Genomic DNA, 112168 nt, shown 5'->3' with positions numbered 1-112168 from the left:
CCCACGAACAGCGCCCAAGGGGCCAGGGTGGTGAGGGAGATGGGTGCGACGGCCAGGGGGGTGGCAGTCGTGGGCACGGCAGAGTCGGCCATGGCAGGAGCCTCCAGAGGGAACACGCGTCCCGGTCAGTGGTGCTTGCGACGACGGTGGCGGGTCTGACTTTCCTCCCCCTCCGGGAGGATTCACAGTGGCGCGACCGTGCCGGATTTTCAACCGGACTTCCGTCATACCGTCGTCTTGTCGTCCGCCACCGTACCGCTCTTTATGGCGGCCTTACAGGGTCGTCTCAGGAGGGCTCCGCCTCACCGTCGCCCTGCCGCCAACTCACCGTCGTCCCGCCCCCGCCCCCGCCTCCCGTCGTCCCGCCGTCGTCCCGCCGGTCGACGGCATCGGCCGATGCCGTCGGTCGATGGCATCGGCAGATGGCGCCAATCGACGGGGTCAGCCGATGGGGTCAGCCGATGGCGTCGACCACCTCGCCGAGGTCGACGAACTTGAAGCCGGTCGCCTCGCGGTCGCCGTCACCGGGGGTCTCCCGGCCGTCCTGGACGACGAGCAGGCCGCGGGGGTAGCGCGTGCCGAGGGGGGCGTTGAGGGCCGCGGCGCCGTCGCAGACCTCGGAGCCGTCGAGGGCGGCGGAGGCCGCGGTGATGCGGAAGGCGCCCTCGAACTCGTTGCGGTCCTCGCGCTCGCGGTCGTAGGCGACGAAGGTGTCGTCACCCTGGCTGGAGGCGAGCAGGTAGCCGTCGCCACCGGCTTCGGTGACCAGGGTCAGGCCCTCGACGTCGGCCTTCAGGCGCTTGCCGCCGTAGCCGGGATCGGCGCCGGGCGCGCACTCCTCGGTCCCCTCGTCGTAGGTGCCGGGGACGCCGTACTCGCGCACCTTGTCGATCAGCTTCGGCGTGCCGGTGAGGCCCGCGTCGATGCGCCAGATGCCGACGTCCTCCTGCCCCGCGTACAGGGTGCCGTCCGCGGGGTCGACGACCATGCCCTCGACCTGCGCCAGCTCGCCCGGCTCGGCGCAGGGCGTCCAGGCGGCGCCGTTCGGCAGGCGGAAGGAGGACGGCAGGTCGAGCGTGCGCACCTGGCGGTAGCCGACCGTGCCGGCGGGGGTGGCGACCAGCTCGAGCAGGGCGATCCGGGTGCGGTTGCGCTGACTGACCACCGCGTAGGACCGGCCGGACTTCCGGTCCGTCCAGGTGGCCAGGCCGTACGCGGACTTCTGCTCGTTGATCTCGGCCTGGTCGGCGGAGAAGACCGGGCGCGCCGCCGGGTCGGTGACGTCGGTGAGCGGACCGCCGGGGCGGTTGCGGTCGATCCGGTAGATCCGCAGGCGGTCGTTGCCCCGGTCGCTGACCACCGCGACGTCGGCGCGAGCGCCGCCCAGACGCAGGCCGTTGACCAGGTCGACGTTGTTGAAACGGCCGGGAGCGTCGTCGGCGCCCGGTCCGGCCGGGGCGGCGATCGACTGCACCTGGCGCGCCTCCAGGTCGTAAACGCGCAGGCCGCCCTGCTTGGCCGTCGCGATCACCAGGCTGCGGCCCGGGTCGGCGGCGTTGCGCCAGATCGCCGGGTCGTCCGCGTTGGCGTCGCCGCCGGCCTCGTCGTCGTACAGCGGCGCGGTCTCGGCCTTGGGTCGGATGCTGCCGATCGAGGAGGCTTGAGCCGGGAGCGCGACGGACGCGGCGAGTGCGGTGCAGAGCACGAGTACGGAGGCGCGGGCGGAGGCGCGGACGGCCGAACGTATGGTCAATGTTCTTCCTTCATAAGGGTTTTGCCCTGAGAGAAAGACGCTCGCCCGAGCGATTGTCATGTCCGCGCCGGAGAGATGGCCGATGGTTGAACGCGGTGCGAAACCCCGGGACAATCGGCCGGTGCACCCCACCACCGTACGAGTCCGCCTCGTGACACCCCCGCTGGACGAGGCCGGGCGCCTGCACCGCTTCCCGTACGGGGATCCGTGCCCGGGGCACGAGGGGCTGCGCGGCCAGGACCACGGCGCCTGGGCCGGGCGGGCCATGGACGAAGTGGCCGGGGAGGACCCCGAGGGGCTGCGGCGGTGGATGACCGACACCGCGTACGCGCCGCCGGGCGGCGGGGAGTCCGTGGAGGCGCTGATCGCGCGGGTCGGCGCACACCTGGGCGCGCTGGCGCCGGGGACGCACCGGGCGGTCGTCGGGCAGGGCGTCGTACGGGCGGCCGTGGTGTGCGCCCTGGAGCTGCCCGCGGCGGCCTTCTGGCGGCTCGACGTACGCCCGGAGTCGGTGACGACCCTGACGGGGCGCTCCGGACGCTGGAACCTGCTCGTGGGACAGCCGCAGGAGCGACCTGAGCAGTCCTAGGACGCGGAACGACCCGATCAGCCCTAGGACGCGGAACGGCCCGGACCCCGCGACGCGGTCCGGGCCGAACTACCTGCGGAGCGGAGCGGGCGCTACGCCACGATCCAGTCGCTCGTCGCGATCACCGGCTGCACGCCGTCGCGGTGCACGGTGCCCTCGATGAGGCCGTACATGCGGTCGGCCGCGAAGTAGACCTCGTTGTCGTTCTTGAGGCCGAAGGGCTCCAGGTCGACGAGGAAGTGGTGCTTGTTGGGGAGGTTGAGGCGCACCTCGTTGACCTTGGGGCAGTTGTCGAGCACGCGCTCGGCCATCTGGTTCAGGGTCTGCTGCAGGGAGTACGAGTAGGTCTCCGCGAAGGCTTCCAGCATGTTCTTGCGGACCTTCTTGTACGACTGGTCCCAGTCGTACTCGGCGTCGTCGGCGGCGAGCGCCGAGTGCGCCCAGCGCGCGGTGACCTTGGTCGCCAGGATGCGGTCGTACGCCTCCTGCAGCGTCGTGTACTTGTCCTTGATGAAGCCGTGGAACTCGGAGTTGGTCGAGTTCATCACGGTCAGGTCCTTCAGACCCGAGATCACCTGGAGACCGGTGGTCTCGCTGTACGTGATCTGCGCGGTGCGCACCTCGGTGCCCTTGAGGGCGAACGAGTGCTGCTCCTTGCGCGTCGGGACCGGGATCCGCTCCCAGGCGTACTCCTCGACGCGGATCTGCGCCTCGCGGATGGGCTGCTGGGAGGAGACGAAGTGCTTGGCGAGCAGGATGCCGAAGGCCTCGGGGGAGGCGACGCCGTGCTCCTTGGAGAAGGCGTACACCGTGTTCTTGGTGGTGTCCGTGGGCAGGCAGTTGGCGTTGTCACCGGTGAGGTGGACGTCGCGGAACTCGCCGCGCAGCGCGACGGAGACGTTGAGGTCGCGGATCTCGTGCCAGGAACCGTCGCTGCCCTTGCGGGTGACCTTGACGATGCGGTTCTCGGCCTTGCCGTACTGGTTCTGGGCGAGGATGTGCTTGCTCATGCGCTGTCTTCCTTCGGGTACTCGGGAACACGGAGTCCGGTCGTCTGGATCCCGTACGCCCGGCGTCCGGCGGACGCGCAGCCCGCCCCCCGCCGTTCGGTCACGCCGATTCCCCGCGTGGACCGCCCCGGGACTGACGTGCATCCCGGTCCGTAGGTGCCTGTTGATTCCAGCACGTCTCCATGCTGTTCGTAAGGGAGCGAATCCTCCGAGAACAGGCACCCACGGCTTGGGCAACCGTACGATCTGCGCAGGTCAGACCGTGTGCGCGTCGGCCACCGTCAGGGCCTCGTCGATGATCCGCAGGCCCTTGTCCACATCCTCGGCGGACACGTTGCAGGGCGGCGCGACGTGGATGCGGTTCCCGGCGAGCAGCGGCCACAGGCCGGCCTTCTTCAGGGCCGCCCCGAACTCGGCCATCGGCGCGTTGTCGGCGCCGGCGGCGTTGTACGGGACCAGCGGCTCGCGCGTCTCCTTGTTCCGTACGAGTTCCAGGGCCCAGAACGTGCCCAGACCCCGGACCTCCCCGACGGACGGGTGGCGTTCGGCGATGGCGGCGAGGCCCGGCCCGAGCAGCTCCGCGCCGGTGCGGGCGGACTGCTCGACGATGCCCTCCTCCTCCATGACGTTGATCGTCGCGACGGCGGCGGCGCAGGCCAGCACGTGCCCGGAGTACGTCAGCCCGCCCGGGTAGGGCCGGCGGGCGAAGGTCTCCGCGATGGCGGCCGAGATGGCGACCCCGCCGAGGGGGACGTATCCGCTGGTCACGCCCTTGGCGAAGCAGATCAGGTCGGGGGTCACATCCCAGTGCTCGGAGGCGAACCACTTACCCGTGCGGCCGAAGCCGACCATGATCTCGTCGAGGATGAAGACGATGCCGAAGCGGTCGCAGAGCGCGCGGACACCGGCCAGGTAGCCGTCGGGGTGCACGAGCACGCCGGGGGCGCCACCGACGGTCTCCAGGATGATCGCGGCGATGGACTGCGGGCCCTCGAAGACGATGGTGTCCTCCAGGTGGCGCAGCGCGCGCTCGCACTCCTCGGCGGGGTCGGCCGCGTAGAAGGGCGAGCGGTAGGCGAAGGGGCCCCAGAAGTGCACGACGCCGGCGGTGGCGGTGTCGTTGCCGAAGCGGCGCGCGTCCCCGGTGAGGTTGATCGCGGTGGAGGTGGCGCCGTGGTACGAGCGGTACGCGGAGAGCACCTTGGGCCGGCCGGTGTGCACCCGGGCCATGCGGACGGCGTTCTCGACGGCCTCGGCGCCCGCGTTGGTGAAGAAGATCTTGTCGAGGTCGCCCGGGGTGCGCTCGGCGATCAGCCGGGCGGCCTCGGAGCGCACGTCGACGGCGAAGCCGGGCGCGACGGTGCAGAGCTTGCCGGCCTGCTCGGCGATGGCCGCGGCCACCTTCGGGTGCTGGTAGCCGATGTTCGTGTAGACGAGGGCGCTGGAGAAGTCGAGGAAGCGGTTGCCGTCGTAGTCCCAGAAGTAGGAACCCTCGGCACCGGCCACGGCGAGCGGGTCGATGAGCTCTTGGGCCGACCATGAGTGGAAGACGTGACTGCGGTCGTCGGCCTTCACGGTGGCCTTTGCGGAGGTTGCCTGAGTGGCGGCGTCGCGTGCGTCGGCTTCTGCGTTCATATTCCGAGGGTAGTTGTCCACGATGTGGAATCCGGTGGGGATGGCCGGGAGCCGCGGGGGCGGGTCGGGGCAGGCCCGGGCGGGTGCGCCGGCGGTGCGTCGGCGGGTGCGTCAGGTGTGCCTCAGCGGTGCGTCAGACGACGTGCCGGCCGCCGTCGACGGTGAGCACGTCGCCGGTCGTGTAGGCGGCGTCGACCAGGTAGAGCGCGGCCTCGGCCACGTCCTCCGGAGTGCCCACGCGGCGCAGCGGGGTGTTCTCCGTGATCCACTCCCGCGAGCTCTCCCACACCTGGTCCTCGCCCTCGTACCAGGGGGTGTCGATCAGGCCGGGCGCGATCGCGTTCACCCGGACGGCGGGTCCGAGCTGGGAGGCCAGCAACCGGGTCATGTGGTTGACCGCGGCCTTGCTGACGGCGTAGGGGATGGAGCTGCCGAGCGCGCGGGTCGCGGAGACCGAGGAGATGTTGATGATCGAGCCCGCGCCGGATTCGCGCAGATGGGGGGTGGCGGCGGTGATCATCTGCCAGGTGCCGACGACGTTGACCTCGAAGATCTCGCGCCAGGCGTCGGCGTCGGCCGCGTCCAGGTCGCCCAGCGGGATGAACCGGGTGACGCCCGCGTTGTTGACCAGGATGTCGAGCCGTCCGTACGCGTCGATCGCCGCCTTGACGATCCGCCGCGCGTCGTCGGCGTCCGCGACGTCGCCCCGGACGTGAAGTGCTCTCCCGGCTGAGGCCGGGAGATTCCTGCTTACCTCGCGGCAGCGGGCTTGACGCGCTTGGCGCGCCTGACGACTGCCCTTCCGGCAGCCGGGATGAGCGCGAGGCCCATCCGGTACAGGTGTAAGACGTTGCGGGCCGCGTTGTGGTCGGCGTTGCCCGACCAGCCGCAGTCCGGGTTCTTGCACACGAACACGGCCTGGGACTCCCTACTGCCGGGCGTAGTGCGGCCGCAGACGGAGCAGCGCCGGGAGGTGCCAGGGGCGGGAACCTTGACCAAGGTGCCGCCGTACCGGGCAGTCTTATACGCCAGCATGGCGACCGTCCGACCCCATGCCTCCCCGCTGATGGAGCGGTTCAGCCCGGATTTCTGGGCGACGTTCTTCCCCGGCGCCTCGATGGTTCCCTTGGCGGACTTGACCATGTTCGTGATGGTGAGTGCTTCGACCACGACCGTGCCGTAGGTGCGGGCGATGGTGGTGGTCGTCTGGTGCTGCCAGTCCAGGGCTCTGCGCTTGGCTTTCGCGCGGAGTCCTGCGATCTGGTCGTAGGTGCGGTGCAGCCGGCGGCTGGTGCGCTCGCCGGGCTTGCGGTGTGCCTTGCGCTGGGCGGCGCGCTGCTCCAGACGCAGGAGGTTCGCCTGCTCCTTGCTGGTCAGCCACTCGTCGTGTTCGTAAGTTGCGCCATCTGAGAGGGCGATGGGGACGGTGACGCCCACGTCGATGCCGATGTCCGGCCCCTGGTGGCGGTCGGGCTTGGCCTCCAGGGTCTGGATGCGGAAGGCGATGTGCCAGCCCAGCGCGTCCTTGACCAGACGGGCCCCGGTGATCCGGTTCTCCTCGTTGGCGTGCTTGCCAACGGGTATGTCTTTGGTCCACCGGAAACGGACCCGACCCACCTTGGAGATATTGGCCATGCCCCAGCGGCGATGCACTCGCGTGATGTTCAGGTCACGGCCCTGCGGAATGTCCACGGACATCACCGTGCGGAACCGGCCCTTGAAATTGGGGGCGTCGGCGTGGCCGTCCCAGCAGTTCTTCCATGCCTGGAAATACGTCTTGAGTACTGCTTGCGCTGCCTGGGCCGGAAGAACAGCAAGAAAGTCAATTTCCTCGCGGCCCTGCCGGATCGCAGCATCCGCATTCGCCAGAGTCCGCTTATCCTTCGGCATCATCTGCCACCAGGCGTGCAGACAGTTCCACACAGTGCGGGCCGCGTGCGCCTGACCGTCAGCCTTCAACACCTCGGCAGGCGACAGCGCGAGCCGGGCACGGTGCCCGAACTGCCGCTTGACCATGATGCCTTGACTCACGATCCGGAACATAACAGGGGTTTACGTCACCGCGCTGGAACCTTCATCCCGATGTCAGAACCAGTCGCCACGTTTTCTACAACCTGCACGTTCACTTGGTTTTCGTCACCAAGTACAGGCGGAAAGCGTTCGTTCAACGGGGAACAAGACCACGTGCACCTGCTCGTGCACTACCCACCGAAAGCCCAGCTCGCAAGAACCAGCAGCGCCCCCTCTGACCGTCACGACACAAGCGCAGAGCACTCCGGCGCGCCGCGCCTCCGGCCCAAGGATGGCCTTTCCCCCAGCCGGGAAGGGCGCAGCACTGGCCAAGATCAGAGGTAGATAGCGTCGGGCAGTTCGGCGGCGAGCGCCTTGCCCGCGCTCTCGCTGCGCGCCGAATTCAGGACCACGCGGATGCCGGCCGCGGCCAGCCTGCGGGCGATGCCGGCGCCGATGCCGGAGGAGGACCCGGTGATCAGGGCGACACGACTCTCGGACATGGCATTTCCTCCTGGCAGGGCCGGCTTTCCGCGTGCGGACGCCCGGAGCATAACGCGAATACCACATCCCGGAAAAGAATTTCCAATATACGGAATTCGATCTTCCGCCCTCAGGGTCGATACCGCCACACATCGTGCATATCCACACACATCCACTTACTCTGAGCGAACGCCACGTCCACCCGCGTTAGGGACCCGTCAAGGCCGCGCCAAGGGGCGTATGGGCCCCGTCAAGGAAGCCTGTGAGGACCCGAAAAGGCGTTCCACTCAGAGGTGTCCGAAAAACGCCCGCCCTCGAACCCTCCGGGAGCTCACGATGGCCGATCTGGCCTTCGTCGTCACCACGATCGCGGTCTTCGCGCTGGTCGTCCTCGTCGCCAAGGGGGTGGCCAAGCTTTGAACGCCGAAAACGTTGTCGGCCTGCTGGTCGCCGTCGCGCTGTTGGGTTACCTCGTCGTCGCCCTCGTCTTCCCGGAGAGGTTCTAGCGCCGATGAGTCCCGTCCTCGCCGGGGTGCTCCAGTTGCTCGCGCTCTTCGCGGCCCTGGCCCTCGCCTATCGCCCCCTGGGCGATTACATGGCCCGCGTCTACTCCTCGAAGAAGCACTACGCCCCCGAGAAGTGGATCTACAAGGCCGTCGGCGCCAACCCCAACGCCGAGATGCGCTGGCCGGCGTACCTGCGCTCGGTCCTCGCCTTCTCCGCGGTGAGCGTCCTCTTCCTCTACCTGCTCCAGCGCCTGCAGGGCCACCTGCCCGGCTCGCTCGGCTTCGTCTCCATCAAGCCGGACCAGGCCTTCAACACCGCCGCCTCCTTCGTGTCGAACACGAACTGGCAGTCGTACGCCGGTGAGCAGGCCATGGGCCCGCTCGTGCAGACCGGCGGCCTCGCGGTGCAGAACTTCCTCTCCGCCGCCGTGGGCATGGCCGTCGCGGTGGCCCTCGTACGGGGCTTCGCGCGCTCCCGCACCGGCGAGCTCGGCAACTTCTGGTCGGACCTGGTCCGCGGCACCGTCCGCATCCTGCTCCCGCTGTCGCTGGTCGCCGCGGTCGTGCTCGTGGCCTGCGGGGTCATCCAGAACTTCTCCGGCATCCACGAGGTCGGGCAGTTTGTAAATGGACACAGCCTGGGGACGAAGCAGCAGTGGAACGGCGGGGCGGTCGCCTCGCAGGAGGCCATCAAGGAGCTGGGCACCAACGGCGGCGGCTACTTCAACGCCAACTCCGCCCACCCCTTCGAGAACCCGACCCCCTTCTCGAACCTCTTCGAGATCTTCCTGATCCTCCTCATCCCCTTCTCCCTCACCCGCACCTTCGGGCGCATGATCGGCTCGGTCCGCCAGGGCTACGCGATCCTCGCCACGATGGTCACCATCTGGCTCGGTTTCACCGCCCTGATGATGTGGACGGAGTTCGGCCACCACGGCCCGGCGCTCCAGGCCGCGGGCGGTGCGATGGAGGGCAAGGAGGCCCGCTTCGGGATCGGCGCGTCCGCGATCTTCTCGGTCGCCACGACGCTGACCTCGACCGGCGCGGTCAACTCCTTCCACTCCTCCTACACCGGCCTCGGCGGCGGGATCCAGCTGCTGGGCATGCAGCTCGGCGAGATCGCGCCCGGCGGCGTCGGCTCCGGGCTCTACGGCATGCTGATCATGGCGATCATCGCGGTGTTCATCGCCGGCCTGATGGTCGGCCGCACCCCCGAGTACCTGGGCAAGAAGATCGGCACCCGCCAGATCAAGTTCGCGGCCTGCTACATCCTCATCACCCCGGCCGTGGTGCTCGGCTTCACGGCCCTGGCGATGGCCCTGCCCACCCCCGGACACTCCATGTCCAACGGCGGCGCTCACGGATTCTCCGAGATCCTCTACGCCTACACCTCGGCCGGAAACAACAACGGCTCGGCCTTCGCGGGGCTGAACGCCAACACCCAGTGGTTCAACACGACCACCGGCCTGGCGATGCTCCTCGGCCGCTTCCTGCCGATGGTCTTCGTCCTGGCCCTGGCCGGCTCGCTCGCCGAACAGCAGCCGGTCCCGGCCACCGCGGGCACCCTGCGCACCGAGAAGCCGCTGTTCACCTTCCTGCTCGTCGGCACGATCATCATCGTCACGGGCCTCACCTACTTCCCGGCCCTGGCGCTGGGCCCGCTCGCCGAAGGGCTCGCCTCATGAGCACCGTCACCCCCACCCGCGCCCCGCACGGGGACCTGCCCAGCGGTCACAAGCCCGAGAAGGCCAAGATCGGCGGCGGCATCTTCGACCCGAAGCAGCTGCTCAAGTCCTTCCCGGACGCGGTGAAGAAGCTCGACCCCCGGGTGATGGTCAAGTCGCCGGTCATGTTCGTGGTGCTGATCGGTTCCGTACTGACCACCGCGCTGGCGATCTCCGACCCGGGCAACCTCTTCGGCTGGGCGATCACCGTCTGGCTGTGGCTGACCACCATCTTCGCCAACCTCGCCGAAGCGGTGGCCGAGGGCCGCGGGAAGGCCCAGGCCGACACCCTGCGCAAGGCCAAGACCGACACCGTCGCCCGCCGCCTGAACGGCGCCGTCGAGGAACAGGTCCCGGGCACGGACCTCCGTATCGGCGACCTCGTGGTCTGTGAGGCCGGGGACGTCATCCCCGGTGACGGCGACGTGGTCGAAGGCGTCGCGTCCGTGGACGAGTCCGCCATCACCGGCGAATCCGCCCCGGTCATCCGCGAGTCGGGCGGCGACCGCTCCGCCGTCACCGGCGGCACCAAGGTGCTGTCCGACCGGATCGTCATCAAGATCACGACGAAGCCCGGCGAGACCTTCATCGACCGCATGATCAACCTGGTCGAGGGCGCCTCCCGGCAGAAGACGCCGAACGAGATCGCGCTCAACATCCTCCTCGCGTCCCTCACCATCGTCTTCCTGCTCGCCGTCGTCACCCTCCAGCCGTTCGCGATGTACGCGCACGCCAAGCAGTCGATGATCGTGCTGACCGCGCTGCTGGTCTGCCTCATCCCGACCACCATCGGCGCCCTGCTCTCCGCCATCGGCATCGCGGGCATGGACCGCCTGGTCCAGCGCAACGTCCTGGCCATGTCGGGGCGCGCGGTGGAAGCCGCCGGCGACGTCTCGACCCTGCTCCTCGACAAGACCGGCACCATCACCCTCGGCAACCGCCAGGCCTCCGAGTTCGTCCCCGTCACCGGCGCCATCGCCGCCGAGCTGGCCGACGCCGCCCAGCTCTCCTCGCTGGCCGACGAGACCCCCGAGGGCCGCTCCATCGTGGTCCTCGCGAAGGAGAAGTACGGCCTGCGCGAACGCCACCAGGGCGAACTGGTGGGCGCCGAATGGATCCCCTTCACCGCGCAGACCCGCATGTCGGGCGTGGACGTGGACGGCCGCAAGGTCCGTAAGGGCGCCGCCAATTCGATCATCGCCTGGGTCGGCGAACAGGGCGGTACGGTCGCCCCCGACGCGGGAGCCAGGGTCGACGAGATCTCCGGCGCCGGCGGCACGCCGCTGCTGGTGGCCGTGGAGGACGAGAAGGGCGCGCGCGTCCTCGGCGTCATCCACCTCAAGGACGTGGTCAAGGAGGGCATGCGCGAACGCTTCGACGAGCTGCGGCGCATGGGCATCAAGACCATCATGATCACCGGCGACAACCCGCTGACCGCCAAGGCCATCGCCGAGGAGGCGGGCGTCGACGACTTCCTCGCCGAGGCCACCCCCGAGGACAAGATGGCCCTCATCAAGCGGGAGCAGGCCGGCGGCAAGCTCGTCGCGATGACGGGCGACGGTACGAACGACGCCCCGGCCCTCGCCCAGGCGGACGTCGGCGTCGCGATGAACACCGGCACCTCGGCCGCCAAGGAGGCCGGGAACATGGTGGACCTGGACTCCAACCCCACCAAACTCATCGAGATCGTGGAGATCGGCAAGCAGTTGCTGATCACCCGCGGCGCGCTGACCACCTTCTCCATCGCCAACGACGTCGCGAAGTACTTCGCGATCATCCCGGCCATGTTCGCGGCGGTCTACCCGGGCCTCGACAAGCTCAACGTCATGGGCCTGCACTCCCCCGACTCCGCGATCCTCTCCGCCGTCATCTTCAACGCGCTGGTGATCATCGCCCTGGTCCCGCTCGCCCTGAAGGGCGTCCAGTACCGGCCCACCAGCGCCGACAAGATGCTCCGCCGCAACCTCACGCTCTACGGACTCGGCGGCCTCGTCGCCCCGTTCATCGGCATCAAGCTCATCGACATGGTCGTCTCCCTCATCCCCGGCCTGCGCTGAACCAGGGCTCTGCTGACTTAGGAACGTAGTGACCTCATGAACAACTCCGTAGGCAACACCGCCCGCCTGCTCGGCGCCGGGCTGCGCGCCCTCCTCGTCCTCACCGTGCTGTGCGGGGTCCTCTACCCGCTCGCCATCACCGGCATCGCCCAGGCCGCCTTCGGCCGCCAGGCCAACGGCTCCGAGATCAAGGACGCGAGCGGCAAGGTCGTCGGCTCCTCCCTGATCGGCCAGTCGTACGGGGACGACCTGCGCTGGTTCCAGGGCCGCCCGGCGGCGGGACTCGGCAAGAACACCGTCAACACGCAGTACGAGCTGCTGGTCTCCGGCGCCACCAACAAGGCGGCGGACAGCCCGGACCTGCTGAAGTCGGTGCAGGAGGCCAAGGCCAAGGTCCTGCTCGACAACACCGTCCCGGGCTACGCCCCGCGGCTCGCCCAGATCCCGGCGGACGCGGTGACCTCCTCGGGCTCCGGCCTGGACCCGGACATCTCCCCGGCCTACGCGGAGCTCCAGACGGCCCGCGTCGCCCAGCGCAACGGGCTCCCGGTGGCGGAGGTCGCGAAGCTGGTGAAGGCCCACACCGAGGGCCGCACCCTCGGCTTCATGGGCGACCCGCGCGTCAACGTCCTGGAACTGAACACGGCCCTGCGGGACCTCAAGCGGTGAGGGCCTGAACGCACGGAAGGCTTCGGCACCGAAGCGCGCGGAGATGTCACCGAGGGCCACCGGCGGTACGGGCCCTCGGTGACACCGTCCACTTCGGCCGCGGTCTGTCAGCCGCGGCCTTCGCACGGTACGGACGCGGAGCCAGGCAAGGCCTCCTGCATCCACTGCCGGGCCGAAGCCGCGTCCTCCCCCGTGTACTGCTGCACGGGCTCGTCCCGGAACCGGGAGATGCTGACCAGCACGCGCGCGCCGACGGCCGGGACACCGCCGTCGCCATCACCCAGGGTGTAGCTCAGCGTCCGCTCGCCGCCCTGTGGTTTCAGGTACAGCTCCACATCCAGCACGACCCGCAGCCCGCCGTCCTCGGACGGCTCGACCTGCCTGACTGTGCCTTCGGCGATCACCCGGGCGCAGGACACGATGCCGGTCGTCGTGAGCTTCGCGGTGTGCCCCCCTCCCGCAGCACTCCTGGCGAGTCCCAGCCCGCCAAGCAAGGCCGCCGCCGCCGTCACTGCCGCCAGCCCGAGCATCAGCTTCCTCCGGGGGCGCTTTCCCGATGGGACGGCGACCTCACCCGTGCTCGATCCCGACTCCGCCGGCAGTGCCCCGCCATCAGCGATCCGAGCCAACTGCGTCCGCAGCAGGCTCACATCCGCGAGCGCCGCCTCGTAGCGTTCGACCGCGCCCGGGTCCTGCCGCAAACCGGCCGGCGCCGACGCACCCGTGATGGCCAGCATCAACGGATCATCGTCGGGGACGACCGCCTCGTCCGCTTCCGACGCCTCGTATTCGTTCACCGTCAGATCCCCTCGCTCTGATGGAGCTGCCGGCGCAGAGCGCCCACAGCCGTGTGCAGGCGGCTCTTGACCGTGCCCTCCGGGATGCCGAGATGAGCGGCGATCTGCCCCACCGAAAGATCCGCGTAGAAGCGCAGCGCCAGGAGCTGACGCTGGACCGGGGGCAGGCCTTCCAACCCCTCGCCCACCGCCGAAGTCAGCGGGTGCGCCTCCTCGCCGCCATGCCGGTCCACGGACCGCTGCGCGACGAGCCGTTCACTCAACTGCTGCTGCCTCCGGCGGGACCGGTGCCAGTCCACCGCCACGTGGGACGCGACGACCGCCGTCCACGCCCCCACGTCCCGGGGTGCCTCTCGGCCGCCGGCCTCACGCTCCAGCAGCCGCAGGCGCACCTGCTGCACGCCGTCCTCCAGGTCTGAGGGCGGAACACCCCCGAGCGTCAGGATCGCGCGGACTCTTCCCACCAGCCCCGCATCGAGCGGGTCTTCCTCCTTGAACCGGGCTCTCCACCGCAGCAATGCCCACCTCCCCTTCTGCGGTTCCTAGGACGGAGAACCATCGCAGAACGTTCGGGCTTCGCCCAGGTTCTTTCAGGCGGGCCGAGCGGTGACGGTGACCGGCTGGCTGTAGGCGTCGAGGGTGCCCGTGGTGGAGGAATGGCCGCCGGGGTCCTGGTCCCGCCTCGTCCTTTTGGCCGGAAGACGGTGACGGCGACGGTCCCGGTCGGCCCCCGGCGGCCCTGAAATCCCGGTGCCGGGCCTCGGGCTCGGCTGGCAGACTCCCCGCATGGACGACGCCACCGGCCTGGGGGAACCCCGCCACTCCGTACGCGAGATGACCGAGCCCGACATCGACGCCGTCGCCGCCGTGCGCGTGAGCGGCTGGCGGCACGCCTACGCCGGGCTGATGCCGCAGTCCTACCTGGACGGCCTCAGCGTCGCCGAGTACGCCGAGCAGCGGCGCGCGGCCTTCGCCGATCCGGGCAACGCCGTGACCAACCTCGTGGCCGAGGGCCCCGACGGGGCGGTCCTCGGATGGGCCGCCTTCGGCCCCGCGCAGGGCGCGGATCCCGAGGGCACGGCGCCGGACGAGGGCGAGCTGTACGCCCTGTACGCGCGGCCCGACGTCATCGGCACCGGCGTCGGCCGCGCTCTGCTGACCGAGGTGCTGCGCCGGGCGCCCTACCCCGCGGTACGGCTGTGGGTGCTCGAAGGCAACGCCCGGGCACGCCGTTTCTACGAGCTCGCGGGCTTCCGCCCCGACGGCGGTGTCCTCGTCGACGAGGCGGACGGCTTCCCGGTGCCCGAGGTCCGCTACCGGTGGGCCGCCCCCTCGGACTGAGCGACCCGCCGCGCTACCCCCCGCCGCGCCCGCTCACGGCAGCCGTTCCGCCAGCGCCCGGGCCATCGCGACGGTCGGGACGGCCTCCCGCGTACGCCGGTACGGGGTCAGGTCGCGCAGCAGCCGGCCGAGTGCCTCCCGTACCGCACGCGACTGCACCGCCGGGGCCGCGGTGAGGAACGCCCGCCAGTGTTCGCAGGCCCGGGTGAGGTGCCCGAGGCGCAGCAGGGTTTCGGCGAGTGCGGCGTGCGTGAGCGCGGTGGCCCGGTGCTGGCCGGCCGCGCGGCCGCGCAGGGACCGCTCCAGGGCGTCGGCCGCGGCCGGGAACTCGCCGAGGGCGAGGTGGGTGCGGGCCCGGGCGAAGTCGAGATCGGCCCGGGCGTACGAGTCGAACGGCCCGTCGGGCGGCTGCACCGCGTGCTGCCCGTGCAACCGGTCGGCGGTGGCCAGATCCGCTGCGGCGGCGGCCCGTTGACCGGCGTGGGCGTGCGCGGCCGCGCGCTGGACCAGGAGGAACGCCAGCGTGCCGGGTTCCCCGTCGGCGGGCGCGGTCTCCACCGCCGTCCGGGCGAGCCGTACCGCGTGCGCGGGCTGCCCGAGCCGGCCGGCGTGCGCGCTCATCGCGCGCAGGGTGATGGCGTACATCCGCCGGTCGTCGGCCTGCCGGGCCAGCCCGAGGGCGATGCCGTGGTACTCCTGCGCGAGCCCGTGGTACCCGGAGTCCGCCGTCATCTCGCCCAGGAGGTACGTGAGTTGGGCGTACCCGCGCCACACGTCCGCCGACCCGCGACCGCGGCCCGAGACCTCCCGGCCGCGTAGGGCGGGCCCCGGGCCGTCCGCGTGGCGGGCCGCGAAGGCGCCCGCGTCCTGGGCCAGCCAGGCGGCCAGGGCCGCGCGGGTGTGGACGCCGCCGTGGGTGAGGTAGAGGCCCGAGAAGCTCCCCGCGAGGGCCCTCAACTGCTCCGCGTGCGCCGCGAGATGCCGCCGCGCGGCGAGCTCGGCGATGCCGGTACCCGTGCTCGCGTCCCTGCCCGTACCTGTGCCCGTACCCCTGCTCGCGCCTATGCCCGTACCCCTGCTCGCGTCTCCGTCCGCACCCCTGCTCGCGTCTCCGTCCGTACCCCTGCTCGCGTCTCCGTCCGTACCCCTGCCCGCGTCTCCGTCCGTACCCCTGCCCGTACGTGCGCCCTCGCCGCGGCCGCCCTCGGCCGGGTCCGGGTCCCACACCGGGGCCGGGACCGGCACCGGCTGGTACGGGCTGCGCAGGAGCGCCGCCCTGCCGTGCGGGTCCACGTCCGCCCTGGCCTGCAGCGCGAGCCGGAGCAGCCCCTCGCCCCCGGCGGCCCCGGGCGCCGTCACCGCCCCCGGGCCGGGCCGTACGCCGGGGCCCACGGAGCCCGCGCCGAGGCCCGCCTCCGCCACCGTGACCAGCCGCCCGCACCGCTCCGTCAGCGCCGCCGCTATCAGCTCGGGCACGGGCCGGCGCGGCCGGGTGCCCGACAGCCAGTGCGCGACGGCGGTCCGGTCGTAGCGCAGGGCCAGCCCGTGCAGGGTCCCCAGCGCGTTGACGGCCCGCGCCAGCTCCGCCCCGCTCCACCCGGCCTCGGCCAGCAGGTCCCCCAGCCAGGCATTGGCCACCCGCCGCCCGCTCACGGGGTCCGCCCGCGGCGGGAGTCCGTATTCAACGCTTTCACCCCTGCACCCCCCGCATTCCCTTCTCCCGGTCCGCTCCCTGGTGTTCGCTGGAGCCGTCCCCATCGGATTCCACGGACCGGAGAAGCATGTCTGCCTCGGAAACGGCCAATCCCCCCGCCCCCGCCGCGTACGCGTACCCGTTCCCCTATCGGATTTCCGGTGTCGGTGCCCAGATCGGCGAGGTCATATCCGTCGAGGAATGGGCCCGGCTCGCGCACATACCGCACCGCAAACGGGCCGGTGAGGAAGTCAGTGGCGCCGATATCGAGCGCATACTCGGCGTCACTTCCAAGAGCTGGGACCGGGAGCGCTTCGCCTCGCTCGACACCGTCGCCGACGTCGCCCGCGCGGCCCTGCGCTCCGCCCTCGCCGAGCCCGAGGACATCGACGCCGTGTTCGTCGCCACGTGCACCCCGTACGAGATCATGCTCGACCAGGACGCCTTCAACCTGCTGCGCCGCCTGCGCATCCCGGACAGCGTGCCGCCCTTCCAGCTCGGCGCCGGCTGCGGCGGGCTCTCCCGTGTCGCCGCGCACCTGGCCCGGACGGGGGCCCGCCGGGCGCTGGTGATCTCGTACAACGCCGCGAGCCCCATCGGAATCGACGAGAACGGCGTCATTTCCCAGTACAGCGGCGCGGACGGGGAGCATCCCTTCGCGCACACCCTGTGGTGTTCCGGGGCACTGTTCTCCGACGCGGCGACCGCGCTCGTATTCGAGCGGGACGAGGGTTTCGAGGGCGGGCTCGGTTTCTATTCGCGCGATTCCCTCGATTTCGGGGGCGAGCCCGGATTCAGCGATCCGCTCATCCATTACCCCGGTGGCGGCGCCACCCACCCGCCGGGCTTTCCGGGGTCCGCCGAGCTCTCCGCGTTCGGACTCAACGGACCGGAACTGGCCCGCTATTACTCGCGCGGCATGATGCTGAACCAGGAGACCATGGACGCCCACCGTCCCGGTTTCGTGGACGAGGTCCGGCGGATCTACACGCACCAGGCCGGACCGGCCCTGGTCGAGAACTACCACCAGCTCGCCAGCCTGGACACGCGGAAGGCCCCGGCGCACGCCCGCGAACTCGGCAACCTCGTCACCTCCGCGACCCCGGTGCTCTTCTACACCGACGTGATCAACGGCCTGGTCGGCGCGGGCGACACCGTCTGCTTCTCCGTCATCGGCGCCGGCCCCGAGCGCGGGGCCTTCCTCGCACGGGTCGCCATCCCGGGCGAGGTCACCGTCACCGCACCGCTGCCACCGGTCCCGGCCGCCGCCGAGACCGCCGGGGCAGTCGGGGCCGTCGGGGCCGTCGGGGCAACCGGAGCCACCGCGCCCGCCCGGGCCGTCGAGCCCGCCCTGGCGCCCGGAGCACCGGGAAGCACCGCCACCGCGTAGCCGCACGCGCCCACCTCCTTCGAAACGAGTCCGCCGTGCACATCGCCCTCGCCGGGGGCGCCAGCCCCACCGGCATCCGGCTCGCCGCCGAGCTGCTCGGCCGCGGCCACCACCTGACCCTGCTCACCGCCACCGACGTACGGCAGAGCAGGCTCCTGCTGGCCCGTCAGCTCGCGCTGATCGGGCTGTATCCCGAGTACGTGGACCTCCTCGCGGCCCGGCTCGACGCGCGCCGGGGCGCCGAGGTCCTGGCCGGCGCCGCACCCGCGCCTCCGGTTCCCCCGGCCCGGACCGGCCGCTTCGACGCCGTCTGGTGCGTGGAGCAGCCCGCCGCCACCGCGGCCGCGCTGCTGCCGCTCGCCTCCGGAGGGGAGGGGCGTACGGCATTCCACCTGGTCACCGTCGGAGACGCCGGTCCGGCCGGGCGTACGGTCGCCGCCGCGGCCGTACGGGACGGGTTCCCGGCCGGGGTGCACTGCCTGGCCCCGACCGTCAGCGACCTGGCCGACCATCCGGAGCTGCCCCGGCCGGCCTTCACCCGGCTCGCGGTCGCCGAGTCCGTACGGCCGGCTCCGGCGGGGGCTCCGGAGCCGGGGGCCCCGGCGGCGGTCGGCCTGCTGCCGCTGACCCCCGCCGCCCGCGCCCTGGCGGAGGCCGCCGAGGAACCGGGCTGGTCGGGGCTGCGCCACATCGGCTGGGTGCCCGCCCACCCCACCGAGGCCTCGGAGCTGACCCGGGCGGTCGGCCCGGAGCTGGCCCCGGGGCTGCTCCGGCGCCTGTCGGGGCTCCAGCCCGCGGCCGCCACGACCGTGCTGGACGGCCCGCCGCTCGGCGCCGGGTACCTCACCCGGGCTGCGGCGCCCGTCCTGCCTCCCGTACGGCGGCCCGCCCGGCAGCCGGCCCGGACGCCGGAGCCGGTGTGAGCGCGAGCGCGGCGGGGGCCGCGGCCGGGCGGTCCGAAACGGACCGGATCGAAACGGAGCGGGTCGGAGCCGACCTGATCGACACGGACCGGATCGGAGCCGACCGGATCGGAGCGTTCGGAAGGCAAGGAGACCCCATGGCCAGGGCATATGCGTACGGATCATTCATGATCCAAGGACAAGCCGCCCGGCCCACCCCCGCAACTCAGGCCGACGGACCGGCACATCGGTCCGCTTGACAGGTTTTCGCATGTGGCAGAACGTGCCGCCGACCCGACACGCCCAAGGTCCGCCCTTGACCTTCTCACCCGTTCGGGCGCACGCCCCCCACGCCCGGTCCGGCCCCGACCCACCGCCCGCCATCTGCGAAGACGCGTCCGGAGGGAGGGCCACGCGGCAATGACTTGCCGTCAGTTATCCGTGTTCCGCGCCCTGCCGGGGGCGCGGAAGGGTCCACTGCTCTCGGGACCGGCCGCCCGAGCCGGACCAGGAGGGATTCCCATGCCCCGCGCCAAGTGGGTGATCGGCGTACTGACGGTGGCTCTGCTGTGCACCGGCCTCGGGGTGTTGCGCACCACCGAAGGCGGCCGGCCGACCGCCCCGACCGCGGGCGACGCCCTGCCCTCGCGGATCCTGGGGCTGTCCGGCCCGCGCCGGCTGGCCCGGCAGCTGGAGCACTCCGGCGGACACACCACCGGCAAGGGCTCCCGGCGTCCCGGGCGGTCGGCCGTCACGGCCCTTCCGGCCTCGCTGCCGCTGCGCCTGCTCGTCCCGGCCCTCGGAACGGACGTACCGCTGACGGGCGGCACCCCGCCGGGCGGGAGGGACGCGGGGCCGGGAGACCCGTACACGCAGGACCTCGAACCCGGGGCCGCCGACGCCAAGCCCCCCGTCCCGGACAGCGCCGTGTGGGACTCGGCGGGTCCGGCCCCGGGCGCGGCCGGCACCGCCGTGGTCTGCGCGGACCTCCCCCGGCTCGGCGAACTCCGGCGCGGGCAGACGATCGAGGTCGCGCGCGCCGACCGGCGTACGGCCGTGTTCACCGTGACCCGGGTCTCCCCCGGGGTCCCCGGACGGAGCGAGCCGTCGGGCCGGGCCCAACTCCGTCTGGTCAGCGGCGAGACGGCCGTACTGGCCCGTCTCACCGGACACCGGCGCACCGTGCGCTGACCGGCGGCGGCCCCCGAAACCGACACCCCCTGCGGCCACCTGACGGGTCGTGGGGGGTGTCTTCGTCCCCCGGTCGAGGGACGCAGGCGCCCCGGCGGAGAGTCTGCCCGCGTGTCGGGGCACACCCTCCGCATGAGCGGGACACGGCGTGCGCGGACAGCACCGGACAGGGCCCTGATGACGGCCCTGACGGTGCTCTGCGCCGTGCTGCTGTGCCTGTTCGGCTTCGGCGGATCCGGCCCGTCCGGCACGACGGCCGAGGGCCCCCGCCCCGCCCCCACCGCCCCGGCCGAACCCACCGAGGCACCGGCCGATCCGGCCGGCGATCCGGAAGTGCGCGTGGCGGTACGGGTTCCCGCGCGCGGGGTCCCCGGCGTACGGGGACTGCAGCGGCCGGTGTTTCACGTGAAACCTCCCCGGTCCGGCCCCACGAAGCCGGTCGCTCCCCCGACGGGGGCGATCGCATCGGCGACCTCCCTGCGGGCGGTACGGAGTGTGGTCCTGCGCTGCTGACCGGACCGAGAGGCCGAGCAGCAGCGCCGCGCGCCCTTGGCGCGCGTCCCCCCACGCCCCCGAACACCGTGAGGTTCCGCCATGCCCTTCGACCCGTACCTCGCCCTGAACGCCATGCTCCGCGCCGAGGCCGCCCGCTTCTCCCCGCCGGCCCCGCCCGCACGCCAGCAGGAACCCGAGCCCGCCAAGACCGCCCAGGGCACCGCCGAGGCCCCGGCCGGAGACGACACGGCCGCGTAGGGCGTCGCGCAGGGGCATCACGACATGAGGAGGCACCGGTTCCCGCACCCTCGGCAACGGAGAGTGGTCACGTGAGGTTCGACCACGGGGCACGGGAACCGGCGCCTCATTCAGTCTCGGCCACGGACCCGCCCCATCACCTCGGCCTTTTGTCCGCATTTGCCCTGCCGAAAGTACCGCTCGGGCCGAGTTGTCCCCAGTGACGCACGCCAGAGCCCCGGCCCCCGCACGCGGCGGGTGGCCGGGGCTCCGGCGTACACGGGCGGCCCGGACGGCCCGGACGGCCTAAGAGGCGTTGCGCGAGTGGTAGCGGTAGAAGGCCGCCATGCCGACGCCCGCGCCGACGAGCAGGCCCAGGCCCGAACTCTTCAGGATGGATTCGCCGGCGAGGCTGTACAGGTAGCCGAAGGAGATGCCGGCGAAGACCGCGTACGCGGCCGCGCGCGGCTCCGCCGCCAGCCGCGGGCCGATCCGGGCCAGGGCCACCAGGCAGGCGGCGAAGATCGCGCCGCACAGGATCCCGTAGAAGACGTTGCCCGCGTCGACGGGCCCCATCTGACGTTTCATGAAGGCGGCGTAGACGCCGTAGACCAGCCCCATGAGCAGCGGTCGCGCGAGGGCCGACCTGCTCGTGTGGGCCGCCGTACCGGACGCCGGCTGCCGGTGCCCCCGGGGGGCGGTGGGTGCCGCATGTGCCATGACGGGCTCCTCTCTCCCATCATCCAGGGCACACCCGCAACCCGGGACCGGCAACCGGAGCAAGCGGCGGCCAAGTGGCGGCTATGCGGCGGGAGCTGCCCGGACCGCCACCGCGTCGATCTCGAAGAGCATGTCCGGCAGGGCGAGCGCGGCCACGCCGATCAGCGTCTGGGCGGGCAGTTCGGTGCCCCAGGCGGCGTGCAGGTGCCGCAGCAGCACCTCCAGCTTCTCCTGGTCGTGCCCGACGACGTACGTCCCGATCCGGACCACGTCGCCGAGGCCCAGGCCCACGGCCTCCAGGGCGGTGCGGAGGTTGGCGAAGGCCTGCCCGACCTGGGCGTCGAACGCGTCGGAGACGACGTGGCCGGCCGGGTCGGAGCCGTACTGGCCGGCTATGAAGACCTGCTCCCCGGGCGCGGAGACGACGTGGCCGTAGCCGTAGCCGGTGGGGTCGTGGAGTTCTGCCGGGTTGGTGATGCTGCGCGTCATTCCAAGCTCCTGGGTCAGTTGTCCGAGGTGAGGGGCGGTGCGGAAGCCGCGGCCCGCGCCCGGCCTAGGCCGTCGCGAGCCAGGCGCGGAGCCGCTCGGGGGCCTCGGGGGCCTGCCGTTCGGCCTGCTGCCGGATCTCGTCGAGGGTCTGGGCGGCCAGTGCACGGCGCCAGGCCAAGTCGGCCCGGCCCATCGCGTGCGCGATGGCGCAGTCCGCCGCGGGCGGCTCCTCGCCGCCGCCGGGGCCCTGCCGGCGGATCTCCGCACACCGGAAGGCCCCGTCCGGCCCTTCGACAGCGGCGACCACGTCCATGAGCGAGATGGAGTCGAGCGGGCGCGCGAGGCGGAAGCCGCCCCGCGGACCGGGCGTGGAGGTGACGATGCCCGCCCGGGCCAGGGCCTGGAGCTGCTTGTTGAGGTACGCGGCGGGCAGTTCGTGCCAGGCCGCCAGCCGGGCCGCCGAGACCGCCCGGCCGTCACCGCTCCAGGCCAGGTTGAGGCAGCTGTGCAGGGCCCACTCGACGCCCTCGCTCATCTTCATAATCTGGATATTAGATATCCAGATTAAGATCGGCAAGGGAGGTGCGACCGGCCCGCACCACCCGGCCGCAGCAACCCGGCTCGCGCCGCGCGCCCGGCCCCCTTTCCCTGGTGACGTGCGGACCTTCCTCTCGGCGGTACTCATCGCGCTCGTGGCCCTGCTGGTGCCCGCGAGCGCCGTCGCGTACTGGGCCGATCACGAACTCGGCAGCGCCGACCGCTACACCGCGGCCATGTCCCCGCTCGCCTCGGATCCCGCCGTGCAGAACCTCGTCGTCACCCAGGCCGGCCGGGCCCTCTCCGGGCAGATCGACGCCGGCCCCTTCCAGGAGGGGGTCGACGCCCTGCTCGGCGAGGCCCTGCACTCCTTCGTCGGCACACCGGCCTACCGAACCGCCTGGGACGCCGCGAACCGCGCCGCCCACGGCGCCTTCCTCCAGGCACTGACCACCGGCGACGGCAACGCCGTGACCGTCGACCTCGCGCCCGTGATCGCCCAGGTCAAGGGCGATCTCGTCGAGAACGGGGTGCCGTTCGCCGACCGCATCCCCGAGACCCACCTCTCGGTGAAGGTCATGGAGTACGACAACCTCGGCGCGCTCCGGAAGGGCTTCCGCATGCTGCAGATCGCCGGTGTCTGGCTCCCCGTGCTCACCGTGGTGCTGGCCGCCACGGCCATCGCCGTCGGCGTCCGGCGCCGCCGGGCCGTCGTGGCCACCGGGCTGGGGCTGGCCGTCGGCGCCGTCCTGCTGTGGGCGGCCGTGGTGCTGTGCCGCCGCCTCACCCTGGACGACCTGCCCGCCGACATCGACCGGGCCGCCGCCGAAGCGGTGTACGACGCGCTCACCGCGTTCCTGCGGACCACTGCCTGGGTGGTGCTGGCCGTCGGGCTGGCCGCCGCGCTGGCCGCCTGGCTGACCGGCCGACTGCGCCGCACCCCATAAGCTCGGAACGGGCGGATTGGCACGCAAATCCGTAGAAGAATCCATAGAGCAGCGCAGAAGAACCGATTCACGAGCGGCGGCACGGAAGCGGGAATGAGCACCGAACGCACCGAAGACATACCGTCCGGGCGGACCGGACGGACCGGACGGACCGATCGCACCGGTCGGGCCGATCGCAGCGGACGGGCCGGGCAGGCGGCCGGACGGTTCGGCCCGCTGGCCCCGCCCGCCTGGCTGCTGAAGGGGCTGCGGCCGAGTTCCGCGCCGATCCCCTGGGCCGCCGCGCTGCGCGCGGCCGTCGCCCTGGCCCTGCCACTGGCGGTCGGCTTCGCCGTCGACGAACCCGAGTACGGCGCGCTCGTCTCGATGGGCGCCCTGTCCGGGGTCATCGGCGACACCGCGGACGCCTACCGGATGCGGATCCTGAACATCGCCGTGCCCCAGCTCTTCGGGGCCGTGGGCGTCGCGCTGGGCACCCTGGTCTTCGGGCACGGCTGGGTCGCGGTCGGCGTCCTCACCCTGATCGCCCTGGTCTCCGGGATGATCTCCTCCATCGGCACGGTGGCCTCCGTCTCGGGGCTGCTGCTCCTGCTGAACGCCGTCGTCGGCGCGGGCCTGCCGATGCCCAGTCCCTGGTGGACGGCCCCCCTGCTGCTGAGCGCCGGCGGGCTGCTCGTCCTGCTGCTGACCCTGCTGGGCTGGCCGCTGCGCGGCCGGCAGCCGGAGCGGGCCGCCGTCGCCGCCGCCTACCGGGCCCTGGCCGACACCCTGGAGGCCGCGGGCGGACCGGGCCCCGCGTACGAGGCGCGCCGCCAGCAGGTCACCCAGTCCCTGAACCACGCCTACGACCTGGTGCTGGGCCGCCGGACCCGGGTGCACGGCCACAGTCCCTCGCTCGTGCGGATGCTGGCCCAGCTGAACGTGCTGATCCCCCTCGTCGAGGCCGCGCCCGCCGCACACCTGCGCCGCAGGCCCCTCTCCCCCGCGATCCCGGCGGCCGTACGGGACCTGGCGACGGCCGTCGAGGAGGGCCGCACGGACACCCCCGTACTGGACCTGCCCGCGCCGGACGGCCAGTCCGAGCGGGCCATCGACGCGGCCCTGCGGCACGCCGCGACGATCGTGCCGCTGGCCGAGCCGGACATGCACAACGTCGACGACCGGCTCGGCCGGCCCGCCGCACTGCGGGTCCGGGCCCGCCGGGTGGTCCGCGACATGATGTTCTCCGAGGCCTCCTGGCGGTACGGGCTGCGGCTCGCGCTGTGCATCGGGCTGGCGCAGTCGCTCGTATCGGTGGTGGAGATCGAGCGCTCCTACTGGGTCGCCCTCACGGTCACCTTCGTCCTCAAGCCCGACTTCGGCTCGGTCTTCTCCCGGGCGGTGCTGCGCGCCGTGGGCACCGCGGGCGGGCTCGTCGTCGCGGCGGCGGTGCTCTCGGAGGTGCCGCGCGGCTGGTGGGACGTACCCGTCATGGTGGTCCTGGCAGCCCTCATCCCCGTCTTCTCGGTGAAGGGCTACGCCTTCCAGACCGCGGCGATCACCCCGGTCATCCTGCTCCTCTCCGACCTGCTCAACCACCAGGGCTTCGACCTGGTCCGGCCCCGGCTGCTCGACAGCCTGATCGGCTGCGCCATCACCCTGATCGCCGGGTACATGCTCTGGCCCGAGAGCTGGCACACCCGGATCGGCGACCGGCTCGCCGACGCGGTGGACGACGCCGCCCGGTACGTGGAGCGCGCCTTCGGCAGCCACCCCGACACCGAAGCCGGACTCCGGGCGGCCCGCACCGCCCGGCTCCAGGCCCGCCGCCGCATCTACCGCGACCTGTCGGGCGTGCGCAACGAGTTCCAGCGGGCGCTGACCGAGCCGCCGCCCACCGGGGAACGGGCCGCCGCCTGGTGGCCGCTGGTGGTCGCCGTCGAGCGGATCGTCGACGCGACGACGGCCGCCCGGGTCCGCGTCAACCACGGCGCACACCCCCCGGGCCCCGAGGAGGTCGAAGCGATCGCCGCAGACCTCCGAGCCCTGGCCCACGGCGTCCGCCGAGTCGACACCCCCACCCTGCTCCGCCCCACCCCACCCCCCGAGGTCGACGAATCCTCCGTCCTCTCCCCGGTCCGCCAGGAACTGGCAGCAGCCAGAGCCATCGCAACCCCCACCCACGACTAGCCCGAGCCCCAAGCCAAGCCCGAACCCAGGCCCACCGGCCCCTACCTAGCCCCGCCAGCTGATCTCCAGCCCCACCGGCCCACATCCAGCCCCGCCAGCTGATCTCCAGCCCCACCGGCCCACATCCAGCCCCGCCGGCGTTTGAGGCGCGGGGGTCCGGGGGCTGGCCCCCGGCAACGGCGCCGCACTCGTCCACCGGGCCGAGCCCCATTCCAGCCCCGCCGGCGTTTGAGGCGCGGGGGTCCGGGGGCTGGCCCCCGGCAACGGCGCCGCACTCGTCCACCGGGCCGAGCCCCATTCCAGCCCCGCCGGCGTTTGAGGCGCGGGGTCCCGGGGGCGGAGCCCCAGGCGGCGGCGCCGCGCCGTCCCCCCAATGGCTCCGCCCCCGGGCCCGCCCCGCCTCCACGAGGGAGCATCGGGACATGAGCCTCCGCCGGCGCAGCCGGGCGATCCTCCTCACGGCTGCCACGGCCACCCTGGCGGCCATGACGGGCTGCGCAGACGTGGAGGGCCTCCAGGACGACGGCGACCTCGGCACGGCCCACGCCCCCCGCACCCTGTGGAAGGACATCCGCCCCGACCCCCCGGCCCCCGGCCAGCAGCCCGGCACGGCCACCGCCGTCCCCGGTCTCGCCAAGGTCCCCGAGCTGTCCATGCGGGGCGTGAACGCCGTGGACGTCGTACGGGCCGACATCACCGCCGCCACCACCGCGGACGCCGGCACCGGCCGGCTCGTCGACCCCCGGGCGATCCAGCGCATCGCGCTCTGCACACAGGCTGTGGACGGCGGCCCCGACTGCCCCGTCCGCCCCGCGGTCCTGGCCGATGTGACGGGCAACGGCACACCGGAGCTGATCACCGCCCTGGACATCGACGGCCGGGTCAGCGAACTGCGCGTCTACACCGTCCAGGACGACGGGACCATCGCCCGCATCCTGTCCCGGCGCGCGGTCCTGGAGGGCGTGGAGGTCGCCGCCGAGCACCTGGCGGTCCGCGAGCCGACCTCGAACCCGAAGAAGGTCTCCATCTCCGACTATGTGTGGGACCCGGATGCCGGGATCATGAACCTCGACCAGCTCACCCTCGACGAGTGCCCGAACCAGGACAACGCCTCCCCCTGCCCGGCCCCCGGCACAGCCACGGCCACGCCCACGCCCACGGCCACGGCCACGGGCTGAGGAGGCCGGCACCCCGATGCTCCGGACGAGCAGCCTGCGCTGGAAGATCGCCATGACCACCACCGCGGTGTGCTGCGCCGTCGCGGCCGTGCTCGGCATCCTCGTGCACAACGTGGTCGCCCGCCAGCTCGTCGGCGAGGTCCGCAAGGACGTGGACCGGGAGCTGGACTACGCCCTGAGCCAGTACGAGTACGGCACCGCGCACGGCGACGGGAACAGCGCCCTCGACCCGCCCGGCCTCCCGGCCCCGCTGCGCGAGCTGGTCGCGCGCGGGCTGACGGGCAGCATGACCGGCACCCAGGACGGCAAGCCCGTCATGTGGGCGGCCGGCCCCGCCGACGGCAGACCCCTCGCCGTCTGGGTCCCCTACGAGAGCACCCGCACCCGGCTCCGGGAGACCGACGCGGCCATCCTGGTCTCCGCCGTCCTCGCCGCCGGGCTGGTGGCCCTCGCCGGTCTCTTCCTCGCCAACCGCATCAGCAGCCGGCTGGCCACCACGGCCGCCGTGGCCCGCCGGATCAGCGCCGGGGACCTCGACGCACGCGTCGGTTTCCCGGCCGGCGGGGAGGGGCCGCGCCCGCGCTCCCGCGACGAGGTGCGGGACGTGGCGCAGGCCCTCGACTCGATGGCAGCCTCGCTCCAGGCCCGGCTGGAGGCGGAGAAGCGGTTCACTGCGGACGTCGCGCACGAGCTGCGCACCCCGCTCACCGGATCCCTGGCCGCCGCCGCGCTGCTGCCCGAGGGCCGGCCCAAGGAGATGATCAACGACCGCCTCAAGGCCCTGCACCTGCTCACCGAGGACCTGCTGGAGATCTCCCGGCTGGACTCGGGCGTCGAACGGGCCGACCTGGCCCGGGTGGAGCTCGGCCGCGCGGTGGAGCGGGCCGCGGCCAGCATCCGGCTGCCCGTCGCGGTACGGATCGAGCGGGACGCGGTGGTGCTCACCGACCGGCGCCGCCTCGACCGGATCCTGGCCAACCTGCTGGTCAACGCCCACAAGCACGGGCAGCCGCCGGTCGAAGTGACCGTCACCGGCCCGCTGGTGACCGTACGGGACCACGGGCCCGGCTATCCGGCCGAGCTGATCGAGCAGGGCCCGCGGCGCTTCCGCACCGGGGATCCGGGGCGCGGACGGGGACACGGGCTCGGCCTGACCATCGCCGCCGGGCAGGCGGAGGTGCTGGAGATCGAGCTGCGCTTCTCCAACGCCCCCGACGGGGGCGCCGTGACCACGCTCCTGCTGCCCGTCGGGCGCCTGCCGGACGGAAGTTGAGCGGGGGCGGTGGATGTTTCACGTGAAACATCCACCGCCCCCGCACGGATCAACTCACCTCGGCCCAGACGTCAGACGTCAGACGCCGATGTTCTTGCCGTCCTTGCGCCAGACCGAGACGACCGACGGACGGACGATCTTGCCCGGACCGTCGGGCCACACCGACTGCGGCTTCTCGACGGACGCGCCGTCGATCTCGCCCGGGTGCTGCACGGCGACCAGGACGCGCTTGTCCTGGATGATCGGGCCGCAGGTCTCGGCACCGCGCGGAACGGTCAGGAACTGCTTCAGCTCACCGCGGCGGTCACCGGCGGTCGCGACACCGAACAGGCCGTCGTGCGAGCCGAGCTGGTTGCCGTCCGTGGAGATCCACAGGTTGCCGTGCGGGTCGAACGCCACGTTGTCCGGGCAGGAGATCGGGCTGACCTTGTCCTTCGGGAAGCCCGCGAAGTAGGTCGCCGGGTCGTTCGGGTCACCCGCGACCAGGAAGAGGCGCCAGGCGAAGCCGTCGCCGGCCGCGTCGTCGAAGTTCTCGGCGAGCTCCAGGATCTGGCCGTGCTTGTTCAGGTTGCGCGGGTTGGCCTCGGTCGCGCCTTCCTTGCCCGGCTTGCCGCGGTCCGTGTTGTTCGTCAGCGCGATGTAGACGCGGCCGGTGCGCGGGGACGGCTCGACGTCCTCGGGACGGTCCATCTTGGTCGCGCCGACCTTGTCACCGGCGAGGCGCGTGAAGACGGACACCTCTTCGGCGGTCATGCCCTCGACGTGCGAGACGTTCCCGGAGGGGGAGGAGGTGAGGATCTTGATCCAGACACCGGAACCGTCGAACTCGCCGTCGGTGGGGAGCTTGCCCGAGCCGTCGACCTCGGCGGCAGGGGTGTCGCCGGTGAGCTTGGCGACGTAGAGGGTGCCCTCGTCGAGCAGCGTGAGGTTGTGCTCCTTCGCCGCGCGCGAGTCGCCCTTCTTCATCTGCTTCGACGAGACGAACTTGTAGAAGTAGTCGAAGCGCTCGTCGTCGCCCATGTAGACGACGGGGCGGCCGTCCTCGGTCAGGCGGGGCTGCGCGGCCTCGTGCTTGAAGCGGCCGAGCGCGGTGCGCTTGCGCGGGACGGAGTTCACGTCGTACGGGTCCAGCTCGACGACCCAGCCGTGGCGGTGGGACTCGTTGGGCTCCTGCGCGACGTCGAAGCGCTTGTCGAACCGCTCCCACTTGCGCTCGGTGGCGCCGGCGGTCACGCCGTAGCGCTTCAGGCGGGCGGCCTGGGTGGGCTCGGTGACCAGACCGGCGTTGCCGAAGTACTGGTTGAAGTTCTCCTCGCCGTGGAGGGTGGTGCCCCACGGGGTGGTGCCGCCGGCGCAGTTGTTCAGGGTGCCGAGCACCTTGGTGCCGGAGGCGTCAACCGAGGTCTTCACCAGCTCGGAGCCGGCGGCCGGACCGGTCAGCTTGAACTCGCTGGTGGCGGTCAGGCGGCGGTTGAGGCGGTGGCGGTTGACGGCGGTCAGCTTGCCGCTGCGGTGGTCCTCCTGGACCACGACCACGGACAGGCCGTGCGCGGCCCAGGCGATCTCGACCTGCTCGCGGGTCGGGTTGGCCGCGTCGTACGCCTTGAACATGAGCTGCTCGTCCGTGTACTCGTGGTTGGCCACGAGCAGCTGCTGGCGCTCGTAGGCGCCGCCGAACGGGAGCAGGCTCAGGAAGTCGTTGTTGTAGCCGAACTGACCGGCCTGGGCGGCGGCGGTCTGGTTGTCCGGGTTGAAGCCCGGCGCGCCCTTGACGATCGGGTCGCCCCAACGGATGACCACGTTGTGCTCGTGGCCCTCGGGGACGGTGACCTGGTCGGCGGTGTTCGGCGCGACCGGCTTGAAGCGCAGACCGCGGGCACCCTCGGCGTTGACCCCGCCAGCGCCGGCGCTCTGCGCCTCGACCGTCGGGTCCGCGGAGGCGGAGGAGCCGTTGCCGCTCAGCGTGATGGCGGTACCGGCGGCCGAGGCGACCGTGACGACGGCGGCGGAGCGGAGCATCGCGCGGCGGGAGTAGGCACGGGCTATGACGTCACCGGCGTACTCGTTGTCGCTGGTGTTCGGCACCTCGTGGAAGCAGGCGTCGCCGCAGCGGTAGCGGCAGGTGAGAGCGGAACGGCCGCCCCCGTGAGAGTTGCCGATGAGCGGCAGGAGCTTGCGCACGAGTGTCCTCCGTAGATGCACGGTCCCCGACAACGTGTCGGAACAATCCGTCGGTGACGCTATGGGCGGGTTGCGCCGAAGCGGCAGCCGCTGGGTGAACGCCCGGTGAATCCGGCACGTCGGGGCGGCAGTTCGGGGGCGGAACGGGTGTGTTTGAGCAGCGGGCGCCACGAAAGGTGCCCCTCCCGAAGTTCCAGCCAAGGGGCCGATAACCTTACGTGTCCACTCTGGGCAGGGATCTACCGCGCAGCACGGACAAATGATGCACGCACTCATGCGAAAGGCCTGGCCCATGGGTATTCGGAGCTTGTTGCGCAAGGTGTTCGGACGGACCTCTGAATCGGTTCCGGAGACGACCGGCACCACTTCGGCGGCCCTCCCGAGCCAGACCGAACGCACCCCCCTGGACGCGGCGGCCGAGCTGGTCGCCGCCTCCTTCGACAACCCCACTGTTCCCCCGCAGTCCACCCCCCGGGACCTCGAACCGGGCACGGTGCTCACCGCCCCGGCCCCGGCCCCCACCCCGGACCCCACGGTCCCGGAGGCCCGCCGCTCCCCCAGCGGCGGTTCGTCGGCGACCCCTGCGGCCCCGTCCGCAACGAAGGCCCCGGCCCCCACCGAAGCGGAGCCCGCAGCCGCCGAAGCGGAACCGGCAGCCGAAGAGGAAACCCCGGCAGCCGAAGCTGCGACCGAGCCCGAGATCGCGGCCGAAGCCGAGGTTGCGGCCGAAGCCGCAGCCGAGGCCGAGGTCGTGGCCGAGGCTGAGGTTGTCGCCGAGGCTGAGGTCGTGGCCGAGGCTGAGGTCGTGGCCGAGGCTGAGGTCGTGGCCGAGGCTGAGGTCGTGGCCGAGGCTGAGGTCGTGGCCGAGGCTGAGGTCGTGGCCGAGGCTGAGGTCGTGGCCGAGGCTGAGGTCGTGGCCGAGGCTGAGGTCGTGGCCGAGGCTGAGGTCGTGGCCGAGGCAGCAACTGAGCCCGAGGCCGCAGTCGAGACTGTGGCCGAGGCCGAGGTTGAGCCCGAGGCCGCAGCCGAGGCCGAGGTTGTAGCCGAGCCCGCAGCCGCAGCAGAGACTGTCGCCGAGCCCGCAGCCGCAGCAGAGACTGTCGCCGAGGCCGAACAGGCCGCCGAAGCAACGCCGGAGCCGCTCGCGGCCGAGGCGGACGCCACCGCGCCCGAGGCCGCAGCCGAGCCCGAGGCCGCCGCCGAGGTGGCGGAGGCCGAAGCCGAGCCGCTCGCCGCTCCGGCGGCCGAGGCGGAGCCCGAGGCCGAAGCGGCCGCTGTCGCCGCCCCGGCGGAGCAGGCCGAAGCCGCCGAGGCCGAGCCCCTCACCGCCGAGGCGGAGGCCGACCCGGCCCCGGCCGCGGCGCCCGAGGAGGAGCCCGCCGCCGAGGCGCACACCGAGCCGCAGGCCGACGTAGCGGCCCCGGAAGCGGACACCGCGCCGGAGCCGGAGCCCGTGGCGGCCGACGCCGAGGCGCCGCAGGCGCAGGACACCGCCGAGGCGGAGCCCGTGGCGGCCGAGGCCGAGGACGAGGACGAGCTCCTCACCGCCGATGCCGCCGAAGGCGGCCCCGCGCACACCCTCGCCGCCCTCAAGCGGCAGGCGCCCCCGCTGGCGGCCGCGTACAAGGCCGCCGGACAGGCCCTGAGCACCAAGGGCAAGGCCGGCGCCCGCGCCACCGTGTTCCTCGTGCTCGACCGGTCGGGCTCGATGCGCCCGTTCTACAAGGACGGCAGCGTCCAGCACCTCGCCGACCACGCCCTCGCCCTCGCCGCGCACCTCGACGAGAACGCCACCGTCCACACGGTGTTCTTCTCCACGGACGTGGACGGCACCGCCGACCTCACCCTCGACGGCCACGACGAGACCTGGGTCGAGGCCCGCCATGCGGAGCTCGGCCGCATGGGCCGCACGAGCTACCACGTGGCCGTGGAGGCCGTCCTGGAGCGTTACCAGAAGGACGGCGGCGAGGGCCCGGCCCTGGTCGTGTTCCAGACGGACGGCGCGCCCGACAACGTCCGCCCCGCCCGCCAGGCGATCGCCGACGCCGCCACCGCGGCCCCCGGCGTCCACTGGCAGTTCGTCGCCTTCGGCGAGCACGAGTCCAAGGCCTTCGACTTCCTGCGCAAGCTGGACGCCGACAACGCCGGCTTCTTCCACGCCGGCCCCGCACCGGCCGAACTGACCTCGGCGGCCCTCCTCAAGGGCCTGCTGGAGAAGTTCTAGGAGCAACGCGAGAAGGGCCCGGGATCCGCTACGGATCCCGGGCCCTTCTCGCGTACTACGGCTACGGCCTACGGCCCAAGGCCTACGGCCTACTGGTGCGGCTTGACGGCCTTGTCGACCGGCTCGCTCGTCTTCGTCTCCACCGGCTTGCGCAGCGCGATGTTCAGCTCGCGCAGGCGGGACTCCTCCAGGATGGTGGGCGCGCCCATCATCAGGTCCTGCGCGTTGCCGTTGAGCGGGAAGGCGATGGTCTCGCGGATGTTCGGCTCGTCGGCGAGCAGCATGACGATGCGGTCGACGCCCGGGGCGATGCCGCCGTGCGGCGGGGCGCCGAGGCGGAAGGCGCGCAGCATGCCCGCGAACTCGCGCTCGACGGTCTCGGCCTCGTAACCGGCGATCTCGAAGGCCTTCAGCATGACCTCGGGCTCGTGGTTGCGGATGGCGCCGGAGGACAGCTCGATGCCGTTGCAGACGATGTCGTACTGCCAGGCCAGGATGTCGAGCGGGTCCTTCTCCTCCAGGTCCTTCATGCCGCCCTGCGGCATGGAGAACGGGTTGTGGGAGAAGTCGATCTTGCCGGTCTCCTCGTCCGCCTCGAACATCGGGAAGTCGACGATCCAGCAGAAGCGGAACACGTCCTCCTCGAACTGTCCGGCGCGCTTGGAGGCCTCGACGCGGACGCCCGCCATGATCTTGGAGACCTCGTCGAACTCGCCCGCGCCGAAGAACACGGCGTGACCGGCGGCGAGGCCCAGGCGCTCGGTGAGGACCTTGACGTTCTCCTCGGTGAGGAACTTGGCGATCGGGCCGGTCAGGCCGCCGTCCTCGCCCACGCGGACCCAGGCCAGGCCCTTGGCGCCCAGCGAGATCGCGTACTCGCCGAGGCCGTCGAAGAACTTGCGCGGCTGGGCGGCGGTGTCCGGGACGGCCAGCGCGCGCACGTGCTTGCCGGCGAACGCCTTGAACTCCGAGCCCTCGAACACGTCGGTGATGTCGACGAGCTCCAGCTTGGAACGCAGGTCGGGCTTGTCGTTGCCGTACTTCATCATCGACTCGCGGAAGGGGATCCGCGGGAACGGCGAGGTGACCGGGCGGCCCTTGCCGAACTCGGTGAAGATCTCCGTCATCAGCCGCTCGATGGGCTGGAAGACGTCCTCCTGCTCGACGAAGGACATCTCGACGTCGAGCTGGTAGAACTCGCCCGGCGAGCGGTCGGCGCGGGCGTCCTCGTCGCGGAAGCAGGGCGCGATCTGGAAGTACCGGTCGAAGCCGGAGATCATCAGCAGCTGCTTGAACTGCTGCGGCGCCTGCGGGAGCGCGTAGAACTTGCCCGGGTTCAGGCGGGACGGGACGACGAAGTCACGGGCGCCCTCGGGGGAGGTCGCGGTGAGGATCGGGGTCGCCATCTCGTTGAAGCCGAGGGCCACCATCTTGGAGCGGATGGAGGCGATGACGGCCGAGCGCAGCATGATGTTGCGGTGCATGCGCTCGCGGCGCAGGTCGAGGAAGCGGTACTCCAGACGGCGCTCCTCGTTCACCCCGTCGTCGGTGTTGATGGTGAAGGGCAGCGGGGCGGCGGCGCCGAGCACCTCGACCGCGGTGACCTCGACCTCGATGTCGCCGGTGGCGAGCTCGGGGTTGACGTTGTCCGCGCCGCGGGAGACGACCTTGCCGTCGATGCGGACGACGGTCTCCTTCGTGACGCTGCTGAGCGCCTCGTTGGCGGCCGTGCCGGGGCGGGCGACGAGCTGCGTGATGCCGTAGTGGTCACGCAGATCGATGAAGAGGATGCCGCCCAGGTCTCGACGATTGTGCAGCCAGCCGCTCAGCCGGACGTCGGAGGCGACGTCGGAGGCACGAAGCTCGCCGCACGTGTGGGACCTGTACCGATGCATCAGTCATCCAGTTCTACGTGATACCAGGGTGGATTCAACCGTCCCAAGGTTACCGTCCGGGACCGAAGCCCGTGCGGGCCCGCCCGCCGGGCTGGTGACCGGGGTGGTGAACAGGCACGTCAAGCGGATGACCTGTAAAGATGGCCGGGTGCGCACAGAGGACGTCCTGGCCGCCATCGCGACCGGTTTGTGGCGATGGGACAACGCGTCCGGGACGGTCACCCTCGACAGCGAGGCCGCCCGGCTGCTCGGGCTGCCCGCCGAACCCGTCGCGCTGCCCGAGGTCGCCGTGCGCTCGCGCTTCCACCCCGTGGACTGGAACGAGATCAACGGCATCGTGAACCTCGCGGTCGCCGAGGGCACCCTCGCCGAGGCCCGGCTGCGGATCATGGACGAGGACGGGCGCGTGCTGCGCACCGTGCGCAGCCGCTCGAAGCCCCTGGAGAACCGCGCCCCGGACGGCCGCGTCGACTACGAGCTGATCGGCACCATCCAGGAGATAGCCGAGGCCCAGCCCGGCACCACGGCCGTGCACACCCCGATCACCGGCGACTGGCGCCGCTCGCGCGAGGCGTTCCTGCTCGACGCGGGGCGGGCGCTGGCCGAGGCCCGCTCCACCGCCGAGGTGCTGCGGGTGGCGGCCTCGCTGTCGATGCCCGGGTTCATCCCCGACGGTCTGGCCGTCTTCGGAGTGTCCGGCGACCGGCTGTCGATCATCGGGCACCACGGGCACGATCCCGGGGACGAGGGCCCCTTCGCGGAGATGCCGCTGGAAACCGACTACCCGGCCGCGGAGGTCGTCCGTACCGGGCGGGCGATCTACCTCCCGAGCCCCGACGACTACAAGCGGCGCTTCCCGGCCACCTGGCCGCTCGCCCAGCGCTTCGACCGGATCTCCTGGGCCTTCCTGCCGCTGATCGTCGCCGGCCGGACCATGGGCGCCTGGATGGCCGCCTTCAAGCACCCGGTGTCCTTCTCCCCCGACGAACGCTCCGTGCTGACGACGGTGGCCCGGATGCTCGCGCAGGCCCTCCAGCGTGCCGGGGTGGCCGAATCCGAGCGGGAGCTCACCACGGGCCTGCAGCGGTCGATGATGCCGCAGCTCGGCCCCGAGATCCCCGGCATGACCCTCGCCGCGCGCTACGTGCCGACCGGCGGCGGGCTCCAGGTCGGCGGCGACTGGTACGACATGATCCCGCTGCCGTCGGGACGGTTCGCGCTGGTCATCGGCGACGTCCAGGGCCACGACGTGCGGGCGGCCGGGCTCATGGGCCAGCTCCGGATCGCGGTGCGCGCGTACGCCTCCGAGGGCCACCGGCCCGACGCGGTGCTCTCGCGCGCCTCCCGCTTCCTGGCGGGCCTGTGCTCGGAACAGGAGCAGGACACCGGGTCGGACACGGGCCGCCCCGGTACGGGCGGCGTCGGGGGCGGCGGCAGCGGCGCGGACTCCGACTTCCAGAGCCCGCGCTTCGCGACCTGCCTCTACGTGGAGTGCGATCCGCAGACCGGCCTGCTGGAGGTGGCCCGCGCCGGGCACCCCGACCCGGCGGTGCGGATGGCCGACGGCACGGTCCTGATGCGGCCCACGGCGGGCGGGCTGCCGCTCGGCATCGTGCCGGACACCGACTACCCGACGACGCGGTTCACCCTGGAACCCGGCGAGACGATGATGCTCTGCACCGACGGGCTCATCGAGACGGGCGGGCACGACCTCGACACGGGCTGGGCCCGGCTGCGGGCCATCCTGGAGTCGCAGACCCCGGACCCCGAGACGCACGGTTCCCAGGACATGGACCCCCGCCACCTGGAGCGGCTGGCCGACCTGCTGGTCCAGGCGGTGCACGGCCCCTCCTCGCACCACACCACCGGTCCGCTGGCCGACCGGCGCGAGGACGACATCGCCGTCGTCCTGCTCTGCCGCGAGGGCGAGGGCTGCGGCTGCGAGACCCCGCTGCTGCACCCGTCGCGGCCGGCCCGGCGCACCATGACGACCGTCGCCCAGGCGGAGCCGGAGCGGGTCGCGGGGGTCCGCCAGCAGATCCGCGAGCTGCTGCACGACTGGGCGGACCCGGAGCAGGTCGACGCGGCGGTGCTGATGGTCTCCGAGATGCTGACGAACGTACTGGTCCACACGGACGGGGACGCGCTGCTGATCGCCGAGGCGGTGGGCGAGCTCGGCTCGCGCCGGCTGCGGGTGGAGGTGGCGGACGCCTCCGACGAGCTGCCGCACAAGCGGCACCCGGGAGAGATGGCGTCGAGCGGGCGGGGCGTCCTGCTGCTGGAGATGCTGGCGGACGACTGGGGCGTCGACCCGCGCGGCGAGGGCAAGTCCACGTGGTTCGTACTGAACGAACGTTCCAAACCCGAACCCGACCCGCTGGACTGACCTCCGGGCGGCGGGGCCCGGCCGTGTTTGGATGAGCCGTGCCGACAACTCCCCTGCTGCCCGAGCCCGTACGCCGCCTCGCCGCCTGGTGCGTCGTCGTCCTCCTCGCCACCGCCGTCCTCGCCCTCGTCGTGTGGCTGTGCACCGTCTTCCGGACGGTGGTCACGCCCGTCCTGCTCGCCGTGCTCGGCACCGCCCTGCTCGGGCCGATGCACGGGCGGCTGGTCCGCATGAAGGTCAACCGCTCGCTCGCCGCGGCCCTCACCTGCCTGACCGTGGCCGCCGTGGTCGGCGGGGCCGGCTACGTCGTCGTCCTCGCGCTCATCGAGACCGGCGACCAGATCATCGACTCCCTGCGGAAGGCCGGCACCGACCTCGCGAAGCACTTCGGGGCGCTCGGCACCTCCCTGGAGGACGTCGCGAAGAACTCCAAGGACCTGCTCACCAAGTTCGGCGGAACGGCCGCCTCGGGCGTGGTCACCGGTCTCAGCGTGGTCGCGACGATGATGGCGACGGCCCTGCTCGCCATGGTCCTGATCTTCTTCTTCCTCCGCGATTCCGACCGGGCCGTGAGCACCCTGCGCTCGATGGCGCCGCAGCGCTCGGGCGACCTGATGGAGGCCATGGGGCGGCGCGCGTACGGGGCCGTCGAGGGCTTCATGCGCGGGACCACCTTCGTGGCCCTGGTCGACGCCATCCTGATCGGCGCGGGTCTGCTGATCCTGCAGGTCCCCGGAGCGGTGGGGCTGGCCGCCCTGGTGTTCGTGACCGCCTACATCCCCTACCTCGGCGCCTTCCTCTCCGGCGCCGTGGCGGTCCTCGTCGCCCTCGCCGACCGCGGCTGGGTGATCGGCCTGTGGGCCCTGGGCGTGGTGCTGGCCGTCCAGATGATCGAGGGGTACATCCTCCAGCCCATGGTGCAGAGCCGCACCGTGCAGATGCACCCGGCGGTGGTCATGCTGGCGATCACGGCCGGAGCGAGCGTCGCCGGCATCCTCGGAATGCTCCTGGCCGTACCACTGACCGCGGCCTTCTTCGGCGTGGTCTCGGAACTGAAGTCCCGCTACGCGACGCAGGCCTGATGGCCGGTCAGCGGGTGAAGGAGTCCGCCTCGCCCGGCTCGGTCTCCAGGGCCCGGCGGTCGAACATCAGCATGCCGAGGTAGAACAGGCCGCCGAGCAGGAGGAGGCCCACCACGATCACCACGGAGACGAAGGCCTCCTTCGGGGTCACCAGGACGAACAGCGCGACGAGCGTCCACAGCAGTGCGCAGATGGCGACCGGCAGTTCGAAGCGTCCCAGGTCGAAGGCGCCCTTCTTGCGGCTCAGGCGTCCGCGCACCGCCAGGTAGAGCACGATGGTCGCGCCGTAGGTGACCGCGGGGAGGATGGTCGAGGCCGTGATCAGCTCCAGCAGCGCGGCTCCCGGCAGTGCGACCATCAGGACGACCCCCAGGGCGAAGACCAGCACGGTCGCCGGGATCGGCGTCCGCGTGCGGGGGTTGACCCGCCGCATCAGCTGGTGGGCGGGGAAGCGCGCGTCGCGCGACATCGCGAAGACGAGCCGCGAGCACGAGACCATCACCACGATCCCGGCGCCGAAGAACGCGATGGTGATCGCGACCAACAGCGTCCTCTCCATCACCGGACCGAGCTGGTCACGCATGATCGCCGCGACCGGTGAGCCCTCGGCGCTGATGCGGGGGATGTCCTCGATCGCGACCGTGAGCGTGATCAGGAACAGCATGCCAAGAACCCCGGCCGCCACGACCGACCCCACGATCGCGCGCGGAACGGTGCGGAACGGGTCCTTGGCCTCCTCGGCCAGTTCGCCGCCGAGTCGAAGCCGACGAGGGTCGCGAGCCCCATGATCATCGCAAGCATCAGCCCGCCGCCGACCGCGAAATAGTCCGGGGTGTTCTCGACGACACCACGCGAGGTGAGGTTGCCGACCGCGCCGTCGCCCGTGACGGCCACCGCGATGACGAGCCCGATCGCCACCACCACGACGAGCGCCAGCTCGAGCCCCACCGCGACCGTGTTGATCAGACTGACGAGACGCGTGGAAGCCACGGCCAGCACGGTCTGGACGAGCAGCACCACCAGGGTGATCAGGCGCGCGGCGCCCTCGTCCGGCGCCATGCCGGCGAGCGGCATGAACGCCTGGCCGGCGAGCGCGTTGTCGACCGCCACCACGCCGATCGCCAGGTAGCAGAAGGTCAGCCAGCCGAACCACCAGCCGATCTTCGGGCTGGCCAGCCGCGAGGCCCACTGGTACGAGGAACCGCTGAGCGGGATGCGGGCCGCGAACTGGGCGACCACCAACGCCACCAGGGTCTGTCCCACCGCAGCGACGATCCACAACCAGATCCCGACCGGCCCGGCGGTCAGCAGGACTTCGTCGAACGTCGCGAAGATGCCGACCGCCACCGAGATGAACGCGAACGAGATCGCGAACACCTGGAAGGAGCCGAGCGTCCGCTTCAGCTCCTGCCGGTAGCCGCCGGCTTCGACGGATCCCGCATCACTCCGGGCACCGGACGATGGCTCCACCACCGCGGCCACCTCCTCGAAGGGTCCGTCCGAAGGTCCGTCCGAAGGTCCGTCCGAAGGTCCGTCCGAAGGTCCGTCCGAAGGTCCGGCTTCCTCGCGGGGCGTCGGACTCCAGCCAACCGCTCGAGGGTGGACATCCGTGGAGGCACAACCGCCGTCACCTCGTCTTTACGTGGTGCAGAGCAGTCGACGGCTCGTCGATGAAGGGTCCCCCGGCAAGATTCGGAAGGGACGACCTACGCCCTGGGCCGCCGGAACCAGGCCGCGCTCTCCTTCTTCAGGCAGCAGGACAGCACCACGGCGGTGAAGGCCAAGCTCGGCCCGGACGTCCCGTCTCCGTAGATCAACCCGAACAGGGCATTCGCGCCGATGAGTGCCGCGATCACGATGGCGGTGATACGGACGCCGTTCCCACCCTTGCGGAACCTGAGGCCGGTCACCAGGCAGGCGACGGCGGTGAGCAGGGTGATCAGACCGACGACCAGGAGAACCCCGGCGGTGAGCCCCGCCTCGCCGGTCTCGTCCGCGACCGTCCCGGCGGAGGTGAGCACGAGGATGGAGAGCCCGATCACGAAGTTCAGGCCCGCCCCGGCGAACATCGCGATCCGCGCGGTCTTCACCGCCTTCGGCATCTCCTGCGGGACGTACGCGCCGCCGGCCCCCACGGGGTACGGGCCGGCGTGGCGCGTCGGAGGGTAGGGAGGGGGTTCGGTGTTCAACTCGGTCTCTTTCGCTGGGCTGATCGGCTGTGCTGCGCGTATGCCACGGATAAGCCAACAGCCTCCCGTCGCCGCCCCGGCCCGCCGAAGGTCCTGATGATCAATCCGATCGCCCCAGCGCTGTTTCGGAGGCGTACGAGGAGACCAGGCGCGCGAGGTGCCGGCCCGCCAGGAGGAGGGGGGTGCGGCTCCGGGTGACCTGGGAGGTCATCTCGGCGCCCTCCAGGGTGTTGATCACGGTGACCGCCAGGTCGCGCGCCTGTGCCTCCGGGTGGCCGCAGGCCAGGAGCTTCGCGGCGACGAGCTGCTGCCAGTTCGCGAAGGCCTGGGCGCAGGCCGCCTGGAGCTCCGGCAGGCGGCCGACCGATTCCAGCGCCGTGGGCGTCACCGGGCAGCCGTCGCGCCAGTCGGATGCTTCGAGCGCCTCGGCGAGCAGCTCCGCGACGGCCTCTACGGCGCGCACCGGGTCCGCGTGGGCGGACAGCGCGGAGCGGAGCATCTCGGCGAACTCCTCGTCGCCGAAGTGGATCGCGGCGACCGCGAGCTCCTGCTTGCCGCCGGGGAAGAAGTGGTACAGCGAGCCGAGGGTGGCCTCCGCCTCGCGGACGAGCTGCTTGACCGGCGCGTTCTCGTACCCGCCGTGCTGGAGCAGGCGCGAGGCGGTGCGGACCAGCCGCTCCCGCGTCCCGAGTCCGTCCGCCGCGGCCGTCTTCACCTCTGCTGCTGCCATGGGAGGAACCTTACCGCCGATTCTAGATAGAGCGTTCGTTCTAGTGCGTGCTACGTTCGTTCCTGAGCGCTGGATAGAGCGTTCGCTCTAGAGACTCGTCACAGACATCGACCCGAGGAGAGCTCTGCCATGAACCAGCCGACGCACCAGACCCCCCACCAGGTCACCGTCATCGGACTCGGCCCCATGGGCCGGGCCATGGCCGCCGCCTACCTGGACGCCGGGTACGAGGTCACCGTCTGGAACCGCAGCCCCGGCAAGGACACCGAGCTCGTGGCCCGCGGCGCGCGGCGGGCCGCCGGCGCCGCCGACGCGGTCGCCGCGAGCGGGCTGACCGTGCTCAGCCTCATCGACGTGGACGCCATGTACACGGCCCTGGCCGGCGCCGACCTCGGCGGCCGGGTCCTAGCCAACCTGTCCTCCGACGTACCCGACAAGGCCCGGGCGGCCGCCCGCTGGGCGCAGGAGCGCGGGGCCTCGTACCTCACGGGCGGGGTGAACGTACCGCCCACCGGCATCGGCCAGGAGGGCTCGTCGATGTTCGTCAGCGGCCCCGAGGACGTCTACGCCGCCCACCGCGCGGCGCTCGACCTGCTCGCCGCCACCGACTACCGGGGTGCCGACGCCGGGTATGCGCAGCTGTACTACCAGCTCAACATGATCATGTTCTGGACCGCGTACACCGGCTGGTACCAGGCCCTCGCCGTGGCGAAGGCCAACGGCCTGACGGCCGCGGACATCGTGCCCTACGCCGGCTACACGGCCGACACCATGCGCGGCTTCTACGAGGGGGGCGCCCCGCTGATCGACGCGGACGCACACGAGGGCACGTACGAGCGCCTCGCCATGTGCGCGGCGAGCGTGGAGCACATCCTCCACACCGCCGCCGACTCCGGCGTGGACACCGCGATCCTGGCCGCGCACGCCGACCTGTACCGCCGCGGAGTCGCCGCGGGCTTCGGCGCCGACAGCAGCTCACGGCTGATCGGACTGCTGGGTGCGGACGCGCCCCGGAACCGGTAGGAGCGCCACCCGTTTTCCTTTCGGAGGAATCAATGGTGACAACTCATCGGTAATGTGGGAAGTCACCAATGCTTCGACCCATATCGAAAGGTTAAGCTGAAGTAAATTCTTGACGTTCCCTGTTGCGGAAGATGTAGATTACTTGACTCCACTTTGCACTTTCTGCCAACTCGACGAACGGGACCAGTTCGACAAGGAAACAGAATGGATTCGTCAGGGATTACCTCGCATATTCGATCTCTCCGATCGGGAACTCCAGGTGTTCCATTTGCTGGCGTGGGGCCCCTCGAATGACGAGCTCGCGGAGCGTGTCGAGACGGCTGTCCGCACGGTGAAATTCCATCTGGAGAACATCCGCGGCAAACTGGGCGGCCTGTCCCGCACCCAGACGTGCATCCTCGCGGTACATCACCGAATAGCCACCTGCTCCACCGGGCACGGATGCGGAGTTACTCACGGCACGGAAGGCCCTCTTACATAGCGGCCGTTCGTGTCGTACGGCCACGCGTTTGACCGGCAGGCACCCAGCCCCTTGATCTGCTGCATCATCGCGGGTGCGAGTGCGCCGGGACCGGCGCAGCCCTCGTGCCCGCGGCCTATTTCGTGGCCCACTTCATGGTTGATGATGAGTGCCCGGTACTCCTCGACCGGCCCGTCGAACTGCGGGGAACCCTGCACCCAGCGCTTCAGGTTGACCACGACCGTGTGTCCGGTCCGGCAGTTCACATTGCCGCGGCTCTCCGGCGTGGTCACGTCGCACAGACGGTCGGTGGTCCCGGGCGTGGCCACTTTGACCGTGAAGTCCACGGGCCCCGAGGAAACGAGCTGGAATCCGTACGCGTTGTTCCTCGTCCAGCCGCGCGGATGCCCGAGGACGTCGGCCACTGCTCGCGCGGTCTGCGGCCCGCTCAACTGGATCCCGTCCTCGATCTCCACCCGGTAGCGCCGTATCCGCCCCTGCCCCTGGGCCTTGCCCTGGGCCTGCGCGACCTTGAAGGTGCCCGGGCCGGTATCCGGCACGGCGGTGCCGGGAGTTGCCGACGGAGAAGGTGACGGCGGCGGCGAGGCCGAGGCCGAGGGGGACGGTGAAGCAGAGGGCGACGGTAAGGCCGTGGGTGTGGGCGCCGGGCTCCCGCTCGGCTCCACCAGCGCCTGCTGCACCGGCGGTTCGGACGGTGTCGGCCGGAGCACGATGACCGCCCCCGCCCCGGCGCAGGCCGCCGCCGCCACGACTGCGGCCGCCACGGCGTGTTTCCTCCTACGGCGCCGTAATGCGACAGGGGTCGGCCGGGCTGCTCGCTTCCCCACGGGTCAGGACGCGGCGATCAGGGAGGCGGCGAGCTTGATGCGTTCGTCGAGCTGCTTCTTCGCCCGGTCCAGGGTCTCGGCGTTCTGCTCGACCAGCCGCTTCTGGTAGGCGGTCTCCACCGTGTACCAGATGCCCACCAGGTTGGTCTCCTTCTTGCACTGCACGTCCTGCTTGGCGATGGCGATCGCCTTCGGGCCGCTGAAGTTGGAGTCGTCGATGCCGGGTGGCGGGCCCATCGGGCTGTCCACGGTGTACCCGGCCTTCCCCATGCACTCGCTCCACGACTTGATGGCCTTGCGCACCCGGCTGTCCTCCTGGGAGCGGGCGTAGCCGTCGAAGCGGAAGTTCTGCGAGACCATGATGTCCACCGAGTCCTTGGACGGCGCGTACAGCTTGAGGAAGCTTTCGCGCCGGCAGCCGCCGGCCGGAACCTTCTGCCCGCCGACGACCGTGGCCGCCACATCGGACTTCTCCGCTTCTTCCTGGTTCATCGGGACCGGCAGGGAGGGGTCTACCTCCAAACCGCCCAGCACCAGCTTCTCGTTGGGCCCCATGGGTTTCTGCGGCGGCTTCTGGGTGCGGCCGATCTCCGGGTTCGTGTAGCCGTACTGGGCCGCCTCGGCGGCATCGGAGAGTCCGTACCGTCGGCCTTCGTCGCCGGTGGCCGCCGAGCCGGCCGACCGCCGCAGCTCGTAGCGGAACCCGTAGCGCCGCATGCACTGGTCGACGAGTACGTCCTGCGCCTCGTCGAGCAGCCCGCTCTGCTGGGCGTTAGGCTCGTAGGAGGCCAGGGGGAAGGCGAGGGTCTTGCTTTCGAGCAGCACCGGCACGGCGCCGATCGGGGGTTCCTCGCCGGAGTCGCCGCCGCCCGACTGTGAGCACCCGGTCAGAAGGAGTGTCAGCACGGCTGCGGACACCGTCAGGGCAGTAGGTACGGGACGCGGCGCGAACATAAGACTCCGATGCGGGGACGGCTAGGATGCGGAGCACGGCAGCTCCGCGCGGCGTATACGCGCGGAGCTGCCGTGTCGCTTGCGAGGTCTAGGCGGATGTGCCTAGGCGATGTAGGCGGAGGAGATGGTGTTCTTGAAGGTCGAGCTGGCGTTGCCCTTGTAGCCGGCCGGGATGAAACCGTCGGTGCCCCCACCGTTCCAGTCGGTGTGCACGCTCCACCGCAAGGAGTCCTGGTTCGAGTAGGACTCGGTGTTGTCGTTCGTGGTGGATCCGGCGCAGCTCTGCGAACCCTTGAAGTAGTCGTCGGCGAAGTTCGTGTCGGAGACATAGAGGTCGAAGACCGAGTTCTGCTGGTTCTGGAAGCAGAACAGGCCGAACTCCCCGGACGTGAGCCAGCCGTCCTTGCCGGCGGCCGAGGCCGTACCGGCGCTGACGCCGATGGTGCCGAGAATCAGGCCGGCAGCCGCGACGGCACGCAGGGAATTACGAAGCTTCATCAGTCATCTCTTTCATTAAAGGCGTTGTGACTTTCGATGGTCTAGGTCTAGGCCAATTGCAGGCCGCTCCCTGACCGTCAACGAGTGGATCACGCCATGGCGGGCCTTTACAACTGTCCTTGAGCACAGGTGCGCGATCACGCCATGGCGTGATTCCCACCTGTACTCGAGTACAGGTAATGCGATCGCGTTTGTCACTTAGGGTGTCGGTGATACGCGACGCCTCAGGAGGACTGCTGTGCCATTCCGACGAGCCCGATTTGTGGCCGCCCCAGCTTTGCTTTCGACCGTTCTCCTGCTGTCCGGCTGCTCGGGTTCGCCCTCCGCTTCGCCCTCCGTTTCGGCCTCCACTTCTGCTCCGCAATCCGGGCAGTCCAAGGGAGCGGTCGATCCGAAGCAGGCCGACTTTTTCCAGTGCCTCAAGGAAAAGGGGCTGCCGATGAAGGAAACGGATTCCGGTATTCCGGTCGTGGATTCGAGCAAGGCGGATCTGACCAAGGTCAAGGAAGCCGAAGCCGCCTGCGAGAGCCGCCGGTCGGTTCCGCCGGTGACCGCCGAAGAGCTCACCGCGGCGAAGACGTTCACCGCTTGCATGCGGGCGAACGGGGTGGCGAACTTCCCCGATCCCGATCCGAAGACTGCCCAGCACGACATGGAAGAGCTCGGCCTGAAGGAGTCACCGGAGGGGGGCAACGCCTTGAAGAAGTGCGGTGGCCGGCCCCAGTCGGTGACCAGCGGGCAGGGCGCCACCGGATGACGGGGGACACGGGGGCCACAGGGCCCATGGCGGCGATAGGCCCCGCAGAGCCCGCCGGGGAGTCCGAAGGCGCTGAGCCCTCCGCCGGTCTGTCCCGGCGCCGCACGTGGGTGGCGGCCGTGGCCGTGGGGGCCGTACTGCTGTCCGCCGCCGGTGTCGCCGCCTCGCTGGTGATCAAGTCGCCGGCACAGACCGCTGCCGAGGCCGGTCCGCCGCCGTTGGACGTGCTCGTCGCGCGGGTGGAGAAGCGGGTGTTGCGTGACACCGTGATCGTGCGCGGGACGGTCACCTCCGCCCAGGCCGTTCAGGTCACCCCGACGGTGGCGGGCGGGGAGGGTTCCGGTCCTCCCGTGGTCACCAAGGTCGCCGTTCGTCCAGGCGATCCCGTCCTGGCGGGCAAGGTGTTCCTGGAGGTGTCCGGCCGCCCCGTCTTCGCGCTCCCGGGCGCACTGCCGGTGTACCGGGACCTGAAGCCGGGTGCCACCGGTGATGATGTGAAGCAGCTCCAGAAGGCCCTCGCAGGGCTCGGCCACGGCACGGGATCCGACCGGTCGGGCACCTTCGGCGCGGGTACGAAGGCGGCGCTGGCCTCCTTCTACAAGTCGATCGGCTACGACCCGCTGCCCGCCGTCGCCGACCGGGGTGAGGCCGTGAAGTCCGCCGAGGACGCGGTCACTTCGGCCGAGCGTTCCGTGGAGGACGCCAAGGCCGCTGCGAAGGCCGCGAACACGGGTTCCTCGGGCGGTACGGGGAGTACGGGTTCCTCGGGCGCTGAGGGCTCCAAGGGCACCTCGGGTTCGGGGAGTACCGGTGGCAAGGGGTCCGGTCAGGACGCTGCCCGGTCCGTGGCCCGTGCACAGGAGGACCTGGCCAAGGCCCGCGAGCGCCTCACCGAGGCCCGTGCGGCGGCCGGTCCCATGGTTCCGGCCGGCGAGGTCGTGTTCCTGGAGTCCTTCCCCGCGCGTGCGGACACGGTCAGCGTCCGCCCGGGCTCGCCGGTCAGCGGCGCCGCGATGACCCTGTCCGCGGGCGCGCTCGTCGTACGCGGTCAGCTTGCCGAACATCAGAAGGGCCTGGTCCGGGCCGGGCAGAAGGTCGAGATCCTCTCCGAGACCAGCGGGGTCACGGTGGCCGCCGAGGTGCTGTCGGTCGCGGACACCGCGTCGGCGCCACCCGCCGCGCCGAACGGCGGCCAGGGGGACGGGCAGGGCCAGCAGGCTCCCGCTCCCGGCGGTCCGAGCGGGTACGAGATGCTCGTACGCCCCCTCGCCGCGCTGGACTCCAAACTCGCGGGCCAGGACGTACGGCTGACCGTGGAGGCCGCCGCGACCGACGGGAACGCGCTGGTCGTTCCGGTGACCGCTGTCTCCGCGGGAACCGACGGCCGTACGAGCGTCACCGTCGTGGACGGCACGGGAACCCAGCGCCGCGTCGAGGTCCGGCCCGGCACGACCGGCGACGGCTACGTGGAGATCCGGCCCACCGGGGATGGCGTGATCGCGGATGGCGACTCGGTCGTCATCGGAGTCAACCCGGGCGTCGCGAACAAGCAGACCGGCGACAAGCCCAACGGCGGCAAGAGCGGCGGCAGTTCATGACCGTGGCCGAGGTAGTGGCCGAGGTCGTGCCGCCCGTGATCGAGTTCCGGCAGGTGGGCCTCACCTACCCGGGCCCGCCTCCGGTGGCCGCCTTCAAGCCGTGTGATCTCACCATCCAGCGCGGCGAGTTCGTCACCGTCGTCGGACCCTCCGGCTCCGGCAAATCGACGTTCCTCAACATCGCCGGCCTGCTCGACGCACCCACCACCGGCCACTACCTCATCGACGGCATCGACACCGGCGCCCTCGGCGACAACGACCGGACCGCGCTGCGCGGGCGCCGCATCGGATTCGTCTTCCAGTCCTTCCACCTCCTGCCCCACCGCTCGGCCCTGGAAAACGTCGCCCTCGCCATGCTCTACAACAGCGTCCCCCGCAAACAGCGCCCCGCCCGCGCCCGCGAAGCCCTCACCCGCGTCGGACTCGCCCACCGCCTCGACGCACTCCCCTCCCGCCTCTCCGGCGGCGAACGCCAACGCGTCGCCATCGCCCGAGCCCTGGTCGCCCGCCCCTCGCTCCTGCTGTGCGACGAACCCACCGGAAACCTCGACTCCGCCAACGCCGACACCGTCCTGGCCCTCCTCGACGAACTCCACGCCGACGGAATGACCGTCCTGGTCATCACCCACGACCAGGAAGTCGCCGCACACGGCGGCCGAACCGTCACCATCCGCGACGGCATCCTGCGCGAACAGGCCCCCGCATGAACCTCCCCCAACTCCGCCAACTCGCACGGCGCCGACGCCCCACCCGCGCCGCTGTCCGTATCGAACCCTCCCGCTTCACCGCCCGCGACAACGTCTCCGAAGCCTTCGCCGGAATCCTGCAACGCCCGGCCCGCTCGGCGCTGACCGCACTAGGAACCGTCCTCGGCGTCGGCACCTTCGTCGCCGTCCTCGGCCTCACCGCCACCACCTCCTCCCAGATCGACGCCCGCTTCAACCTCCTCACCGCCACCGAAGTGACCATCGAGGACATCGCCCAGGAGAAGGACAACTTCGCCGGACCCGGATTCCCCGCCGACGCCGACGAACGCGTCGAGCGGCTGGGCGGAGTCCAGCACGCCGGCGTCTTCTACACCGTGCGCCTCGACGACACCGCGGGCGGCGTCCGCTCGGCCCCCGTCGGCGGCACCACCAGCGAGGGCGACAGCACAGGCGTGATCGCCGCGTCACCCGGCGCCCTACGAGCCGCCGCCCCGACCATGGCGCAGGGCCGCCTCTACGACGAGTACCACTCCAGCACCAAGCAACGCGTGGCCGTCCTCGGCTCGTCCGTCGCCGCACGCCTCGGCATCACCACCCTCGACACCCGCCCCGCCGTCTTCATCGGCGACGAGCCCTTCGCCGTGATCGGAATCATCAACGACGTCCAGCGCAAGCCAGACCTCCTCCTCACCGTCACCGTCCCCCGCACCACCGCCGAGGACATCTGGGGCCCGCCCGAGAGCGACGGCACCAGCATGCTGATCGCCACCGACATCGGCGCCGCCCAGCAAGTCGCCCACCTCGCCCCCACCGCCCTGCGCCCCGACCACCCCGAATACCTGAAAGCCGTACCACCACCCGACCCCCGCACCCTGCGCTCCGGAGTCACCTCCGACCTTCAGCAGCTCTTCCTCATCCTGGCCGGGATCTGCCTGATCATCGGAGCCGTAGGCATCGCCAACACCACCCTCGTCGCCGTCCTCGAACGCACCGGCGAAATCGGCCTACGCCGCGCACTCGGCGCCCGCGGCCGCCACATCACCACCCAATTCCTCGCCGAATCAGGCACCCTCGGCGCCCTCGGCGGACTCGTCGGCACCTCCCTGGGCACCCTCACCGTCCTCACCATCGCCGTCCTGCGCGACTGGACCCCCGTCATCCACCCCACCACCGTCGCCACCGCCCCCCTCCTCGGCCTCCTCACCGGACTCCTCGCCGGCCTCTACCCCGCCTGGCGCGCCGCCCGCATCGAACCCGCAGAAGCACTGAGACGCTGAGGCGCTGAGGCGCCGACGGGGGCACTACACGGCGAAGCCCCAGGCCAATGGCCTGGGGCTTCGCCGTACGGGGCCGGGGCCGGGGCCCGGGTTCAGTCCTCCGCGGCCTCGCCCGTGCCGCGGTGGCCGAGGCCGGTGCGGGCCGTGGTGGGGATGCGGCCCAGCCGGCCCGCCTGGAAGTCGTCGAACGCCTGCTGCAGCTCGTGCTTGCTGTTCATCACGAACGGCCCGTAGTGCGCCATCGGCTCCCGGATCGGCTGCCCGCCGAGCAGGACGATCTCCAGCGCGGGGGCGTTGGAGTCCTGGCCCTCGTCGGCCCGCAGGGTCAGCGAGCCGCCCTCGCCGAAGACCGCGGTCTGCCCGGTGTGGATCGGCCGCCGGTCCTCGCCGACCGAGCCGCGCCCCGCCAGTACGTACGCCAGGGCGTTGAAGTCCTCGCGCCACGGGAGGGTGATCTGCGCGCCGGGCGCGACCGTCGCGTGGATCATCGTGATCGGGGTGTGGGTGATGCCGGGGCCCTGGTGGCCGTCCAACTCACCGGCGATCACGCGGAGCAGGGCGCCGCCGTCCGGGGTGGAAAGCAGCTGGACCTGGCCGCCGCCGATGTCCTGGTAGCGCGGGGGCATCATCTTGTCGGAGGCGGGGAGGTTCACCCACAGCTGGAGGCCGTGGAAGAGCCCGCCGGACACCACGAGCGACTCCGGCGGTGCCTCGATGTGCAGCAGGCCGCTGCCCGCGGTCATCCACTGGGTGTCGCCGCCGTTGATGACTCCGCCGCCGCCGTTGCTGTCCTGGTGGACGAAGGTTCCGTCGATCAGGTAGGTGACGGTCTCGAAGCCGCGGTGGGGGTGCCACGGGGTGCCCTTGAGTGAAACCAGTTGGGGGACTGAAAAACTCGCTAGAGTCCCCCCATGAACAGACCAGGGGTGGTGACCGGCATGGACATCCATGCAGGGGTCTATGGGCGTCAGTCCGTGGGGCGGGCCAACAAGTCCGAGGTCAGTACCGTCACGCAGCGCGCGGCGGGTGTCGCCGAGGCGAAGCGTCGTGGCGCGGTCAGCATCACCGAGTACGAGGACCTCGGCATATCCGCGTTCACGGGCGACGAGCGCCCGGACTATGACCGGTTGATCAAGGACTGCCATGCGGGCCGGATCAACCTGATCACCGTCTACTACATCAGCCGCCTGTCCCGGATGGATCCGCTGGACGCCATCCCCATCGTCACGGAGCTGCTCAACCTCGGCGTGACGATCGTGAGCCTCACCGAGGGCGAGTTCCGCAAGGGCAACCTGATGGACCTGATCCATCTCATCCTGCGGCTCGACGCGGCCCACAGCGAGAGCAAGAACAAGAGCGACGCCGTACGGGCCGCCAAGAAGGCAGCGGCTGAACTCGGCGGCTACCTGGGCGGCAAGCCGCCGTACGGCTTCCGCATGGTCCCGGTGACGCGCCTGACGTCCGAGGGCAAGCCCGTGGTAATCCAGGTGCTGGAGCACGAGCCCGACGAGGTGCTGGTGATCCAGGACATGTGGGCGAGGATCAAGAAGCACAAGGACATGCCCTACAAGCCGGGGGCCGGGCGCCGGCACCCGGGATCGCTGACGGGTATCTGCGCCCAGATGACGGCGGACGGGGTACCGACCAAGGGCCAGAAGGTCGGCAAGAAGACGAAGGACAGCGTCTGGGACCCGAAGACGGCGATGCGCATCCTCCGCGACCCGCGTATCGCGGGCTACGCGGCAACGCCGGTCTACAAGCGCCGCGAGGACGGCAAACTGACCAGCACCATCGAGAGCTACCGCATCGAGCGCGACCCCGAGACCATGGAACCGGTCGCGGTCTACCTGCCGATCATCCCGCCCGACGACTGGCACGAACTCCAGGAGTGGCTCGACGGCCGGGGTCAGGGCAAGGGCCTGTCGCGCGGGCACGCCGTTCTCTCCGCCATGGACGTCCTGTTCTGCGACTGCGACGCGGTCATGACGTCGCACCGCGCGACCACCCCGGCCAAGGCCGCGTACCGGTGCCGCCGCCGGAAGGCCCTGCCGGGCCAGCACGAGGGCGAGTGCACCATCAGCATGAAGTCCCTGGACCTGTACGTGGCCCGGCGGATCTTCGGCCTCATCCAAACGGCAGAGGACGATCCCGAGACGGCGGTGATCCTCGCGGAGGCCGCCCGTAGGTACGCGGCTCAGACCGAGCAGCCCGAGATCGTGGGAGAACGCCGCAGCCTCGTCGCCGAGCGCGCCGACGCCAAGCACGCGTTGGAGGAGCTGTACGACAACGATGAGGCCGGCGACTACGCCGACCCGGTCGGCCGGCGGCGCTTCCGCGAGCGCCGCGAGCGGCTCCTCGGTCGCATGGAACGAGCGGAGGCACGTCTCATCGAACTGGAGGAGGCAGCGACGCCCACGCTCCCGATCCACCTGTGGCTGCCGGTCGGCGCGGGAGACGTCGACCCCGTGGGCCAGGGGTCCTGGTGGGAGGCCGCGACGACCCCGGAACGCCGGGACTTCGTCAAGCTCTTCGTGCAGCGGATCACGGTCGCCAAGGCAGCCGGCGCGGGGAAGTCGTCCCCGGTCGAGCAGCGGACGGTCATCGAATTCGTACGGGCGGAACAGGCCGAGGAGGGGGAAGGCCAAGCCAGGGAGTCGGCATCTCCGGGGTGCGCGGAGCAGTTCGCAGTAGCGGTCTAATCCGCTGATGGGCCAGTGAAGACGGGGCAACATACACCCAGATCCCCGGTTCACCTAACCGGGGATTTTCCAGATCATTGAAGTAATCCTGACGGCACGAGGGCAGGCACACTCCTGCTCGCGCGCCGGCCTACCTTCAAGCAACCTGGAGCCGTCGCTTGCACAACCCTGCCCCTGGGGTCACCCCGCCCACCCCTCCCCCTGTCGCCCCCGAATATTCCGGCCATCACGGCCGCTTCCCGGCCTCCGCGCATGACCATCCCCGTTCGCATGCCACTCGTCGTCGTCAACGGAACGCCCTTCCGCACACACGCACGGAGTCCGGCACGACTGAGCAAGTGGCGGGCGAGTTCGACTTCGGCCGAGTCATCGACGGCAAGCTGCTCTCCCAGCCGGTCTGGTGCCTGCTCACCGCGTCGGACCAAACCACGGAGTACGTCGCCGGCATCTTCGGCGTCGAACCACAGCGGCGCCTGGTCAATGGATCGGAGCACCTTGAGGTCGTATCGGAGGAGGCCAGCCTCCGAATCGTCCTCGACGGGCCGGGGAACCTGACGACGCAGATGAAGTCGTGGGACTCCCGCGGCCTCGCGCACCACTGCAACGGGTGCACGTTCTTGTCGCCTGCGCCCAGGGCTGGTCGGCTCTGTGGGTGCCCACAGCTCATGTCAGAGCGCAAGGCGCGGGCCAGGCGCGGCCAGGGGCCTCAGCCCGTCACCACGCTCTCGTTCCGGCTGTTCGATGCCCCTGGCCTCGGCTTGTTCCGCTTCAGGTCCTCATCGTGGCGCTTCGCCGAAACGGTGGGCGGGATCCGCGCTCAGCTCACCAATGTGGCTGGCCCTTCCCTCTGCGACCTGGCCATTGAGGTAGTCGAGTTCACCACCAGCAACGGCCGCCAGGTCTGCTACCAGAAGCCGGTCGTCAGGGTGCTCGGCCGTTGGGTGCCCAACGCGACCACAGACTCGGACACCGACCTCGCGGGACAGACTCCGGCCTGACCGTCTCCTTGGCCGGCGGTGCGAGTCCGCCCCCTCTCCACTGATCCGTCATCACCGCACGAACCCACCCGGCGCAATGGCCCCTGCCCGCGCCAGACAGGAGCACTATGGATGACACTTCCCCCACCCCTGCCTCGGCGAACAAACCCGCCTCGACCGCGTTCGTCATACCCGGCCAAACATTTCTACTGCTCGACGGGGAACACGACGGTCCCCGATCCCTCGGTCCCCAAGGTAGTGCCCTCACCCACGGCGCGGGCGGTCCCCAGAGCCCCGGTCCCGGAGACCATCACGGTCCCCACGCCTCGGGTCCCCGGCAGACGACAGCAGAGGACCGGTCCCCGAACCAGGCGGTCCCCACGCCTCGGGCCACCGGCTCCGTCCCCGAAACTCTGGAGAACCAGCAGGTCGGAGCCGTGGGGACCGGTCCCCACGGTCCCGTAACCGGTGAGCCTGCTCCTGCGGTCCCCGGACCGGGGACCAACTGACAGCATCTGGTCCCCGTACGGCGGGGTTACAGAAGGGGAGCGGTCCCACCACTACCCGGGTCCCCGCGCAGGGGACCGGTCCCCAAAACTCTGGGGGACCGGCAGATGGCGCGGGCCAAGACGGCAGTGAAGGCGCACAGCTCCTGGACGAGCTGCGGGCAGCGATCGGCCGGTACGTGGTGCTGCCCAGCCCGGAGGCGTTGACCTCGGTCACCTTGTGGGTGGCTGCCACCCACATCCAGCCGGCGCTCCAGCACGCGCCCCGCCTGGCGGTGGTCGGGCCGACCAAGGGGTGCGGCAAGTCACGCCTCTTGGACGTCCTCCACGAGACCGTCCATCAGCCGATGATGACGGTGAACACGTCTCCGGCCGTCATTTTCCGGATCATCGGCAAGAACCCGCCGACGCTGCTGGTCGACGAGGCCGACACCATCTTCGGGCCCAAGGCAGGCGACAAAGAGGATTTGCGCGGCCTGTTGAACGCCGGGCACCAGCGCAATCGGCCCGCCTGGCGCGTCGCGGGCCCGGACCACAAACCTACCGCGTTTCACACCTTCGCCATGGCCGCATTGGCGGGTATCGGAGACCTACCGGACACGATCATGGACCGGTCGGTCGTGATCCGCATGCAGAAGCGCAAGCCCGGCGAACAGGTCTCACCGTTCCGTTCGCGTGACGCCGTCCCCGAGTTGAACGCACTGCGCCAGCACCTGGCCGCGTGGCTGACCCCGCTACGCACCACCGCCTCGGGCCTGGTGCCTCCGATGCCGGTCGAAGACCGTGCTGCGGACACCTGGGAACCCCTGATCATCGTCGCGGACATGGCCGGTGGGCATTGGCCCGCCCTGGCCCGCGCGGCATGCCTGGGCATGACACGGCACGAGGTGGGCCAGGACGCCGAAACCACGCTAAAAACAAGGCTGTTGCGCGACATCCGGCGCATCTACGCCGATCGCAGTAACCCAGCCGCCCTACCCACCGTCGACCTGCTCGCCGAGTTGGTCCAGGACCTCGACGCGCCCTGGGCGGAGTACGGCACAAAGGGCCTGAGCTCCTACCACCTGGGCCATCTACTGAGGGACTTCGGGATCAGTTCGGCCAACCAACGCTTCGAGAACGGCAGGCAGGCCAAGGGCTACATCCGCAACCAGTTCCTGGATGCGTGGGCCCGGTACTGCCCCGAGCCCATCGCCCCCGCCGAGCCCGCACCGAACACGTCTGGCCCCGCGCAGCCGGCCCCGCCGGTCGCGAACCCCACACCCATGCAGACGCCACGCGTGCCCCCTGCCCGACCGATGCCGCCCCCACCGCCCGGTCTGCCGGGCGGCCCAAAGCGAGCCCGCTGACCCGGACCCTGGGTCCGTCTCACTCCGTCGCATCCGTCCCCGCGCAGATCAGCGCGGGGACGGCGTTCCCTCTCGGGACGGAGAGCTCCGTACCTGAACCCCAATCCGTACCTGCCCTGACCAGCCACGGGACGCATGCAACGCACGCGACGCGTCCCACCCACCAAGCCGTCCGGAGTCCCTCGCAATGCGCGATCAGCCAGCTCTCACCACCTCCCGCGAACAGCAGCAAGCGACCTCGACCCCAGCCACCAACCGGGCAGCAAGGTATGGCGTTGGACCGTCCAAGGGCCGGTCCAACACTGCCTCCGCCCCAGGGGTGGCGGAGGGGCTCCGGCGCGAGGGCGCACCGGAGCAGGAGGGGCCGAACGTCTGCGTCGACGTGCCTGCCGTCGTGCCCGCTGTGCGTGCCGCTGACGCTGCCGCGCTGTACCGCGTCGCCCACCGACGCGCCCGTCAGGAAGTCCAGCGCACCCAGCGTGTCGACGTCCGCTACAGCCACGCCGAAAAGACCGCGATCCACGCAGAGGCCCGTCGCCTGAACCTGGCCGGCGCGCACTTGGTCGGTGCGATCGTCATGGCCTACCTCGACGGCGCCTTCGAGATGCCGGACAAGCGCACGTCCCACGATGACCTGATCGACGAACTCGCCGCCCTGCGTACGGAGATCGCCCCGATCGGCCACAACGTCAACCAGATCGCCAAGAAGCTCAACTCCGGCGGAAATCCACACCCAGTGGACAGCGCCGTCCTGGCCCAGGCGGAACGCCTCCTCGGCCTCGCCCATACGACAGCCGACGTCATCGTTGCCGCTATGACGAAGACGGCTGTCGCGAAGAGGGTGGCCTGATTGATCGCGAAGATCGGCAAGCGCGGCGCCGACACCCGAGGCGTCCTGACCTACCTGTACGGGCCCGGCCGCGCCAATGAACACACCGACCCCCACCTCGTCGCCTCCTTCGACGGCTTCGCCCCCGACCCCGGCCGAGACGAGACCGCCACCCTCGCCCAGCTCGCCGCCCTCCTGGACCTGCGCGTCCTACAGGCCGGCGACCGGGCCCCCAACAAACACGTGTGGCACTGCTCGGTCCGGGCCGCACCCGAAGACCGCATCCTCTCCGACGACGACTGGGCCACCATCGCCCGCCGGGTCCTGAACGCCACCGGCATCGCACCCGCCGGCGACCCCGACGCCTGCCACTGGGCCGCCATCCGCCACGCCGACGACCACATCCACATCGTCGCCACCAAGATGCGGGGCGATCTGCGCCCGCCCCGGAACTGGAACGACTACCTGCACGCCGACAAAGAACTCGCCGCCATCGAGAAGGAATACGGCCTGCGGCAAGTCCTGCGCGGAGACCGCACAGCCGCCAAACGCCCCACCCACGCCGAAAAGGAGAAAGCCCACCGCACCGGGCATTCCGCCACACCCCGCGAACGCCTGCGCACCACCGTCCGCACCGCCATCGGCGCCGCCACCACGACCGAAGAGTTCTTCGCCATCCTCGGCGGCACGAACGTCCTGGTGGACATCCAGCACTTCCCTTCCGGTGACATCCGCGGATACAAAGTCGCCATCCCCGGCGACGTCAACAAAGACGGACAGCCCGTCTGGTTCTCCGGCTCCAAGCTGGCGCCAGACCTCTCCTACCCCAAGATCGCCGAACGCCTCGCGAAGAGCACACAGCAGGCGGGCCAGCAGCCGACCATCCGGCCTTCGGCCTGGAAGCGGGCCACAGAAGCTGTCGGCCAGATCCCCGACCTCCTCGACCACAGCGAGGATGCGACTGGGCAGGCGACGTCGCGGTCCTCGCCGAAACTCTCGACATCCTCCCCCTGGCCGCACCCCACCACCTGCAACGCCAACTTGTAGAGGCAGCAGCTGCGTTCGAGCGTGCCAGCCGCTCCCGTATCCGTGCCCAACACCAGCAGGCCCACGCCACACGATCGGCGATCAAGGCGATCGTCCGCGAGCCCGCACCGAAGGACGGGGCAGCACTCGCGATGCTCCTGGACGCCGCACTCCTGGCGGTCGTCGCCGCCCGGCACTGGCACCACACCCGCCACCACGACCAGCAAGCCGAAGCCGCCGGCCAGAGCGCCGAGCACCTGCGCGCCGCCTACCAGGCGGCTTCCGCCCAGCCGATCGCGGTGATCCGCCAGCGCGGCCTGCACCTGACTGTCGCGCAACACCAGCAGCAGGCCGGCACCCTGCGCCAGGCACTGCCCGAGCTCGCCGAACAGGTCCTGGCCGAACCCGGCTGGCCCGCCCTGGCCGCCACCCTCGCCGACACCCAGAACGCAGGCCACGACCCGGTCACCCTCCTGGCCGAAGCCACCCGCCGCAGGGAGCTGGACAGCGCCACCTCCGTCAGTGACGTCCTCACCTGGCGCCTGCGCCGCCTCGCCGACCTGCCCGCCGCGCCGGAAAGCGCCCAGGCCACGCCCGCCCGAGGCAAGCACGGCACCCCCACCCCGACGCCTGCACAGCCTGCGAACACGGCAGCGACCGACCGCACGCGTCGGCGCTGACCGCAGCAAGCGCGGCGAAAAGTAGCCGACGATCCCCGGTTAGCCAAACCGGGGATTCTCCAGACCATTGAAGTACCGCCCCGCCGCCACCAAGCCATGCGGCACCCACACAACAAGGAGAACCTTCTGAAGATCCACCCCTTCGCCGACAGCCTCCCCATGCTCCCCGAGGACGAACTCCACGACCTCGCCGAATCGATCAAGGCCGAAGGCCAGCACAAGGACATCGTCCTCGACCGTGACGGCGTCGTCATCGACGGCCGCAACCGCCTCGCCGCCTGCAAACTCGCCGGAATCGAACCCCGCTTCACCACCTACAACGGCGACGACCCCATCCGCGTGATCGTCTCGCACAACGTGCACCGCCGGCACATCAGCAAGGGCCAGCAAGCCATGATCACCGTGATGGCGTGTTCATTTTCGGGACACTCCCTGCGCGAGTAGGCCAAGCTCCACGCCATCAGCCGCAGCCGCCTCTCCGCCGCCAACGTCGTCTACAAGCACGCCTCCGACCTCGCCAAGCGGGTCCAGGCCGGGACGCTCGGGCTCGACGCCGCCCACGCCGAAGCCCTCCAGCGCAAAGCCCAGGCCGAAGTCTCCGCCGCCCAGTACGAGCACCTGCGCAAGCACGCACCCGACCTCGCCGACCAGGTCGCCGAAGAGCTCATCACCCTCGACGATGCCACCCGGGCACTCGACCAGCGGCTCGAAGAAGAACGCCTCCGCCGGCGCGTGAAGGAAATCGACGCCATCCGAGCCGCTGACGGAGACACCGCACCCGCCCACACCCACCTCGCCGAGCAGGGCGACATCACCTGGGAGGAAGCCCACCAGCGCGCCGAACAGCACCACACCCGACGCCAGGAGAGCATCCACCACACCCAGCAGGTCCTCCAGGTCCTCGCCGACAACTGGACCGCCATCCAGAACCTCCAAGCCCAGGCTGGCAGCCCCTACGCGAAGGAAATCCTCGACGGCATCACACCCGAAGCCCGCACCCTCGCCCAACACCTAACCGCCCGGTCCTGACGCCGTGAACGCCTGTGGGGCCGACGCCGAACGCGTCGGCCCCACAGGGGCTTGTACCGCCCAGGCCAGCACAGGGGTTAGGCAGTGATCTCTGCCGGGGCTGTGGCCGGGGGGCGGATGCCAGTCAACTCTTCGGCGCGGTCCAGAAGGAGCGGCGCGAGCTTGGGATAGAAGCCTCGCGCGACGGCCTGGAGTATCTCCGCGAGTGCGGCCAGTTCGCCGATGCGGCCAGCGGGAGTGCCTAGGACGTTCGCGAAGTGGCTGCGGATGCGGGTGGCGACGAGGGGGACCCGGAGGCTGTGCGCGTGGAGGAGGCCGGGGTCGTAGCCCACGGGGACGCGGCCCCAGCGCTCCCAGTCCAGGAGGGTCAGCGGCATTCCGGTGAGGTTGCCCCAGTGCAGGTCACCGTGGCCGGTGACGCGCTCGATCTTGGCCGGGGTGGGGATGCCGAGGTACTGGGGGAAGGCCCGCTCGATCCAGTCATCCCGCACCGTCTCCTTGGCGCCCTCCACTTCCGCCAGGCGGTCGAGGGAGTGGCGCAGAGCCGCCCACCATTCGTCAGGCAGGGCAGGGTTGCGGACCAGCTCCGGAGTCCGGGGTGACACGACGGGGTGCGGGACCAGGTCCAAGACTTCCGCCTCGAAGGCGTACTCGCCCTCGGTCCAGTCGTAGGTTCCGTGGACAGCCGGACGCGGTACGTCGCGGGGCACTAGGAGGTCGGCGCCGACGATTCCTTGCCCGTGCTTGCGTCCGGCGTTCTTGACCAGGCTCCGGCTGACGCGCAGCCAGTAGGGGCCCGAGCGGCGGCCTAGGGTGAAGCCCGCGAAGCCCCACGCCAGCGGCCCAGAGCAGACCAGGCCGACCGCTTCCGCCGCACGTGTGTGCGCGGCCGTCATCAGCGTCCCGGTGGCCTCATCCGGTGGCAAGTTCATCGGTCACTCTCCTGAGGTGTTCACGGGTGAGGGGCGCGGCCAGGGCTTTGGCGGCATCGTCCCAGTGTTCGCGGCTGCTGGACGAGGTCAGCACGACATCCAGGGCCGGGCAGGAGGCAGCAGCCAGCAGGCCGGCGGCGCCAGGCGAGAGGCCGGGGCGGATCAAGTCCACCAGTTCGGGTGTCATGGCGTCGAGGAGTTCGCCGCCGTGCAGGGGCGCGGAGCCGAAGGTGAGCATCCCGGCGTCCCGGGCCTGGACCAGGGGCCCGCCGCCGTTGAGGGCCTGCGTGATCGGCGCGTCCGTGATCAGGCTCACGGGCATCTGTAGGCCGATGAGGTGGTGCCCCTCGGAACCTGCCGCCTCACGGGCGAGAGTCGTCAACTCGGGAACGCTGAAAACGCCTTCCCGAAGACCGGACCAGGTGGCCACCCCGTATCCGCCGATCCGGCGGAGCTGCACCAGCCCTTCCAGGACTCGGAACACTTCTCTCAGGCGCCAGTGCATCACCGCCCGGCCCCCGTCGTGAATGGCACGCTCAGGGTTGTGGACGAACAGCAGGTCCACACGTCCGAGTTGGGAGACTGCCTCTTCCACCTGATGGCAGATGAACCGGGGGTCGAGGCTGTGTCCTGCGGCGGCATCCTCTTCGGGAAGGACATCCAGAGCCAGGGCGGTACGGGCCTGAGCCCGGGAGAAGAACCCCGCCTTGGTCGCCACCCGAGTTGCCCCCGGATGCTCCCGCAGGACCGGCCCGAGGTGGTGTTGCGCCGTCCCCTCGGCGTAGTTCGGCGCGGTGTCGATCCACGGGGTTCCCGCCCGCAGAGCCGTTCGAGCCGCCTCGGTAACATCCCGGACCCGGTAGGTCCCCAGAGCCAGGGCCGCCGTCACAGGGCAGTCCCCACGACGGCGACGGCCTGGCCCTCGATGAGGACCGAGACCAGCGCGGCCACATCCTTCACTTCCAGACCCGCGCAGTTCGCGAGATCGCCCAGCGTGGCCGGGGCGCCGAGCAGCAGGAGGTGAAGGGCCGGCGCGGCCGCATCGGCGAAGTCCCATGCAGTACCGGCCGCCGAGAACGTAACCGTGCTGTGCCCGCTGTTCTCCACCACGCGCGCCCTCGGAGCGGTCAGCCGCACGGAGATCTCCGGCCGCGCGGGGAGAGCATCCACGTACGGCAGCGAGGGGATGGCGTGGCCCAGGTCGGTCGTGTCGATCGACTCCGCCCAGCGTTCCACCAGGCGGGGGTCCGCCAGCTCATCCAGCACTTCACGGCGCAGCGCGGCGATGAAGTCCGACTGGTCCGGCAGGGAGGCGAACCGCGGAATGTCCTTGCGTAGGGCGAGGGAGGAGCGGAGCTGATCGATGACCCAGAGCATGAGGTCCGCGCCCGTGTGCGGGACCATGCCGAAGGTGAGGTGGAGGGATTCCGTCCCTTGGTCGGCGGTGACCGCGTGCCACCAGCCGCGCGGCAGATAGAGCACGTCACCAGGCGCGAGGACGATGTCCGCCATCGGGTCACCCTCGGGCGTCTCCGGCGACTCCACGTCCCGGAAGGTGGGCGCCTCACGGGTGGACCCGTACAGGCGCCATCGCTTGGAGCCGTGCAACTGGATCACGACGACATCGTGATCGTCCCAGTGCAGGCCGAAGCCCTCCCGATCGGTCCACGACGCGTACACGTTGGCCTGCACGGAAGTTCCGAGGAAGCGTTCCAGGCCCTCGGCAGCCATGCCCACGGGCGGATGGATCTTCTCGACCGCATCCAGGACCAGCGACGCGTCGTCCTTGAGCTGGGTGTGCAGTTCGGCCGGCTGAATGCGGGACCAGGTCACCGCGCGCCGGTTCGTCGTCGGAACCGCGTAGCGGTGAACCGGGACCATCTCGCCATCCACCGACAGCCGCAGCCGGGGCGGCTCCAGGCGCTGAGTGGCGATGATCCGGTTGAGGTCGTCCCAGGAGAAGAGGTCCGCCACATCGGCGGCGCCGGGAATGTGCGCGTAGGAGCGGTGGTACGTCTGGGCGAGGAACGTGTCCCCGCCCAGACGCCCCGCCCACGAAGCAGAATCAAGCATCGTGGGCAGCCCCGTTAGTCGTTGCCGTCGGAACGTCCGCTACTGACGTCGGACTCCTGCTCGGCGCGGGTGCGAGCGGCCGCGATCTTCCGCTTCGCGACGAGCAGGCCACCCCCCTCGGGGGCAACGGAACCCTGGTTCTCTTCCACCATCGAACTTTCCTTTCTCTGGGGAACTCCCACCGGAGGACCCGGCGGGAAGACTGGAGTCGGGCGAGCCGAAGAGCCGCTATGACGTGGCGTAGATGCCAGCGGCGTACAGGCCGACAGAGCCGATGAGCATGGCCAGGTACAAAGGGCCGGCGAATCGCCCGAACCGGCGCAGGACCCAATGACCTAAGCCGTGCACTACGCCGCGCCCGAATGGACAACCGCCGGGCGAAGGGACCGCGCCGACACCGTCCGCCGACCCGTACACCGCGCACATTCGCAAGGCGGGTACCGGCCCGGGTCGTAGAGGATCGCCACTGGCTCGCCCTCACGCACCACGGTTTCGCTCTCCCAGGTCCGACCGCTGTCCCGGGAGACGCGCATCGTCATCAGCGCACGCGGTTTCTCGCCGTCAAAGCTCGGGACCAGCGACCCCCCGGACGAGGAGGTCACCAGATCTGTCTTCTCAGCCATGCCGCTTGCCTCTCTCTCGGAGCCGCCGGGGCCCGGATTGGTGCGGTGAGCGCGCATGAAAAGGATTGCTCTGGAGCCAGGCTCAGCCGATGACCGGCGGGTATTACCTAGGCGGTAATACGCTTCCTCGTTAGGTGATTTGAGGATCTTCCCGGCTACGCTCCCGACGAAGGCTGTGCCCCGATGACGCATCCCGGCCCCACCCAAGGCCACCTGCTGTCCGCCGAGCTGCTTGCGCGCGATGACCTCCGCCTGGCGCTGGTAGAGCACGACTTCGCCGCCGCCTTTCGGCTCGTCAAGAAGTACGGCGGCTTGTCTCAGAACCGGATCGCATCAGCCTGCCAACTCACACCAGGCAAGGTCTCCACGATCATGTCCGGCAGCCAGAAGGTCGCGTCGTTCGACGTGATCGCGCGCATCGCGGACGGCTTGGGCATCCCTGGCCATCTCGTCGGCTTAGCGGCACGGCCCTGGGAGGGACAGCGTTCCGGGCCGCCGGAGACCTCCCACGACTCCCCGCCCGCCGATGATGTGCCCTGGCACCCGGAGGTGACGACTGCCCTTGCCGCGCAACTCACCGGAACCGATCTCGCCATGGACAGACGCACCGCCACACGACTCCTCACCGCAGCCGCACTGACCGGGACGACCCTGCTCGACCCCCTCGAAGGATGGTTGGCCGCACCAGCCCGAGCAGAAGAACGACGCCGACCAGGCCGACTCGGCATCCACGACGTTGGCCAGCTTGAACAGACCGCAGTCGCCTTCCGCCGCTGGGACCATCAGTTCGGCGGGGGCCTTCGCTCCAAAGCCGTTCTGGGCCAGCTCAACGACACCGCCGCCGCACTCGAAGACCACCAGTCACCCGAGGTCGAGAAGCGGCTCTACCGCGTCATGGCCCAGCTCTCAGGGACCGCCGCCACCATGGCTTGGGACTCCGGCCACCAGCGACGCGCACAGGACTACTACCGGCTCGCCCTCCGCGCGGCCCATGCAGGCGACGACATCCCCTTCGGCGCCAACGTGCTGGCCGGCATGGCCCGCCAGATGCTCTATACCGACCGCCCCACCGACGCGCTAGAACTGATCCGCCTGGCACAGGACGGAAGCCGAGGCCTCAGCGGCCCACGAGTGCGGGCCATGCTGCACACCCGGGAAGCATGGGCATACGCGGCCATGGGCCGGGCAGCAGCGTTCCGACGCGCGACCGGACAGGCCGAGGACGAGCTAGCGTCAGCCGGACCCCAGAAGGACGAGCCGTACTGGATTAGCTACTTCGATCAGGCCGAACTGTCCGGGGTAACCGGCGGACGGCTTCTCGACCTGGCCCGCACCGACCCGCACAGCCACGCGGACTCCGCCGCCGAGCACATCCGGACAGCGCTGCAAGCACGCGGCACGGAGGCCGGCCGATCTCACGCACTCGACCAGATCGGGCTTGCCGAGACACGGTTTCTCGCGGGCGACCTCACCGGCGCCGTGGAGGAAACTCAACGAGCGGTCGCGGCTGCATCCCTCACTCAGTCCAGTCGAGTCCGGACGCAGTTGGGGGCTCTGTACCAGTACACCGTGGGCCGCTCCGAGAGCAGGGCCGTACGAGAGACCCGCGATAGCATCCGCGAGCTACTGGCGAACTGACACGAAGGGGGACGGCATGACCGTGATTGCAGTGACCGGACACATGGACCTCACCGACGAGAGCGTGCCGCTGGTCCGCGAAGCGCTCGTGACACTGATCAGTCCATACACCGAGGACGGGCTGACCGGGGTTTCCTGCATCGCCAAGGGTGCGGACGCGCTGTTCGCCGACACGGTTCTGTCGCTCGGGGGCCGGCTGGTCGTTGTCGTGCCGTCCCAGGACTACCGGGAGGCCAAGGTCAAGGCCGACTACGCGGCCGAGTTTGACCGCCTCCACCAGGCCGCTGCCGAGGTCGCCGTGATGCCGTACGCCGAGGCCAACCGGGAAGCGTACGAGGCTGCGAACAGCGAGCTCCTCCGGCGTGCGGACAGGCTCGTTGCCGTGTGGGACGGTCAACCAGGCAATGGCCGGGGCGGTACCGCCGACACAGTGGCGGAGGCCCGAACGAACGGACTGCCGGTTGACGTCGTCTGGCCCAATGGTGCCGCCAGAAAGGGCTGATCCTTTCCGCCCCGCAGCCCCGCCCCGGAGTGCTCCGGGGCGGGGCCGTGCCGTGTGGGGTGTCAGCCGATGTCGATGCGCTCGCGGTCGCCGTACTGCCAGACGTTGACGAGGCCGCCGGTGCCGCCAACCTTCACGTCGACGTCATCGCCGGCACCCCGGGTACCGGTGGCGTGGATGTGCTGGTCCACGGGCTTGTTGCAGTCGACGGTGATCCACGTGTACCCGCCGGAGGCGGGGCCGTGGCCGACGGCGGCCTTCTCGTTGAAGATGAGGCCCGGGTTGCAGTCGGCGAAGAAGTCACCGTCCAGGACGTAGCCGGTGGGGCCGCTGTCGGTGACGGTGCCGTTGAACGTGACCGAGAAGATGACGTTCCCGAAGGGATCGTGCTCCCGGTACGTCGCGTACACGTTCTGGGTGGAGGCCTGGGCGGGTGTCGCGGCGGCCAGCGGCACGGCCAGGGCGGCGAGCCCTGCCGCGGTGGTGGCCAGTCGGCGCAGGCGCGGCTTGATTTCGACAGACATGACAGCTCCACTCTTCGCGATCACTCGAGTACGGTGCGCTGCCAGAGTGTTGTGTGTGGCGAGTGTTACGGAAGACGCTTTTCGGACTGCGGAATCTCGGCCATGTCCGGGTCGGACCGCTCGAACAGACGGCCCCGATCCCTCGCCCACCCGCCGTCAGCGTACGGATGGGTGAAGGCGAGAACCGGGGCGCCCGGGGGACATCGACGTGTATCACGTAGGACACGTCGTGGCCGGCGGTGGCTTCGTCGCCGATCTTCTTGGCTCAAGCTTCGAACTCGTCGGGGCGCTTGGTGGCGATGATGAGCCGGTTGCCCTCGTCCAGGATGATTCTCGGTCTCCTTCGGGGGTGGCGTGTGCCCGATTCTGCCGGGCTCCTAGGGCTTTCCACCCGGTATCGCCGAGGGCGAAGAGGCAGCCGGCCTGAGCGAGACAGGTCCGCGGGCGTACCGGCGATACAGGCTTGAGAGGGGAGGCGAGGGGGCCGGACCCCTTCCGTCGACGCACGGGCAGTGCAGGGTCTTCCCCGGGCCAAGGTCAACAGCGGCGCTATCCGGCCATCCCCCGAAGATCCCTGGTCCGCCCCTGTTCCTGCCGGTAGGTTTGCTCACGAAACGTAACCGTTCCCGCACGTAGAGTGTGGGGCCGGAAGGGGATCTGCCATGTCCGACGCGTCCTACCCGGAATTGTTCACCCTGCGGAACTTCGAGGGGACCTCATCGCAGGTCAAGCCCGGCAAGTACCCGACGATGCAGCCCGTCCGTGACATCGGCGACAACGCGGTCAACTCGATCAAGGTCCCCGCCGGGTTCCGCGTCCGCCTCTACCAGTACGAGGACTTCGGCGGCTGCCGCCTGACCCTGACCGAGGACACGCAGCGCGTCGACTTCAACCAGACCACGTCCTCCATCCAGATCGAGAAGATCGGCGACGTCTCCGGCACGGAGGGAGTCAACCTGTTCTCCCAGATCAACTTCGGCGGCAGCGGCGGCCCGCTCCAGTACAACGTGCCCAACCTCAGCGAGGGCGGCCTCGGCGAGGACATCGGCAACGACAACCTCAGCTCCCTGCGCATCCCGGCTGGGTACAAGGTCACCCTCTGGTCGGAGACCAACTACCAGGGCGAGAAGCTGGTGCTGACCGAGGACACGATGCACCTCAGCTTCCGCGACACGACCTCATCCCTCGTCGTGGAAGAAATCTGACCCCAGCACTGACGGAGGCCCCGCACCACCCTCAGGTAGCGGGGCTGAGTCATGTAGACCGCCGCTAGTCTTCTTTAGCAGGTCTACGTACCACCGGAGACGAGGAACGACAGTCGGGCTTCGACGATCGCCCGGAGCAGCCGGTTCCCGCCGGGCGGCAGTGTGTCTTCTTGCGGACACCATCGCCGATTGCCATCCGCTCTACAGCGAAGCCGCAGGTCAGCGACCTGCGGCTTGCTTGTTGCCTACGCCTTTCGCAGCGCGCCTTGCCCTCCGAATGCCCCATCTGAGGCAGACGCCATGCACCAGGGGCTGGTAGGGCACGGGTGGACGATGCGACTCGCCACGCAGCTCTGCGCCGCGGTCAGATACCTCCGGCCGGGATCGTGCCCAGGCGGCCCGCCTGGAAGTCGTCGAAGGCCTGGGACAGCTCGGCGTGGCTGTTCATGACGAACGGGCCGTAGTGCGCCATGGGTTCGCGGATGGGTAGGCCGCCGAGCAGGACTACCTCGAAGTTCGCACTGCGCGTGTCCTGCGACGCGTCGGCGCGGATCGTCAGGGAGTCACCGCCGCCGAAGACTACCGACTGGCCCATCTTGAACGGGCGGCGCTCGACTCCGGCCGCGCCGCTGCCCGCGAGGCCGTAGGCGAGGGCGTTGAACTCGGGCCGCCAGGGCAGGGTGACCTCGGCGCCGGGGTACACCGACGCGTGGATCATCGTGATCGGCGTGTGCGTGGCGCCGGGGCCGGCGTGGCCCGCGATGTCGCCCGCGATCAGGCGGATCAGAGCGCCGCCGTCCTGCGAGGCGAGCATCTTCACGGTGCCGCCGCGGATGTCCTGGTACTTCGGCGCGATCATCTTGTCCTTGGCGGGCAGGTTCACCCACAACTGCAGCCCGTGGAAGAGGCCGCCGGACGCGACGAGCGACTCCGGTGGAGTCTCGATGTGCAGGAGGCCGGAGCCCGCCGTCATCCACTGGGTGTCGCCGTCGGTGATGACGCCGCCGCCGCCGTGCGAGTCCCGGTGGATGAAGGTGCCGTCGATGATGTACGTGACAGTCTCGAAGCCGCGGTGCGGGTGCCAAGGGGTCCCCTTCGGCTCCCCGGCTCCGTAGTCCACCTCGCCCATCTGGTCCATCATGATGAACGGGTCCAGGTGCTGGTAGTTGATGCCCGCGAACGCGCGGCGCACCGGGAATCCCTCACCCTCGAAGCCGGACGGGGCGTCCACGACGGCCAGGACGGGACGGGCCTGAGCGCCTTCGGCGGAAGCGGTGACGCGCGGCAACGCGAGCGGGTTCTCTACGGTCACGGCAGGCATGGATCGACTCCTTCAGTCTCGGGTGGTTCCGGCGTTTGCGCTGGTCAGCGACTGTGCGTGGGGGCAGGGAAGCCGATCGCGGCTACACTCCCCCAACTGGTAGAGTCCTTGGGCTCGCCCGGCGCGTACTCCACCTCGCCCATCTGGTCCATCATGATGAACGGGTCGAGGTACTGGTAGTTGATCCCGGCGAACGCACGGCGCACCGGGAACCCCTCGCCCTCGAAGCCACCCGGGGCGGTCGTGACGGCCAGCACCTTGCGGGCGGTCGTCTCCTGGGCCGGCTCCCCGACGCGCGGGAGCGTCAACGGGTTCTCCACAGTCACTGCAGGCATGGTCGGAACCTCCTTCTGGCGTCGAGTTTAGTTGAAACCCGAACTTTCTGCCACCCGACAGAACAGAGAAGACCCCGGGGGAATTCCCCCGGGGTCCACGGCTCCTACAGCTTGCTCCTCCGGCGTTCCGTCTGCAGCCCGTCAGCAGCCCGTCAGCAGTGCCGCAGCCCGTAAGCGCCGGGATCGGCGTCGAACACCGCCGAGGTGTCCACGACCGACGCGGGCACCTGGCCCCACGCCGACCGCAGGTCACCGCGCACGCGGTACCACCTGCTGCCGGCGTCCCCCGTCGTCCAGCAGACGAACCCGTGCGGGCTGGTGACCAGGGTGTCCACGGGCCGCCCGGGTGCCCCGAACACGTCCGTGGGCACGGCGTGGCCGCAGATCAGCACCCCGCCCTGGACCCCGCACCCCGCGGCCTGCGCCGGCGCCGCTGCCAGGACCCCCGTACCCAGCATCAGCACCCCCGCGACCGCCAGGGAGCCGGCCCTGCCCGGTGTCCGCATCAGCAGTGCCGCATGCCGTACGCGCCGGGGTTGGCGTCGAAGGCCGACGACGTGTAGACCACGGAGGCCGGGACCATCCCGAAGTTCCTGTTCACGTCGCCGTACGCGCCGTACCAGGTCTTGTTGCCGCCGTCGTGGGCCTCGCCCGTCGTCCAACAGTCGAAGGTGCTCGGGTTGCTGGTGAGCGTGTTCACCCACGGAGCGCTGAAGCTCGCCCACCGGAACATGTCGACGTTCGCCGTGTTGCCGCAGTAGAGCTTGCCTCCGCTGACCCCGCACCAGGCGGCCTGCGCCGGCGCCGCCGTCAGGACCCCCGTACCCAGCGCCAGCGCCCCCACCGCAGCAACCGTGGCGAGCTTGGTCCGAATCGATGTACGCGACATCGCAGCCTCCTCCGAATGGGCCGGGGACCCCCGATTGGTCTCCCCCGCAGCACTGATACTCGGGATCCGCCGCCGCCGCCGCGATCCTTTCGGGTACCGCCGAAACCTGCGCTCGGCCGCCGCCGTGGAGGAGGTGCGGACCGCCGCCCGGGTCCGCCCCGGCAGCGCGTCCAGCGCGCCGTCCGCCCGGTCCGGGGAGAGCGATCGCTCCCGGGACAACCAGGGGCCCCGGACGGGCGTCTTCATGATCGTTACGTACGGACCGACGCACGCCGCACGACAGGAGCCCGATCAGTGACCACCCCGGCGAACGAGGCCGACGGCGCGCAGCCCAGCGCGGAGATGGGCACCGGGCACGGGAAGCCGCGGGCCGCGCTCGCCGCACTGGGCTGGTCCGGCGCCGTCACGGCCGTGGTCGTGGCCCTCGGGTACGCCTCCTACCGGTGGGCGGCCACCGTCAGCCCGCTGCAACCGCTCCCCGGCTCGCCGTGGCCCTATCTCGCCACCTGGGGCGTCCTCTGCCTGGCCTGCTGCCTGCTGCTGCGCTGGTCGACGGGGTTCGGGGGCGTGGAGGGCGGCGCCAAGGCGGTCGGCGCCCTGGCCTTCGCGGGCATCCGCATCTCCCTGGCCCACCGCCCCGACCCCGCCCTCCTGTGGACGTACGGCGCCCTTGCCCTCGCGCTGATCGCGGCGGCGGCAGTCTTCTGGCGGCTCCGCCACCGCTCCTGACGTTCAGCCGCCGCTGTGGAGGAGGTCCACGCCCAGCGCCGTCGCGGAGTGCAGGACCGCCTTGCCGTCCCGCGCCGTGGTGATCAGGCCCGCCGCGCGCAGGGTCCGGGTGTGCTCCGAGACCGACGGGAGGCTGATGGCGAGGTCGCGGGCCAGCTCGGACGTGGTCCGCTGCTGGATCAGCAACTGGAGGACGGCCGCCCGGGTCCGCCCCAGCAGCGCGTCCAGCGCGCCGTCCGCCCGGTCCGGGGAGACCAGGGGCAGGGGGGTCAGCGCCGGGTAGAGGAGTACGTACGTCCCGTCCGGGGTGTCGTCCAGCAGCGGGCGGCCCGTCCAGAACGGCGAGGGCATCAGCACCAGCCCGCGCCCGCCGAGCCGGACCTCGTAGTCCGGCGGCCGGCCCACCTCGAAGACCAGACCCGACCAGTCGGCCGCCGGGTGCGTGCTCGCCAGGCAGGCCTTGATCCCGTGCGCGGCCAGCAGCCGGGTCCGCCAGGCCACGTCCGCCTGGAAGGACTGCCGGATCCGCGGCCAGTGCGGGGCTATGAGGACGTCGTACGCGGACCGGATCGCGGAGTCGAGCTGGTCCCAGGCCTCCCGGTCCTGCCCCCACAGGGCGCGCAGCCAGGACGGGGACCCGGGCGCACGGGTGGCCGCGCGGGCCAGCCCCTCCGGCGTGAGGAAGGGGACCCGGTCCCGGATGACGCTGAGGCCCTCCTCCAGGCTCCGGGCGTACGGCTCCACGAAGTGGGGGTTGTCGCCGTCGGGGCGCAGGAGATCGAACAGCGGCCGCACCCGCCCCGGCAGCTCCCGCGCGGCGAGGCTCCGCCAACGGCCGAAAACCGCCTGCTGATCCGTACGCTGCGCCGCGACGAGCGCGAGTGCCAGCTCCACCAGGGGCAGCGGCTCGCTCGCGAAGGTGACGTTGAGCAGGTCCTCGGCCTCGAAGTGCACGCGCAGCATGTCCGCCCCCGGGCCTCGTGTGCCTAGCCGTACATGCGGCGCATGGCGAAGTCGACCATCTGCTCGACCGCCTTCGCGTCGAAGACCATCCGGTGGTCGCCCTCCATGTCGAGGACGAAGCCGTAGCCGGTGGGCAGCAGGTCGATCACCTCGGCGCCGGTGATCACGAAGTACTTGGACTCCTTGCCGGCGTACCGGCGCAGCTCCTTGAGCGTGGTGAACATCGGGATGACCGGCTGCTGCGTGTTGTGCAGCGCGAGGAATCCCGGGGTGTCGCCGCGCGGGCAGTAGACCTTCGAGGAGGCGAAGATCTGCTGGAAGTCCTCGGCGGACAGCGACCCGGTCGTGAAGGCGCGTACCGCGTCCGCGAGGGAGGGCGGCGAGGGCTCCGGGTACAGCGGCTGCTGAGGCTGCTGCTGCGCGTAGCCCTGCTGGGGCTGGGCGTAGCCGCCCTGCTGCCCCGCGCTCACGTTCTGGTCATAGCCGTACATGGCCCGAAGCCTACCGAGGCGGTGGCCCGCCGGGACGACGAGTTCCGGTCAGTGGGACTTCAGCCCCGTAACGAAGCCCGCCCACGCGGTGGCCCCGATCATGAGGACGGGCCCGCCCTTCACCTTGGAATCCCGGACGGGGACCGTCCCGGTGAGCCCGTCGGCGACCTCGACGCAGTTGCCGCCGTCGCCGTTGCTGTGGGTGCTCTTACGCCAGCGGGCCGCACCAGGGAACGCCTCGGCCACCTCGACGCACTCGCCGCCGGTGCCGTTGCTAAAGCTGCTCTTGCGCCAGCAGGCGGACGTCAAGTCAATCTCGGTGCTTGCCATTTCTGAAGTCCTCTGCAGCTGCGTCGATCCTCGCCAGGGACGCCTCAGGTGACAGCGCGGCAGCCCTGAGCAGATCGTACGACCTGCGGTAGTCCTTCACGAGGGCCGGAAAGTCGATGAGTTGCCCACTGTGCAGGCTCTCGGTGTACACCACGGGGGGCGCATCCCCGAAGGTCATCAGCCTGGCCATTCCCATCATGAACGGGTGCGCAGCAGCGGTTTCCGGAACGATCTGCAGAATGGAACGCGTGGTTCGGACCACGTTCCCGATGTGCTCGAACAGCTCGGCCATCGCCTCCGGGGGCAGCACCGAACGCCGGAGCAGCGACTCATCCAGGATCCCCCAGTACTCCGGGGGGCTCTCCCCGGAGAAAAGGCGGGCCCGCGCCATACGCGCGGTTACCTTCTCCTCGATTTCGCCCTCAAGGGCTCGGGGCATTGCGGCCCGCGTGAGCGCCCGCGCGTAAGCGGCTGTCTGCAACAGCCCCGGTACCAGCATCGGCGCCCAGTCCTCGATCGTCTGGGCTCCCGGCTCCATCTCGGCGACGTCCGCGAAGTACTCCGCGTGCCCGGACTGCTTCGACTTGCGCGCATCTTCACAGCGCCGCTCGAAAAACCCGTCCGTCCCCAGCTTCCCGTCCACGTGCCGGGCCAGATCCAGCGGCATCCGGCGCTCGCCGTGCTCGATCTGGCTCAGGAACGGCACCCCCCGGAAGCTGCCCTCCGCCAGCTGTTCCAGCGTGAGACCAGCGGATTCCCGTTTGTAGCGCAGCTCGGCCCCATAGAAGGAGGGGACGTTCGCCGAAGCGTCGGGGTCCTTACGAGCGGGCACAACCCACCACCGCCATTTGCCACTTGTCCAGCGGAACTCGAAACCCTTCCAACGGTACGCCGGGCCGCGCCACGCTGTGAGCAGTTCGTCACTCCCCGCTGCGAAAGGCCGGCTCCGTCATGAGCGACCACCCCCACGACCACGAGGCGACCCAGACCCTGGACAACCTCCGAGCCGCACTCGCCACGCACGGCATCACGCTCCCCTCCCTGGACCTCCACCTCCTCTCCTACGCCGGGCGGTACGCCTCCCCACCCCTCATCGCCCTCGGCAACTGCAACCCCGCCACCGCGCAGCGCCTCGCCGAAGCCCTGGCCGGGCGCCCATGAACAGCCTCACGCTCCGACTCCTGGTCACCCCCGGCGCCATCCCCCTGGCCCGCCACGCAGTGCGGGAGCACCTGGGGAGCCACACCGCCGAGCTCTGCGTCAGCGAGCTGCTGACCAACGCCCTCACCCACCTGGGCGAAGGCACGCCCGTCACGCTGCGGATCACCGGAAGGGCAGCCCGTACGCGGGTCGAGCTCACCGACCCCGACCCGCACGCATGGCCCGTACGGCGGGAAGCGACGCCAGACGAGGAATCCGGCCGCGGCCTAGCCCTGCTCGACGCGCTCGCGCTGCAATGGGGCGTCATCCGGGGACCCGGGAGCAAGACCGTCTGGTGCGAGCTCGAACTTGACCCTGGTCACAGTCACCACGGAAGGGTTGCCGTTATTACCCGTGGGTAGCATCATTACGTTACCGATTGGTATGCACGAGGAACCACTCTCACCGAGCCTTAACGGAGCCGTCGCCATGGGGCACTACAAGTCGAATCTCCGCGACATCGAGTTCAACCTCTTCGAGGTACTCGGCCGCGACAACGTGTACGGCACTGGCCCGTTCGGTGAGATGGACACCGAGACCGCCAAGACGATCCTCAGCGAGATCGCCAAGCTCTCCGAGAACGAGCTGGCCGCCTCCTTCGAGGACGCCGACCGCAACCCGCCGGTCTTCGACCCGGCGACGAACACCGCGCCCGTCCCGGCATCCTTCAAGAAGAGCTACAAGGCCTTCATGGACTCCGAGTACTGGCGCCTGGGCCTGCCCGAGGAGATCGGCGGCACCACCTCGCCCCGCTCCCTGATCTGGGCCTTCGCCGAGACGATCCTGGGCGCGAACCCGGCCGTGTGGATGTACTCCTCCGGCCCGGCGTTCGCCGGCGTCCTCTTCGAAGAGGGCAACGAGGTCCAGAAGAAGATCGCCGCGCTCGCCGTCGAGAAGCGCTGGGGCTCCACCATGGTCCTCACCGAGCCGGACGCCGGCTCGGACGTCGGCGCGGGCCGCACCAAGGCGGTCCAGCAGGACGACGGCTCCTGGCACATCGAGGGCGTGAAGCGCTTCATCACCTCGGGTGAGCACGACATGGAGGAGAACATCCTCCACTACGTCCTCGCGCGCCCCGAGGGCCACGGCCCGGGCACGAAGGGGCTGTCCCTCTTCCTCGTCCCGAAGTTCCACTTCGACTGGGAGACCGGCGAGCTGGGCGAGCGCAACGGCGTCTACGCGACGAACGTCGAGCACAAGATGGGCCTCAAGGCCTCCAACACGTGCGAGATGACCTTCGGCGACCAGCACCCCGCCAAGGGCTGGCTGATCGGTGACAAGCACGACGGCATCCGCCAGATGTTCATGATCATCGAGTTCGCCCGGATGATGGTCGGCACGAAGGCCATCGCGACCCTGTCGACCGGCTACCTGAACGCGCTGGAGTACGCCAAGGAGCGCGTGCAGGGTCCGGACCTGGCCGAATTCATGGACAAGGCCGCCCCCAAGGTCACCATCACGCACCACCCCGACGTGCGCCGCTCGCTCATGACGCAGAAGGCGTACGCCGAGGGCATGCGCGCCCTGGTCCTGTACACCGCCTCGATCCAGGACGAGATCCAGGTCAAGCAGGCCGCCGGCGAGGACGCCGCGTCCCTGGTCGGGCTGAACGACCTGCTCCTGCCGATCGTGAAGGGCTACGGCTCCGAGCGGTCCTACGAGCAGCTCGCGCAGTCGCTCCAGACCTTCGGCGGCTCGGGCTACCTGCAGGAATACCCGATCGAGCAGTACATCCGCGACGCCAAGATCGACACCCTCTACGAGGGCACCACGGCCATCCAGGGCCAGGACTTCTTCTTCCGGAAGATCGTCCGCGACCAGGGTGCTTCCCTCAACGTCCTCTCCGAGACGATGAAGAAGTTCCTGGCCGAGGGCCCCGGCGGCGAGGACCTCGCCCCGGCCCGCGACGCGCTCGCGAAGGCGGCCGTCGACCTGGAGGCCATCGTCGGCCAGATGATCGTCGACCTCACCGCCACCGGCGAGGACGTCAAGAACATCTACAAGGTCGGCCAGAACACCACCCGCCTGCTGATGGCCTCCGGTGACGTGGTCGTCGGCTACCTGCTCCTCAAGGGCGCGGCCGTCGCCGCCGAGAAGCTGCCGGCCGCCTCCGCCAAGGACGTGCCGTTCTACACCGGCAAGATCGCGGCGGCGAAGTTCTTCGCCTCCCAGATCCTGCCGGGCGTCTCGGTGGCGCGCGCGCTCGCCGAGTCCGTCGACAACACCCTGATGGAGCTCGACGAGGCCGCCTTCTAAGGGCCCGTCCACTCCTCCCCCCGAGCTGTACGCGGTGTACGTACGCGCAGACGGCCGGGCCCTCCGCACGGGGGCCCGGCCGTCGGCGTGCGCGCGGCCGAGGCTCCGGCTCCGGGTCCCCCGCGCAGTCCCGTACCGCCTGTGGGCTGCGGGGTTCCCGGGATGTCGGTGGTTCGTGGGACGCTCGTGGGTATGAGTCCACAGGAGCAGCAGCGCGGCAGCAGGGGGTACTCGGTCCCGACCGGGCGGCCCTATGCCCTCAAGGAGCTGCAGTCCGCCGTGGGCAGCCTCGGAGACCACCTCAAGGAGCTCTACGAGGGCGCCCACCCCACCGAGTACGAATCGGTGGCCGACGCCCTCTACACCGCCTTCCAGACCGCCGCCGGGCTCGCGCCCGCCAAGAGCTACACCGGCTGCCCGGAGCACCCCAACGGCGCGCTGGACCCCGAGGCGCCCGACGGCTGGGGGCGCTGCCTGATCTGCAACGACCGGCGCCGCCTCGGACTGCGCGCGCAGGGCGTCCGGGCCGCGTCCGCCGGAACCCCGCCCGTCGGCGAGCAGCGCCGGCTCGGCTATCCCGTGCCCGAGCCCCCGTACACGCTCCAGGCGCTGCAGACCCGCCTGCGCACGGTCGAGGAGCGGCGCTTCCACCTGAGCCTGTCCTCGCCCCCCGACGACTTCGTCGCCATGGCCGACGACCTGCACCGGGCCTTCATCGTGGCCCGCGAGCTGTCCCGGCCGCGCAACGCCTCCGGGTGCTCCGAGCACCCCGGCGCACCCATCGACCCCGACGCCCCTCCCGGTGAGGCCTGTATCTTCTGCGCCGGACGCAAGAGGCGCGCGCAGCGCTCCGCGCAGACCCCGGAAATGCTCCCGCGCATCCGCCGGGGCGAGCGCAGGCAGCTGCAGCGCCGCTTCGACCGTCCGCCGGGCTGACAAGCACCGGGGGCCCGGGACACACACCCCGCGGCCCTTGCTCCGGCCATCCGCCGCAGTCCGGCCATGACGAACACGACCGTCGTTAAGGTGAACTACATGAGCTCTCCCGCCGCCCGCTTCGACCGCGGCCACACCGACGACCTGATGACCTTCCTGGCGGCGAGTCCGTCGCAGTACCACGCCGTGGCCAACGCGGCCGAGCGGCTGGAGAAGGCCGGATTCAGGCAGTTGGCCGAGACCGACGCTTGGGACGCGAGCACGGGAGGCAAGTTCGTACTCCGCGGGGGCGCGATCATCGCCTGGTACGTGCCCGAAGGCGCCGCCGCGCACACCCCGTTCCGGATCATCGGCGCGCACACCGACTCCCCCAACCTCCGGGTCAAGCCGCTGCCCGACACCGGCGCCCAGGGCTGGCGCCAGATCGCCGTGGAGATCTACGGCGGCACCCTGCTGAACACCTGGCTCGACCGCGACCTGGGCCTGGCCGGACGCCTGACCCTGCTCGACGGCACCGAACGGCTCGTCAACATCGACCGTGCGCTGATGCGCGTACCCCAACTCGCCGTGCACCTGGACCGGTCGGTGAACACCGACGGGCTCAAGCTGGACAAGCAGCGGCACATGCAGCCGATCTGGGGTCTCGGCGACGTCCACGAGGGCGACCTGATCGCCTTCCTGGAGGACGAGGAGGGCCTGGAGCGCGGCTCCGTGGCCGGCTGGGACCTGATGGTCCATTCGATCGAGCCCCCGGCCTACCTGGGCCGCGACCGCGAGCTCCTCGCGGGCCCGCGCATGGACAACCTGCTGTCGGTCCACGCGGGCGTCGCGGCGCTCGTCGCGGCCTCCACCGCGGGCAAGCTCGACCACATCCCCGTCCTGGCCGCCTTCGACCACGAGGAGAACGGCTCGCAGTCGGACACCGGCGCGGACGGGCCGCTGCTGGGCAACGTGCTGGAACGTTCAGTCTTCTCGCGCGGCGGCTCCTACGAGGACCGCGCGCGGGCCTTCGCCGGCGCCATCTGCCTCTCCTCGGACACCGGCCACGCCGTGCACCCCAACTACGCGGAGCGGCACGACCCGACGCACCACCCGCGCGCCAACGGCGGCCCGATCCTGAAGGTCAACGTCAACCAGCGCTACGCCACCGACGGCAGCGGCCGCGCGGTGTTCGTGAGCGCCTGCGAACGCGCCGGCGTCCCGTGGCAGACCTTCGTCTCCAACAACTCGATGCCGTGCGGCACGACGATCGGCCCGATCACCGCCGCCCGCCACGGCATCCAGACGGTCGACATCGGCGTGGCCATCCTGTCGATGCACAGCGCCCGCGAACTGTGCGGCGCGGACGACCCGTACCTCCTGGCCAACGTGATGCTGGCGTTCCTGGCGAACTGACCGGCTTCCGCAGCGGCAGCAGCACAGCTGGAACCAGAGGGCCCTGCCCCGCGTACTGCGGGGCAGGGCCCTCTGTTCAACTGGGCAACTAACTCAGTAATGTACTTAGTTATGGATCTCACTATTATCAAGCACGCAGTTGAAGCTGGTGATGGAGTCGTGCGGCTTTCCATGGGCTTCGTCAAGAAGCATGCCGCTCCCGACCGCACTCGACTGAGTGCCGAATTGTGCGCAGATATCAGCAAAGAGCTGGACAAACTAGACCTTTACACCCTCCCGAAGCGGCTCCCGACATCCGAGAACACCTTTGTTCTCTTCGTCAACAAGGAGAGCCCCCTCGGTCACATCGTTGGCGTTGCCTCTGCCCTGGCTGCGCTCGATGCCATCAACGCCAACCCCCTCCCACACCTGTTCGATAACTACCCCTTGGCCAAATCTGGACTGCTGTGAGTTGGCCAGTAAACGATGGGCTTCGAAGGGGGTGCGCGGTAAGTTCGTCTGACTACCCCTCAGGAGCGCCTGAAAGGTAGTATTCCGCGCCGTTCCTGACGTACGCGCCTTAATTGGCCCTGCCTAATGGAGTTGTGAGATGGGCATCTGCAACCGCACCGGCACCCAGGAGATAGGTCAGCACAACTTCGCGGGCCACGACGCGATAGCCATCTCTGGCCGCAGTCCCTGGATGGCTGCGGCCAGGGCCCACGCATCGCATGGCCACCTGGATGACTTCAATCAGGAGCACGAGGCCCTTTTCGCACGCAGAGGCATCCCCCTCGATGACCCCCCACATCCGCGACGGCTCGCGGCCAACTGGGGGCGCCCCATTTGCAGATCACCTCACCACCGCAGCTTCATCCCGGAGTTCCTGAGCAATCTCGCCGAGATGCACGGCATCACCATCAGCACCATCGGGGCTCGCTTGAAACCCGGCGAACTGGTCGACGCGATCGTCGCCCCGCTGGACATCCAGTACAAGGCCGCGGACCTCACCGGTATCGCGCTGATCTGCGGGGACAGCTCCGAGCCCCCGCGCACCGAACTCACCGGCGCCACAGCGCCCTTGCCTGTCGACGCCCATCAGATGCGCCACCTGATGTACACCGCCAAGTTGCTTGCCCACCTCGCGCGCGACCTCCACTTCCCCAACCCGCACCGGAACGGATTGGGCAAGGTGTTCGACGAACTGCTCCCGGGAGCCATCCACTTCCAGATCTGATACATCATCACAGCCGGATGCGACGTGCCTGCTCGGGCACGTCGCATCCGGCTGTCCACCCATACCCATCCCGCCACGGAGGGACCTACCGATGTCCGCTTACACGCATCAGTCACTCACAGTCACCTGGGGTTCGGAGCAGGTACTGGTGTCCAACCTCGGACAGAGCCTGCCGATACCGCCCACCGATGACGTCGTGGACCGGGTCGTCGAGACTGGCCGAGCCAACCCCTCAACGCTCTTGACAGAGGGCGCCTGGCGTGCTGTCGGGCAGGCAGCGACGGATGTGGAGGGCGTCGCCGTCCAACTGCACCCCACACGACACGACCCCGGCGGGGTTCTGATGGTCGAGAACGTCGAGGGCGCCACCCTGCGTTCGCTCGTCACCCGGGTCTACCTGAGCGAGCTGTTCCCCGGCATCCAGCCACGTACCGGAATGGAAGCCTCCGAGATCCCGGACCCGCAGATCCAGGGAGTCACGGAGGACGGCCGCCCGTGTGCCACGGTCGGCTACCACTTCAAGAACCTCACCCACCTGCGCGATCACGTCTGGCAGACGATCCACGGAACGCTGTCCCTGAACAACTACGTGACCTCGATCCTTGCCCGCACCATCACCCGGAACCTGATCGTCCACCCAGTGGAGATCTCCTTCGAGGACGGTACGGAGTCCTTCCACGTGCTGGGGGTACGGGACGGCATCACCCGCCTCACCAGCGCCTGGTCCGTCCTCGCCGGCCCCGGGGCCGAAAGCAACGAGGTGGCGGACCTGGCCGTGACCGCGCTCTTCGGCGAGGCCGATGCCCCCCTCCCGGCCGGCGTACCCGTCGGCCGGCACCTGGCGGCCCTTCGCGAGAACTGGCGGCACTCCCTGCGCGAGGAGTACACGCAGGCCATGGAGGCGGCGGAGCCCGACCGCCGCGGAGTCCAGATCGGCCAGACGTTCATCGCGCCCGCCCAGATCGCGGTCGGCATCGAAGGACACCCGGGCCACCTGCTCGCTGCCGAGGACCTCTTCGACGACGCGATCCGGAGCGTACTGGCAAGCGTCCACGTGGAGTTCAAGCCGTGGACCGATGCCGCCCAGAACGTCGAGGTCATGACGCGGGCCCTCAAGCGGGTCATCCAGCAGGGCGAATCCCTGATCCCGCAGGACGACCTGCAGGCCGTCTACGGCCTCTCCGTCGGCCGGTCGGCGTCGGCCGATCTCCCCCAGCTTTTCCCCAGCAAGAACCCGCCGCCGGGCACCCCGCTGTGGCGAAGCGTCTACGTGGTGCACGCCTTGACCCGGCCGGAACTCCTGGAACGCCTCAAGGACCAGGCCAAGGCCATCAAGGGCGGCAAGCGCATGGCCCTGAAGGGATTCGCCGACCTCCTGGGGCCCATCGTCGATCTGCCCTGGCGCAGCCACAAGAAGCTCGTGACCAAGCAGGCCCGCAACGCCTGGGGCAACGGCGGCGTCCTCACCCCCGACGTCATCCGCGAATGGGACCCGGTCCCCACCAGCGACTTCACCACCCTGGTGGCGCCCGCGATGGCCGGCGACGTCAACGCGCGCTGCACCCTGGCCGTGGCCGGCGGCATCGCGCTCATCGCCGACAAGCTGCTGACCCGCAACGTCGGTTCCGCCGAGCATGCGGACAAGGAGAAGGGCGGTGTGCCCTTCCGTGCCGATGTCAGCCAGATCATCGAAGGGCTGTCCCAGGAGGGAAACGAGCTCGGCCTGTGGATCCTCGCCCGTGTCGCGAACGGATTCCGGTCCAACGCGCTGCCGGAGAACGCGGTGACGATGCGCGCCCTCACGCGCAAGCCGAGCTCCGAGGAGCAGAGCGGCGGCAGCCCGTACATCCACTTCAACGTGGACCTGGCCGAGGCGGACAAGACGGCCCGTGACGCCGACGGCGTGCCCCAGCCCCTGTACCAGTGGGACGTCGTCTACGCGGCGGACCCCGAGCGGGCCCGGACGAAGACCCAGCCCAGCTCCGGGTCCGCGGAATCGGCGCCCGTGCCGAACCCCCGGTCCGAAGCCTCCGGCGACGACGCCGAGGACGGTGACCGGCCCGAGATCCCAGCGGTCGTGGCCTCGGTGGACACCCGCCCCGCGAGCCAGCGCGCCGCTGACCACCGTGTGGTGCTGCGGCAGAGCGTCACCGCCGCCCTGGACGCCATGGACCGGCTCCACCAGCTCGAACCGGAGGTCGCCGGGCACACCCCGATCGTCCCGCTGACCGTCCTCGACGAGCTCCACATGCACCTCATCGGCCTGCAGACGGACATCGAGAACCTCCGCCGGCGGATCATGCAGGAGGAGGAGACCGAAGCGGAGGCCGAGGGGGACGAGGAGCCGCGCGGCGCGTTCGCGTAGCGACCACGGCGGGCGGCTCCCCTCCCATAACCAGGGGAGCCGCTACGCCGCGTCCATGCCCGCCAGGACCAGCGGCAAGCGGGTCGCGCCGCCGGGGGTGATGGCGACCGGCACGCCCCAGTCCTGCTGGTGGACGTGGCAGGCGGGGTACTCGTTCTCGGGGTCGTCGTCGCAGGAGGCGGCCATCGCGGAGACGTGCAGGACGCCCCCGGTCAGGTCCGGGTTCAGCTCGAGCTCCCGGAACAGGTCGGTCCCGGCCCCCTCCCCCGCCGTCAGCAGCTCGGGCGGCGTCGAGGAGACCAGCAGGCGGGTCGAGGGGCCGTAGCGGGTGTCGAGCTTCTGGCCGCTCGGCGCCTGGAAGACGATGTCGAGCCGGAGCGTGCCGGGGGCCACGTCGGTGGCGGCCCGCTGCGTGCGGTGGGCGACCGCGTCGACCCGTACGGCCTCCTCGGGAAGCCGCAGCCGGGTCAGCCGGTGCCGGGCCGACTCCACGACCACGATGTCGTCCCCGACGAGCACGGCGTCGCTGGGCTCGCGCAGATCGGTGGCGAGGGTGGTGACCTGCCCGTTCGCCGGGTCGTACCGCCGCAGGGCGTGGTTGTACGTGTCGCACACCGCGACCGACCCGTCGGGCAGCGCGGTGACGCCGAGCGGGTGCTGGAGCAGCGCCTGGGCGGCGTCGCCGTCCCGGTGCCCGAAGTCGAAGAGGCCGGACCCGACGGCGGTACGGATCACGTACCCGCCCTCGTCGCCCACCGCGACGTACCTGAGCGAACTGGTCTCGGAGTCGGCGATCCACAGCCGGTCCTCCGTGGCCGCGAGCCCGGACGGCTGCGCGAACCAGGCCTCGGCGGCCGGCCCGTCGTGCAGCCCCTCGTTGGTCGTCCCGGCGGCGACGGCCACGGTGCCGCTCTCGGGGTCCCAGGTCCACAGCTGGTGGACGCCCGCCATGGCGATCCACACCTTGCCCTGCCACCAGGCCACGTCCCACGGGGAGGACAGGTCGACTTCGAGGGCCGGCCCCGAGGTCGGCGACCCCTGCCACCACTGCCGCCCGGTCCCGGCGACGGTCTCCACGGCCCCGGTCGCGGGGTCGAACCGCCGCAGCGCGTGATTGACGGTGTCGGCGACCACCACGGACCCGTCGGGCAGCAGCGCCAGCCCCTGGGGCTCGCTGAAGGCCTCCGGCCCGAACCCGCGCTCCCCGCCGCCGACGCGCCGTACGACGCTCTCCCCGTCGGGGGCCAGCTCCACCAGCTGGTGCCGGGTCGTATCGGAGACGAGCAGGTTCCCGGAGGGCAGCACGAGCGCCTTCCCGGGGAACCGCAGGTCCCCCGCCACCGGCTCGGGCGCCACGTACGGCCCGTCCCCGCGCCGCAGCGTCCCCTTGGCCTCGTGCTCGGCCTCCAGCTCCTCCACGAGCTTCGCGATGGCGTGCGCGTGCCCCTCGCCGGCGTGCTGCGCGACGACGTACCCCTCGGGGTCGATCACCACGAGCGTGGGCCAGGCGCGGACGGCGTACTGCTTCCAGGTCGCGAGCTCGGGATCGTCGAGCACGGGGTGGTGCACCCCGTACCGCTCGACGGCGTCGACGACGGCGGAGTGCTCGGCCTCGTGCACGAACTTCGGCGAGTGCACCCCGACGATCACGACGGTGTCGCGGTGCTTCTCCTCCAGCTCGCGCAACTCGTCGAGCACGTGCAGGCAGTTCACGCAGCAGAAGGTCCAGAAATCTACAACAACGCACTTACCTCGCAGATCCGCGAGGGTGAGCGCTTTGCCGCCGGTGTTGAGCCAGCCACCCTTGCCGATCAGCTCGGGGGCACGGACACGGGCACGTCGGCGGGGCGCGGGCGCGGGGGTGGGCGCCGGGGCAGCATCGTTCATCCTTCAAGCTTGCCATCCGCCTGTGAACCCAGGATCACGCCCGTACGAAGCGCCTGCTCAGGGTGCATGCGTCCGCGTTGCCGGTCGGCGCGGAGTTTCACTGGCAGTCTTGCCGAGGTGCTCAGATAGGAGTGTCGGTTCCCGCCGGCTCTGCCCAATGGATCTGGATGCGTTGCTCGGGGATGATGCGCTGTCCACGCACTCCCTTACTCACCTCAACGCGGTCTATGGCGAGCGACAGCCGTTCACGCCGGTCTTCGTTGGTCGCGTCCGTCCACGCCTCGCGCAGGGCGACGCCATCGAGCATTGGAGACACGTCCACGGACGGTGTGGGGAGCCTGTGGAGATCGCCACGGAGGCCGTCGATACGTCCCCTCAGGCGCCCTGAAAGCCGGTTGTAACGTTCCACCGCTGCCGCACCACTGAACTCACCACGTACGTAGCGTGCATCCTCCAGATCGGCCAGGCGGGCTTCCTCGTCCTGGATCTCCGCAGTGAGCGCATCACGTTTCGCGAAGGTCTCCGGATCCACACGGTGCACCCAGCGATCCGCGATCGCGACAAGCAGCGGATCGTCCGGTTCGAGCGCCGGGAGCTTGGTGAGGAACTGTTCGGTCACGTACTGGTCCACCGCCTCCGCCACAGCTGACGCTCCGATGCACTGGTTGCCCGCTCGACGCGCCATGCACTGATAGCTGCCGCCCACACGGTGCATCCGGCGACCGCAGCCGGGAACCGCGCAGTAGACAAGTCCGGTAAGCAACGCCGTCCCCTCGGGCTTCGGGCGCCGCTTTCCCGCGTGGACGAACGTTCTGGATTCCAGCGTTTGGATGATCCGTTCACGCTCTCCGACCGTGATGATCCCCTCGCCGATCTCAACCGTGTCGAGTGTCTCGGGATTTCGGTACGGAAAGACCCTGCCCGTGTACTTCCGCTCGCCGTCGTCCGTCTCAACCGTCTCGGTTTCCGGCATCAGACCGGCGAAGGCCGGTGAACGCAGGAGCTGCATGACGCTCGCCGCGTTCCACTGCCCTCCCCTGGGCGAGAGGATCTCGTGCTCGTTGAGGAGCCGGGCGATCTTGACCAACGATGTCCCGGCCAGCGCTTCGTCCGCGATCAGGCGGGCATAGACGGCGCGCTCCGAGTCGTGCACGAGCTTCTTGGCCTTCGGATCGATGAGCAGCCCGTACGGAGGCTGTCCGCCGATCCACTGCCCCTTGCTGCGGAGGTAGCGCTTCGCGTGCCCGACACGCGTACCGAGATTCTTCGATTCGGACTGGGCGAGTTCAGCGAGCATCGCGACGACCATGCGCGCCGAGTCGTTCGAGGTGTCGAGACCGTCCAGGACTGAGACGAAACGGCCGCCAGCCTTCTCGATCTCATCCAACACCTTGCCCACCTGGCCGATGCCCTTGCGTGAAAGTCGGTCCAGCTTCCAGACGATCAGCGTGCCGACGACGCCCGCCGTGACTGCCGCCAGCGCGGCATCGAAGCCTTTGCGCTCAACGGTCTTGTAGCCGGAGCGCCCTCTGTCTATGTGGACCTTGCGGACGGTCAGTCCGTTGCGTTCCGCCCAGGCACGGCAGTCGGCTTCCTGCCGTTCGATTGCGGTCTCCCCATGTGCACTCCTCGGGGTGACGACGCTGGGCGGGCAGGCAGCGAAGGAGGCGTCCCCGGATGACGGCCGCCCGGAAGTACGGGACGGGAATCGATCCCGAGCACGCGCTGAAGTACGCCGTGCAGCGGTTCCGCGGGGAGCGGGCCGAGGTGCTGGAAGGGGTCATCGACCACGTGCCGGCCGACTGGGGCCACGAACGTGCCCGGAGCGTCCTGCGGGGCCAGCTGTCGGATGTCGTCGAGTCCTTAGGGTGCATGGCCGGCTCCGGCGACCTCGACCTGCCGGGATCGCTGAACTGGTACGTCCCGGACCTCGCCGTGGTCGCCTGCGCACTGACGCGGGGAGCCGGGGCCTTGCTCCCTGACCAGACCCTCCTGGTCGTCGAGGTCACGTCGGAGGCGAGCGGCGAGACCGACCGCGTCGTGAAGCGCAAGCGCTACGCCGAGTACGGGGCCCCGCTCTACCTCCTCGTCGACCGGATGGAGAAGACGGTCACCCTGTTCGCCGGGCCCGGGCGGCTCGGCTACACCGAGGTCGACGGGCCCCATCCCTTCGGGACCTCGGTCCGGCTCCCGGAGCCGTTCGGGATCGAACTCGACACCAGCGGGCTTTAGCCGCCGATACGTCCCGAGGCGTCCCCCGTGCCCACCCCCTGCACGGCTCTGACCAGGTACGCAGGGCAGCACGGGATGAGTAGACGTACTCAGGTGGCGGGACCCGGCAGCTTCGAGACTGGCAGCAGAACGAACGAAGCGGAACGGAACTGGACGGGGCGGGGAACGAAATGGCGCGGCGCTGGTCGAAGTCTGAGGTGTGGGTGCCCGGTACGTACCTGGCGCTGGTGGTCGCGATGCTGGTCTACCTCGCGGTCGGCAGCCGGATGGGGGGACGTCGGGATGTTCGGAGCCCTGCCGATCCTGGCCACGGCGCCGGTCAGCATGCTGCTGCTGTCGTCCTTCGGACCCGCGGCGGACGCCCTGGACGAGACGCCCCCGGCGGAGGGGCCCGTCTACGAGGGCTCGCAGCCGCCTCCCGAGCCGCTGCACACCGAGTTTCCGCCGGAGTCCGCCCCGCGCCCCGCGGACTGGGTGGCACCGGACACGTCCTACGACGGCAAGTTCGACATGGGGACCGAGTTCGGCCTCTACGGCGCGATCCTGGTCAGCGCCCTGATCAACGCCACGGCACTCTGGGCCCTGCTCCGCTACGCGGCGCGGACGTACGTCCCCAGGAGCGCACTGGCCTAGATCACGCTCCGAAGCTGTGGAGGGAGCGGACCAGGGCGGTGACGAAGGTGTTCTGGACCTCGGTGGGGAGGAGGTCCAGGGAGAGGTACGGGTTGAGGTCCTCCAGTTCGACCAGGAGGAGCTCGCCCGAGGGGGCGCGGCAGGCGTCCACGCGCTGGATGCCGTGGGTGAGGGTGTTCCAGTCGATGAAGGTGCGGGCGAAGGCCAGGTCCGCCGGGGTGGGCTCGTACGGGACCAGCTCCCAGCGGCGGGCCGGGTCGGGGGCGTAGAGGGCGTACTGGAAGGTGTCGTCCACGAAGTAGAAGGAGACTTCGTACGCGAAGTCGATGCGCGGCTGGATCAGGAACTCCCCCGGGGCGCAGTCCGGGTGCGGGGTGAAGGTGAGGCCTATCGAGTCCGCTCCTTGTTTCGGCTTCACCGCGTAGGTGGGCGAGGACGGGAGGAGGTGCAGGTGCGCCGGGTCGTCGATCGTGGGGATGACCGGGTGGCCGGAGGCGGTCAGGTCGACCAGGTACTGCTTGCCCGCCATGTCGCCGCGGCCCGTCAGGGGGTTGTAGACGCGGGTGCCGGCGGCGAGGGCGGCCGCGCGGAAGGAGTCGTAGGCCTGCTGGTGGTGGATGACCGGGCCGCTGTTGCGGACGACGACCGTGTCGAAGGCCGGGAGGAGGGCCTCCGCGTCCAGGGGGTGGCAGAGAGCGAGGGGGAAGTGCTCGCGCAGGCGTGCGGTGAGGAGGACGTCCTCGTCGCCGTAGCGGCGGCCGCGCGCCGGGTACGCAAGGTCGGTCACGTAGAGGAGTGGCATGACCGGAACCTATCGCGGGCAGCGATGAGGGCGTGAAATACCTGGTACGGGACAAAATGCTGGCCATCGGGGACGACTACTGGATCGAGGACGAGGACGGCCGGCACGCCTTCCTCGTGGACGGGAAGGCGCTGCGGTTCCGGGACACCCTGGAGCTGAAGGACCCCGACGGGCGGATCCTCATCACGCTGCGGGAGAAGCTCTTCGCGCTGCGCGACGCGATGACCCTGGAGCGCGACGAGCGGCGGCTCGCGGTGATCCGGAAGAAGCGGTTCTCGCTGCTGCGCAACCACTACCTGGTCACGCTCAACGAGGGCACCGAGCTCGATGTCAGCGGGCGGGTCCTGGACCGGGAGTTCAAGGTCGAGTACGAGGGGGAGCTGCTCGCCCTGATCTCCCGGCAGTGGTACCGGATCCGCGAGACGTACGCCGTGGACGTGGTCCGCGAGGACGCCGACGCCTCGCTGCTGATCGCCGTCGCGGTGTGCGTGATCCGGATGGCGGAGAAGGAGCGGGAGGGCCCGGGCGAGGAGCCGTAGCCCCGCTCGGGCGGGCAGCCCCGCTCAGTCGCAGTCGCCGGTGCCGCAGTCCTTGAGCGGGCCGGCGCCGGGGATGGCCGTCAGGACCTCGCGCAGGGCTGCGCGCCGGGGTTCGGGGAGGCTCTCGTCGTACGTGACCTTCAGCCGGGTCCCGGAGCCGAGGGGCGTCTCGTGGACGCCGGTCACGCCGTACTCCCAGAGCGTCCCCTCGTGGAGGCCTTCCTGCGTGTACAGGCGGCCCTCGACGTCGACGGAGTACGCGTACGAGGGCCGCAGCCAGACGTCGTACGCCAGCGAGCCCACGCCGTTGACCACCGCCGCGGTCACCAGCAGGGCGGCGACGGCGTACACGCCGGCGAGGACCCGGCGGCGGCGGGGATCCGCGGTGGCGGCCAGCAGCAGGACGATCGCCGAAGGGATCACCGCGACCAGGCCGAGCACGGCCAGCAGGGTCCCGAGGAGGAGACCGAAGCCACCGAGGACGAGGCACAGGACGCGGAAGGCTTCGCGTTCCCGGACGAAGAGGGGCAGGGCGATGACGGCGAGGGGGAGGAGCAGGACGATGCCGGACGGGGACGCCGACCCCCAGGCCGTGATGACGGCCATGACGAGGGTGGCGAAGCCCGCGAGCGAGCGCTGGAGCCAGTGGGGCCGCTCCACGGGCCCCGGCGGCGTCGGCCCCGCTTGCATCGGCCCCGCCGGCGCCGGCCCCGCTTGCGTCGGCTCCGCTTGCGCCGGCTCCGCATGTACCGGACCCGATTCCCCCGGCTCCACCATCGCGTTCACGTCCGTCATGGCCCGCACCCCGTCTCCGTACCCGTACCCGTGCTCGCCCCCGGCCCCGGCCCCGGCCCCGGCCCCGGCCCCGGCCCCGGCCCCCGATGGCTCCGGCCGAGTAAAGCACGCAGGTCCGGCGGGGTCAGCGGCGCAGGCGGCGGTCCTTCAGGGCCGGGAACTGCTCGCGGGTCTCGGCGACCTTCTTCGGGTCGAGGTCCACCGTCAGGATCTCCTCCCCCGGGCCCGCCTCCGCGAGGACCTCGCCCCACGGGTCCACGACCAGGCTGTGGCCGGCCTGTTCCACGCCCCCGTTGGTGCCGGCCGTCCCGCACGCCAGGACGTACGCCTGGTCCTCGACGGCACGCGCCCGGTTCAGCAGCGTCCAGTGGCCCCGGCGGCGGGCCGGCCAGCCCGCGGAGACGACCAGCGTCGTCGCCCCGGCGTCGACCAGGCCGCGGAACAGCTCCGGGAAGCGCAGGTCGTAGCAGGTGGCCAGGCCCAGGGTCTGCTCCGGCAGGGCGACCGTGGTCAGGGACTCGCCCGCGGACATCAGGACGGCCTCGCCCTGGTCGAAGCCGAAGCGGTGGATCTTGCGGTACGTGGCGGCGAGCTCGCCCGCCGGGGAGAGGACGAGCGCGGTGTTGTAGAGCGAGCCGTCGCCCGCGCGCTCCACGAAGGAGCCGGCGTGCAGCCAGACCCCGGCATCGCGGGCCGCCGCGGCCATGGCCCCGTAGGTCGGTCCGTCCAGCGGCTCGGCCTCTGTCTCGAACTGCTCGTAGGCGAAGGCGCCCACCGTCCACAACTCGGGCAGGACCACGAGGTCCGAGCCGGACTGCTCGCGCACGAGGTCGGCGGCCCGGGAGCGGCGGGAAACCACCGACTCCCCCTCATTCACCGCGATTTGGATCAGGGAAGCGCGCACAGTACCACCGTCCTGGCTTTCAAGCCGTCAACTCGGGCCTACGATCGTCACACGAAAGCACTGCCGGGGTGCTCACCGGCAGCGTAGTTTTGAAGCCATTGCACAAGCTTCCAGAACCCGCCACATGCGCCAACGCGCCAACAGGCCAATGAACAGCACGCGAGGGGTCCCGTTGACCGTCCATCCGCATCCCAGCCTTCAGCCCTATGCCGACGCGTGGACCCACTCCATCGAGGCGATATCCGAGCTGGTCCTTCCGTTGACGGAAGGCGAGTGGAGCCGGGCGACGCCCTGCCCGAACTGGTCCGTGCGCGATGTCGTGTCCCACGTCATCGGGATCGAGTGCGAGCAGCTGGGCGACCCGCGTCCGATCCACACCCTGCCGCGGGACCTGCGGCACGTGGTCGACGAGTTCTCCCGGTACATGGAGGTGCAGGTCGACGTGCGGCGCCACCACACGGCGCCCGAGATGACCTCCGAGCTGGAGTACACGATCATCCGCCGCTCCCGCCAGCTGCGGAACGAGAAGCGGGGACCGGACGCCATGATCCGCGGCCCGCTGGGCGAGCCGGCGACGCTGGAGCACTCGCTGCGGCTGCGCGCCTTCGACGTGTGGATCCACGAGCAGGACCTGCGGGCGGCCCTGGGGGCGCCGGGGAACTGGGACTCGCCCGGGGCCTACGTGGCCAGGGACGTACTGCTCGCCGGACTGCCGAAGGTGGTCGCGAAGAAGGCGGGCGCGCCCGCGAACTCGGCCGTCGTCATCGACGTGCACGGGGCGCTGGAGTTCATGCGGACCGTACGGGTCGACGCGGAGGGCCGCGGCACCATCGACAAGGCCCCCTCGCTGGGGCCCGCGGTGACGCTGACCCTGGACTGGGAGACGTACGTACGCCTCGCGGCCGGCCGGGTGCGTCCGCACACCGTGGCCGACCGGGTGAAGGTGGAGGGCGACCCGGCGCTGGCCGAGGCGATCCTGACCAACTTCTCCGTGACTCCTTAGGTTCGGAGAACCCTGGGTGTGGTCGATGATGTCGTCCGCCGCCGTGCCGGCGGCGGACCGGTTCGATTGGTTCGCCGACGTGGTGGCGCAGGAGTTGGTGTCCACGGCGATCAAGAGTGAGCACGCCCTGGACTTCCGGGCGGAGGCCGCCGTGCTGGACCTGGGCTCCGTCCAGGTGAAGCAGCTCGGCTACGCCCCGCTGCACTCCCGGCGCACGGCGGCGCACGTGCGCCGCAGCGATCCCGAGCAGTACCAGCTGGGGCTGGTGACCAGTGGGACCACGTGGGTCGCGCAGAACCGGCACGACTCGGGGCCCTTCTCGGGGGACCTGGTGCTGTGGGACACCTCCCGCCCCTTCGAGTCGGGTGTCCTCGGCACCCAGCCGCTCCACGTCGTGCTCCTCTCGCTGCCCCGCACGGCGCTCCCCCTGCGGTCGGACCGGGTGGAGCGGCTGCTCGCCGAGCGGATACCCGCCGACCGGGGCATGGGGGCGATCCTCGCGCAGTACATGCGCTCCCTGGCCGCGCACGGGGAGGAGTGCGCGCCCGCCGAGCTGGAGCAGTTGGGCTCCGTCGCCCTCGACCTGGCCGGAGCCTGCCTCGCGGGGCAGATCGGCGCCGAGGACGAGCTGTCCGAGGAGAGCCGGACCCGGGCGCTGCTGGCACGGATCGACACCTTCATCGGTCACAACCTCGGCGATCCCGAGCTGAGCCCCTCGGCGGTCGCCGCCCGGCACAGCATGTCGCTGCGCCGGCTCCAGCTGCTCTTCCGGGAGCGCGGGGAGAGCGTCGCGGCCACGATCCGGCGGCGCCGGCTGCAGCACTGCCGCGAGGACCTCGCCGATCCCGGGCAGCTCGCCGTCCCCGTCCACACCGTCGCGCTGCGCTGGGGATTCACCAACGCCTCGGTGTTCAGCCGCCTGTTCCGCGATACGTACGGGGCCAGCCCCAGCGAGTTCCGCCGCGTGGCGGCGGAGGAGACCGCGGCGGGCACCGGGGGCGGCGGCACGGCCTAGCTGCACAGCTGCACAGGTCCCTGACTGCCCGGCTGCCCGGCTGCCCGGCCTGCCGTCAAACCCGCTGCGCGGATTGTCAACGGTCCCTGCGCGCAGTGCACACGCGGCCGCGCGGAGCCCTCATAGGCTCGGCACGCGTTGGCCGGTACCCGACTCCGTGGAGCGGGCGGTCGGACGGGTGGGAAAGGACGGGGGTCTGTCCCACCGCGAGCCGTCCCGTCCTCCTCGGTGCGGGGGCCGACGCGCATGCCCGGCCGGTACCGGACGTCACCGGGCCGACCGCGGGTCGGCAGGGATGCCGACGGGGGGGTGCCGACGGGGGGTGCCGGCCCCGGCGGCGGCCACGGCGGTGGCGGCCGGAACCGGGGCCGGCGGGACCGCGGACTGCGGGACGGCGGACTACGCGGCGGCGGACTACGGGGCGGCGGACTCCGCGAGTGCCGGGGACACCGGAGGCGCCGGAGGCGTCTGCGGTGCCGGGACCCGTTCGCGTTCGCGGGCCAGGGCCCGGCCGCGCAGGCGCAGGATCTGGGCGATGCCCAGGAGTTCCAGGACGAAGACCGACGAGAACGCGATGCGGTAGTTGTCCCCGGTGGCGTCGAGCAGCAGGCCCACCACCAGCAGGGTCGTCATCGAGGCGATGAAACCGCCCATGTTGGTGATTCCGGAGGCGGTGCCCTGACGTTCCGCCGGGTTGGCGGGGCGGGCGAAGTCGAAGCCGATCATCGACGCCGGCCCGCACGTGCCCAGCACCAGGCAGAGCGCGATCAGCAGCCACATCGGCGCGTGGTCCCCGGGGTAGGCCAGGACCGAGCCCCACAGGAGGGCGGTCAGGGCGACCGTGCCCAGGGCGAGCGGGATCCGGGAGGACTGCCTGCGGCCGACGACCTGGCCGTAGACCAGGCCGAGCGCCATGTTCGAGGCGACGACCAGCGTGAGCAGCCCGCCCGCGGTGGTCCGGGACAGCCCCTGGGCCTCCACGAGGAAGGGCATCCCCCACAGCAGCAGGAACACCATCGCCGGGAACTGCGTCGTGAAGTGCACCCACAGCCCGAGCTTGGTGCCCGGCTCCCGCCAGGAGTCGGCGATCTGGCGCCGTACGAAGCCACCCGCGCCGGAGGCTGCCGGGGGCGCGGGCTCGTGCCCCTCCGGGTGGTCGCGCAGGAACAGCACGAGCGGGACCAGGACCACCAGCCCCGCCACCGCACTGCCCGCGAACGCCGGCACCCAGCCGACCCCGTGCAGCACGGGAGCCAGCACCAGCGTGGAGATCAGGTTGCCGGCCATCCCGACCAGCCCGGCCAGCTGCGCCATCAGCGGGCCCCGGCGGGCCGGGAACCAGCGGGTGCCGAGCCGCAGTACGGAGATGAAGGTCATGGCGTCCCCGCAGCCCAGCAGGGCGCGGGCCGCCAGGGCCATCCCGTAGGAGGGGGAGAGCGCGAAGCCGATCTGGCCGGCGGTGAAGAGCACGGCGCCGAGGGTGAGCACCTTCTTGGTGCCGAGGCGGTCCACCATCAGGCCGACGGGTATCTGCATGCCGGCGTAGACGAGGAGCTGGAGCAGGGAGAACGTGGACAGCGCCGAGGCGTTCACGTGGAAGCGGTCGGCGGCCTCCAGCCCGGCGACGCCGAGGCTCGTGCGGAAGATGACCGCCACGAAGTAGACGGCGACGCCGATCGACCAGACGAGCACCGCCTTGCGGCCGCCCGGCGGGTCCTTGAAGGCGACAGGGGAAGCGGCGGGGGCGGCGACGGACGCAGAGCTCATCGGGTGGTCCCCCGCACCAGTTCCCCGACCCGGCTCACGTGGGCCCGTACCGCCGCGGCGGCCGTGTCGGCGTCTCCCGCGCGCAGGGCGTCGAGGATCTCCCGGTGCTCGGCCAGCGTCCGCTCCACCCGCTCGGGGTGCGCGTGCAGCAGGGCCACGCCCATGCGGAGCTGGCGGTCGCGCAGTTGGTCGTAGAGGCGGCAGAGGATCTGGTTGCCGGCGCTGCGCACGATCTCCGCGTGGAAGGCCCGGTCGGCGGCCATCATCGCCCCGAGCTCGCCCGCGTCGCCGAGCCGGCGCTGCTCCTCGACCAGCTCCGCGAGCCGCTCCAGCAGCCCGGCCGGGGCGGGCACGGCCTGGCGGACGGTGAACTCCTCGACCAGCAGCCGGGTTTCGATGACGTCGGCGATCTCCTGGGCGGAGACGGCGAGGACGAGGGCGCCCTTCTTCGGGTACAGCTTCAGCAGCCCCTCGGTCTCCAGCCGCAGCAGCGCCTCGCGGACCGGCGTGCGCGAGACCCCGACGGCCTCCGCGAGCTCGCCCTCGGTCAGCAGCACCCCGCCCTCGTAGCGGCGGTCGAGCACGGCCTGCTTGACGTGTCGGTAGACGCGTTCGGCAGCGGTCACGGTGGCTCCGGCGGTACGAGCGGGTGGCATGCGCACAGCATAGATACAACAGAGGTGCAACTTGGGCGGTGTCCAGTATGTGGACCGCAACTCGATCCACCCTCACCGCACCGTGACGTCCAGCACGAACTCGTCGTACGCGGCCTCGTCCGGATACGGCGGCCGGACCTGCGCGAAGCGGATCCGGGCCCGGCCCGCCACCCGCCCCCGTACGAGGTACAGCCGCTCCACCGTCGCCCCGGGCAGCGGCGGCTCCGCCGCAGCGGCCGGTGGCTCCGGCGGCCCCGGCGGATCCTCCGCCACCGAGACGGCGTCCGCGTCGCCCGTCACCCGCCAGGTCCAGACGTAGCCGCGCGCACCGCGCCCGGTGAGCCGCAGCTCGTACGCCCCACCGGGCGCGAGCACCACCTCACGCACCTCCACGCGGACTCCTCTCCTGTGGCGTCATGCGGCGTCCCGCGGCGTCCCGTCACGGCCTACGCCGGGCCGATCACCGCCCCCTCGTGCCAGCCGGCGCCGTCGCGCCAGTAGTGCTGCAGCAGCCGGTCGGTGCGCAGGACGACCACCTCCAGGTTGAACCCGAAGCTGCCCTGGAGCATCCCGGTGACCGCCAGCACGCCGTGGCCGAAGACGGCGGAGCGCTGCCAGGCGGCGCCGCCCGCGTTGCCGCGCCACCAGTGCTCGACGCGGCCGTCCGCGCCCGTCACGCACAGCTCGTAGTTCCCGGCGGTGTCCTCGTCGGCCGCCCCGTACTGCGCCTCGATCAGGCAGGGCGCGGAGGTGATGCCGGAGCCGAAGATCTCGCCGGGGCGCCAGACGAACCCGTTCGGGTCGTCGCGCCACCACAGCTGCATCCGGCCGTCGGTGCGGGTGGCGACCAGGTCGAGGTGGCGGGCGCGGGTCTGCACCAGGGCCGGGCCGAAGTGCGCGATGCCGGAGGCGAAGCGGCCGCCGTCGTTCCAGGTCCAGGGGGCGCCGTTGATCCGCCACCAGTGGTTGAGTCTGCCGTCGGTCGTGCGGACGACCACCTCGAAGTTGCCGGGCACCCCGTAGTCGCTCTGGATGAAGGCCGGGGTCGAGCCGACCGCCGCGTCGCCGGGGCCGAAGGCGCCGCCGTCGCGCCAGGCGGCGGCGAAGTGCTCGTAGTACCAGTGGCGGAGCCGGCCGCCGGTGGTGACGTGCAGGGACTCCATGTTCCGGTTGTACGTGGTCCCCGTGAAGGCGGGCTGGCCGGAGGCGTCGGAGGCGAAGCTCTGGGCGCGGTTCCAGGAGAAGGGGGCCTCGCCCTCGCGCCACCAGTGGCTCAGGGAACCCCCGGCGGCTCCGCCCAGGGCGGCCAGCTCGAAGTTGCGGTGGGCCCGGCCGTTCCCGCTCTCGTAGACGTTGCCGGTGTGCAGGCGGCGCTTGGTCCACGGGTCGATGTTGGTGTCCTGCAGACCGCACTTCGCCCAGTCGTCGATCCGCGCCTCGCCGTACGCGATCCGGCCGTAGCCGCCCACGTGGTGGCCGGTCCCCCAGGAGTTCTTGAACAGCCAGCAGCCGGCCGCGTCGTCGTAGCCGGTGATCAGGACGCAGTGGCCGCCCGCCAGGCGGTCGCTGGTGCGGTGGTAGACGCCGGAGCCCAGGCCGAAGAAGTCCTCGTACACGTCGAAGCAGGCGGTCAGCGGGCCCACCGTGTCCAGCCAGACCTTCTGCTGCTCCACGTCGCCGAGCCGTACGTGCCCCCCGGTGATGCGGACGGTCCGCCCCGAGCGGTCCCAGCTCGGGGTGTACTCCGCCCGCCAGGCCTCCCGGCGGTCGACGGGGGTACCGGGCGGCGGCGGCGAGTACGGCCAGCAGCCCGGGTCCGCGAGTCCGCCGTTGGCCCGGATCCAGTCGAGGGCGGCCTCCGGGCTGCCCGTCTGCCCGCAGGGGGCCTTCATCCCGTCGTGCGCGTCCCCCTCGGACCGCTCGGCCCACACGTGGTGCTCGATGCGGGCCATCGACTCCACCAGGCCGGCCGCCCCGAACGCCCAGGAGGCGCTGCACGGCCCCTGGTCCTTCACCTTGGTGAGCCAGGGCCGGCCCCACCGGCTGCGCCAGTCCACGGCGGAGGGACGGGCGGCGGCCAGGGGGCTGCTCCCGGGGAGCAGGCCGTGCGCCGTCCTGCGCCGGGTGAGGTGCGGATTGCCGCTGACCCGGCCCACGAGGCTCCGCAGGTCCACCGGCGGCGCGGCCCCGGCGGGCGTCAGCTCGACGGCCGCCGCCGTACTCGCCCCCAGGCCCAGGGCGCGCCGCGGTACGGGATCCCCGTCGGCGAGGTGCTCGCTCACGGACCACCGCGCCCCGCACGCCGCGAGCAGGACCCGCAGCTCCCCCGCCGTCTGGACACGCCCCTCCGACTGCTCCGGCATTCCGGCCCCCCAACGCACCGTACGGATCCGAGCCCCGGGAGCGTCCCCCTGGGCGGGGGGCACGTCAAGGGGGTCCGCCAGGTCGCGCGGCGGCACGGCGGGGGCGCTGGCCGCTCGGTGAACGGGGGCCGGGGCGCCCCGATCTCTTCGGCCAAGGGAGACGGGGCCGCGCCCACGGGCGAGCCGTTCAGGTCAGCGGCTTGTGCCGTCTGTCCACGCCGAGATCTCCGCGGCACCCCGCCGAACAGGTTCTTCCCGGTCCCGGACGAGATTCCCGCAGGCCGCAGCGACGTCCGGCAGGCCTTCCGGTCCCTCGCGGGCGTCATGCACCCCGGTCTGCAGCCAGTCGGCCTGGTTGTCGTCGGCCTCGACAACCGCGAGGGCGATGAGCCTCACCGCGGCAGCCGTTCCGATTCGAGCCAGGGCCTCCGCCGTCTGCCGCGTCACCGCGGTGTTCTCGCCATCCAGCAGGAGCCCCACCAGCGCTTGCGCAGCTTCAGGAACATCGGCGAAGGAAGCGAGGTCGCGCCCGGCGCGAGCACGCTGCGTCCACGAAGGAGACGAGGCCTCAGCCAAGGCCGACTCCAACCCACCCGTCATCTCTGGCACGACCAGACAGTCTCATGCCCCGTGAAGAAGGCAGCAGCGGGAGGGCCGGGGGTGCCCCGGCCTCTTCGGTCGGGGATACGGGGCTGCGGCGGCTCGGCGGAGCCGGGCAGCATGAGGGCGTGGCCGATCTTCTGTGGGACGACGTGAGGTGCTTCTTCGACCCTGACCTCATGGGGGCGCTGCCGGACGTCCGTGTCCCGGATGGGTCGGTGGAGGGCTGGCAGGCAGTCCTCGATCTTGTCGAGGAGAGGGGCTGGAAGTGCCGGTACTCCGAAGGCGAGGCGGTGCTGCCGGTACCTCGCGCGCAGGCCGTGCTGTCCCGCGCGGCGGACGCCGAGTGTCCTGAACTGCGGGTCTGGCCGGCTCCCGATGTGCTGGCGATCTTCCGCTTCGAGGACGACGGGGTCATCGACTTCGACGTCGACCTGCGGGAGTTGCAGGGGCAGGAACGACTAGACGTGTTCTGCGGCTTCCTGCGGGAGATCGGGCGGCGCCTGGGCAAGCCGGTCCTGATGCATCCGGAGGGTGACCACGGCCATCCGGTGCTCGGCTTCGACGTCGAGCTCGATCGGGTCGTGCTCCTGGCCGAGCCGCTGGTCATGTGACTGCGGCTGTCGGCCGGGGTTCCCGGCCGCGACCGCCCCGGCGGGGCGCTGCCGCTGTGGGCGGGCAGCGCCGGGGCCGGGGGTGCGGCGGGTGCTACTGGACGGGCAGCGGGACCGGGAGGGGCGGGGCCGGGACCGGGAGGGCCGGGACCGGGAGCGGGGGCAGGCCCGGGAGGCCGAGGCCGGTGAGCAGGGCGACCAGGGCGGCGACCAGGTCGGTCACCACGTCCGTGGCCTTGGCCTTGGCGTCGGTGGAGCAGCCGCAGGGGCCGGCGGCCTTGGTGAGGCCGTCGACGGAGCCCTTGAGCTTGTCGATGGCACCCGTGGCCAGGTCGAGCGGGCCGGCGGCGGCGGGCTTGGCCTTGTGGGCGGAGACGGGCAGGGCCACGGGCAGCGCGGGCGCCGCCACCGGCAGCTTCGGGGCCTCGACGGGAAGCTTGGGGGCTTCCACCGGGAGCTTCGGGGCCTCCACGGGAAGCTTGGGAGCCTCGACCGGCAGCGCCGGGGTCTCCACCGGCAACTTCGGCGCCTCCACAGGCAGCTTCGGAGCCTCGACCGGCAGCGCCGGGGTCTCCACCGGCAACTTCGGCGCCTCCACAGGCAGCTTCGGAGCTTCGACCGGGAGCTTCGGGGCCTCCACCGGGAGCTTCGGCGGGTCCACCGGGAGCTTCGGCGGGTCCACCGGGAGGGCCGGGGCGTCCACCGGCGGGACCGGTACCGGCAGGGCCGGGGCGGCGGGCAGGCTCTTCTTCAGCTCCTCGATCGCGGCGGCGATCTTCTCCTTGAAGGCGGCCAGGTCCGCGTCCGGGATCTTGCCGTCGGGGGACTTCAGGACGGCCGCCAGCAGATCGGTGATGGGTTTGAGCAGCCCGCCGACCCCGCCCAGCGACTGCACCTGCGCGAGCAGGGCCTCCGTACCGGGGATGGCCTTCCCGGCGGGTGCTGCCGCCACGAACGCGGCGGCCTGCGGCTTCGCGGACGACTCCGCCGCCGACGCCAGACCGGGGGACGCGGTCAGGAGGGTCAGGCAGAGGGCGGCGGGGACGGTGTAACGCGTGATGCGGTGCAACGAATCTCTCCTGTCGAGGAGCCCCGACATGGGACGTGCCGGGACGTGACGTGACGTGGGACGCGACATGGGACGTGTCCCAGCCCACTCACCGACACCCCGTCAGCCCCCGCAACCCGAGCCCCCGCACCGCCCGTGCGGACACGCCGTGCAACCGGCCTACGTACGCCCTTGACCTGCGCCTACGCCGTCACCCTCGGGCGATGCCCCGTCAGGCGGGTCCCTCCCAGCGGATCTCGCCGTCCTCGACCCGGTCCGTGGCGGCGAGTCCGACCCGCGCGGCGACGGCCGCGGACGCGGTGTGGTCGGGGTGGACGTGCGCGATGAGCTGGTGCACCTCGGCCTGCGCCCCGAGCCACTCGGCCATGGCCCGGGTCGCCTCGGTAGCGATGCCGCGGCCCTGCCAGGGCGTGCCGACGACCCAGGCGATCTCGGCGGCCTCCCCGGACACGGTCGCCTGGACCGTGCCGGTCAGGCAGTCCTCGGCGTCGAGCCGGACCACCCAGTTGCACCAGGTGACGGCGGGGTCCGGCGAACCGGCGACCAGTCGTTCGTAGCGCGTGCGCAGCTCCGCCGCGGTGAGCGGAGCCCCGCCGATGAAGCGGTGCAGCTCCGGGTCGCCCAGTACGGCGGCCATCTCCTCCGCGTGCGCGACCTCCAGCGGCAGCAGGGTCAGCCGCCCGGTCCGGATGATCATCCCGCCTGCGTCGCGAACGCGGTCCACGCGGCACCACTCATCTCGATGACCGGCCCGTCGGCCCGCTTGCTGTCCCGGACGGCAACGGTACCCACCACATTGGTCGCCACCTCGACGCACTCCGAATCGGCCTGGTCGTCGCTGTAGCTGGACTTCACGAACTCGAACTGGCTCACGGGCTTACGTACCTTTGCTGATGGCGTCGATCAGGTTCACGGAGTCATGCGGCGAGAGACTCAGACGGGACACCCGTGCGAAGGCCCGACTGAACGCCTCGTTGCCTTCCGACCCCTCCACCCAAACCTTAGCCGCGGCAGTCTCGGCGTAAGCGACGTCCAAGGCTCCTGGTTCCGCGAACGAAACGATGTTGAACGCGCCCGAGGCGCCGTGGTGCCCTCCCGCCCGAAAGGGCAACACCTGCACGTGGACGTGGGGGAGCCTGGCCATCTCGGCCAGGTGCTGGAGCTGCCCGCGCATCACCTCGGGACTACCGATCTGCTGGCGCAATGCGGCCTCCCACACCACGGCGTGGAATTCGAGTGGTTGCTCGCCCCAGAGCCGCGCTTGCCGCTTGACCCGAGACGTAACCAACACCTCGATCTCGTCGGGGTGCGACCAGTTGGACGTGACCCCCAGCGCCCGCATGTACTCGGGGGTCTGGAGCAGTCCGGGGACAAGGGCCAGCTGCCACGTACGGATCCGCGTGGCGACCTGCTCCATCGCGATGTACTCGCCCAGGTTGCCGACGAGGTGCATGTGCTGCCACCACCCCTTGGCCTTGCGCCGCTCCCGGTCCAGCTTGGCCAGCGCCAGCAACCCGGCGACGGCCGACTCGTCCGTCTCCCCGTAGAGCTTGCACAGGGCGAGGATGTCCGGGTCCCGGAACGGAACCCAGCCTCGCTCCATCTTGGCGACCTTGGCCGCCGTCGCACTCAGCACCTGCGCCGCTTGCGGCTGCGTCAGGCCCGCGGCGTCCCGCAGGCGCAACAGCTCCCCGCCCAGCCGACGTGCAAGCACCGTGGATACCCGGTTGTCCGTGGGCACTTGATCCACCTCCTCGTACCCGAGGCAGTCTTCCGCGCCCGGACCGAACCGCACAACTACTCCTTGGGGATAGATATCTCCGGAAGAGGTTGCACCCATCCACGCGCTCACTCTACGGTCAGTAACGAACTACTCACCGCACAGAGTCAGTTGGCGGAAGCGCACCGGGCTGTCCACAAGACGGCACCGGCATGCCACCGCCCGTACCGGAGGTGCAGCATGGACCGTCACGACGTACGGAACTACCCGCCCCGCCAGGACTCCGTACCCACCGCCCGCCGGCACACCGCGTGGCTCGCCGTGGCGTGGGGGCGGCCCGAGCTCGCGGCGGACGCGGCGTTGCTGACCAGCGAGTTGACCACCAACGCCCTGCTGCACGGCTCGGTCTGGGACCGGTACTTCCGGGTCGAGGTCAGCCTCACCGGAGCAGTGCTCCGCATCGAGGTCACCGATCCGAAAGGAGAGCGCCGCCCCGAACCGCGAGCGGCCGTCGCCGACCACGACCAGTTCGGGCGGGGGCTGCACATCGTCAAGGCCCTCTCCGCGCACTGGGGGTGCACGGACCGGATCGTCGGCAAGACCGTGTGGGCGGAGCTGACCCACGGCTGAGGGCACCCGGCCCCCGTTAGGGTGATCCACATGGATGGGTGGACGGCGCCGAGTTCCATCGAGCGCGAGCTGTACGAGGCCAAGGCGCGCGGGGACTGGCCGGGGTACCTGGACGCCCTCGCACGCAGCGAGCTCTTCCTGCCGCAGTCCCGCGCGCAGGTCGACGCCGAGCCCACGATGGCCCGCTTCCACCCCACCCCCGACCGGCGCTGCCTCGTCGTCCACACCCGCGGCATGCTGCCCGTCCCGGACCCGGACACCGTGTACCTGCCCAGGTCGCTCGCCTGGTTCGCGAACGCCTGGGACTCCGCCGACCCGCCCCACCTCGCCGTGAACCCCGGCTCCCCCGCCGAGGCCTACCTCACGACCACCCCCGCCGACCTCGCCCGCTGGCGCGCCCACTGGGACGCCGCGGCCCCGGTCTGGGGCCTCGCCCCCAAAGCCGTGCACGCCCTGCACGTCGGCGGCCCGCTCCACGGACCGGTCGCGCACGGGCTGGCCGTCGGAGCCCATCTCGCCGTCACCAACGGAGAGTTCTGGAACGCGCTGGCCTACCACGGCAACGGCTACACCCGGGAACGCGAACGCCTGCGCCGGGACTGGGACGTCACCGACTCCGCCGGCTGGCACCAGGTCCTGCGCGGCCTGCTCTCCGCCGGGATGGTCAGCCCCGTCTGGGAGTTCGCGCTGCGTGTGCGCCGGATCCTCGCCTCCGACTTCGCCGGCCCCGTGGACCCGGAGCACTGGCGGCACGCCGCGGCCACCGCCCTGCGCCGCAACGCCGAACGGGAGGCCGAACCGCAGCTCACCCCCGAGGGCGTCACCCTCGCCGCGCCCCGGCCGACCGCCGAGGTGGAGGGCGAGATCGCGGGCGTACAGCGGCTGATCGGCCGGATCGCCCGCTACGAGCAGCGCTTCCGCGCCGACGGGCTGCTCCCCGAGGACGGCTGGGTCCGCTCCGTCGAGGGCTGGGACCACGGCCGGGCCTCGCAGCTGGCCCGCTGGGGGCTCGGCGCCCGCTACGGCACCCTCGCCGAGGCCGAACGCGGCGTACTGGCCGCCGGGTCCGCGGCGCGAGCGGCCTACCGCTCGTGGGAGGAGTTCTCCGCCGGGTACGCGCTGGCGCGGTGCCTGCACTTCGACGAGGAGGAGTTCGGCGAGTGGTACGCGAGCTCCCTGGCCACCCACCTCACCCTGACCACCGACCCGGCGAGCCCCTGGCGCAACATCCCCTGGCGGGCATCCGAAGGAGCCGCATGACGCAGCAAGGGATCATCCCGATCGAGCGCATGGACGGCGCATCCGCGGCGCGGGCCGCGGACGCGTTCGGGCTGGTCTACGCCGAGGCGTTCGCGGAGCCTCCGCACCTCGAGACCGAGGAGGAGATCACCGCCGCCGCCCGCCGCTTCCCCGACCGGACGTGCAGGCCCGCCTTCCGCGCGGCCTTGGCCCGTACCCCCGGCGGCGAGCCGGCCGGCATGGCCTACGGCTGGACGCTGCAGCCCGACGCGGTGTGGTGGGACGAACTCACCGAGCCCGTGTCCGCCGCCATGCGGCGCGAGGACGGCCGCCGCACCTTCGGGCTCATCGAGCTGGCCGTGCGCGCGCCGTGGCGCGGACAGGGTGTCGCACGGCGGCTGCACGCGGCGCTGCTCGACGGCATCACGGCCGAGCGGGTGCTGCTGAAGGTCCACCAGGAGGCCGGGACCGCCTCGGCGGCCTACCGGGCGTGGGGGTACCGCAAGATCGGCGAGGCCCGGCCCCCGGGCGCGGACGCGGGCTCCGAACCGGACGCGGACGCGGACCTCCGCGACGTGATGCTGCTCGATCTGCGGCGCTGAAGCCGACGGCGCCTACGCCCCAAGCTCCATGGCGGCCTTGTCGGACTCGCTGCGCAGCACGCAGAACTCGTTGCCCTCGGGATCGGCGAGGACCGCCCAGCCCGAGCCGTCGGGCTCGCGCCGGTCGGCGACCAGGACGGCGCCGAGGTCCAGGAGCCGGTCCACCTCCTGCTCCCGCGAGACTTCGGGGCGCAGGCACAGGTGGATCCGGTTCTTGACCGTCTTGGGCTCGGGCACTTCGTTGAAGTACAGCGCCGGGCCCTCCGCCGGCAGCACCTGGGTCGCCGGGTCGCCCGGCCTGGCGTCCGGATCCAGCGGGCGGCCCGTCACACCGCTCCAGAAGCGGGCCAGCCCATAGGCATCCGCACAGTCGATCGCCACGTTCTGCACTACCGAAACCATGCGCCCAGCTTTGTCGATCACCGCTCAGGACGCCACCGGCTTGTGGCTCTCCTCACGGCTCCGCGGGAGCCGGGCGAGGGTGACCGCGCGGAGCAGCCATTCCACCGGGCCGTACCGGTACCTGGCCATCAGGTGCTTGCTGAGGATGAGTTGGGACCCGTAGAGGACGAGCGCGCCGAGTTCGACGACGGCCGCGCCGAGGCGGTCGTAGAGGGCGAGGCCGTAGGCGGTGAAGACGAGGGCCATGACCAGGGACTGGGTCAGGTAGTTCGTCAGGGCCATCCGGCCGGCGGGGGCGAGGAGCACCGCCGTGCGCCCGCCCCGGGCCGTCCTGAAGAAGAGGAGCATCCCGCAGACGTACGCGGCGGTGAGCGCGGGGGCCGTGACCATGCCCACGACCGAACCGAGCAGGGTCCACCGGGGACCGAGCACACCGCCGGCGGCCAGGGCCATGAAGACGCTGCCGGGCAGGCCCAGGGCGACGCCGAGCACGCAGATGCGGCGCATCCGGGCCGCGTACCGTCCCGTGTCGGCGAGGAGGCGGCGCTTGCCGCAGTACAGGCCGGTCAGGAAGGCGCCCAGGACGAAGCCGCCCATCAGCAGTACGGCGAGGAACGCGTCGGGCAGCTGGCCGATGTTGGCCCGCACGACGGAGGCCGGGTCACCGCGGTACTCGGCGACCAGTGCCGCGAACTCCGGCGGGAGTTGGCCCAGTTCGGTCGCCTCGGCGTCCGACATGAACAGGGAGCCCAGGCCCAGGAGGAGCAGGAAGCCGCTCGCGCAGCCGTACACGACCCGGGCCGCGCGCAGGGCCTTCCGCGGCGTGCAGTTCCGTGCGGCGATCAGGACCAGGCCGAGCAGCGCGTAGGTCACGAGGATGTCGCCGGTGTACAGCAGTACGGCGTGCAGGAGGCCCAGGACGAGCAGGCCGAGCGAGCGGCGCAGCATCCGGGGGACGGGGCTCGCGCCGTCGCGGGCGGCGGAATCCTGCTGGAGGGTGAAGCTGTAGCCGAAGAGGAACGAGAACATCAGGTAGAACTTGCCGACCACCAGGGCCTGTACGACCCCGTCGACGGTCCGGTCGAGCGTCGTCGCGTCCGGGTCGACGGTGCCGCCCGGGGCGTACGGGCTCGCCATCATCAGCACGTTGACCAGCAGGATGCCCAGGAGCGCGAAACCGCGCAGGGCGTCGACCTCCGGTATCCGTGCGGGCCGGTCCGTCCGTTCGTGCGCAGCAGCCGTTGCGGGCACCGCTTCCCCCAAGTGGTCGTGGGCGTGTCAGGCTCCTGCCCCCGGTTGCCGGACGGCGGCCGGCGCCTCGGCGGGGGCCGGGGCCGTTCGGTCGTCCAGGTGGTCGGGCCGGGGCGAGGAGCGCTTGGCTTCCGTGACGACCGTAGCCCGGCGGCGGGTCAGGGCGACGCCCAGGAGGACGACGGCCGTGCCGGCGATCACGCGCGGGCCGATCTCCTCTCCCAGTACGACCGCTCCCAGCACCACCGAGACCACCGGCAGGAGGTAGCCGACGGTCGCGGCGTTGGTCGCGCCCTCGTCGGCGATGATCCGGTAGGTGAGGTAGAAGGTGACGCCGGTGGCGAAGACGCCGAGGACCACGACGGCCAACAGGGGTACCAGGGGCACCGCTTGGAGCCGTACGGCGCTCAGGCCCGGTCCGCCGACGGGCAGTGCCAGCGTCGTGAGCCCGGTGGCCGCGAGGAGTTGGGCGGTGGCGAGCGAGAGGGTGGGCACACCCTTGCCGACGAGGTGACGGCCCATGTAGGTGAAGGCGAAGGCGTAGCTCGCGGCGGCCCCCAGGATGGCGAGCGCTCCCCAGCCCACGTGCCCGGACCCCGACCGCTGCCACGGGGCGAAGATCAGCGCGGTTCCGGCGAGCCCGACCAGCAGACCGGCCACCCGGATCGCGCGGGGGCGGCGCTCGGCGCGGGTGACGAGCCCGATCAGCAGCGACCACAGCGGGGTCGTCGCGTTCAGCACGCCCGCGAGCCCCGAGTCGACGCTCTGCTGGCCCACGCCGAACAGGGCGAACGGGAGCGCGTTGCAGAAGAAGGCCGCCACCAGGACGTGGCCCCACACCGCCCGGCCCGCGGGCAGGCGTTGGTGCGCGAACCGGCACGCGACCCCGAGGACGAGGGCGCCGAGGGCGCAGCGGACCAGGGTGACCTGGACCGGGGTGAATCCGTCCAGGGCCAGGTCGATCCACAAGAACGTCGAGCCCCACAGGAGGGCGAGCACGCCGACGCGTCCGGCACCGATCACGGTTCTGCTCCTCAGGTATCGGGCCGCGGGGGTGTGGGGTGCGGGGGGGGTATGGGGTGGGTCGCGGATCCCTCCCCCACCACGGTGCGGCACCCGATACGACAGGACAAGCAAATGGTTCTGCATCAACCGTTAACGTGTACTACATGCTCGATGTGCGAAGGATGCAGGTCCTGAGGGCGGTCGTCACCAGCGGATCGGTGACCGCCGCTGCGGCCCACCTGGGGTACACCCCCTCCGCGGTCAGCCAGCAGGTGGCGGCCCTGGAGCGGCAGGCCGGCATCCCCCTGCTCGAACGGGTCGGGCGGGGCGTACGGCCCACGGCGGCGGGCCGGCTGCTCGCCGACCACGCTGCCGTCATCAGCCGCGACGTCGCCGCGGCGGAAACCGCCCTGGCCGACCTCAGGGCCGGCCGCACCGGGCGCCTCGCCGTCCGCTACTTCGCCACGGCGGGCGCGGCTCTGGTGGCCCCCGCCCTGGCCGGACTGTGCCGCGAACACCCGGGCGTGCGGATCGACTTGCGGATGACCGACCCCGAGGACCCGCTGCTCGAGGTGGAGCAGGGCCGCGCGGACCTCGCCCTGGTCATCACGCCCCGGACGCGGCCGCGCGAGGACGTGGAGCTGGTCCACCTGCTCGACGACGCGTACGACGCGGTGCTCCCGGCCGGGCACCGGCTCGCGGCCCGGGAGACGATCGCGCTCGTGGAACTCGCGGACGAGCAGTGGGTCGGCAGCGAGCCGCCCGGCCCCTGCCTGGAGCCGGTCCTCGAAGCCTGCGCGGCGGCGGGCTTCAGCCCCGACTTCGTGGTGCAGAGCGAGGACTACCCGACGGCTCAGGGGTTCGTCGCGGCCGGCCTCGGCATCGGCCTGATGCCGCGCATGGGCCTGGGCCCGGCCGCGGGACGCCATCCGGGGGTCGTCGTACGCCCGGTCCGCGATCCGCGCCCGACCAGGTCCGTCTACGCCGCGGTCCGCAAGGTGTCCCTGGGCCGGCCCGCCGTACGCGCCCTGCTCGAAGCACTCCGGGAGGGCGCGGCGCCCGCGCAGGCCCCTTCGGCCTGAGGCCCCTCCTCGGATCCCGGGCCCCCGACCCGACCCGCGCCGGCAGCTAGGGTCGGCGAGGTCCGAGAGGTCCGCAAGGTCCGTAAGGTCCGCGACCTGCCCAAGTCCCCCGCGTCCGCGCCGAAGTCGCTTTGGGCGGGCCGGCATCCCCGTTACCGTGCCCGCATGACCCTTGTGCTGAACGACACCGTACGAAAGCTCCTCGACGCCCCGCACCCCGCCGTGCTCGCCACCCTCAACCCGGACGGCAGCCCGCAGAGTTCGGTGGTGTGGGTGACCCGGGACGGGGACGAGATCCTGATCTCCACCGAGCGCGGCCGCCGCAAGGAGCGCAACATCGTGGGTGACCCCCGCATCGGCCTCACCGTCTTCGACCTGGCCAACTCCTCGCTCTACGCCGAGATCCGCGGCACCGCCACCGTCACCGAGGACACCGGCCGGGCCGTCGCCGTCCGCGTCGCGGAGGAGTACGAGGGCCCGGGCGCGGGCGCGGAGTATGCGAATCTCCCTGCCGAGAGCGTCCGCGTCGTCATACGCCTCACCCCCACCAAGGTGCTCGGCAGCGCGGCGCGCTGAAGCCCCCCACACGCAAGGCCCCCTACGGAAGCCCCGGCCGCACCGCCGCCCAGGTGTCCACCGCCGCCGCCAAGGGGTCGGTCGCCGCGAGGTACGGCCGGGCCGGGGCCATGCAGGGGATCAGGTTCTTGATCCGGCGCAGCCGCAGGATGGCGGGGCGCGGCAGGTCCCGCCAGCCGGGCGCCTGCGCGAGCGCCTCGGCCGGGGTCAGCTCGAAGAGGGCCAGCACGTCCCGGCACAGGGCGGCGGGGTCACGGTCCGCGGCGCCGTCCCCGCCGGGACCGAAGCGCCGGATCAAGTAGCTCCGTACGTACGGCTGTTCCTCGGGACGGCCCAGCCGGTCGAGCGCGGCGAGCGCGATGCGGCCCCAGCGCACCCGCACCCCGTCGGGCAGCCCCTCGTCCTGCATCCGGAACGTGGCCAGGGACCGCAGCTGCTCCGAATCCGGTTCCTCCAGCAGCGGGGGCCCGGTGGCCAGCCACGCCTCCAGCTCCCCCAGCGCGTGCCCGGCCGGCGGTACGTACGTCAGCACCTGCCCCCGCGCGAGCAGCGCGACCACGGGACCCGTGAGGTGCACCTTCGCCACGTGCCCCGCGTCGAAGGACCCGACCGTGCGCCCGTACCGCTCGATCCCCCGCAGCCTGGTCCGCAGCTCGCCGGTCGCGTACACCTGACCGGCCCGCGCCACTCCGCCGATGCACCGCACCACGCACACGCCACCCGTGACATCGGCCGCCTCGACGGCACACACCTGCAACTCCGCGAAGGACACCGCGTCCCACCCCTCTCCCGGCGGGGAGGCTACCCCCGGAAGCCTCCCCGCGCGGTCACTTCCGGCTACGCCGGGCCTGTGCGTGCCGGAAGGAGTCCCGGGCCGCGCGCACGGCGGCCCGGAGCCCGGCGTCGTCGAGGTCCCCCGGTTCGGCGAGCTCCGGATCCGCCGTGTAGTCCTCGAGCACCATGAACACCTCGTCGAAGAGGGCGCCGAGCGGCCCCCGGACCCGCTCGCCGTTCCTCTGGAAAGCGCTACGGGCTTCCCACCAGCCGTCCGCGAAGTCCGGTGCGGCGCAGGCCCCGTCGGTGAACGCGTCCAGCAGCGCCAGCTGTCGCGCGGCGGCGCTCGCCGGGTCGACCTCGTCGATACGGGACCACGCCCGGTGCACCGGACGGTGCGCGGCCGCCACGGCCGGCAGCGCGGGGTGGCGGTCCGCGAGGGCGCGCGCGTGACGGCCGAACCGGGCGCGTGCCGCGTCGTGGCCCTCTGCGACCGCGGCCGTCATGAACGCGGCCGTCCCCGCGATCAGCGCGTGGCCCGGTCCGGGGAAGAGGACGGCTCCCCGCAGGTCGGGCGTGCGCAGCAGGAACGGCGGGCGGATGTCCGCGCCCTCCGTGCGGCCCGCCGGCAGGGACCTCGTACGGACGGCCGCCCCGGGGTCGTCGGCGAGGTGCGGGCCGAGCTGCGAGGCGAGGCTCGGGGCGAGCTGCGAGGCGAGGACGGACGACGCCCCGACCGCACGGCATCCGGCCGCGATCCGACCGCTCAGCGCCGCGTCGATCCGTGCGCCCACGGGGACCGGGACCACCGTCTTGTCCCGCAGCCAGGTGGGGGCGAAAGCACCGTCCCGGCCGAGGAGTTCCCGCACGTCGGATGCCTCGCCGTGTCCTGAGCCGGGCACGTCAGCGCCAGGTGTTGGTGTCGACGATCTCCCCGGTCTCCAGGTCGACGCGGCCGTGGAAATCACCGGCGTTGCGCGTCGCCATGATCAGGAGCGGTCGCCCGCCCTGCGGGAACGCATCGTAGAAGCCGTGCATGTCGCTCGCCTCGTACGTCAGCTCGCGCGGCGGGCGCAGCCGGAACCGCTCCGAGCCATCGGCCCCGTAGACCACCGCGTTGTCCGGCGGGGTGAAGGGCGCGCAGTCCAGCGCCTCCACGACGAGCACCAGGCCTTGGCCGCCTTCCTGCCAGGAAAGGACGGAGCGCGGCGGCAGTGCGTACGCCTTCTCGACGTCCCCGGCGGGACCGCTCCAGCGGACGGTGGTGTCGCCGAGGGACCAGTCGAAGACCGGCCCGGTCGCCTCGTCCTCGGTCGCGGAAGCCGCGCCCGCCCAGACCTCCCGCTTCTCGACCACCGGATCCAGCACCCAGCGCGCTCCGGCCGTGTACGCGAGCCACCTCAGCTCTTCCCAGGCGAAGGAGGGCTCGCCCCAGGTGTCCAGCCAGAGCCGCAGGCCCCCGTCCCCCGAGGGCGAGGCCGTCAGGTCCCACCAGGACCAGCCCCTGACCTCCAGGCCGGGATCGAAGCGCCGGAGCCAGTTCTGCAGGGCCCAGGGCGAGTCGCCGGTGCGCACCGCGTACCGGTCGCGCCCGCGGGCCGCGAAGGGCTCCGGAGGACCACCGCCCCGGCAGACGCCGGCGAACCAGCCGGGCACGGTGTCGACGGGCAGGTCGTCGTCTCCGTCGAAGGGCTCCGTGGCGGCGATGTGCAGTGCGGCGTCCAGGACCTCCCGGAGCCTGCTCGCGAACCGCAGCGGGTGCCCGTCCACAGCGAGGTCGACACGGACGAGGACGGGCGGTGCGGAATCGAAGCCCGGCCGGTGCGACAGCCTGGACCGCTCGGCCTCGATGTCTTCGATCTCGTGCAGCATGTCACCATCCTCGCCTGTGGAACCCCCTCGTGTTCAGGCCCCCTGGGCCGCCTCCAGGACCAGGCGGATCTCCGTGACCTCGTAGCCGGCGCGGGTGAAGGCGGCGGCCATCGGGGCGTTCACGGTGTCCGTGGTGGCGGTGATGCGCTCGGCGCCCTCGGAGGCGTGGAAGCGGGTGATCTCGGCGAGGATCTCGTCGATCAGGCCCTTGCCGCGCTGCTCCGGGACCACGCCGAGATAGCCGACGTTGCGGTGGTACGGGGTCGCGGAGGGGATCGCCATCCCGGCGAGGGTGCCGTCGGGGAGGTGGGCCAGGCGCCACCAGGAGCGCTCGCCGGGGCAGTCGGTGTAGAACTCGATGTCGTCGCGCGCCAGTTCCTCGGCGTCGATCGTGCGGAGCTCGTTCTGCGTGTGGAGGTCCAGGCTGCCCTGCGAGAGGCGGACGAAGGCGTCGAGGAACTCCTCGTCGGTGCCTTCGCGGAAGACGAGGCGGCCGGTGGGCCCGGCGGTCCCGGCGGCCGGGGTCCACTCGAAGCGGAGCCGCTCGATCTCGCGGACCAGGCCGGAGGAGGCGGCGGCCTTCTGGCGCCAGGCGACCGCGTCGGCCATGCCGTCGGGGGAGGTGCGCCAGTCGCGCGGCAGCGAGATGTTGTAGTCGGGGGCCTTGCCGAAGGCCTCGTGCCCGGCGGCGAGCAGCCCGGCGGCGACGGCGGCCGGGTCGGCCACGGAGCTGCGTACCTGGAGGCAGTCGAGCGCGATCGGGCGCTCGCTGTCGGCGCGGCCCCACCACAGGGCACGGGCCAGGATCTCGCCGTCCTCGTCCTCGGCGAACCAGGTCCACTCGGGGCGCATCTGGCCCGCGGCGAACTCTTCGCGGATCTTCTCGGGGGTGAGGGCGGGGACGGGGCCGTCGGCCGGGTAGGCGAGGGCGCGGTCCAGGTCGGTGGTGTCTGCTGTGGCAGCGCGGAAGTGCATGGGCCGATGATCACACCGGACGGAGACGTTCTCCAATGAGTTTCTGCACGTCAGAGGCACGCCAGAGGCACGTCAGGGGCATGCCAGGGCCACGCGAGGGGTACGTCAGGGGCACTTCGGTACGGAATTCCGGCCCCCGGGTGGAACACCCGGAGGCCGGTCCGCAGGGCCGTCAGGACCAGGTGATCAGACGGCGGGGGTGCTCCAGGACGGCGGCGATGTCCGCGAGGAAGCGGGATCCGAGTTCGCCGTCGATGAGGCGGTGGTCGAAGGACAGCGCCAGGGTGGTGACGTGGCGGGCCTTGACCTTGCCCTTGTGGACCCACGGCTGGAGCTTGATCGCGCCGACCGCGAGGATCGCGGACTCTCCGGGGTTCAGGATGGGCGTACCGGTGTCGACGCCGAAGACGCCGACGTTGGTGATGGTGATGGTGCCCTGCTGCATGTCGGCCGGGGAGGTCTTGCCCTCGCGGGCCGTGGCGACCAGTCCGGACAGGGCCTGCGACAGCTCGCCGAGCGTCTTGGCGTCCGCGTCCTTGATGTTCGGGACGATCAGCCCGCGGGGGGTGGCCGCCGCGATGCCCAGGTTCACGTAGTGCTTGAGCACGATCTCCTGGGCCGCCTCGTCCCAGGACGCGTTCACGTCCGGGTTGCGGCGGATCGCCACGAGGACGGCCTTGGCGATCAGGAGCAGCGGGTTGATCCGCAGACCGGCGAGGTCCGGGGCCTCCTTGAGCTCCTGCACCAGCTTCATCGTGCGGGTCACGTCGAAGGTGATGAACTCGGTGACGTGCGGCGCGGTGAAGGCGGAGCCGACCATGGCCTGGGCGGTGACCTTGCGGACACCCTTGACCGGGATGCGGGTCTCCCTGGCGGTCGTGGACGCCGCCACGGACACCTCGGCCGGAGCCTGTACGGGAGCCTGCGCCGGAGCCGCTGCGGGAACCGGAGCCGGAGCCAGGGTCTGCGGGGCGATCGCCGCCGCGGCCGCCGCGTGCACGTCCTCGCGGGTCACGACCCCGCCGTCGCCGGTGGGGATCACCGCCGCCAGGTCGATGCCGAGGTCCTTGGCGAGCTTGCGCACCGGCGGCTTCGCCAGTGCCTTGCCCGCGCCGCTCTGGGCGGGGACCGCCACGGGGACGGCCGGAGCCACGGGAGCGGCCGGAGCCACGGGGGCCGCCGCCACGGCCACGCCAGTGCCGTTCTGCGCGGCGACCGCCGGCTGCGGCGCCTTGCGCGGGCGGCGCTTCGTGGAAGCGGTGGACACTCCGTACCCGACCAGGACGGGCTGGCGGGCCGCGGGGGCCGCGTCCTCGGCGCCGCCGGCGGCCTCCGAGTCAGCCGGCGCCGCCGCAGCGGCGGCAGCGGCCGGAGCACCGGCGGCAGCCGAAGCAGCCTCCCCCGCTTCACCGCCGGGGGCGGTCTGCACGGAGATGATGACCTGGCCTACGTCGACCGTGACGCCCTCCTCGAAGAGGAGCGCGTGCACGACCCCGTCGAAGGGGATCGGCAGCTCGACGGCCGCCTTCGCCGTCTCCACCTCGCAGACGACCTGGCCGTCGGTGACGGTGTCACCCGGCTGGACGTACCACTTGAGGATCTCGGCCTCGGTGAGGCCCTCGCCCACATCGGGCATCTTGAATTCGCGGATCGTCATCGCAGGGCTCTCCTCAGTACGCCAGCGAGCGGTCGACTGCGTCGAGCACCCTGTCCAGGCCCGGCAGGTACTCGTCCTCCAGGCGGGCCGGCGGATACGGGGCGTGGTAGCCGCCCACGCGCAGCACGGGCGCCTCCAGGTGGTAGAAGCACCGCTCCGTGATGCGAGCGGCGATCTCCGAACCCACCCCGAGGAACACCGGCGCCTCGTGGACCACCACGAGCCGGCGGGTCTTCTCCACCGACGCCTGCAGCCCGTCGAAGTCGATCGGGGACATCGAGCGCAGGTCCACGACCTCCACCGACTTGCCCTCCTCGGCGGCGGCCGCGGCGGCCTCCAGGCAGACCTTCACCATGGGCCCGTAGGCCGCCAGGGTGATGTCGGTGCCCGTACGGGCCACCCGCGAGGCGTGCAGCGCGTCGGGGATGGCCTCGGTGTCGACCTCGCCCTTGTCCCAGTAGCGGCGCTTCGGCTCGAAGAAGATCACCGGGTCGTCGCTGAGGATGGACTGCTGGAGCATCCAGTAGGCGTCGCTCGCGTTGGACGGCGAGACCACCTTCAGGCCCGGGACGTGCGCGAACAGCGTCTCCGGGGACTCCGAGTGGTGCTCGACCGCGCCGATGCCGCCCGCGTAGGGGATGCGGATGACGACCGGCATCTTGATGGTGCCGAGCGAGCGCGCGTGCATCTTGGCGAGCTGCGTGACGATCTGGTCGTACGCGGGGAAGACGAACCCGTCGAACTGGATCTCCACGACCGGCCGGTACCCGCGCAGGGCCAGGCCGATCGCGGTGCCGACGATGCCGGACTCGGCGAGCGGGGTGTCGATGACCCGCTCCTCGCCGAAGTCCTTCTGGAGTCCGTCGGTGATGCGGAAGACGCCGCCGAGCTTGCCGACGTCCTCACCCATGATCAGGACCTTGGGGTCCTCTTCCAGGGCCTTGCGCAGGGAGTCGTTGAGCGCTTTCGCGATGGTGAGCTTCTGTACGGCCATGACGGTCACTCCCCGCCTTCGAAGGACGCGATGTAGGCGGCGAACTGCGCGCGCTCCTCGTCGACGAGCGCGTGCCCGTCCGCGTAGACGTTCTCGAAGATCGCCATCGTGTCGGGGTCGGGCATAGAGCGCACGACCTCGCGCACCCGCTTGCCGAGCGCCTCGCTCTCCACCTCCAGCTGCTCGAAGTACGCCTCGTCGGCGCCTCCGGTGGCCAGCAGGTGGGCCTTCAGGCGCAGGATCGGGTCCTTGGCCTCCCAGGCCGCCGTCTCCTCGTCGCGCCGGTACTTCGTCGGGTCGTCGGAGGTGGTGTGCGCACCCATCCGGTACGTGAAGGCCTCCACCAGGGTGGGTCCCTCTCCCCGGCGGGCCCGCTCCAGTGCCCAGCGGGTCACCGCGAGGCAGGCCAGTACGTCGTTGCCGTCCACCCGGACGCCCGGGAAGCCGAAGCCCTGCGCGCGCTGGTAGAGCGGCACGCGCATCTGGCGCTCGGTGGGCTCGGAGATGGCCCACTGGTTGTTCTGGCAGAAGAACACCACGGGCGAGTTGTAGACCGCCGAGAAGGTGAAGGCCTCCGCCACGTCGCCCTGGCTGGACGCGCCGTCGCCGAAGTAGGCGATGACGGCCGAGTCGGCGCCGTCCTTGGCCACGCCCATGGCGTACCCGGTCGCGTGCAGCGTCTGGGAGCCGATGACGATCGTGTACAGGTGGAAGTTGTTGGTGGTCGGGTCCCAGCCACCGTGGTTCACACCGCGGAACATGCCGAGGAGATTGGTCGGGTCGACCCCCCGGCACCAGGCGACACCGTGCTCGCGGTACGTCGGGAAGACGTAGTCGTCGTCGCGCAGGGCCCGGCCGGAGCCGATCTGGGCCGCCTCCTGGCCGAGC

General features: G+C 71.2%; 109 protein-coding genes and 6 pseudogenes (2 of these 115 running past the window's edge). 55 read left to right on the top strand and 60 right to left on the bottom strand.

The annotated features are described in order from the left end of the window. Window positions 1–92 carry the 5' end (the start) of a CbtB domain-containing protein gene (locus ACODT5_RS38820; protein WP_422523702.1) on the bottom strand. 127 nt of this gene lie to the left of the window's left edge, so only the first 92 of its 219 coding nucleotides appear in the window; it begins with the start codon at window positions 90–92; its stop codon lies off the left edge, out of view. Window positions 93–454: 362 nt separating this feature from the next. Beyond that, window positions 455–1753, bottom strand: coding sequence for a phytase (locus ACODT5_RS38815; protein WP_422523701.1), 1299 nt, complete (start codon window positions 1751–1753; stop codon window positions 455–457). Window positions 1754–1874: 121 nt separating this feature from the next. Here ACODT5_RS38815 and ACODT5_RS38810 point away from each other — a divergent pair, with 121 nt between their 5' ends. After that, window positions 1875–2342: a histidine phosphatase family protein gene (locus tag ACODT5_RS38810; RefSeq protein WP_422523700.1), complete on the top strand. Its 468-nt coding sequence runs from the start codon at window positions 1875–1877 to the stop codon at window positions 2340–2342. A gap of 92 nt (window positions 2343–2434) precedes the next feature. On the opposite strand, the gene pucL is transcribed toward ACODT5_RS38810, so the two are convergent. The 4 genes and pseudogenes from pucL to ACODT5_RS38790 all read right to left on the bottom strand — a co-directional run bounded on the left by pucL (window position 2435) and on the right by ACODT5_RS38790 (window position 7018). Beyond that, window positions 2435–3352 (bottom strand): factor-independent urate hydroxylase, encoded by a 918-nt coding sequence (pucL, locus tag ACODT5_RS38805; protein WP_422523699.1) that lies wholly within the window; start codon window positions 3350–3352, stop codon window positions 2435–2437. Between the two features lie 255 nt (window positions 3353–3607). Beyond that, a complete protein-coding gene (locus ACODT5_RS38800) occupies window positions 3608–4987 on the bottom strand; it encodes an aspartate aminotransferase family protein (RefSeq protein ID WP_422523698.1) in 1380 nt (459 codons plus the stop codon). Between the two features lie 133 nt (window positions 4988–5120). Continuing rightward, window positions 5121–5705, bottom strand: a pseudogene (locus ACODT5_RS38795) (SDR family NAD(P)-dependent oxidoreductase); the annotation flags it as partial. A 32-nt stretch (window positions 5706–5737) separates the two neighbouring features. Further along, a complete protein-coding gene (locus ACODT5_RS38790; RefSeq protein WP_422523697.1) occupies window positions 5738–7018 on the bottom strand; it encodes an RNA-guided endonuclease InsQ/TnpB family protein in 1281 nt (426 codons plus the stop codon). An 83-nt stretch (window positions 7019–7101) separates the two neighbouring features. On the opposite strand from ACODT5_RS38790, the pseudogene ACODT5_RS38785 reads away from it, so the two are divergent. Then, window positions 7102–7213, top strand: a pseudogene (locus ACODT5_RS38785) (IS200/IS605 family transposase); the annotation flags it as partial. Between the two features lie 122 nt (window positions 7214–7335). Here the strand turns inward: ACODT5_RS38785 and ACODT5_RS38780 are convergent. Continuing rightward, window positions 7336–7500, bottom strand: a pseudogene (locus ACODT5_RS38780) (SDR family NAD(P)-dependent oxidoreductase); the annotation flags it as partial. A gap of 220 nt (window positions 7501–7720) precedes the next feature. Between ACODT5_RS38780 and ACODT5_RS38775 the strand changes: the two are divergent. Genes ACODT5_RS38775 through kdpC form a run of 5 tightly spaced genes read left to right on the top strand, consistent with a single transcriptional unit; the run spans window position 7721 to window position 12436 of the window. Continuing rightward, the gene (locus ACODT5_RS38775; RefSeq protein WP_389688847.1) at window positions 7721–7900 is read left to right on the top strand and encodes a hypothetical protein; all 180 of its coding nucleotides are present in this window, start codon (window positions 7721–7723) and stop codon (window positions 7898–7900) included. After that, window positions 7897–7986, top strand: a complete 90-nt coding sequence (kdpF, locus tag ACODT5_RS38770) for a K(+)-transporting ATPase subunit F (protein ID WP_215024204.1) — start codon at window positions 7897–7899, stop codon at window positions 7984–7986. Before ACODT5_RS38775 ends, kdpF begins: the two co-directional genes overlap by 4 nt. Window positions 7987–7991: 5 nt before the next feature. Then, on the top strand, window positions 7992–9671 hold the full coding sequence (gene kdpA, locus ACODT5_RS38765) for a potassium-transporting ATPase subunit KdpA (RefSeq protein WP_422523696.1): 1680 nt from the start codon (window positions 7992–7994) through the stop codon (window positions 9669–9671). Further along, entirely contained in the window at window positions 9668–11767 is a 2100-nt protein-coding gene (gene kdpB / locus ACODT5_RS38760) for a potassium-transporting ATPase subunit KdpB (RefSeq protein WP_422523695.1), read from the top strand. The genes kdpA and kdpB overlap by 4 nt, the downstream gene beginning before the upstream one ends. A 36-nt stretch (window positions 11768–11803) precedes the next feature. Then, a complete protein-coding gene (gene kdpC / locus ACODT5_RS38755) occupies window positions 11804–12436 on the top strand; it encodes a potassium-transporting ATPase subunit KdpC (RefSeq protein ID WP_422523694.1) in 633 nt (210 codons plus the stop codon). Between the two features lie 107 nt (window positions 12437–12543). On the opposite strand, the gene ACODT5_RS38750 is transcribed toward kdpC, so the two are convergent. After that, window positions 12544–13233 (bottom strand): hypothetical protein, encoded by a 690-nt coding sequence (locus ACODT5_RS38750; protein ID WP_422523693.1) that lies wholly within the window; start codon window positions 13231–13233, stop codon window positions 12544–12546. Window positions 13234–13235: 2 nt separating this feature from the next. Further along, window positions 13236–13751: an RNA polymerase sigma factor gene (locus ACODT5_RS38745; protein ID WP_422523692.1), complete on the bottom strand. Its 516-nt coding sequence runs from the start codon at window positions 13749–13751 to the stop codon at window positions 13236–13238. Between the two features lie 268 nt (window positions 13752–14019). Between ACODT5_RS38745 and ACODT5_RS38740 the strand changes: the two genes are divergently transcribed. Further along, a complete protein-coding gene (locus ACODT5_RS38740; RefSeq protein ID WP_422523691.1) occupies window positions 14020–14574 on the top strand; it encodes a GNAT family N-acetyltransferase in 555 nt (184 codons plus the stop codon). A 33-nt stretch (window positions 14575–14607) separates the two neighbouring features. Here ACODT5_RS38740 and ACODT5_RS38735 read toward each other — a convergent pair whose 3' ends face one another. Continuing rightward, the gene (locus tag ACODT5_RS38735) at window positions 14608–16227 is read right to left on the bottom strand and encodes an NsdA family TPR-like regulatory protein (RefSeq protein ID WP_422523690.1); all 1620 of its coding nucleotides are present in this window, start codon (window positions 16225–16227) and stop codon (window positions 14608–14610) included. A gap of 128 nt (window positions 16228–16355) precedes the next feature. Here ACODT5_RS38735 and ACODT5_RS38730 point away from each other — a divergent pair, with 128 nt between their 5' ends. The 5 genes from ACODT5_RS38730 (at window position 16356) to ACODT5_RS38710 (ending at window position 20503) form a co-directional block, all read left to right on the top strand. Then, window positions 16356–17657: a 3-oxoacyl-[acyl-carrier-protein] synthase III C-terminal domain-containing protein gene (locus ACODT5_RS38730; RefSeq protein ID WP_422523689.1), complete on the top strand. Its 1302-nt coding sequence runs from the start codon at window positions 16356–16358 to the stop codon at window positions 17655–17657. 35 nt (window positions 17658–17692) lie between these two features. Then, window positions 17693–18580, top strand: coding sequence for a hypothetical protein (locus ACODT5_RS38725; RefSeq protein WP_422523688.1), 888 nt, complete (start codon window positions 17693–17695; stop codon window positions 18578–18580). Between the two features lie 501 nt (window positions 18581–19081). Then, the gene (locus tag ACODT5_RS38720; RefSeq protein ID WP_422523687.1) at window positions 19082–19750 is read left to right on the top strand and encodes a class F sortase; all 669 of its coding nucleotides are present in this window, start codon (window positions 19082–19084) and stop codon (window positions 19748–19750) included. 132 nt (window positions 19751–19882) lie between these two features. Continuing rightward, on the top strand, window positions 19883–20263 hold the full coding sequence (locus ACODT5_RS38715; protein WP_422523686.1) for a hypothetical protein: 381 nt from the start codon (window positions 19883–19885) through the stop codon (window positions 20261–20263). 81 nt (window positions 20264–20344) lie between these two features. Further along, the gene (locus tag ACODT5_RS38710; protein WP_422523685.1) at window positions 20345–20503 is read left to right on the top strand and encodes a hypothetical protein; all 159 of its coding nucleotides are present in this window, start codon (window positions 20345–20347) and stop codon (window positions 20501–20503) included. A gap of 285 nt (window positions 20504–20788) precedes the next feature. Here ACODT5_RS38710 and ACODT5_RS38705 read toward each other — a convergent pair whose 3' ends face one another. The 3 genes from ACODT5_RS38705 to ACODT5_RS38695 all read right to left on the bottom strand — a co-directional run bounded on the left by ACODT5_RS38705 (window position 20789) and on the right by ACODT5_RS38695 (window position 22226). Further along, window positions 20789–21202 (bottom strand): hypothetical protein, encoded by a 414-nt coding sequence (locus tag ACODT5_RS38705; protein ID WP_422523684.1) that lies wholly within the window; start codon window positions 21200–21202, stop codon window positions 20789–20791. A gap of 81 nt (window positions 21203–21283) precedes the next feature. Beyond that, entirely contained in the window at window positions 21284–21691 is a 408-nt protein-coding gene (locus ACODT5_RS38700) for a RidA family protein (protein WP_422523683.1), read from the bottom strand. 64 nt (window positions 21692–21755) lie between these two features. Continuing rightward, window positions 21756–22226 (bottom strand): RrF2 family transcriptional regulator, encoded by a 471-nt coding sequence (locus ACODT5_RS38695; RefSeq protein WP_422525161.1) that lies wholly within the window; start codon window positions 22224–22226, stop codon window positions 21756–21758. 121 nt (window positions 22227–22347) lie between these two features. Between ACODT5_RS38695 and ACODT5_RS38690 the strand changes: the two genes are divergently transcribed. From ACODT5_RS38690 to ACODT5_RS38675, 4 genes are all read left to right on the top strand, one after another. Further along, window positions 22348–23175: a hypothetical protein gene (locus ACODT5_RS38690; RefSeq protein ID WP_422523682.1), complete on the top strand. Its 828-nt coding sequence runs from the start codon at window positions 22348–22350 to the stop codon at window positions 23173–23175. A 93-nt stretch (window positions 23176–23268) separates the two neighbouring features. Then, entirely contained in the window at window positions 23269–25344 is a 2076-nt protein-coding gene (locus ACODT5_RS38685) for an FUSC family protein (protein WP_422523681.1), read from the top strand. Window positions 25345–25766: 422 nt separating this feature from the next. Then, complete coding sequence (locus ACODT5_RS38680) at window positions 25767–26522, top strand: hypothetical protein (RefSeq protein ID WP_422523680.1); 756 nt, start codon at window positions 25767–25769, stop codon at window positions 26520–26522. 16 nt (window positions 26523–26538) lie between these two features. Further along, window positions 26539–27795 (top strand): sensor histidine kinase, encoded by a 1257-nt coding sequence (locus ACODT5_RS38675; RefSeq protein WP_422523679.1) that lies wholly within the window; start codon window positions 26539–26541, stop codon window positions 27793–27795. 78 nt (window positions 27796–27873) lie between these two features. Here the strand turns inward: ACODT5_RS38675 and ACODT5_RS38670 are convergent, their stop codons facing one another. After that, window positions 27874–29976 carry a PhoX family protein gene (locus ACODT5_RS38670; RefSeq protein ID WP_422523678.1) on the bottom strand — a complete coding sequence of 701 codons (2103 nt, stop codon included), beginning with the start codon at window positions 29974–29976 and terminating at the stop codon, window positions 27874–27876. 292 nt (window positions 29977–30268) lie between these two features. On the opposite strand from ACODT5_RS38670, the gene ACODT5_RS38665 reads away from it, so the two are divergent. Then, on the top strand, window positions 30269–32200 hold the full coding sequence (locus ACODT5_RS38665; protein WP_422523677.1) for a VWA domain-containing protein: 1932 nt from the start codon (window positions 30269–30271) through the stop codon (window positions 32198–32200). An 89-nt stretch (window positions 32201–32289) separates the two neighbouring features. On the opposite strand, the gene aspS is transcribed toward ACODT5_RS38665, so the two are convergent. Next, the gene (gene aspS, locus ACODT5_RS38660; protein WP_266879572.1) at window positions 32290–34095 is read right to left on the bottom strand and encodes an aspartate--tRNA ligase; all 1806 of its coding nucleotides are present in this window, start codon (window positions 34093–34095) and stop codon (window positions 32290–32292) included. A 148-nt stretch (window positions 34096–34243) separates the two neighbouring features. Here aspS and ACODT5_RS38655 point away from each other — a divergent pair, with 148 nt between their 5' ends. Next, a complete protein-coding gene (locus ACODT5_RS38655) occupies window positions 34244–36481 on the top strand; it encodes a SpoIIE family protein phosphatase (protein ID WP_422523676.1) in 2238 nt (745 codons plus the stop codon). Window positions 36482–36519: 38 nt separating this feature from the next. After that, window positions 36520–37563 carry an AI-2E family transporter gene (locus tag ACODT5_RS38650; protein WP_422523675.1) on the top strand — a complete coding sequence of 348 codons (1044 nt, stop codon included), beginning with the start codon at window positions 36520–36522 and terminating at the stop codon, window positions 37561–37563. A 7-nt stretch (window positions 37564–37570) separates the two neighbouring features. Here the strand turns inward: ACODT5_RS38650 and ACODT5_RS38645 are convergent. The 3 genes and pseudogenes from ACODT5_RS38645 to ACODT5_RS38635 all read right to left on the bottom strand — a co-directional run bounded on the left by ACODT5_RS38645 (window position 37571) and on the right by ACODT5_RS38635 (window position 40482). Further along, window positions 37571–38910, bottom strand: a pseudogene (locus tag ACODT5_RS38645) (APC family permease). Window positions 38911–39269: 359 nt separating this feature from the next. After that, window positions 39270–39752, bottom strand: coding sequence for a hypothetical protein (locus ACODT5_RS38640; RefSeq protein WP_422523674.1), 483 nt, complete (start codon window positions 39750–39752; stop codon window positions 39270–39272). Between the two features lie 100 nt (window positions 39753–39852). Then, window positions 39853–40482, bottom strand: a complete 630-nt coding sequence (locus ACODT5_RS38635) for a TetR/AcrR family transcriptional regulator (RefSeq protein ID WP_422523673.1) — start codon at window positions 40480–40482, stop codon at window positions 39853–39855. A 129-nt stretch (window positions 40483–40611) separates the two neighbouring features. Here ACODT5_RS38635 and ACODT5_RS38630 point away from each other — a divergent pair, with 129 nt between their 5' ends. Both ACODT5_RS38630 and ACODT5_RS38625 read left to right on the top strand, forming a co-directional pair. Next, window positions 40612–41505, top strand: a complete 894-nt coding sequence (locus ACODT5_RS38630; protein WP_422523672.1) for an NAD(P)-dependent oxidoreductase — start codon at window positions 40612–40614, stop codon at window positions 41503–41505. Between the two features lie 109 nt (window positions 41506–41614). Continuing rightward, a complete protein-coding gene (locus tag ACODT5_RS38625) occupies window positions 41615–41986 on the top strand; it encodes a response regulator transcription factor (protein ID WP_422523671.1) in 372 nt (123 codons plus the stop codon). Here ACODT5_RS38625 and ACODT5_RS38620 read toward each other — a convergent pair. The 3 genes from ACODT5_RS38620 to ACODT5_RS38610 form a co-directional block, all read right to left on the bottom strand. Next, entirely contained in the window at window positions 41959–42525 is a 567-nt protein-coding gene (locus ACODT5_RS38620; RefSeq protein ID WP_422523670.1) for a DUF3152 domain-containing protein, read from the bottom strand. The two genes, ACODT5_RS38625 and ACODT5_RS38620, sit on opposite strands and share 28 nt — an antisense overlap. Window positions 42526–42816: 291 nt before the next feature. After that, entirely contained in the window at window positions 42817–43719 is a 903-nt protein-coding gene (locus ACODT5_RS38615; protein WP_422523669.1) for a hypothetical protein, read from the bottom strand. Between the two features lie 150 nt (window positions 43720–43869). Continuing rightward, entirely contained in the window at window positions 43870–44265 is a 396-nt protein-coding gene (locus ACODT5_RS38610; protein ID WP_422523668.1) for a hypothetical protein, read from the bottom strand. Between the two features lie 262 nt (window positions 44266–44527). Between ACODT5_RS38610 and ACODT5_RS38605 the strand changes: the two genes are divergently transcribed. The 4 genes from ACODT5_RS38605 to ACODT5_RS38590 are packed head-to-tail and all read left to right on the top strand — an operon-like array spanning window position 44528 to window position 48604. Continuing rightward, entirely contained in the window at window positions 44528–45022 is a 495-nt protein-coding gene (locus tag ACODT5_RS38605; protein WP_422523667.1) for a hypothetical protein, read from the top strand. Next, the gene (locus ACODT5_RS38600) at window positions 45019–46620 is read left to right on the top strand and encodes a peptidoglycan-binding protein (RefSeq protein WP_422523666.1); all 1602 of its coding nucleotides are present in this window, start codon (window positions 45019–45021) and stop codon (window positions 46618–46620) included. Before ACODT5_RS38605 ends, ACODT5_RS38600 begins: the two co-directional genes overlap by 4 nt. Next, on the top strand, window positions 46617–47327 hold the full coding sequence (locus ACODT5_RS38595; RefSeq protein WP_422523665.1) for an ABC transporter ATP-binding protein: 711 nt from the start codon (window positions 46617–46619) through the stop codon (window positions 47325–47327). Before ACODT5_RS38600 ends, ACODT5_RS38595 begins: the two co-directional genes overlap by 4 nt. Then, window positions 47324–48604, top strand: a complete 1281-nt coding sequence (locus ACODT5_RS38590; protein WP_422523664.1) for an ABC transporter permease — start codon at window positions 47324–47326, stop codon at window positions 48602–48604. Before ACODT5_RS38595 ends, ACODT5_RS38590 begins: the two co-directional genes overlap by 4 nt. 92 nt (window positions 48605–48696) lie before the next feature. On the opposite strand, the pseudogene ACODT5_RS38585 reads toward ACODT5_RS38590, so the two are convergent. Then, a pseudogene (locus ACODT5_RS38585) lies at window positions 48697–49470 on the bottom strand (pirin family protein); the annotation flags it as partial. Between the two features lie 45 nt (window positions 49471–49515). Here ACODT5_RS38585 and ACODT5_RS38580 point away from each other — a divergent pair. From ACODT5_RS38580 to ACODT5_RS38555, 6 genes and pseudogenes are all read left to right on the top strand, one after another. Further along, a complete protein-coding gene (locus tag ACODT5_RS38580) occupies window positions 49516–51303 on the top strand; it encodes a recombinase family protein (RefSeq protein ID WP_422523663.1) in 1788 nt (595 codons plus the stop codon). A 338-nt stretch (window positions 51304–51641) separates the two neighbouring features. Beyond that, entirely contained in the window at window positions 51642–52301 is a 660-nt protein-coding gene (locus ACODT5_RS38575) for a recombination directionality factor (RefSeq protein WP_422523662.1), read from the top strand. A gap of 484 nt (window positions 52302–52785) precedes the next feature. Then, window positions 52786–54135 (top strand): DUF3631 domain-containing protein, encoded by a 1350-nt coding sequence (locus ACODT5_RS38570; RefSeq protein ID WP_422525160.1) that lies wholly within the window; start codon window positions 52786–52788, stop codon window positions 54133–54135. A 394-nt stretch (window positions 54136–54529) separates the two neighbouring features. After that, the gene (mobC, locus tag ACODT5_RS38565; RefSeq protein ID WP_422523661.1) at window positions 54530–54985 is read left to right on the top strand and encodes a plasmid mobilization relaxosome protein MobC; all 456 of its coding nucleotides are present in this window, start codon (window positions 54530–54532) and stop codon (window positions 54983–54985) included. Continuing rightward, window positions 54986–56670: pseudogene (locus tag ACODT5_RS38560) on the top strand (relaxase/mobilization nuclease domain-containing protein). A 96-nt stretch (window positions 56671–56766) separates the two neighbouring features. Continuing rightward, window positions 56767–57114, top strand: a complete 348-nt coding sequence (locus tag ACODT5_RS38555) for a ParB N-terminal domain-containing protein (protein ID WP_422523660.1) — start codon at window positions 56767–56769, stop codon at window positions 57112–57114. On the opposite strand, the gene ACODT5_RS38550 is transcribed toward ACODT5_RS38555, so the two are convergent. The 5 genes from ACODT5_RS38550 to ACODT5_RS38530 form a co-directional block, all read right to left on the bottom strand. Then, window positions 57085–57681 (bottom strand): hypothetical protein, encoded by a 597-nt coding sequence (locus tag ACODT5_RS38550; RefSeq protein ID WP_422523659.1) that lies wholly within the window; start codon window positions 57679–57681, stop codon window positions 57085–57087. The genes ACODT5_RS38555 and ACODT5_RS38550 overlap by 30 nt on opposite strands. Window positions 57682–57776: 95 nt before the next feature. After that, on the bottom strand, window positions 57777–58631 hold the full coding sequence (locus tag ACODT5_RS38545) for a hypothetical protein (RefSeq protein WP_422523658.1): 855 nt from the start codon (window positions 58629–58631) through the stop codon (window positions 57777–57779). Beyond that, window positions 58612–59520, bottom strand: coding sequence for an aldo/keto reductase (locus ACODT5_RS38540; RefSeq protein ID WP_422523657.1), 909 nt, complete (start codon window positions 59518–59520; stop codon window positions 58612–58614). Before ACODT5_RS38540 ends, ACODT5_RS38545 begins: the two co-directional genes overlap by 20 nt. Then, a complete protein-coding gene (locus tag ACODT5_RS38535) occupies window positions 59517–60704 on the bottom strand; it encodes a cupin domain-containing protein (RefSeq protein WP_422523656.1) in 1188 nt (395 codons plus the stop codon). The genes ACODT5_RS38540 and ACODT5_RS38535 overlap by 4 nt, the downstream gene beginning before the upstream one ends. Before the next feature lie 14 nt (window positions 60705–60718). Next, complete coding sequence (locus ACODT5_RS38530) at window positions 60719–60856, bottom strand: hypothetical protein (RefSeq protein WP_422523655.1); 138 nt, start codon at window positions 60854–60856, stop codon at window positions 60719–60721. Window positions 60857–61510: 654 nt separating this feature from the next. Here ACODT5_RS38530 and ACODT5_RS38525 point away from each other — a divergent pair. Together ACODT5_RS38525 and ACODT5_RS38520 are read left to right on the top strand one after the other, a co-directional pair. Then, entirely contained in the window at window positions 61511–62965 is a 1455-nt protein-coding gene (locus ACODT5_RS38525; RefSeq protein WP_422523654.1) for an NsdA family TPR-like regulatory protein, read from the top strand. Window positions 62966–62981: 16 nt separating this feature from the next. Continuing rightward, window positions 62982–63467 carry a hypothetical protein gene (locus tag ACODT5_RS38520; RefSeq protein ID WP_422523653.1) on the top strand — a complete coding sequence of 162 codons (486 nt, stop codon included), beginning with the start codon at window positions 62982–62984 and terminating at the stop codon, window positions 63465–63467. Between the two features lie 62 nt (window positions 63468–63529). Here the strand turns inward: ACODT5_RS38520 and ACODT5_RS38515 are convergent, their stop codons facing one another. Further along, entirely contained in the window at window positions 63530–63991 is a 462-nt protein-coding gene (locus ACODT5_RS38515; protein WP_422523652.1) for a hypothetical protein, read from the bottom strand. A 662-nt stretch (window positions 63992–64653) separates the two neighbouring features. Between ACODT5_RS38515 and ACODT5_RS38510 the strand changes: the two genes are divergently transcribed. Further along, window positions 64654–65196, top strand: coding sequence for a hypothetical protein (locus ACODT5_RS38510; RefSeq protein ID WP_422523651.1), 543 nt, complete (start codon window positions 64654–64656; stop codon window positions 65194–65196). A gap of 364 nt (window positions 65197–65560) precedes the next feature. Here ACODT5_RS38510 and ACODT5_RS38505 read toward each other — a convergent pair whose 3' ends face one another. The 4 genes from ACODT5_RS38505 to ACODT5_RS38490 all read right to left on the bottom strand — a co-directional run bounded on the left by ACODT5_RS38505 (window position 65561) and on the right by ACODT5_RS38490 (window position 67741). Next, window positions 65561–66517 (bottom strand): pirin family protein, encoded by a 957-nt coding sequence (locus tag ACODT5_RS38505; RefSeq protein ID WP_422523650.1) that lies wholly within the window; start codon window positions 66515–66517, stop codon window positions 65561–65563. A 44-nt stretch (window positions 66518–66561) separates the two neighbouring features. Beyond that, a complete protein-coding gene (locus ACODT5_RS38500; RefSeq protein ID WP_422523649.1) occupies window positions 66562–66852 on the bottom strand; it encodes a cupin domain-containing protein in 291 nt (96 codons plus the stop codon). Window positions 66853–67004: 152 nt separating this feature from the next. Further along, complete coding sequence (locus ACODT5_RS38495) at window positions 67005–67358, bottom strand: hypothetical protein (protein ID WP_422523648.1); 354 nt, start codon at window positions 67356–67358, stop codon at window positions 67005–67007. After that, complete coding sequence (locus ACODT5_RS38490) at window positions 67358–67741, bottom strand: hypothetical protein (RefSeq protein WP_422523647.1); 384 nt, start codon at window positions 67739–67741, stop codon at window positions 67358–67360. Before ACODT5_RS38490 ends, ACODT5_RS38495 begins: the two co-directional genes overlap by 1 nt. 294 nt (window positions 67742–68035) lie before the next feature. Here ACODT5_RS38490 and ACODT5_RS38485 point away from each other — a divergent pair, with 294 nt between their 5' ends. After that, on the top strand, window positions 68036–68470 hold the full coding sequence (locus tag ACODT5_RS38485) for a hypothetical protein (RefSeq protein WP_422523646.1): 435 nt from the start codon (window positions 68036–68038) through the stop codon (window positions 68468–68470). Window positions 68471–68473: 3 nt separating this feature from the next. Here ACODT5_RS38485 and ACODT5_RS38480 read toward each other — a convergent pair whose 3' ends face one another. Genes ACODT5_RS38480 through ACODT5_RS38465 form a run of 4 tightly spaced genes read right to left on the bottom strand, consistent with a single transcriptional unit; the run spans window position 68474 to window position 71086 of the window. After that, the gene (locus ACODT5_RS38480; RefSeq protein WP_422523645.1) at window positions 68474–69433 is read right to left on the bottom strand and encodes an ArsR/SmtB family transcription factor; all 960 of its coding nucleotides are present in this window, start codon (window positions 69431–69433) and stop codon (window positions 68474–68476) included. A gap of 23 nt (window positions 69434–69456) precedes the next feature. After that, window positions 69457–69924, bottom strand: a complete 468-nt coding sequence (locus tag ACODT5_RS38475; protein WP_243330916.1) for an SseB family protein — start codon at window positions 69922–69924, stop codon at window positions 69457–69459. A 48-nt stretch (window positions 69925–69972) separates the two neighbouring features. Further along, window positions 69973–70254: a DUF397 domain-containing protein gene (locus ACODT5_RS38470; RefSeq protein ID WP_422523644.1), complete on the bottom strand. Its 282-nt coding sequence runs from the start codon at window positions 70252–70254 to the stop codon at window positions 69973–69975. Then, the gene (locus tag ACODT5_RS38465; protein ID WP_422523643.1) at window positions 70235–71086 is read right to left on the bottom strand and encodes a helix-turn-helix domain-containing protein; all 852 of its coding nucleotides are present in this window, start codon (window positions 71084–71086) and stop codon (window positions 70235–70237) included. The genes ACODT5_RS38470 and ACODT5_RS38465 overlap by 20 nt, the downstream gene beginning before the upstream one ends. Before the next feature lie 119 nt (window positions 71087–71205). On the opposite strand from ACODT5_RS38465, the gene ACODT5_RS38460 reads away from it, so the two are divergent. From ACODT5_RS38460 to ACODT5_RS38425, 8 genes are all read left to right on the top strand, one after another. Continuing rightward, window positions 71206–71415, top strand: coding sequence for a hypothetical protein (locus tag ACODT5_RS38460; protein ID WP_422523642.1), 210 nt, complete (start codon window positions 71206–71208; stop codon window positions 71413–71415). Beyond that, entirely contained in the window at window positions 71412–71816 is a 405-nt protein-coding gene (locus tag ACODT5_RS38455; protein WP_422523641.1) for an ATP-binding protein, read from the top strand. Before ACODT5_RS38460 ends, ACODT5_RS38455 begins: the two co-directional genes overlap by 4 nt. A 67-nt stretch (window positions 71817–71883) precedes the next feature. After that, the gene (locus ACODT5_RS38450) at window positions 71884–73710 is read left to right on the top strand and encodes an acyl-CoA dehydrogenase (protein WP_422523640.1); all 1827 of its coding nucleotides are present in this window, start codon (window positions 71884–71886) and stop codon (window positions 73708–73710) included. A 192-nt stretch (window positions 73711–73902) separates the two neighbouring features. After that, entirely contained in the window at window positions 73903–74646 is a 744-nt protein-coding gene (locus tag ACODT5_RS38445) for a hypothetical protein (protein WP_422523639.1), read from the top strand. Between the two features lie 99 nt (window positions 74647–74745). Continuing rightward, the gene (locus ACODT5_RS38440; RefSeq protein WP_422523638.1) at window positions 74746–76041 is read left to right on the top strand and encodes a M18 family aminopeptidase; all 1296 of its coding nucleotides are present in this window, start codon (window positions 74746–74748) and stop codon (window positions 76039–76041) included. Window positions 76042–76152: 111 nt separating this feature from the next. Beyond that, entirely contained in the window at window positions 76153–76491 is a 339-nt protein-coding gene (locus ACODT5_RS38435; RefSeq protein WP_422523637.1) for a hypothetical protein, read from the top strand. Window positions 76492–76630: 139 nt separating this feature from the next. Beyond that, a complete protein-coding gene (locus ACODT5_RS38430) occupies window positions 76631–77257 on the top strand; it encodes a hypothetical protein (RefSeq protein ID WP_422523636.1) in 627 nt (208 codons plus the stop codon). Window positions 77258–77348: 91 nt separating this feature from the next. Beyond that, the gene (locus ACODT5_RS38425; protein ID WP_422523635.1) at window positions 77349–79622 is read left to right on the top strand and encodes a hypothetical protein; all 2274 of its coding nucleotides are present in this window, start codon (window positions 77349–77351) and stop codon (window positions 79620–79622) included. Between the two features lie 42 nt (window positions 79623–79664). On the opposite strand, the gene ACODT5_RS38420 is transcribed toward ACODT5_RS38425, so the two are convergent. Together ACODT5_RS38420 and ACODT5_RS38415 are read right to left on the bottom strand one after the other, a co-directional pair. Beyond that, a complete protein-coding gene (locus ACODT5_RS38420) occupies window positions 79665–81509 on the bottom strand; it encodes an NHL domain-containing thioredoxin family protein (protein ID WP_422523634.1) in 1845 nt (614 codons plus the stop codon). Between the two features lie 121 nt (window positions 81510–81630). Beyond that, on the bottom strand, window positions 81631–83115 hold the full coding sequence (locus ACODT5_RS38415) for a recombinase family protein (protein WP_422525159.1): 1485 nt from the start codon (window positions 83113–83115) through the stop codon (window positions 81631–81633). Window positions 83116–83186: 71 nt separating this feature from the next. On the opposite strand from ACODT5_RS38415, the gene ACODT5_RS38410 reads away from it, so the two are divergent. Together ACODT5_RS38410 and ACODT5_RS38405 are read left to right on the top strand one after the other, a co-directional pair. After that, on the top strand, window positions 83187–83741 hold the full coding sequence (locus tag ACODT5_RS38410; protein WP_422523633.1) for a Uma2 family endonuclease: 555 nt from the start codon (window positions 83187–83189) through the stop codon (window positions 83739–83741). Between the two features lie 282 nt (window positions 83742–84023). Further along, a complete protein-coding gene (locus ACODT5_RS38405; RefSeq protein ID WP_422523632.1) occupies window positions 84024–84374 on the top strand; it encodes a hypothetical protein in 351 nt (116 codons plus the stop codon). A 1-nt stretch (window position 84375) separates the two neighbouring features. Here the strand turns inward: ACODT5_RS38405 and ACODT5_RS38400 are convergent, their stop codons facing one another. Then, window positions 84376–85176: a hypothetical protein gene (locus ACODT5_RS38400; RefSeq protein ID WP_422523631.1), complete on the bottom strand. Its 801-nt coding sequence runs from the start codon at window positions 85174–85176 to the stop codon at window positions 84376–84378. A gap of 32 nt (window positions 85177–85208) precedes the next feature. Here ACODT5_RS38400 and ACODT5_RS38395 point away from each other — a divergent pair, with 32 nt between their 5' ends. Next, entirely contained in the window at window positions 85209–85715 is a 507-nt protein-coding gene (locus tag ACODT5_RS38395) for an LURP-one-related/scramblase family protein (RefSeq protein ID WP_422523630.1), read from the top strand. Window positions 85716–85739: 24 nt separating this feature from the next. Here the strand turns inward: ACODT5_RS38395 and ACODT5_RS38390 are convergent, their stop codons facing one another. Both ACODT5_RS38390 and ACODT5_RS38385 read right to left on the bottom strand, forming a co-directional pair. Then, complete coding sequence (locus tag ACODT5_RS38390; protein WP_422523629.1) at window positions 85740–86375, bottom strand: hypothetical protein; 636 nt, start codon at window positions 86373–86375, stop codon at window positions 85740–85742. A gap of 259 nt (window positions 86376–86634) precedes the next feature. After that, on the bottom strand, window positions 86635–87414 hold the full coding sequence (locus ACODT5_RS38385) for a carbon-nitrogen family hydrolase (protein WP_422523628.1): 780 nt from the start codon (window positions 87412–87414) through the stop codon (window positions 86635–86637). Between the two features lie 172 nt (window positions 87415–87586). Between ACODT5_RS38385 and ACODT5_RS38380 the strand changes: the two genes are divergently transcribed. Together ACODT5_RS38380 and ACODT5_RS38375 are read left to right on the top strand one after the other, a co-directional pair. Continuing rightward, window positions 87587–88417, top strand: a complete 831-nt coding sequence (locus ACODT5_RS38380) for a maleylpyruvate isomerase family mycothiol-dependent enzyme (RefSeq protein WP_422523627.1) — start codon at window positions 87587–87589, stop codon at window positions 88415–88417. Between the two features lie 25 nt (window positions 88418–88442). After that, window positions 88443–89432 carry an AraC-like ligand-binding domain-containing protein gene (locus ACODT5_RS38375; protein ID WP_422523626.1) on the top strand — a complete coding sequence of 330 codons (990 nt, stop codon included), beginning with the start codon at window positions 88443–88445 and terminating at the stop codon, window positions 89430–89432. A 414-nt stretch (window positions 89433–89846) separates the two neighbouring features. Here the strand turns inward: ACODT5_RS38375 and ACODT5_RS38370 are convergent, their stop codons facing one another. The 5 genes from ACODT5_RS38370 to ACODT5_RS38350 all read right to left on the bottom strand — a co-directional run bounded on the left by ACODT5_RS38370 (window position 89847) and on the right by ACODT5_RS38350 (window position 94818). Continuing rightward, window positions 89847–91199: an MFS transporter gene (locus tag ACODT5_RS38370; RefSeq protein WP_422523625.1), complete on the bottom strand. Its 1353-nt coding sequence runs from the start codon at window positions 91197–91199 to the stop codon at window positions 89847–89849. Continuing rightward, window positions 91196–91855, bottom strand: coding sequence for a GntR family transcriptional regulator (locus ACODT5_RS38365; protein WP_422523624.1), 660 nt, complete (start codon window positions 91853–91855; stop codon window positions 91196–91198). The genes ACODT5_RS38370 and ACODT5_RS38365 overlap by 4 nt, the downstream gene beginning before the upstream one ends. 72 nt (window positions 91856–91927) lie before the next feature. Next, window positions 91928–92248 (bottom strand): protease inhibitor I42 family protein, encoded by a 321-nt coding sequence (locus ACODT5_RS38360; protein ID WP_422523623.1) that lies wholly within the window; start codon window positions 92246–92248, stop codon window positions 91928–91930. Between the two features lie 53 nt (window positions 92249–92301). Then, window positions 92302–94218 carry a C1 family peptidase gene (locus tag ACODT5_RS38355; RefSeq protein ID WP_422523622.1) on the bottom strand — a complete coding sequence of 639 codons (1917 nt, stop codon included), beginning with the start codon at window positions 94216–94218 and terminating at the stop codon, window positions 92302–92304. 192 nt (window positions 94219–94410) lie between these two features. Next, window positions 94411–94818: a HEAT repeat domain-containing protein gene (locus tag ACODT5_RS38350; protein WP_422525158.1), complete on the bottom strand. Its 408-nt coding sequence runs from the start codon at window positions 94816–94818 to the stop codon at window positions 94411–94413. Between the two features lie 128 nt (window positions 94819–94946). Between ACODT5_RS38350 and ACODT5_RS38345 the strand changes: the two genes are divergently transcribed. Next, on the top strand, window positions 94947–95432 hold the full coding sequence (locus tag ACODT5_RS38345) for a hypothetical protein (RefSeq protein WP_422523621.1): 486 nt from the start codon (window positions 94947–94949) through the stop codon (window positions 95430–95432). 94 nt (window positions 95433–95526) lie between these two features. Here ACODT5_RS38345 and ACODT5_RS38340 read toward each other — a convergent pair whose 3' ends face one another. The 4 genes from ACODT5_RS38340 to ACODT5_RS38325 form a co-directional block, all read right to left on the bottom strand. Next, window positions 95527–96501, bottom strand: coding sequence for a hypothetical protein (locus ACODT5_RS38340; protein ID WP_422523620.1), 975 nt, complete (start codon window positions 96499–96501; stop codon window positions 95527–95529). Between the two features lie 211 nt (window positions 96502–96712). Next, the gene (locus tag ACODT5_RS38335; protein ID WP_422523619.1) at window positions 96713–97198 is read right to left on the bottom strand and encodes a GNAT family N-acetyltransferase; all 486 of its coding nucleotides are present in this window, start codon (window positions 97196–97198) and stop codon (window positions 96713–96715) included. Next, complete coding sequence (locus ACODT5_RS38330) at window positions 97195–97374, bottom strand: DUF397 domain-containing protein (protein ID WP_422523618.1); 180 nt, start codon at window positions 97372–97374, stop codon at window positions 97195–97197. The genes ACODT5_RS38335 and ACODT5_RS38330 overlap by 4 nt, the downstream gene beginning before the upstream one ends. Before the next feature lie 4 nt (window positions 97375–97378). Next, window positions 97379–98242: a helix-turn-helix domain-containing protein gene (locus ACODT5_RS38325; RefSeq protein WP_422523617.1), complete on the bottom strand. Its 864-nt coding sequence runs from the start codon at window positions 98240–98242 to the stop codon at window positions 97379–97381. Window positions 98243–98461: 219 nt separating this feature from the next. Here ACODT5_RS38325 and ACODT5_RS38320 point away from each other — a divergent pair, with 219 nt between their 5' ends. The 3 genes from ACODT5_RS38320 to ACODT5_RS38310 are packed head-to-tail and all read left to right on the top strand — an operon-like array spanning window position 98462 to window position 100692. After that, the gene (locus ACODT5_RS38320; RefSeq protein WP_422523616.1) at window positions 98462–98851 is read left to right on the top strand and encodes an ATP-binding protein; all 390 of its coding nucleotides are present in this window, start codon (window positions 98462–98464) and stop codon (window positions 98849–98851) included. Between the two features lie 30 nt (window positions 98852–98881). Continuing rightward, window positions 98882–100111, top strand: a complete 1230-nt coding sequence (locus tag ACODT5_RS38315) for a DUF1266 domain-containing protein (protein WP_422523615.1) — start codon at window positions 98882–98884, stop codon at window positions 100109–100111. Further along, on the top strand, window positions 100108–100692 hold the full coding sequence (locus ACODT5_RS38310; RefSeq protein ID WP_422523614.1) for a GNAT family N-acetyltransferase: 585 nt from the start codon (window positions 100108–100110) through the stop codon (window positions 100690–100692). Before ACODT5_RS38315 ends, ACODT5_RS38310 begins: the two co-directional genes overlap by 4 nt. Before the next feature lie 12 nt (window positions 100693–100704). Here the strand turns inward: ACODT5_RS38310 and ACODT5_RS38305 are convergent, their stop codons facing one another. Genes ACODT5_RS38305 through ACODT5_RS38295 form a run of 3 tightly spaced genes read right to left on the bottom strand, consistent with a single transcriptional unit; the run spans window position 100705 to window position 103368 of the window. Then, the gene (locus ACODT5_RS38305; RefSeq protein ID WP_422523613.1) at window positions 100705–101094 is read right to left on the bottom strand and encodes a VOC family protein; all 390 of its coding nucleotides are present in this window, start codon (window positions 101092–101094) and stop codon (window positions 100705–100707) included. A gap of 24 nt (window positions 101095–101118) precedes the next feature. Continuing rightward, window positions 101119–102345 carry a DUF418 domain-containing protein gene (locus ACODT5_RS38300; RefSeq protein ID WP_422523612.1) on the bottom strand — a complete coding sequence of 409 codons (1227 nt, stop codon included), beginning with the start codon at window positions 102343–102345 and terminating at the stop codon, window positions 101119–101121. A 27-nt stretch (window positions 102346–102372) separates the two neighbouring features. Further along, window positions 102373–103368 carry a DMT family transporter gene (locus tag ACODT5_RS38295; RefSeq protein ID WP_422523611.1) on the bottom strand — a complete coding sequence of 332 codons (996 nt, stop codon included), beginning with the start codon at window positions 103366–103368 and terminating at the stop codon, window positions 102373–102375. Between the two features lie 146 nt (window positions 103369–103514). Here ACODT5_RS38295 and ACODT5_RS38290 point away from each other — a divergent pair, with 146 nt between their 5' ends. Further along, the gene (locus tag ACODT5_RS38290) at window positions 103515–104432 is read left to right on the top strand and encodes a LysR family transcriptional regulator (RefSeq protein ID WP_422523610.1); all 918 of its coding nucleotides are present in this window, start codon (window positions 103515–103517) and stop codon (window positions 104430–104432) included. A gap of 165 nt (window positions 104433–104597) precedes the next feature. Then, window positions 104598–105008 carry a PPOX class F420-dependent oxidoreductase gene (locus ACODT5_RS38285; protein ID WP_422523609.1) on the top strand — a complete coding sequence of 137 codons (411 nt, stop codon included), beginning with the start codon at window positions 104598–104600 and terminating at the stop codon, window positions 105006–105008. A 22-nt stretch (window positions 105009–105030) separates the two neighbouring features. Here ACODT5_RS38285 and ACODT5_RS38280 read toward each other — a convergent pair whose 3' ends face one another. The 7 genes from ACODT5_RS38280 to pdhA form a co-directional block, all read right to left on the bottom strand. Further along, window positions 105031–105780: a hypothetical protein gene (locus ACODT5_RS38280; protein WP_422523608.1), complete on the bottom strand. Its 750-nt coding sequence runs from the start codon at window positions 105778–105780 to the stop codon at window positions 105031–105033. A gap of 55 nt (window positions 105781–105835) precedes the next feature. Next, the gene (locus tag ACODT5_RS38275; protein ID WP_422523607.1) at window positions 105836–106684 is read right to left on the bottom strand and encodes a hypothetical protein; all 849 of its coding nucleotides are present in this window, start codon (window positions 106682–106684) and stop codon (window positions 105836–105838) included. A 1-nt stretch (window position 106685) separates the two neighbouring features. Next, window positions 106686–107654, bottom strand: a complete 969-nt coding sequence (locus ACODT5_RS38270; RefSeq protein ID WP_422523606.1) for a hypothetical protein — start codon at window positions 107652–107654, stop codon at window positions 106686–106688. Window positions 107655–107687: 33 nt separating this feature from the next. After that, window positions 107688–108629, bottom strand: coding sequence for a GNAT family N-acetyltransferase (locus ACODT5_RS38265; protein WP_422523605.1), 942 nt, complete (start codon window positions 108627–108629; stop codon window positions 107688–107690). 172 nt (window positions 108630–108801) lie between these two features. Beyond that, window positions 108802–110286, bottom strand: a complete 1485-nt coding sequence (locus ACODT5_RS38260) for a dihydrolipoamide acetyltransferase family protein (RefSeq protein ID WP_422523604.1) — start codon at window positions 110284–110286, stop codon at window positions 108802–108804. Window positions 110287–110299: 13 nt separating this feature from the next. After that, window positions 110300–111280 (bottom strand): alpha-ketoacid dehydrogenase subunit beta, encoded by a 981-nt coding sequence (locus ACODT5_RS38255; protein ID WP_422523603.1) that lies wholly within the window; start codon window positions 111278–111280, stop codon window positions 110300–110302. 5 nt (window positions 111281–111285) lie between these two features. Further along, on the bottom strand, window positions 111286–112168 hold the 3' portion of the coding sequence (gene pdhA / locus ACODT5_RS38250; RefSeq protein WP_422523602.1) for a pyruvate dehydrogenase (acetyl-transferring) E1 component subunit alpha. It continues 323 nt past the right edge of the window; 883 of the gene's 1206 nt are visible here — the last part of the coding sequence; the start codon falls outside the window, past its right edge; its stop codon occupies window positions 111286–111288.

This window comes from Streptomyces tatrensis, from assembly GCF_049310065.1.
In the GTDB taxonomy this organism is placed as follows: Bacteria; Actinomycetota; Actinomycetes; order Streptomycetales; family Streptomycetaceae; genus Streptomyces.
The sequence above is the reverse complement of the archived record's forward strand: the minus strand, read 5'-3'. Positions and strand labels throughout refer to the sequence as shown.

Coding starts and splice junctions, on each gene's coding strand:
- ACODT5_RS38680 (WP_422523680.1), top strand. CDS start 25,767: ATGAGCCTCCGCCGGCGCAGCCGGGCGATCCTCCTCACGGCTGCCACG.
- ACODT5_RS38545 (WP_422523658.1), bottom strand. CDS start 58,631: ATGAACTTGCCACCGGATGAGGCCACCGGGACGCTGATGACGGCCGCG.
- ACODT5_RS38410 (WP_422523633.1), top strand. CDS start 83,187: ATGACGGCCGCCCGGAAGTACGGGACGGGAATCGATCCCGAGCACGCG.
- ACODT5_RS38715 (WP_422523686.1), top strand. CDS start 19,883: ATGAGCGGGACACGGCGTGCGCGGACAGCACCGGACAGGGCCCTGATG.
- ACODT5_RS38675 (WP_422523679.1), top strand. CDS start 26,539: ATGCTCCGGACGAGCAGCCTGCGCTGGAAGATCGCCATGACCACCACC.
- ACODT5_RS38495 (WP_422523648.1), bottom strand. CDS start 67,358: ATGCGGACACCGGGCAGGGCCGGCTCCCTGGCGGTCGCGGGGGTGCTG.
- ACODT5_RS38370 (WP_422523625.1), bottom strand. CDS start 91,199: ATGAGCTCTGCGTCCGTCGCCGCCCCCGCCGCTTCCCCTGTCGCCTTC.
- ACODT5_RS38520 (WP_422523653.1), top strand. CDS start 62,982: ATGACCGTGATTGCAGTGACCGGACACATGGACCTCACCGACGAGAGC.
- ACODT5_RS38610 (WP_422523668.1), bottom strand. CDS start 44,265: ATGAAGCTTCGTAATTCCCTGCGTGCCGTCGCGGCTGCCGGCCTGATT.
- ACODT5_RS38400 (WP_422523631.1), bottom strand. CDS start 85,176: ATGCCACTCCTCTACGTGACCGACCTTGCGTACCCGGCGCGCGGCCGC.
- ACODT5_RS38800 (WP_422523698.1), bottom strand. CDS start 4,987: ATGAACGCAGAAGCCGACGCACGCGACGCCGCCACTCAGGCAACCTCC.
- ACODT5_RS38700 (WP_422523683.1), bottom strand. CDS start 21,691: ATGACGCGCAGCATCACCAACCCGGCAGAACTCCACGACCCCACCGGC.
- ACODT5_RS38510 (WP_422523651.1), top strand. CDS start 64,654: ATGTCCGACGCGTCCTACCCGGAATTGTTCACCCTGCGGAACTTCGAG.
- ACODT5_RS38315 (WP_422523615.1), top strand. CDS start 98,882: ATGGATGGGTGGACGGCGCCGAGTTCCATCGAGCGCGAGCTGTACGAG.
- ACODT5_RS38265 (WP_422523605.1), bottom strand. CDS start 108,629: ATGCACTTCCGCGCTGCCACAGCAGACACCACCGACCTGGACCGCGCC.
- ACODT5_RS38635 (WP_422523673.1), bottom strand. CDS start 40,482: ATGGCAGCAGCAGAGGTGAAGACGGCCGCGGCGGACGGACTCGGGACG.
- ACODT5_RS38310 (WP_422523614.1), top strand. CDS start 100,108: ATGACGCAGCAAGGGATCATCCCGATCGAGCGCATGGACGGCGCATCC.
- ACODT5_RS38515 (WP_422523652.1), bottom strand. CDS start 63,991: ATGTCTGTCGAAATCAAGCCGCGCCTGCGCCGACTGGCCACCACCGCG.
- ACODT5_RS38730 (WP_422523689.1), top strand. CDS start 16,356: ATGTCTGCCTCGGAAACGGCCAATCCCCCCGCCCCCGCCGCGTACGCG.
- ACODT5_RS38420 (WP_422523634.1), bottom strand. CDS start 81,509: ATGAACGATGCTGCCCCGGCGCCCACCCCCGCGCCCGCGCCCCGCCGA.
- ACODT5_RS38445 (WP_422523639.1), top strand. CDS start 73,903: ATGAGTCCACAGGAGCAGCAGCGCGGCAGCAGGGGGTACTCGGTCCCG.
- ACODT5_RS38365 (WP_422523624.1), bottom strand. CDS start 91,855: ATGCCACCCGCTCGTACCGCCGGAGCCACCGTGACCGCTGCCGAACGC.
- ACODT5_RS38460 (WP_422523642.1), top strand. CDS start 71,206: ATGAGCGACCACCCCCACGACCACGAGGCGACCCAGACCCTGGACAAC.
- ACODT5_RS38630 (WP_422523672.1), top strand. CDS start 40,612: ATGAACCAGCCGACGCACCAGACCCCCCACCAGGTCACCGTCATCGGA.
- ACODT5_RS38455 (WP_422523641.1), top strand. CDS start 71,412: ATGAACAGCCTCACGCTCCGACTCCTGGTCACCCCCGGCGCCATCCCC.
- ACODT5_RS38305 (WP_422523613.1), bottom strand. CDS start 101,094: ATGGTTTCGGTAGTGCAGAACGTGGCGATCGACTGTGCGGATGCCTAT.
- ACODT5_RS38435 (WP_422523637.1), top strand. CDS start 76,153: ATGGATCTCACTATTATCAAGCACGCAGTTGAAGCTGGTGATGGAGTC.
- ACODT5_RS38685 (WP_422523681.1), top strand. CDS start 23,269: ATGAGCACCGAACGCACCGAAGACATACCGTCCGGGCGGACCGGACGG.
- ACODT5_RS38425 (WP_422523635.1), top strand. CDS start 77,349: ATGTCCGCTTACACGCATCAGTCACTCACAGTCACCTGGGGTTCGGAG.
- ACODT5_RS38270 (WP_422523606.1), bottom strand. CDS start 107,654: ATGCTGCACGAGATCGAAGACATCGAGGCCGAGCGGTCCAGGCTGTCG.
- ACODT5_RS38440 (WP_422523638.1), top strand. CDS start 74,746: ATGAGCTCTCCCGCCGCCCGCTTCGACCGCGGCCACACCGACGACCTG.
- ACODT5_RS38285 (WP_422523609.1), top strand. CDS start 104,598: ATGACCCTTGTGCTGAACGACACCGTACGAAAGCTCCTCGACGCCCCG.
- ACODT5_RS38505 (WP_422523650.1), bottom strand. CDS start 66,517: ATGCCTGCCGTGACCGTAGAGAACCCGCTCGCGTTGCCGCGCGTCACC.
- ACODT5_RS38665 (WP_422523677.1), top strand. CDS start 30,269: ATGGGTATTCGGAGCTTGTTGCGCAAGGTGTTCGGACGGACCTCTGAA.
- aspS (WP_266879572.1), bottom strand. CDS start 34,095: ATGCATCGGTACAGGTCCCACACGTGCGGCGAGCTTCGTGCCTCCGAC.
- ACODT5_RS38500 (WP_422523649.1), bottom strand. CDS start 66,852: ATGCCTGCAGTGACTGTGGAGAACCCGTTGACGCTCCCGCGCGTCGGG.
- ACODT5_RS38705 (WP_422523684.1), bottom strand. CDS start 21,202: ATGGCACATGCGGCACCCACCGCCCCCCGGGGGCACCGGCAGCCGGCG.
- ACODT5_RS38350 (WP_422525158.1), bottom strand. CDS start 94,818: ATGACGGGTGGGTTGGAGTCGGCCTTGGCTGAGGCCTCGTCTCCTTCG.
- ACODT5_RS38525 (WP_422523654.1), top strand. CDS start 61,511: ATGACGCATCCCGGCCCCACCCAAGGCCACCTGCTGTCCGCCGAGCTG.
- ACODT5_RS38580 (WP_422523663.1), top strand. CDS start 49,516: ATGAACAGACCAGGGGTGGTGACCGGCATGGACATCCATGCAGGGGTC.
- ACODT5_RS38535 (WP_422523656.1), bottom strand. CDS start 60,704: ATGCTTGATTCTGCTTCGTGGGCGGGGCGTCTGGGCGGGGACACGTTC.
- ACODT5_RS38600 (WP_422523666.1), top strand. CDS start 45,019: ATGACGGGGGACACGGGGGCCACAGGGCCCATGGCGGCGATAGGCCCC.
- ACODT5_RS38470 (WP_422523644.1), bottom strand. CDS start 70,254: ATGGCAAGCACCGAGATTGACTTGACGTCCGCCTGCTGGCGCAAGAGC.
- ACODT5_RS38775 (WP_389688847.1), top strand. CDS start 7,721: ATGGGCCCCGTCAAGGAAGCCTGTGAGGACCCGAAAAGGCGTTCCACT.
- ACODT5_RS38480 (WP_422523645.1), bottom strand. CDS start 69,433: ATGCTGCGCGTGCACTTCGAGGCCGAGGACCTGCTCAACGTCACCTTC.
- ACODT5_RS38255 (WP_422523603.1), bottom strand. CDS start 111,280: ATGGCCGTACAGAAGCTCACCATCGCGAAAGCGCTCAACGACTCCCTG.
- ACODT5_RS38320 (WP_422523616.1), top strand. CDS start 98,462: ATGGACCGTCACGACGTACGGAACTACCCGCCCCGCCAGGACTCCGTA.
- ACODT5_RS38530 (WP_422523655.1), bottom strand. CDS start 60,856: ATGGTGGAAGAGAACCAGGGTTCCGTTGCCCCCGAGGGGGGTGGCCTG.
- ACODT5_RS38695 (WP_422525161.1), bottom strand. CDS start 22,226: ATGAGCGAGGGCGTCGAGTGGGCCCTGCACAGCTGCCTCAACCTGGCC.
- ACODT5_RS38740 (WP_422523691.1), top strand. CDS start 14,020: ATGGACGACGCCACCGGCCTGGGGGAACCCCGCCACTCCGTACGCGAG.
- ACODT5_RS38555 (WP_422523660.1), top strand. CDS start 56,767: ATGCGGCACCCACACAACAAGGAGAACCTTCTGAAGATCCACCCCTTC.
- ACODT5_RS38595 (WP_422523665.1), top strand. CDS start 46,617: ATGACCGTGGCCGAGGTAGTGGCCGAGGTCGTGCCGCCCGTGATCGAG.
- ACODT5_RS38335 (WP_422523619.1), bottom strand. CDS start 97,198: ATGATCATCCGGACCGGGCGGCTGACCCTGCTGCCGCTGGAGGTCGCG.
- kdpB (WP_422523695.1), top strand. CDS start 9,668: ATGAGCACCGTCACCCCCACCCGCGCCCCGCACGGGGACCTGCCCAGC.
- kdpC (WP_422523694.1), top strand. CDS start 11,804: ATGAACAACTCCGTAGGCAACACCGCCCGCCTGCTCGGCGCCGGGCTG.
- ACODT5_RS38355 (WP_422523622.1), bottom strand. CDS start 94,218: ATGCCGGAGCAGTCGGAGGGGCGTGTCCAGACGGCGGGGGAGCTGCGG.
- ACODT5_RS38260 (WP_422523604.1), bottom strand. CDS start 110,286: ATGACGATCCGCGAATTCAAGATGCCCGATGTGGGCGAGGGCCTCACC.
- ACODT5_RS38590 (WP_422523664.1), top strand. CDS start 47,324: ATGAACCTCCCCCAACTCCGCCAACTCGCACGGCGCCGACGCCCCACC.
- ACODT5_RS38405 (WP_422523632.1), top strand. CDS start 84,024: ATGTTCGGAGCCCTGCCGATCCTGGCCACGGCGCCGGTCAGCATGCTG.
- ACODT5_RS38375 (WP_422523626.1), top strand. CDS start 88,443: ATGATGTCGTCCGCCGCCGTGCCGGCGGCGGACCGGTTCGATTGGTTC.
- ACODT5_RS38450 (WP_422523640.1), top strand. CDS start 71,884: ATGGGGCACTACAAGTCGAATCTCCGCGACATCGAGTTCAACCTCTTC.
- ACODT5_RS38475 (WP_243330916.1), bottom strand. CDS start 69,924: ATGTACGGCTATGACCAGAACGTGAGCGCGGGGCAGCAGGGCGGCTAC.
- ACODT5_RS38290 (WP_422523610.1), top strand. CDS start 103,515: ATGCTCGATGTGCGAAGGATGCAGGTCCTGAGGGCGGTCGTCACCAGC.
- ACODT5_RS38490 (WP_422523647.1), bottom strand. CDS start 67,741: ATGTCGCGTACATCGATTCGGACCAAGCTCGCCACGGTTGCTGCGGTG.
- ACODT5_RS38710 (WP_422523685.1), top strand. CDS start 20,345: ATGCCCTTCGACCCGTACCTCGCCCTGAACGCCATGCTCCGCGCCGAG.
- ACODT5_RS38720 (WP_422523687.1), top strand. CDS start 19,082: ATGCCCCGCGCCAAGTGGGTGATCGGCGTACTGACGGTGGCTCTGCTG.
- kdpA (WP_422523696.1), top strand. CDS start 7,992: ATGAGTCCCGTCCTCGCCGGGGTGCTCCAGTTGCTCGCGCTCTTCGCG.
- pucL (WP_422523699.1), bottom strand. CDS start 3,352: ATGAGCAAGCACATCCTCGCCCAGAACCAGTACGGCAAGGCCGAGAAC.
- ACODT5_RS38430 (WP_422523636.1), top strand. CDS start 76,631: ATGGGCATCTGCAACCGCACCGGCACCCAGGAGATAGGTCAGCACAAC.